Source organism: Pantoea eucrina (assembly GCF_001691555.1).
GTDB lineage: Bacteria > Pseudomonadota > Gammaproteobacteria > Enterobacterales > Enterobacteriaceae > Pantoea > Pantoea borealis.
In genome coordinates, this window is record NZ_MAYN01000008.1 from 1,405,696 (window position 1) to 1,519,113 (window position 113,418).

Annotated in this window: 113 protein-coding genes, 3 tRNA genes, 1 other RNA gene and 1 other annotated feature (2 of these 118 cut by a window edge); of the genes, 47 read left to right on the forward strand and 70 right to left on the reverse strand. The window is 54.9% G+C overall.

Annotated elements, in window-relative coordinates:
* Positions 1-109, forward strand: the final stretch of a protein-coding gene (punC, locus tag BBA90_RS12710; protein ID WP_065649466.1) for a purine nucleoside transporter PunC. It extends 1,085 nt beyond the left edge of the window; only the last 109 of its 1,194 coding nucleotides appear in the window; the start codon falls outside the window, past its left edge; the stop codon is at positions 107-109.
* 274 nt (positions 110-383) lie between these two features.
* A complete protein-coding gene (cfa, locus tag BBA90_RS12715; protein ID WP_065649467.1) occupies positions 384-1,532 on the forward strand; it encodes a cyclopropane fatty acyl phospholipid synthase in 1,149 nt (382 codons plus the stop codon).
* Between the two features lie 34 nt (positions 1,533-1,566).
* Here the strand turns inward: cfa and BBA90_RS12720 are convergent, their stop codons facing one another.
* Complete coding sequence (locus BBA90_RS12720) at positions 1,567-2,223, reverse strand: riboflavin synthase (protein ID WP_065649468.1); 657 nt, start codon at positions 2,221-2,223, stop codon at positions 1,567-1,569.
* 193 nt (positions 2,224-2,416) lie between these two features.
* On the opposite strand from BBA90_RS12720, the gene BBA90_RS12725 reads away from it, so the two are divergent.
* From BBA90_RS12725 to BBA90_RS12750, 6 genes are all read left to right on the forward strand, one after another.
* On the forward strand, positions 2,417-3,790 hold the full coding sequence (locus BBA90_RS12725; RefSeq protein WP_065649469.1) for an MATE family efflux transporter: 1,374 nt from the start codon (positions 2,417-2,419) through the stop codon (positions 3,788-3,790).
* A gap of 154 nt (positions 3,791-3,944) precedes the next feature.
* Positions 3,945-4,021, forward strand: a tRNA-Val gene (locus tag BBA90_RS12730).
* A 3-nt stretch (positions 4,022-4,024) separates the two neighbouring features.
* A tRNA-Val gene (locus tag BBA90_RS12735) sits at positions 4,025-4,101 on the forward strand.
* Positions 4,102-4,115: 14 nt separating this feature from the next.
* Positions 4,116-4,192 (forward strand) — tRNA-Val (locus BBA90_RS12740).
* Between the two features lie 343 nt (positions 4,193-4,535).
* Positions 4,536-5,948 carry a pyruvate kinase PykF gene (gene pykF, locus BBA90_RS12745; RefSeq protein ID WP_065649470.1) on the forward strand — a complete coding sequence of 471 codons (1,413 nt, stop codon included), beginning with the start codon at positions 4,536-4,538 and terminating at the stop codon, positions 5,946-5,948.
* Between the two features lie 302 nt (positions 5,949-6,250).
* Complete coding sequence (locus BBA90_RS12750) at positions 6,251-6,487, forward strand: major outer membrane lipoprotein (protein ID WP_039384115.1); 237 nt, start codon at positions 6,251-6,253, stop codon at positions 6,485-6,487.
* 88 nt (positions 6,488-6,575) lie between these two features.
* Here BBA90_RS12750 and BBA90_RS12755 read toward each other — a convergent pair whose 3' ends face one another.
* The 7 genes from BBA90_RS12755 to sufA are packed head-to-tail and all read right to left on the reverse strand — an operon-like array spanning position 6,576 to position 13,178.
* Complete coding sequence (locus BBA90_RS12755) at positions 6,576-7,550, reverse strand: L,D-transpeptidase family protein (protein ID WP_065649471.1); 975 nt, start codon at positions 7,548-7,550, stop codon at positions 6,576-6,578.
* 60 nt (positions 7,551-7,610) lie between these two features.
* Complete coding sequence (gene sufE, locus BBA90_RS12760) at positions 7,611-8,027, reverse strand: cysteine desulfuration protein SufE (RefSeq protein ID WP_065649472.1); 417 nt, start codon at positions 8,025-8,027, stop codon at positions 7,611-7,613.
* A 20-nt stretch (positions 8,028-8,047) separates the two neighbouring features.
* Positions 8,048-9,268, reverse strand: coding sequence for a cysteine desulfurase SufS (sufS, locus tag BBA90_RS12765; protein ID WP_065649473.1), 1,221 nt, complete (start codon positions 9,266-9,268; stop codon positions 8,048-8,050).
* Positions 9,265-10,542 (reverse strand): Fe-S cluster assembly protein SufD, encoded by a 1,278-nt coding sequence (sufD, locus tag BBA90_RS12770; protein WP_065649474.1) that lies wholly within the window; start codon positions 10,540-10,542, stop codon positions 9,265-9,267. Before sufD ends, sufS begins: the two co-directional genes overlap by 4 nt.
* Positions 10,517-11,263, reverse strand: coding sequence for a Fe-S cluster assembly ATPase SufC (gene sufC / locus BBA90_RS12775; protein WP_039384106.1), 747 nt, complete (start codon positions 11,261-11,263; stop codon positions 10,517-10,519). Before sufC ends, sufD begins: the two co-directional genes overlap by 26 nt.
* Positions 11,264-11,302: 39 nt before the next feature.
* Positions 11,303-12,796 carry a Fe-S cluster assembly protein SufB gene (sufB, locus tag BBA90_RS12780; RefSeq protein WP_065649475.1) on the reverse strand — a complete coding sequence of 498 codons (1,494 nt, stop codon included), beginning with the start codon at positions 12,794-12,796 and terminating at the stop codon, positions 11,303-11,305.
* Positions 12,797-12,803: 7 nt separating this feature from the next.
* Positions 12,804-13,178 carry a Fe-S cluster assembly scaffold SufA gene (sufA, locus tag BBA90_RS12785; protein WP_065649476.1) on the reverse strand — a complete coding sequence of 125 codons (375 nt, stop codon included), beginning with the start codon at positions 13,176-13,178 and terminating at the stop codon, positions 12,804-12,806.
* A 386-nt stretch (positions 13,179-13,564) separates the two neighbouring features.
* On the opposite strand from sufA, the gene BBA90_RS12790 reads away from it, so the two are divergent.
* Positions 13,565-13,969 carry a hypothetical protein gene (locus BBA90_RS12790; RefSeq protein ID WP_065650480.1) on the forward strand — a complete coding sequence of 135 codons (405 nt, stop codon included), beginning with the start codon at positions 13,565-13,567 and terminating at the stop codon, positions 13,967-13,969.
* Positions 13,970-13,999: 30 nt separating this feature from the next.
* Here BBA90_RS12790 and ydiJ read toward each other — a convergent pair whose 3' ends face one another.
* On the reverse strand, positions 14,000-17,053 hold the full coding sequence (gene ydiJ / locus BBA90_RS12795; protein WP_065649477.1) for a D-2-hydroxyglutarate dehydrogenase YdiJ: 3,054 nt from the start codon (positions 17,051-17,053) through the stop codon (positions 14,000-14,002).
* A 203-nt stretch (positions 17,054-17,256) separates the two neighbouring features.
* Here ydiJ and ydiK point away from each other — a divergent pair, with 203 nt between their 5' ends.
* Positions 17,257-18,366, forward strand: coding sequence for an AI-2E family transporter YdiK (ydiK, locus tag BBA90_RS12800; RefSeq protein WP_065649478.1), 1,110 nt, complete (start codon positions 17,257-17,259; stop codon positions 18,364-18,366).
* Between the two features lie 249 nt (positions 18,367-18,615).
* Positions 18,616-18,724: antisense sRNA RprA (gene rprA, locus BBA90_RS12805), an RNA gene on the forward strand.
* 164 nt (positions 18,725-18,888) lie between these two features.
* On the opposite strand, the gene ppsA is transcribed toward rprA, so the two are convergent.
* Together ppsA and BBA90_RS19190 are read right to left on the reverse strand one after the other, a co-directional pair.
* Positions 18,889-21,279: a phosphoenolpyruvate synthase gene (gene ppsA, locus BBA90_RS12810; RefSeq protein ID WP_065649479.1), complete on the reverse strand. Its 2,391-nt coding sequence runs from the start codon at positions 21,277-21,279 to the stop codon at positions 18,889-18,891.
* Between the two features lie 43 nt (positions 21,280-21,322).
* A complete protein-coding gene (locus tag BBA90_RS19190; RefSeq protein WP_139074198.1) occupies positions 21,323-21,526 on the reverse strand; it encodes a hypothetical protein in 204 nt (67 codons plus the stop codon).
* A gap of 193 nt (positions 21,527-21,719) precedes the next feature.
* On the opposite strand from BBA90_RS19190, the gene ppsR reads away from it, so the two are divergent.
* Together ppsR and BBA90_RS12820 are read left to right on the forward strand one after the other, a co-directional pair.
* The gene (ppsR, locus tag BBA90_RS12815) at positions 21,720-22,547 is read left to right on the forward strand and encodes a posphoenolpyruvate synthetase regulatory kinase/phosphorylase PpsR (protein WP_065649480.1); all 828 of its coding nucleotides are present in this window, start codon (positions 21,720-21,722) and stop codon (positions 22,545-22,547) included.
* Positions 22,548-22,680: 133 nt separating this feature from the next.
* Positions 22,681-23,727: a 3-deoxy-7-phosphoheptulonate synthase gene (locus tag BBA90_RS12820; RefSeq protein WP_065649481.1), complete on the forward strand. Its 1,047-nt coding sequence runs from the start codon at positions 22,681-22,683 to the stop codon at positions 23,725-23,727.
* A 2-nt stretch (positions 23,728-23,729) separates the two neighbouring features.
* Here the strand turns inward: BBA90_RS12820 and BBA90_RS12825 are convergent, their stop codons facing one another.
* From BBA90_RS12825 to BBA90_RS12890, 15 genes are all read right to left on the reverse strand, one after another.
* Positions 23,730-25,169, reverse strand: coding sequence for a protein adenylyltransferase SelO (locus BBA90_RS12825; RefSeq protein WP_065649482.1), 1,440 nt, complete (start codon positions 25,167-25,169; stop codon positions 23,730-23,732).
* 97 nt (positions 25,170-25,266) lie between these two features.
* A complete protein-coding gene (locus BBA90_RS12830) occupies positions 25,267-26,010 on the reverse strand; it encodes an EAL domain-containing protein (RefSeq protein ID WP_065649483.1) in 744 nt (247 codons plus the stop codon).
* A 312-nt stretch (positions 26,011-26,322) separates the two neighbouring features.
* A complete protein-coding gene (locus tag BBA90_RS12835) occupies positions 26,323-26,781 on the reverse strand; it encodes an NlpC/P60 family protein (protein ID WP_065649484.1) in 459 nt (152 codons plus the stop codon).
* A 63-nt stretch (positions 26,782-26,844) separates the two neighbouring features.
* Positions 26,845-27,594, reverse strand: coding sequence for a vitamin B12 ABC transporter ATP-binding protein BtuD (gene btuD / locus BBA90_RS12840; RefSeq protein ID WP_065649485.1), 750 nt, complete (start codon positions 27,592-27,594; stop codon positions 26,845-26,847).
* A 1-nt stretch (position 27,595) separates the two neighbouring features.
* On the reverse strand, positions 27,596-28,141 hold the full coding sequence (locus BBA90_RS12845) for a glutathione peroxidase (protein ID WP_065649486.1): 546 nt from the start codon (positions 28,139-28,141) through the stop codon (positions 27,596-27,598).
* A 38-nt stretch (positions 28,142-28,179) separates the two neighbouring features.
* Positions 28,180-29,163, reverse strand: coding sequence for a vitamin B12 ABC transporter permease BtuC (gene btuC, locus BBA90_RS12850; protein ID WP_065649487.1), 984 nt, complete (start codon positions 29,161-29,163; stop codon positions 28,180-28,182).
* A gap of 125 nt (positions 29,164-29,288) precedes the next feature.
* A complete protein-coding gene (gene ihfA, locus BBA90_RS12855) occupies positions 29,289-29,591 on the reverse strand; it encodes an integration host factor subunit alpha (protein ID WP_021506246.1) in 303 nt (100 codons plus the stop codon).
* A gap of 4 nt (positions 29,592-29,595) precedes the next feature.
* Positions 29,596-31,983: a phenylalanine--tRNA ligase subunit beta gene (gene pheT / locus BBA90_RS12860; RefSeq protein WP_065649488.1), complete on the reverse strand. Its 2,388-nt coding sequence runs from the start codon at positions 31,981-31,983 to the stop codon at positions 29,596-29,598.
* Positions 31,984-31,997: 14 nt separating this feature from the next.
* Positions 31,998-32,981, reverse strand: coding sequence for a phenylalanine--tRNA ligase subunit alpha (pheS, locus tag BBA90_RS12865; RefSeq protein ID WP_065649489.1), 984 nt, complete (start codon positions 32,979-32,981; stop codon positions 31,998-32,000).
* A gap of 70 nt (positions 32,982-33,051) precedes the next feature.
* Positions 33,052-33,177: a sequence feature (Phe leader region), on the reverse strand.
* Positions 33,128-33,172 carry a pheST operon leader peptide PheM gene (pheM, locus tag BBA90_RS19195; protein ID WP_139074214.1) on the reverse strand — a complete coding sequence of 15 codons (45 nt, stop codon included), beginning with the start codon at positions 33,170-33,172 and terminating at the stop codon, positions 33,128-33,130. It overlaps the preceding feature by 45 nt.
* A 116-nt stretch (positions 33,178-33,293) precedes the next feature.
* On the reverse strand, positions 33,294-33,650 hold the full coding sequence (rplT, locus tag BBA90_RS12870; protein WP_039384062.1) for a 50S ribosomal protein L20: 357 nt from the start codon (positions 33,648-33,650) through the stop codon (positions 33,294-33,296).
* Positions 33,651-33,736: 86 nt separating this feature from the next.
* Positions 33,737-33,934, reverse strand: a complete 198-nt coding sequence (gene rpmI / locus BBA90_RS12875) for a 50S ribosomal protein L35 (protein ID WP_010275699.1) — start codon at positions 33,932-33,934, stop codon at positions 33,737-33,739.
* A 98-nt stretch (positions 33,935-34,032) separates the two neighbouring features.
* Positions 34,033-34,584 carry a translation initiation factor IF-3 gene (gene infC, locus BBA90_RS12880; RefSeq protein ID WP_039384061.1) on the reverse strand — a complete coding sequence of 184 codons (552 nt, stop codon included), beginning with the start codon at positions 34,582-34,584 and terminating at the stop codon, positions 34,033-34,035.
* Positions 34,585-34,588: 4 nt separating this feature from the next.
* Positions 34,589-36,517, reverse strand: coding sequence for a threonine--tRNA ligase (gene thrS, locus BBA90_RS12885; protein WP_065649490.1), 1,929 nt, complete (start codon positions 36,515-36,517; stop codon positions 34,589-34,591).
* A 241-nt stretch (positions 36,518-36,758) separates the two neighbouring features.
* Positions 36,759-37,520: a DUF481 domain-containing protein gene (locus BBA90_RS12890; protein ID WP_065649491.1), complete on the reverse strand. Its 762-nt coding sequence runs from the start codon at positions 37,518-37,520 to the stop codon at positions 36,759-36,761.
* Positions 37,521-37,838: 318 nt separating this feature from the next.
* On the opposite strand from BBA90_RS12890, the gene ghoS reads away from it, so the two are divergent.
* Both ghoS and BBA90_RS12900 read left to right on the forward strand, forming a co-directional pair.
* A complete protein-coding gene (gene ghoS, locus BBA90_RS12895) occupies positions 37,839-38,129 on the forward strand; it encodes a type V toxin-antitoxin system endoribonuclease antitoxin GhoS (RefSeq protein ID WP_065649492.1) in 291 nt (96 codons plus the stop codon).
* Between the two features lie 77 nt (positions 38,130-38,206).
* The gene (locus BBA90_RS12900) at positions 38,207-39,100 is read left to right on the forward strand and encodes a fructosamine kinase family protein (RefSeq protein ID WP_065649493.1); all 894 of its coding nucleotides are present in this window, start codon (positions 38,207-38,209) and stop codon (positions 39,098-39,100) included.
* Positions 39,101-39,104: 4 nt separating this feature from the next.
* Here the strand turns inward: BBA90_RS12900 and BBA90_RS12905 are convergent, their stop codons facing one another.
* Positions 39,105-39,641: a YniB family protein gene (locus tag BBA90_RS12905; protein ID WP_065649494.1), complete on the reverse strand. Its 537-nt coding sequence runs from the start codon at positions 39,639-39,641 to the stop codon at positions 39,105-39,107.
* A 145-nt stretch (positions 39,642-39,786) separates the two neighbouring features.
* Between BBA90_RS12905 and hxpB the strand changes: the two genes are divergently transcribed.
* The 3 genes from hxpB to BBA90_RS12920 all read left to right on the forward strand — a co-directional run bounded on the left by hxpB (position 39,787) and on the right by BBA90_RS12920 (position 42,733).
* Positions 39,787-40,455, forward strand: a complete 669-nt coding sequence (gene hxpB / locus BBA90_RS12910; RefSeq protein ID WP_065649495.1) for a hexitol phosphatase HxpB — start codon at positions 39,787-39,789, stop codon at positions 40,453-40,455.
* Between the two features lie 141 nt (positions 40,456-40,596).
* Positions 40,597-41,184: a metal-dependent hydrolase gene (locus tag BBA90_RS12915; RefSeq protein WP_065649496.1), complete on the forward strand. Its 588-nt coding sequence runs from the start codon at positions 40,597-40,599 to the stop codon at positions 41,182-41,184.
* 157 nt (positions 41,185-41,341) lie between these two features.
* Positions 41,342-42,733 carry an L-cystine transporter gene (locus BBA90_RS12920; protein WP_065649497.1) on the forward strand — a complete coding sequence of 464 codons (1,392 nt, stop codon included), beginning with the start codon at positions 41,342-41,344 and terminating at the stop codon, positions 42,731-42,733.
* Positions 42,734-42,798: 65 nt separating this feature from the next.
* Here the strand turns inward: BBA90_RS12920 and osmE are convergent, their stop codons facing one another.
* Positions 42,799-43,134, reverse strand: a complete 336-nt coding sequence (osmE, locus tag BBA90_RS12925) for an osmotically-inducible lipoprotein OsmE (protein ID WP_039384034.1) — start codon at positions 43,132-43,134, stop codon at positions 42,799-42,801.
* A 180-nt stretch (positions 43,135-43,314) separates the two neighbouring features.
* Here osmE and BBA90_RS12930 point away from each other — a divergent pair, with 180 nt between their 5' ends.
* From BBA90_RS12930 to cho, 3 genes are all read left to right on the forward strand, one after another.
* Entirely contained in the window at positions 43,315-44,505 is a 1,191-nt protein-coding gene (locus BBA90_RS12930; protein ID WP_065649498.1) for a multidrug effflux MFS transporter, read from the forward strand.
* A 117-nt stretch (positions 44,506-44,622) separates the two neighbouring features.
* Positions 44,623-45,450 (forward strand): ammonia-dependent NAD(+) synthetase, encoded by an 828-nt coding sequence (gene nadE / locus BBA90_RS12935; protein ID WP_065649499.1) that lies wholly within the window; start codon positions 44,623-44,625, stop codon positions 45,448-45,450.
* Positions 45,451-45,561: 111 nt separating this feature from the next.
* Positions 45,562-46,422, forward strand: a complete 861-nt coding sequence (cho, locus tag BBA90_RS12940; RefSeq protein WP_065649500.1) for an excinuclease Cho — start codon at positions 45,562-45,564, stop codon at positions 46,420-46,422.
* An 80-nt stretch (positions 46,423-46,502) separates the two neighbouring features.
* Here cho and spy read toward each other — a convergent pair whose 3' ends face one another.
* The 22 genes from spy to otsB all read right to left on the reverse strand — a co-directional run bounded on the left by spy (position 46,503) and on the right by otsB (position 72,591).
* Positions 46,503-46,994 (reverse strand): ATP-independent periplasmic protein-refolding chaperone Spy, encoded by a 492-nt coding sequence (gene spy, locus BBA90_RS12945; RefSeq protein ID WP_065649501.1) that lies wholly within the window; start codon positions 46,992-46,994, stop codon positions 46,503-46,505.
* A 309-nt stretch (positions 46,995-47,303) separates the two neighbouring features.
* Positions 47,304-48,293: a succinylglutamate desuccinylase gene (gene astE / locus BBA90_RS12950; protein ID WP_065649502.1), complete on the reverse strand. Its 990-nt coding sequence runs from the start codon at positions 48,291-48,293 to the stop codon at positions 47,304-47,306.
* Positions 48,294-48,319: 26 nt separating this feature from the next.
* Positions 48,320-49,648, reverse strand: a complete 1,329-nt coding sequence (gene astB / locus BBA90_RS12955) for an N-succinylarginine dihydrolase (RefSeq protein ID WP_065649503.1) — start codon at positions 49,646-49,648, stop codon at positions 48,320-48,322.
* Positions 49,635-51,113, reverse strand: a complete 1,479-nt coding sequence (gene astD / locus BBA90_RS12960) for a succinylglutamate-semialdehyde dehydrogenase (protein ID WP_065649504.1) — start codon at positions 51,111-51,113, stop codon at positions 49,635-49,637. Before astD ends, astB begins: the two co-directional genes overlap by 14 nt.
* Positions 51,110-52,141 carry an arginine N-succinyltransferase gene (gene astA / locus BBA90_RS12965; RefSeq protein WP_065649505.1) on the reverse strand — a complete coding sequence of 344 codons (1,032 nt, stop codon included), beginning with the start codon at positions 52,139-52,141 and terminating at the stop codon, positions 51,110-51,112. Before astA ends, astD begins: the two co-directional genes overlap by 4 nt.
* Entirely contained in the window at positions 52,138-53,358 is a 1,221-nt protein-coding gene (locus BBA90_RS12970; RefSeq protein WP_065649506.1) for an aspartate aminotransferase family protein, read from the reverse strand. The genes astA and BBA90_RS12970 overlap by 4 nt, the downstream gene beginning before the upstream one ends.
* A 371-nt stretch (positions 53,359-53,729) precedes the next feature.
* Positions 53,730-55,151: a YchO/YchP family invasin gene (locus BBA90_RS12975; protein WP_065650481.1), complete on the reverse strand. Its 1,422-nt coding sequence runs from the start codon at positions 55,149-55,151 to the stop codon at positions 53,730-53,732.
* A 171-nt stretch (positions 55,152-55,322) separates the two neighbouring features.
* The gene (gene cheZ / locus BBA90_RS12980) at positions 55,323-55,964 is read right to left on the reverse strand and encodes a protein phosphatase CheZ (protein WP_065649507.1); all 642 of its coding nucleotides are present in this window, start codon (positions 55,962-55,964) and stop codon (positions 55,323-55,325) included.
* A gap of 9 nt (positions 55,965-55,973) precedes the next feature.
* Positions 55,974-56,363, reverse strand: a complete 390-nt coding sequence (gene cheY, locus BBA90_RS12985; protein ID WP_039384013.1) for a chemotaxis response regulator CheY — start codon at positions 56,361-56,363, stop codon at positions 55,974-55,976.
* 39 nt (positions 56,364-56,402) lie between these two features.
* Positions 56,403-57,452: a protein-glutamate methylesterase/protein-glutamine glutaminase gene (locus BBA90_RS12990; protein ID WP_065649508.1), complete on the reverse strand. Its 1,050-nt coding sequence runs from the start codon at positions 57,450-57,452 to the stop codon at positions 56,403-56,405.
* The gene (gene cheR / locus BBA90_RS12995; protein WP_065649509.1) at positions 57,449-58,324 is read right to left on the reverse strand and encodes a protein-glutamate O-methyltransferase CheR; all 876 of its coding nucleotides are present in this window, start codon (positions 58,322-58,324) and stop codon (positions 57,449-57,451) included. Before cheR ends, BBA90_RS12990 begins: the two co-directional genes overlap by 4 nt.
* Positions 58,325-58,427: 103 nt before the next feature.
* Positions 58,428-60,107: a methyl-accepting chemotaxis protein gene (locus BBA90_RS13000; RefSeq protein WP_065649510.1), complete on the reverse strand. Its 1,680-nt coding sequence runs from the start codon at positions 60,105-60,107 to the stop codon at positions 58,428-58,430.
* Positions 60,108-60,224: 117 nt separating this feature from the next.
* A complete protein-coding gene (locus BBA90_RS13005; protein WP_065649511.1) occupies positions 60,225-61,904 on the reverse strand; it encodes a methyl-accepting chemotaxis protein in 1,680 nt (559 codons plus the stop codon).
* Positions 61,905-62,069: 165 nt separating this feature from the next.
* Positions 62,070-63,740, reverse strand: a complete 1,671-nt coding sequence (locus BBA90_RS13010) for a methyl-accepting chemotaxis protein (protein ID WP_065649512.1) — start codon at positions 63,738-63,740, stop codon at positions 62,070-62,072.
* A 69-nt stretch (positions 63,741-63,809) separates the two neighbouring features.
* The gene (cheW, locus tag BBA90_RS13015; RefSeq protein WP_065649513.1) at positions 63,810-64,307 is read right to left on the reverse strand and encodes a chemotaxis protein CheW; all 498 of its coding nucleotides are present in this window, start codon (positions 64,305-64,307) and stop codon (positions 63,810-63,812) included.
* A 22-nt stretch (positions 64,308-64,329) separates the two neighbouring features.
* The gene (gene cheA, locus BBA90_RS13020) at positions 64,330-66,315 is read right to left on the reverse strand and encodes a chemotaxis protein CheA (protein WP_206099912.1); all 1,986 of its coding nucleotides are present in this window, start codon (positions 66,313-66,315) and stop codon (positions 64,330-64,332) included.
* A gap of 10 nt (positions 66,316-66,325) precedes the next feature.
* Positions 66,326-67,342, reverse strand: a complete 1,017-nt coding sequence (gene motB, locus BBA90_RS13025; RefSeq protein ID WP_065649515.1) for a flagellar motor protein MotB — start codon at positions 67,340-67,342, stop codon at positions 66,326-66,328.
* Positions 67,339-68,226, reverse strand: a complete 888-nt coding sequence (gene motA, locus BBA90_RS13030) for a flagellar motor stator protein MotA (RefSeq protein WP_065649516.1) — start codon at positions 68,224-68,226, stop codon at positions 67,339-67,341. Before motA ends, motB begins: the two co-directional genes overlap by 4 nt.
* Positions 68,227-68,359: 133 nt before the next feature.
* On the reverse strand, positions 68,360-68,938 hold the full coding sequence (gene flhC / locus BBA90_RS13035) for a flagellar transcriptional regulator FlhC (protein ID WP_065649517.1): 579 nt from the start codon (positions 68,936-68,938) through the stop codon (positions 68,360-68,362).
* A complete protein-coding gene (flhD, locus tag BBA90_RS13040) occupies positions 68,938-69,288 on the reverse strand; it encodes a flagellar transcriptional regulator FlhD (RefSeq protein ID WP_065649518.1) in 351 nt (116 codons plus the stop codon). Before flhD ends, flhC begins: the two co-directional genes overlap by 1 nt.
* Before the next feature lie 1,081 nt (positions 69,289-70,369).
* Positions 70,370-71,806: an alpha,alpha-trehalose-phosphate synthase gene (gene otsA / locus BBA90_RS13045; RefSeq protein WP_065649519.1), complete on the reverse strand. Its 1,437-nt coding sequence runs from the start codon at positions 71,804-71,806 to the stop codon at positions 70,370-70,372.
* Positions 71,803-72,591 carry a trehalose-phosphatase gene (otsB, locus tag BBA90_RS13050; protein WP_065649520.1) on the reverse strand — a complete coding sequence of 263 codons (789 nt, stop codon included), beginning with the start codon at positions 72,589-72,591 and terminating at the stop codon, positions 71,803-71,805. The genes otsA and otsB overlap by 4 nt, the downstream gene beginning before the upstream one ends.
* A 529-nt stretch (positions 72,592-73,120) precedes the next feature.
* Here otsB and BBA90_RS13060 point away from each other — a divergent pair.
* The 5 genes from BBA90_RS13060 to BBA90_RS13080 all read left to right on the forward strand — a co-directional run bounded on the left by BBA90_RS13060 (position 73,121) and on the right by BBA90_RS13080 (position 75,982).
* Positions 73,121-73,411 carry a DUF2913 family protein gene (locus tag BBA90_RS13060; protein WP_065649522.1) on the forward strand — a complete coding sequence of 97 codons (291 nt, stop codon included), beginning with the start codon at positions 73,121-73,123 and terminating at the stop codon, positions 73,409-73,411.
* Positions 73,412-73,775: 364 nt separating this feature from the next.
* Positions 73,776-74,288 (forward strand): GNAT family N-acetyltransferase, encoded by a 513-nt coding sequence (locus BBA90_RS13065; protein ID WP_065649523.1) that lies wholly within the window; start codon positions 73,776-73,778, stop codon positions 74,286-74,288.
* Positions 74,289-74,635: 347 nt separating this feature from the next.
* Complete coding sequence (locus BBA90_RS13070) at positions 74,636-74,815, forward strand: KGG domain-containing protein (protein WP_039383978.1); 180 nt, start codon at positions 74,636-74,638, stop codon at positions 74,813-74,815.
* A 177-nt stretch (positions 74,816-74,992) separates the two neighbouring features.
* Complete coding sequence (locus BBA90_RS13075; RefSeq protein WP_065649524.1) at positions 74,993-75,190, forward strand: hypothetical protein; 198 nt, start codon at positions 74,993-74,995, stop codon at positions 75,188-75,190.
* Entirely contained in the window at positions 75,191-75,982 is a 792-nt protein-coding gene (locus tag BBA90_RS13080; protein WP_065649525.1) for a hypothetical protein, read from the forward strand.
* Here BBA90_RS13080 and BBA90_RS13085 read toward each other — a convergent pair.
* On the reverse strand, positions 75,969-78,353 hold the full coding sequence (locus BBA90_RS13085) for a phosphoketolase family protein (RefSeq protein ID WP_065649526.1): 2,385 nt from the start codon (positions 78,351-78,353) through the stop codon (positions 75,969-75,971). The genes BBA90_RS13080 and BBA90_RS13085 overlap by 14 nt on opposite strands.
* 326 nt (positions 78,354-78,679) lie before the next feature.
* On the opposite strand from BBA90_RS13085, the gene BBA90_RS19685 reads away from it, so the two are divergent.
* From BBA90_RS19685 to BBA90_RS13105, 4 genes are all read left to right on the forward strand, one after another.
* Positions 78,680-78,952 (forward strand): general stress protein, encoded by a 273-nt coding sequence (locus BBA90_RS19685; protein ID WP_430914191.1) that lies wholly within the window; start codon positions 78,680-78,682, stop codon positions 78,950-78,952.
* Between the two features lie 63 nt (positions 78,953-79,015).
* On the forward strand, positions 79,016-79,501 hold the full coding sequence (locus BBA90_RS13095; RefSeq protein ID WP_065649527.1) for a ferritin-like domain-containing protein: 486 nt from the start codon (positions 79,016-79,018) through the stop codon (positions 79,499-79,501).
* Between the two features lie 43 nt (positions 79,502-79,544).
* Positions 79,545-80,417 (forward strand): manganese catalase family protein, encoded by an 873-nt coding sequence (locus tag BBA90_RS13100; RefSeq protein WP_065649528.1) that lies wholly within the window; start codon positions 79,545-79,547, stop codon positions 80,415-80,417.
* Between the two features lie 376 nt (positions 80,418-80,793).
* Complete coding sequence (locus BBA90_RS13105; RefSeq protein WP_065649529.1) at positions 80,794-81,087, forward strand: hypothetical protein; 294 nt, start codon at positions 80,794-80,796, stop codon at positions 81,085-81,087.
* 197 nt (positions 81,088-81,284) lie between these two features.
* On the opposite strand, the gene BBA90_RS13110 is transcribed toward BBA90_RS13105, so the two are convergent.
* From BBA90_RS13110 to BBA90_RS13125, 4 genes are all read right to left on the reverse strand, one after another.
* A complete protein-coding gene (locus tag BBA90_RS13110; protein WP_065650482.1) occupies positions 81,285-81,551 on the reverse strand; it encodes a biofilm development regulator YmgB/AriR family protein in 267 nt (88 codons plus the stop codon).
* 53 nt (positions 81,552-81,604) lie between these two features.
* Positions 81,605-81,892: a hypothetical protein gene (locus BBA90_RS13115; RefSeq protein ID WP_065649530.1), complete on the reverse strand. Its 288-nt coding sequence runs from the start codon at positions 81,890-81,892 to the stop codon at positions 81,605-81,607.
* 156 nt (positions 81,893-82,048) lie between these two features.
* A complete protein-coding gene (gene ycgZ / locus BBA90_RS13120) occupies positions 82,049-82,294 on the reverse strand; it encodes a regulatory protein YcgZ (protein ID WP_065649531.1) in 246 nt (81 codons plus the stop codon).
* 212 nt (positions 82,295-82,506) lie between these two features.
* On the reverse strand, positions 82,507-82,788 hold the full coding sequence (locus BBA90_RS13125) for a hypothetical protein (RefSeq protein WP_065649532.1): 282 nt from the start codon (positions 82,786-82,788) through the stop codon (positions 82,507-82,509).
* A gap of 389 nt (positions 82,789-83,177) precedes the next feature.
* On the opposite strand from BBA90_RS13125, the gene BBA90_RS13130 reads away from it, so the two are divergent.
* The 4 genes from BBA90_RS13130 to dcuR all read left to right on the forward strand — a co-directional run bounded on the left by BBA90_RS13130 (position 83,178) and on the right by dcuR (position 86,785).
* On the forward strand, positions 83,178-83,693 hold the full coding sequence (locus tag BBA90_RS13130) for a CinA family protein (protein ID WP_065649533.1): 516 nt from the start codon (positions 83,178-83,180) through the stop codon (positions 83,691-83,693).
* 102 nt (positions 83,694-83,795) lie between these two features.
* Positions 83,796-84,332 carry a peptide-methionine (S)-S-oxide reductase MsrA gene (gene msrA / locus BBA90_RS13135; protein ID WP_065649534.1) on the forward strand — a complete coding sequence of 179 codons (537 nt, stop codon included), beginning with the start codon at positions 83,796-83,798 and terminating at the stop codon, positions 84,330-84,332.
* A 102-nt stretch (positions 84,333-84,434) separates the two neighbouring features.
* Entirely contained in the window at positions 84,435-86,060 is a 1,626-nt protein-coding gene (locus BBA90_RS13140; RefSeq protein ID WP_065649535.1) for a sensor histidine kinase, read from the forward strand.
* 5 nt (positions 86,061-86,065) lie between these two features.
* Positions 86,066-86,785 carry a two-component system response regulator DcuR gene (gene dcuR / locus BBA90_RS13145; RefSeq protein WP_065649536.1) on the forward strand — a complete coding sequence of 240 codons (720 nt, stop codon included), beginning with the start codon at positions 86,066-86,068 and terminating at the stop codon, positions 86,783-86,785.
* Here dcuR and BBA90_RS13150 read toward each other — a convergent pair.
* Positions 86,779-87,744, reverse strand: coding sequence for an FAD:protein FMN transferase (locus BBA90_RS13150; RefSeq protein WP_065649537.1), 966 nt, complete (start codon positions 87,742-87,744; stop codon positions 86,779-86,781). The genes dcuR and BBA90_RS13150 overlap by 7 nt on opposite strands.
* Before the next feature lie 48 nt (positions 87,745-87,792).
* On the reverse strand, positions 87,793-90,573 hold the full coding sequence (locus tag BBA90_RS13155; protein WP_065649538.1) for a flavocytochrome c: 2,781 nt from the start codon (positions 90,571-90,573) through the stop codon (positions 87,793-87,795).
* 589 nt (positions 90,574-91,162) lie between these two features.
* Here BBA90_RS13155 and BBA90_RS13165 point away from each other — a divergent pair.
* Both BBA90_RS13165 and fumA read left to right on the forward strand, forming a co-directional pair.
* Entirely contained in the window at positions 91,163-92,674 is a 1,512-nt protein-coding gene (locus BBA90_RS13165; RefSeq protein ID WP_065649540.1) for an anion permease, read from the forward strand.
* Positions 92,675-92,839: 165 nt separating this feature from the next.
* Positions 92,840-94,483 (forward strand): class I fumarate hydratase FumA, encoded by a 1,644-nt coding sequence (gene fumA / locus BBA90_RS13170; RefSeq protein ID WP_065649541.1) that lies wholly within the window; start codon positions 92,840-92,842, stop codon positions 94,481-94,483.
* 74 nt (positions 94,484-94,557) lie between these two features.
* On the opposite strand, the gene BBA90_RS19370 is transcribed toward fumA, so the two are convergent.
* Both BBA90_RS19370 and exaC read right to left on the reverse strand, forming a co-directional pair.
* Positions 94,558-94,707 carry a hypothetical protein gene (locus tag BBA90_RS19370; RefSeq protein WP_167350678.1) on the reverse strand — a complete coding sequence of 50 codons (150 nt, stop codon included), beginning with the start codon at positions 94,705-94,707 and terminating at the stop codon, positions 94,558-94,560.
* A gap of 97 nt (positions 94,708-94,804) precedes the next feature.
* A complete protein-coding gene (gene exaC / locus BBA90_RS13175) occupies positions 94,805-96,325 on the reverse strand; it encodes an acetaldehyde dehydrogenase ExaC (protein ID WP_065649542.1) in 1,521 nt (506 codons plus the stop codon).
* A 247-nt stretch (positions 96,326-96,572) separates the two neighbouring features.
* Here exaC and BBA90_RS13180 point away from each other — a divergent pair, with 247 nt between their 5' ends.
* Positions 96,573-97,136 carry a class I SAM-dependent methyltransferase gene (locus BBA90_RS13180; protein WP_065649543.1) on the forward strand — a complete coding sequence of 188 codons (564 nt, stop codon included), beginning with the start codon at positions 96,573-96,575 and terminating at the stop codon, positions 97,134-97,136.
* Here BBA90_RS13180 and BBA90_RS13185 read toward each other — a convergent pair.
* Complete coding sequence (locus BBA90_RS13185; RefSeq protein ID WP_065649544.1) at positions 97,115-97,834, reverse strand: glutamine amidotransferase; 720 nt, start codon at positions 97,832-97,834, stop codon at positions 97,115-97,117. The two genes, BBA90_RS13180 and BBA90_RS13185, sit on opposite strands and share 22 nt — an antisense overlap.
* A 252-nt stretch (positions 97,835-98,086) precedes the next feature.
* On the opposite strand from BBA90_RS13185, the gene BBA90_RS13190 reads away from it, so the two are divergent.
* A complete protein-coding gene (locus BBA90_RS13190; protein ID WP_065649545.1) occupies positions 98,087-98,971 on the forward strand; it encodes a DMT family transporter in 885 nt (294 codons plus the stop codon).
* A 129-nt stretch (positions 98,972-99,100) separates the two neighbouring features.
* Here the strand turns inward: BBA90_RS13190 and BBA90_RS13195 are convergent, their stop codons facing one another.
* Genes BBA90_RS13195 through ghrA form a run of 3 tightly spaced genes read right to left on the reverse strand, consistent with a single transcriptional unit; the run spans position 99,101 to position 101,383 of the window.
* Complete coding sequence (locus BBA90_RS13195; protein WP_065649546.1) at positions 99,101-99,661, reverse strand: TorD/DmsD family molecular chaperone; 561 nt, start codon at positions 99,659-99,661, stop codon at positions 99,101-99,103.
* A gap of 24 nt (positions 99,662-99,685) precedes the next feature.
* Positions 99,686-100,423, reverse strand: a complete 738-nt coding sequence (locus tag BBA90_RS13200) for a phosphatase (RefSeq protein ID WP_065649547.1) — start codon at positions 100,421-100,423, stop codon at positions 99,686-99,688.
* Between the two features lie 21 nt (positions 100,424-100,444).
* On the reverse strand, positions 100,445-101,383 hold the full coding sequence (gene ghrA / locus BBA90_RS13205) for a glyoxylate/hydroxypyruvate reductase GhrA (RefSeq protein ID WP_065649548.1): 939 nt from the start codon (positions 101,381-101,383) through the stop codon (positions 100,445-100,447).
* 204 nt (positions 101,384-101,587) lie between these two features.
* On the opposite strand from ghrA, the gene treA reads away from it, so the two are divergent.
* Positions 101,588-103,267: an alpha,alpha-trehalase TreA gene (gene treA / locus BBA90_RS13210; RefSeq protein WP_065649549.1), complete on the forward strand. Its 1,680-nt coding sequence runs from the start codon at positions 101,588-101,590 to the stop codon at positions 103,265-103,267.
* A 67-nt stretch (positions 103,268-103,334) separates the two neighbouring features.
* On the opposite strand, the gene BBA90_RS13215 is transcribed toward treA, so the two are convergent.
* Positions 103,335-103,583: a GlsB/YeaQ/YmgE family stress response membrane protein gene (locus BBA90_RS13215; RefSeq protein ID WP_039383925.1), complete on the reverse strand. Its 249-nt coding sequence runs from the start codon at positions 103,581-103,583 to the stop codon at positions 103,335-103,337.
* A gap of 171 nt (positions 103,584-103,754) precedes the next feature.
* Between BBA90_RS13215 and BBA90_RS13220 the strand changes: the two genes are divergently transcribed.
* A complete protein-coding gene (locus BBA90_RS13220) occupies positions 103,755-104,486 on the forward strand; it encodes a flagellar brake protein (RefSeq protein ID WP_065649550.1) in 732 nt (243 codons plus the stop codon).
* An 89-nt stretch (positions 104,487-104,575) separates the two neighbouring features.
* Positions 104,576-105,703 (forward strand): mechanosensitive ion channel family protein, encoded by a 1,128-nt coding sequence (locus tag BBA90_RS13225; protein WP_065649551.1) that lies wholly within the window; start codon positions 104,576-104,578, stop codon positions 105,701-105,703.
* Positions 105,704-105,745: 42 nt separating this feature from the next.
* On the opposite strand, the gene emtA is transcribed toward BBA90_RS13225, so the two are convergent.
* A complete protein-coding gene (gene emtA / locus BBA90_RS13230) occupies positions 105,746-106,375 on the reverse strand; it encodes a membrane-bound lytic murein transglycosylase EmtA (RefSeq protein WP_075050745.1) in 630 nt (209 codons plus the stop codon).
* Positions 106,376-106,539: 164 nt separating this feature from the next.
* Between emtA and ldcA the strand changes: the two genes are divergently transcribed.
* Entirely contained in the window at positions 106,540-107,463 is a 924-nt protein-coding gene (gene ldcA / locus BBA90_RS13235; protein WP_065649553.1) for a muramoyltetrapeptide carboxypeptidase, read from the forward strand.
* A 23-nt stretch (positions 107,464-107,486) separates the two neighbouring features.
* On the forward strand, positions 107,487-108,149 hold the full coding sequence (locus BBA90_RS13240) for an MBL fold metallo-hydrolase (RefSeq protein WP_065650483.1): 663 nt from the start codon (positions 107,487-107,489) through the stop codon (positions 108,147-108,149).
* On the opposite strand, the gene BBA90_RS13245 is transcribed toward BBA90_RS13240, so the two are convergent.
* From BBA90_RS13245 to BBA90_RS13255, 3 genes are all read right to left on the reverse strand, one after another.
* Positions 108,150-108,563: a GNAT family N-acetyltransferase gene (locus tag BBA90_RS13245; RefSeq protein WP_065649554.1), complete on the reverse strand. Its 414-nt coding sequence runs from the start codon at positions 108,561-108,563 to the stop codon at positions 108,150-108,152. It abuts the gene before it with no gap.
* A 20-nt stretch (positions 108,564-108,583) separates the two neighbouring features.
* Positions 108,584-108,967 (reverse strand): hypothetical protein, encoded by a 384-nt coding sequence (locus BBA90_RS13250; protein ID WP_065649555.1) that lies wholly within the window; start codon positions 108,965-108,967, stop codon positions 108,584-108,586.
* Positions 108,968-109,119: 152 nt separating this feature from the next.
* The gene (locus BBA90_RS13255) at positions 109,120-109,299 is read right to left on the reverse strand and encodes a hypothetical protein (protein WP_065649556.1); all 180 of its coding nucleotides are present in this window, start codon (positions 109,297-109,299) and stop codon (positions 109,120-109,122) included.
* Between the two features lie 205 nt (positions 109,300-109,504).
* On the opposite strand from BBA90_RS13255, the gene BBA90_RS13260 reads away from it, so the two are divergent.
* The 3 genes from BBA90_RS13260 to BBA90_RS13270 all read left to right on the forward strand — a co-directional run bounded on the left by BBA90_RS13260 (position 109,505) and on the right by BBA90_RS13270 (position 110,819).
* Positions 109,505-109,834, forward strand: a complete 330-nt coding sequence (locus BBA90_RS13260) for a hypothetical protein (RefSeq protein WP_065649557.1) — start codon at positions 109,505-109,507, stop codon at positions 109,832-109,834.
* 62 nt (positions 109,835-109,896) lie between these two features.
* Positions 109,897-110,448 (forward strand): hypothetical protein, encoded by a 552-nt coding sequence (locus tag BBA90_RS13265; RefSeq protein ID WP_065649558.1) that lies wholly within the window; start codon positions 109,897-109,899, stop codon positions 110,446-110,448.
* A gap of 122 nt (positions 110,449-110,570) precedes the next feature.
* Positions 110,571-110,819, forward strand: coding sequence for a DUF883 family protein (locus BBA90_RS13270; RefSeq protein ID WP_065649559.1), 249 nt, complete (start codon positions 110,571-110,573; stop codon positions 110,817-110,819).
* 37 nt (positions 110,820-110,856) lie between these two features.
* Here BBA90_RS13270 and BBA90_RS13275 read toward each other — a convergent pair whose 3' ends face one another.
* Entirely contained in the window at positions 110,857-111,054 is a 198-nt protein-coding gene (locus BBA90_RS13275) for a DUF6404 family protein (RefSeq protein WP_065649560.1), read from the reverse strand.
* A 293-nt stretch (positions 111,055-111,347) separates the two neighbouring features.
* Here BBA90_RS13275 and BBA90_RS13280 point away from each other — a divergent pair, with 293 nt between their 5' ends.
* The gene (locus BBA90_RS13280) at positions 111,348-112,604 is read left to right on the forward strand and encodes a mechanosensitive ion channel family protein (RefSeq protein WP_065649561.1); all 1,257 of its coding nucleotides are present in this window, start codon (positions 111,348-111,350) and stop codon (positions 112,602-112,604) included.
* Between the two features lie 47 nt (positions 112,605-112,651).
* Here BBA90_RS13280 and icd read toward each other — a convergent pair whose 3' ends face one another.
* Positions 112,652-113,418 carry the 3' portion of an NADP-dependent isocitrate dehydrogenase gene (gene icd, locus BBA90_RS13285; RefSeq protein ID WP_039383903.1) on the reverse strand. 484 nt of this gene lie beyond the right edge of the window, so only the last 767 of its 1,251 coding nucleotides appear in the window; its start codon lies off the right edge, out of view; the stop codon is at positions 112,652-112,654.

A 113,418-nucleotide genomic window follows, 5' to 3' on the forward strand; every position in this document is an offset into this window, starting at 1 on the left:
TACGCTGGTAATGGTAAGTACGGTGGTTCTTGCCTGGGTGGGCTTCATCTGGCAGCGTGCGACAGTAAAATCCGCTGACATCCCCCATCCCTGCGAAGAGAACGCCTGAGCCGGCCTCGCGCTATTTTACCTGACAGTGACCCGCCCGCGCAGTCGCGCTGCGGGTCACTGGCTCGTCTGTCTGTTAAAACAATAAAAGCGCGTCCGGTATTTCCGGGACGGTGCCTGCGTGTGGCCAGACGACTGCGCCTCGCGCAAATCCGGACTATTCATACCTCTGTTAATGTGGTTTAGCTGCGCACGGCACGACCCTGCGTTCTTTCACAGACCTGATGCAGACCCTCCTGTTTCACAGGTCACGTTTACAAGGTGATGGAGAAGCTATGAGTTCATCATGTGCAGAAGCGGTAAGTCCCGAAGAGAATCCGTGGTTCCGTATCGTCCGGGAGTTACTTGAACAGGCAGATATTCGCGTTAATGGTTCACGACCGTGGGATATTCAGGTACATCACGCTGACTTTTTTAAGCGCGTACTGCAGGAAGGCTCCCTGGGTCTGGGCGAAAGTTACATGGATGGATGGTGGACGTGTGAACGACCGGATATGTTTTTTCATCGCGCGCTCAGGCATCATCTTGATCAGCAGCTGCCGCACCACTTCAAAGATACCCTGCGCATCGCCGCAGCCCGGATCACCAATCTGCAATCAAAAAAGCGCGCCTGGCAGGTTGGCAAAGCGCACTATGATCTGGGTAACGACCTCTTCCGCCTGATGCTCGACCCGTTTATGCAATACTCCTGCGGCTACTGGCATCATGCGGAAACGCTGGATGCGGCGCAGGAAGCAAAACTGGATCTGATCTGCCGCAAACTGCAGCTTGAACCCGGCATGTCTCTGCTGGATATCGGTTGTGGCTGGGGCGGGCTGGCGGAGTTTGCTGCCCGCCGCTACGGTGTCAGCGTATATGGCGTCACTATCTCTCAGGAGCAGCAGAAAATGGCACAGCAGCGCTGCGCCGGCCTGGACGTCACAATATTGCTGCAGGATTATCGCGATCTTGCACTACAGTTTGATCGCATTGTTTCCGTGGGCATGTTTGAACATGTCGGCCCGAAAAATTATGCGACTTACTTCAGAGTGGTGAATCGCAATCTGAAACCCGGTGGCCTTTTTCTGCTGCATACCATCGGGGCGGTCAGGACCGATATGCGCGTAGATCCGTGGATCGATAAATATATTTTCCCGAACGGCTGCCTGCCCTCCGTGCGACAGATAGCGGACGCCAGTGAGCCTTATTTTATTATGGAAGACTGGCACAACTTCGGGACCGATTATGACACCACGCTGATGGCGTGGCATACGCGTTTTCAGGCCGCGTGGCCGCAGCTCTCTGCCCGCTACGATGAGCGCTTCAGGCGGATGTTCAGCTATTACCTTAACGCGTGTGCTGGCGCCTTTCGCGCCCGGGACATTCAGCTGTGGCAGGTTGTGTTCAGTCACGGCTATGAAGGCGGGCTGCGCGTGGCGCGCTAGATGAAAAAGGCGCATGGCGCGCCTTTTACAAAGGTTATTCTGCCGCACCGCCCGGTGAGGTTGCCGCAGCAATCAGGTCTGCTTCGCGCTGCGCCATAACGCGTTCAACGGTATCCACAATTGCCTGCGTCTGGGGATCGATTTCGATATTGACCTTATGCCCCAGCTTTTTGCTTCCCAGCGTGGTGCGCTCCAGCGTTTCCGGGATCAGGTGAACGCAAAATTTGGTTTTTGTCACATCGCCGACCGTCAGGCTGATGCCATCAATACCGATATAACCTTTACGCAGAATATATTTTATCTGCCCGGCATCCTGCGGTCTGAACCAGACTTCACGGTTATTTTCCGACTGAATAATTTTGCAGATTTCCGCAGTGGTCATAATATGACCCGACATCAGGTGCCCGCCAATTTCATCGCTGAACTTAGCCGCACGCTCGATATTGACTTTGTCACCCACCTGCAGCGCGCCCAGATTAGTAATGCGCAGCGTCTCTTTAATCAGATCAAAACTGACCCGATCGCCTTCGATGGCCGTTACGGTCAGGCAGCAGCCATTGTGCGCCACCGATGCGCCCAGCTCCAGCCCTGGCAGCAGAGCTGCATCAAGACGAACAGTATGAGTGCGAAACAGCTCTTTCTCTTCAATGGCGACAATTTCCGCCACACCCTGCACGATACCCGTAAACATAACTATCCTCTCCACGCGTTTGTCTTAGCTTATCACAGCCTGCCAGCACAACTTAATTTGCGCATGCGCAATGGTTGCATAAAAGACAAATAAATTTGTTATCATCGTTTGTTCCGCATGCAGGCTCTGGCTACACTGAGCGCGCATTCGCCGGGAATAGTCTCCCGCTCTCTCTTAATTAAACAGGTGATACGTGCAGAAGTATTTAACAGAAGCGCGTCAGCTGCTGACCCTCGCAATCCCGGTGATCCTCGCTCAGGTAGCCCAGACTGCGATGGGATTTGTAGATACCGTTATGGCCGGTGCGGTAAGCGCCACGGATATGGCCGCCGTTGCTGTTGGCACCTCTATCTGGCTTCCCGCCATTCTTTTTGGTCACGGTCTGCTACTGGCACTGACGCCTGCCGTTGCGCAACTCAACGGGTCCGGACGACGTGAACGCATTGCTGAGCAGGTGCGCCAGGGCTACTGGCTGGCGCTGGCCGTGGCGCTTGTGATTATGATTGTGCTATGGAACGCGGGCTATCTTATCCGCGCCATGCATGATATTGACGCCAGTCTGGCGATAAAAGCGGAAGGTTACCTGCATGCGCTGCTATGGGGCGCGCCGGGCTATCTTTTTTTCCAGGTGGCACGTAACCAGTGCGACGGCCTGTCTAAAACCAAACCCGCCATGCTGCTGGGCTTTCTCGGGCTGCTGACCAATATCCCGCTGAACTACATCTTTATCTATGGCCATTTTGGTATGCCGCGTCTCGGCGGCGTGGGATGCGGTGTGGCCACCGCCTCAGTCTACTGGGTGATGTTCCTGGTTATGCGCTTCTGGCTCCAGCGGATGCCGGCGATGCGCGATATTCGCATGGCCTCCCGCTGGTCAGCACCCTCGCGTGCCATTCTCATGCGGCTGTTTTCGCTGGGGTTACCGGTAGCGCTGGCGCTGTTTTTTGAGGTCACGCTGTTTGCCGTGGTGGCGCTGCTGGTGTCACCGCTGGGCATTGTGAATGTTGCAGGGCACCAGATTGCGCTCAATTTCAGCTCACTGATGTTTGTGCTGCCGCTGTCGCTGGGTGTGGCCACCACGATTCGCGTGGGTTACCGGCTGGGCGAAGGCTCTGCAGAAGGCGCACGCACCGCCGCCTGGACCGGTCAGGGCGTGGGCCTTGCCATGGCGGCGTGCACTGCTCTGTTTACCGTCACGTTTCGTCACGATATCGCCGCGCTTTATACGGCAAATCCTGCGGTCATAACGCTGGCAGCCCAGCTGATGATGCTGGCAGCGATCTATCAGTTCTCCGATTCTATTCAGGTTATCGGCAGCGGGATCCTGCGCGGCTATAAAGATACCCGATCAATCTTTTTCATTACGCTGATTGCTTACTGGGTTTTGGGACTGCCGGCAGGCTATGTTCTGGCGCTGACTGACTGGATTGTACCGGCGCTGGGCCCGGCCGGATTCTGGTGCGGTTTTATTGTGGGTCTGACCTCTGCCGCAGCGATGATGATCTGGCGTATTCGTCGTATGCAGCGCCTCCCTGCAGACGTTATTCTGGCGCGCGCGGCGCGCTAAGTGGCTGAGCGGGCGTTTATCTGGCCCGCAATGCTGAAAAAAGCGACGCTTCGCACAGATGCTGGTCAGTCGTCCGGATTTTCTGTTTTTTTCCCTTGCCAGGTTTCCGGTGTACCGTTAATATTCGTCCCCGCTGTCGCCCTGACAGCGTGTTGCGCTCTTAGCTCAGTTGGTTAGAGCACCACCTTGACATGGTGGGGGTCGATGGTTCGAGTCCATTAGAGCGCACCAAGTGCGTCCGTAGCTCAGTTGGTTAGAGCACCACCTTGACATGGTGGGGGTCGGTGGTTCGAGTCCACTCGGACGCACCAGTTTGCTGTATTGCGCGCTCTTAGCTCAGTTGGTTAGAGCACCACCTTGACATGGTGGGGGTCGATGGTTCGAGTCCATTAGAGCGCACCACTTCGCTGTTTTCTCTTCTTGCGCAACGTCGTTTTCCTTGATCCAGGTCGATATCCCTCGCTGCTTTTATATTGGTTTTCGCATACTTAGCGATTATACTATGGCACGTTGTTTCACCTGAAAGGTTTCAGCGCTGACGTGCCTATGCCATCAATGTCTCTGATTTGCGCAACGCCGCTCTGCCGGCCTGCCTCTGCAACGCATAACTTCCCTGCACGCTCAGTTCCTGTCACCTATTCTTACTTCTGTATTATCCGTAGCCACAATCGTCACATTTTCGCTTCGGTGCTCCGCGCATCGGATACCGACCTTTATCATCCATCACAACATACAGATATCTGACATGAAAAAGACCAAGATTGTTTGTACTATCGGGCCGAAAACCGAATCAGAAGAGATGCTGACCCAGCTGCTGGAAGCCGGCATGAACGTTATGCGTCTCAACTTCTCGCACGGTGATTACGCCGAACATGGTCAGCGCATCGCAAATATGCGTGCCGTCATGGAAAAAACAGGGCATCAGGCCGCGATTCTGCTGGACACCAAAGGACCGGAAATCCGCACCATGAAGCTGGAGGGTGGCAACGACGTTTCACTCAAAGCGGGCCAGACCTTTACCTTTACAACCGATCAGTCTGTGATTGGTAACCATGAGCGTGTCGCTGTTACCTATGGCGGTTTTACTGAAGATCTGAAAATTGGTAACACGGTTCTGGTCGATGATGGCCTGATCGGTATGACCGTTACCGAAGTCACGGAAAACAGCGTGGTGTGTGAAGTGCTGAATAACGGCGACCTCGGTGAAAACAAAGGCGTTAACCTGCCGGGCGTTTCCATTCAGCTGCCTGCGCTGGCTGAGAAAGATAAGCGCGATCTGATTTTTGGCTGTGAGCAGGGTGTGGACTTCGTCGCCGCATCGTTTATTCGTAAACGCTCTGACGTACTGGAGATCCGCGAGCATCTGAAAGCGCACGGCGGCGAGAACATTCAGATCATCTCTAAAATCGAGAACCAGGAAGGCCTGAACAACTTCGATGAAATTCTCGAAGCCTCTGATGGCATTATGGTTGCGCGCGGCGATCTGGGCGTAGAGATCCCGGTTGAAGAGGTTATCTTCGCGCAGAAGATGATGATCAAAAAGTGCAACAAAGCCCGTAAAGTGGTCATCACTGCTACGCAGATGCTCGACTCCATGATCAAAAATCCGCGCCCTACCCGTGCTGAAGCGGGCGACGTGGCTAACGCCATTCTTGACGGTACTGACGCCGTGATGCTGTCAGGTGAAAGCGCCAAAGGACGCTACCCGCTGGAGTCGGTCACTATCATGGCGACCATCTGCGAGCGTACCGACCGCGTGATGAAGTCACGCATCGATGAGCTGAAAGACTCACGCAAGCTGCGCATTACGGAGGCTGTCTGCCGGGGTGCCGTTGAGACCGCAGAGAAACTGGAGGCACCGCTGATTGTTGTAGCCACAGAAGGCGGAAAATCAGCGAAATCAGTACGTAAGTACTTCCCTGATGCAACCATTCTTGCGCTGACAACTAACCAGACTACGGCACGTCAGCTGATCCTGAGCAAAGGTATTGAGACGCGTCTGGTCGCCCGCATTGAATCAACCGATGATTTCTATCGCATTGGCAAAGAGCTGGCGCTGGAAAGCGGCTATGCGCAGAAAGGTGATGTGGTCGTGATGGTTTCCGGTGCGCTGGTACCAAGCGGAACTACTAACACCGCTTCCGTGCATGTGATTTGATTTAACGTCACACTTTATTTAAACAAGCGCCTTAACCGGCGCTTTTTTTATTCCATCGCTAATCTAAAACCAGAAAAATTCAAATCGAAAATAACTATTCAATATGTTGTGTAATTAAGGTTAATCCGATTAAATCTCTCTGTTTTCGCTAAATATTTTCATCATATTCTGCCAGATGCTGCTTCTTTGAGCGAACGATCAAATTTAAGCATGTTCCCATCAAAAATTTATTCTCAACTTAAAAAGCTTTGTGCAATACTTGTAACGCTACATGGAGATTAACTTAATCTAGAGGGTATAAAATGAAACGTACTAAACTGGTACTGGGCGCGGTAATCCTGGGTTCAACTCTGCTGGCTGGTTGCTCAAGCAACGCTAAAATCGACCAGCTGTCTTCAGACGTTCAGACTCTGAACGCTAAAGTTGACCAGCTGAGCAACGACGTGAACGCAGTGCGTTCTGACGTTCAGGCTGCTAAAGATGACGCAGCTCGCGCTAACCAGCGTCTGGACAACCAGGCTCACTCTTACCGTAAGTAAGAGTTCTGGTTTGAAAAATGGTGCCCTGGTGGCACCATTTTTTTTGTCCGGATCCCAGCACCCGGTGGCGCTGTCTGGCCGGTTGACGTCAGCCCTGTGGATCCGCGACAACCTGATCTGCCGTCTCTCCGGAGACCGGTTCCCCACTGCTGACCAGCACCGGCATACCCGAACGCCGCGTCATCGCCTCCTCAATCAGCGCACTGTCACTTTTTGCACTGCGGCTAAAAGCTTTCAGGGCGGTGCTGCGCACCAGCGGCTGCGTCTGCGGATCATCTTTTTCGCTGCGTGATAGCGGCTGATGAACCTCAATATAGCGTTTACCGTCTGGTTCGATAGCGTATTTCACCGGCTGATTAACAATCTGAACGCGCGTGCCTGCCGGTACGCTGTTAAACAGCGCTTCAATGTCCGCGGGACGCAGGCGAATACAGCCGGAGCTGACACGCATGCCAATGCCAAAGTCGGCGTTGGTACCGTGGATCAGGTAGTGCCCCTTGCCGTGCGCCAGACGCAGCGCGAACAGCCCCATCGGATTATCGGGACCGGCCGGGACAGTTACCGGCAGCGTAACGCCCTCTTTCGCATAACGCTTGCGAATATTTGGCGTCGGTGTCCAGGTAGGATTAGGGATTTTCTGGCTGATACGCGTCACCATATCGGGCGTCGCAGCACCCAGCTGGCCGATGCCTATCGGATACACCACCACGCGGTTTTCGCCAGGCGGATAGTAGTAGAGGCGCAGCTCGGCCAGATTAACCACAATCCCTTTGCGCGGCGCATCCGGCAACAGCATCTGCAGCGGCACGGTGATCTGCGTGCCTGCCGCCGGCAGCCAGGGGTCAACACCAGGGTTTGCTTCCAGCAGGGCGAGCAGCCCCGTGCTGTAGCGCGCTGCTACGCTCTCCAGCGGCTGTTTATTATCAGAGATAGTGGTCAGAACGTTTTCGCCGATCAGGCGGCTGTCGTCGGCAGGGAGAGGATATTCAGTAGCCATTGAAGGTGCAGAGAGTCCGAAGCAGGACAGCAGCAGTGCACCAGCTAAACGTAACGCAGGTTTCATGCAGGTTTCTCTTTCTGGATGGAAAAGACCCCGGCTGAACCGGGGTCTGAAGAGTGTACCTTAGCAGAGCTGCTGAGCGTTATGACGGATAGCGCGGATCATCGCTTCCAGCCCCTGAGAGCGCGTCGGCGTCAGGTGCTGAGTCAGCGCCAGTTCCGCGAACCAGTGGCGCACATCAAGGTCGAGGATTTCCTGCGCTTTCAGCCCCTGATACAGACTAAACACGACTGCGATCAATCCCTTAACAATAGCTGCATCGCTGTCTCCCTCAAACGCCATCGACCCGTCCGCCTGTGGCGTCATACGGATCCAGACCTGACTCTGACAGCCTGAAATGACATACTCTGGCTGATGCAGGCTTTCAGAGGATTCTGGTAATTTTGCACCCAGCTCGATGATGTAAAGGTACTTCTCTTCCCAGTTAGCGCAACGATTAAAGTTACGCACCAGCTTCTCTTTTTCCGGCAGGTTCGCCATCTGTTACTCCTGAAATCTGCTTAGCCCAGCAGGCGATGAATACGCGTCAGGCCAGCGGCCAGCCGATCCGCCTCATCTTCGGTATTATACAGCGCGAAGGAGGCACGACACATCGCCGGTACAGCGTAGTGACGCATCAGCGGCATCGCACAGTGGTGACCGGTGCGAATAGCAATACCATACTGATCGAGGAAGCTGCCTACGTCAAAGGCGTGGTGTTTACCCAGGTTGAAGGCGATCACACCGCTGCGCTGCGCAGGACCATAAAGCACAATGTCCGGCACTGAAGCGAGTTTATCCAGCGCATAACGCATCAGCGCGCTTTCGCGTGCATGAATAGCCTCAAGCCCCAGTTCACTCACCCAGTTCAGCGCGGCTCCCAGACCGATAATCCCACCGGTGTTGGGCGTACCCGCTTCAAAACGCCACGGCGCACTGTTCCAGGTGGTTCCCACCGGCAGCATAACCTGGTCGATCATTGAACCTCCGCCTTCCCACGGCGGCATCTGCTCCTGCAGCGCTTTACGCGCATAGAGCACGCCGATACCGGTCGGACCATAGATCTTATGTCCGGAGAAGACGTAGAAATCGCAGTCGATATCCTGCACGTCAACGGCGTGATGCATGACCGCCTGCGCACCATCTATTAACGTAATCAGGCCAGCCGCTTTAGCCTGCGCCACCAGCGCCTTAACCGGGTTAACGGTGCCCAGCACGTTAGAGACGTGCGTAACGGCCAGCAGTCGGGTGCGGCTATCAATGAGCGAGGCAAGCTGTTCTGTGGCCAGCTCACCGCTATCGTTGAGCGGCAGAACGCGGATCTCAGCACCGGTACGCTGTGCCACCATCTGCCACGGCACGATGTTAGCGTGATGCTCCATCTCGGTAATGATGAGATTATCACCGGGCTGCAGCTGACTGCCGCCCCAGCTATTGGCAACCAGGTTAATCCCCTCGGTTGTGCCTTTAACAAAGATGATCTCTTCATGCGAAGCCGCATTCAGAAAGGCCGCAGCCTGCGCGCGTACGGCTTCCATATCGCTGGTTGCCTGCGCGCTCAGCGAATGGATACCGCGATGCACGGCAGCGTAGCCGTGCTGGTAAAAATGACTTTCCGCGTTGATTACCGCGAGCGGACGCTGCGCGCTGGCCGCGCTGTCAAGGTAGGCCAGCGGGTGTCCGTTGACCTCACGACTCAGGATCGGAAACTCCGCTCTGACTCGTTCGGAATCGAAACTCATGAATGTACTCCAGGGAAACGCTGTGAAATGCGTGCCAGCACCGCCTGACGCAGAATGTCATCATCCAGCGTTTCGGTCAGCTCGGCGGCAAAAGCGTGAATGATCATCTGCTGCGCCGCCTCTTCAGCGATACCGCGCGAGCGCAGATAGAACATCTGCTCATCATCAATGCGACCGATGGTGGCGCCGTGGCTGCACTTAACGTCATCGGCGTAAATCTCCAGCTGTGGCTTGGTATCGACTTCAGCCAGCCGGCCCAGCAGCAGGTTGTTGTTGGTCATCTGACCATCGGTTTTCAGCGCATGCTGTGCCACTTTGATATGACCATTGAAGACAGCACGGCCTTTTTCCCGCGAAATGGTTTTATGCAGCTGACGACTCAGGCAATGGCCTTTGTTGTGCTCCAGATAACTGCGGGTATCTGCGATTTCGCTGCCCACCGGCAGAACCAGGCTGTTCATTGCCAGCTCGCTGTTTTCGCCATTCAGCTGCGTGCTGGTGTTATGACGTGACAGACCGGCACCCAGCAGGAAACTGGTGCTGCTGACGCGTGCATCCTGGCCCATCACGATGTCATTGTGCGCAAAGTGATAGCTGCTGCTGGTTTCAAAGGCGAGCTTGGTATGTTTCAGCTGCGCGTTATCCGCCACGGCAAACGTAATACGTGCGCCGGTAAAGTGTGAAGCATCATTGAGTGTGACATAGTGCTCAACGATTTCCGCTACTGCACTCTGCTCCAGCTCAACGTGATGACGATGGTGTACGGTGTTCAGCGCATCCGCCTGACCGCTGGTGATGTGCAGCAGATAGAGCGGACGGGTAGCCGTTTTGCCACGCGCCAGACGAACCGTCGTTACCTCTTCTGCCAGGCTCTCTGTCAGATGCAGGAAAATTTCCGGCTGTACCGGTGCCGGCAGATCGCGACGCTCAGCTGCCTGAACATGCTGGATCTCAAACAGATCGGTTTCCGTGCTGCTCAGCGCCGGCTGAAAGCGGCCGTCAACAAACACCAGTCGTACTGCATCCAGCGGCAGCGCCAGCGCATCTGCCTGCTCACGGCTGACGTTCTGCGCAGCAGGCAGCACAAAGTGCTGTCCCAGCAGGCTCTCCAGCGACGTGTATTTCCAGTTTTCATGCTTGCGGGTGGGCAAGCCTTCACGCATCAGCTGCTGCCAGTGCTGCTGCGCCTGCAGCGAGCGCTGCTCGCCGCGTGACTCAAACAGATGGTGCCACTGCTGCAGGGCATTATCACTCTTCGTCGGTAAGCCAGCCATAGCCTTGCTCCTCCAGCTGTTTCACCAGTGAAAAGTCGCCAGACTTAACGATTTTACCCTGATAAAGAACGTGCACGTGATCCGGCTTGATGTAATCCAGGATACGCTGATAGTGCGTTACGATGATGAAAGAGCGCTTGCCGTCGCGCAGGCTATTGACGCCTTCTGAAACGATTTTCAGAGCATCGATATCCAGGCCCGAATCGGTCTCATCCAGAATGCAGAGTTCTGGCTCCAGCGCCGCCATCTGCAGAATATCATTGCGCTTCTTCTCACCGCCAGAGAAGCCAACGTTGACTGAACGCGTCAGCAGATCTTCCGGCATTTTCAGCAGTTTAATTTTATCTTCGATAAAATCCTGGAAATCAAAGCGATCCAGCTCTTCCTGCTCGCGATATTTACGTACCGCATTAACAGAGGTCTGCAGGAAAAACTGGTTGCTCACACCCGGGATCTCTACCGGATACTGGAACGCCATAAAGATGCCTTCACCTGCGCGCTCTTCGGGTTCCAGTGCCAGCAGATCTTTCTCTTTAAAGGTGACTGAGCCCCCGGTGATCTCGTAATCTTCGCGACCCGCCAGCGTTGCTGAAAGCGTACTTTTGCCTGAGCCATTCGGGCCCATAATCGCATGGACTTCACCTGGTTTAACTTCAAGGTTCAGACCGCGCAAAATCTCTTTATCTTCAACGCTAACCTGTAAATCTTTAATACTTAACATACTTATTCCTTCACATTGCTTCCGGCAACGCGTGTGGCATCAGCCGACACTGTGCTCAAGGCTGATCGCTAACAGTTTTTGTGCTTCCACGGCAAATTCCAGTGGCAGCTCGGAGAAAACATCTTTACAGAAGCCATTAACGATCATGGAGATCGCATCTTCTTCGCTGATGCCGCGCTGCAGGCAGTAAAACATCTGATCTTCGCCAATACGTGACGTGGTGGCTTCATGCTCCAGCTGCGCGGTATTGTTACGCGTTTCCACATACGGGAAAGTATGGGCACCACAGTCAGGGCCAATCAGCATCGAGTCACACTGCGTAAAGTTACGCGCATTGGTTGCCGTCGGCATAATCTTCACCAGCCCGCGATAGGTATTCTGGCTTTTACCTGCCGATATCCCTTTGGAGATAATGGTGGACTTGGTGTTTTTACCGATATGGATCATCTTGGTGCCGGTATCCGCCTGCTGGCGACCGCTGGTCAGGGCAACCGAGTAGAACTCACCCACGGAGTAATCACCGCGCAGGATGCAGCTTGGATATTTCCAGGTAATCGCAGATCCGGTCTCAGACTGCGTCCAGGACATTTTACTGTGATCGCCTTCGCACAGCGCACGCTTGGTAACGAAGTTAAGGATACCGCCCTCACCTTCACCGCCAGGGAACCAGTTCTGTACCGTGGAATATTTCACTTCAGCATTTTTATGGATGATGACTTCAACGACCGCAGCGTGCAGCTGATAAGTGTCACGCACCGGCGCCGAGCAGCCCTCGATATAGCTGACATAGCTGTCTTCATCTGCAATCAGAATAGTGCGCTCAAACTGACCTGTTTTCGCCGCATTAATGCGGAAATAGGTCGACAGCTCCATCGGGCAGCGTACCCCTTTCGGGATATAAACAAAGGTGCCATCAGAGGCTACCGCTGAGTTAAGCGCAGCAAAGAAGTTATCGTTATGCGGCACGACGGTGCCCAGATACTTCTGTACCAGTTCCGGATGGTCATGGATTGCTTCGCCAAACGAACAGAAGATAATGCCCTGTTTAGCCAGCTTGTCACGGTAAGTGGTGGAGACCGACACGGAATCGAAAATCGCATCAACAGCGACCTCTTTCCCTTCACGTACCGGAACACCCAGCTGATTAAACGCGTCTTCCACTTCCTGCGTCAGATAGTCACTGGACGCCACGCTGCCGGATGTCTGGGTTGCACCTGGCTCGGACGCACAACTATCGTCACAGTTGCCGCATGATGGCGCAGAAAAGTAACTGTAATCCTGATAGTCGAGCTTGTCATAGTGCGCTTTTAACCAGTGCGGCTCTTCCATTTCCAGCCAGGCACGGAAAGCCTTGAGCCGGAACTCAAGCATCCACTCGGGTTCGTTACGTTTAGCCGATATCGCACGCACGACATCTTCATTGATGCCGTGTGCCAGTTCGTCGGTTTGTAACCGGGTAAAGAAGCCCTCTTTATAGTTGAGCTTGCCTTCCCAGGTTTGTACATCATCAGATGCTTCGCTATGTCGTGACATATTTCACTTACTCGACGCCAAAGCTTTCACCGCACCCGCAGGCGTGCTGAGCTTTAGGGTTATTGAATTTAAAGATCTGGTTCAGGCCTTCACGGACATAGTCCAGCTCTGTGCCGTCGACAAACGGCATTGCCTGAAGCGGCACAAAGAGTTTTGCGCCAAACTGCTCAAACTGCAGATCGTCATCGGCTGGCTCTTTTACCAGATCCATGACATAACCAAAACCGGCACAGCCAGATTGTTTCACGCTCAGTTTCAGGCCCTTTACTGCCGGGTCCTGTTCAACCAGAGTCAGGATCTGTTTCGCTGCCGACTCGGTCAGCGTAAGTCCTTTCCAGACAAAATCGTCAGGAGAAAAGGACGCGGCGTTTACTGATGACATCGTTGTACCTCGCAAGTCTGGACCTTCTCAGGCTATCCCCCTATGGTAGTGATATCGCCTATCACTTCAACCTCTTGTTTTGCAGGGATAATCATCTCGTGCTGTTTTTTCTGCTTAATAATTAAGCATAGCCCCTTTACTGAAGCCTGTAACAGACAGTTTTTATTCGGGACAAATATCACAACTTATTGATATCGTAACATTTTATAAAAAGAGACCCCAAAGCTGTCAACCTGTGTACAGGTTACGCCTTTACTGAATGTAAAGAGATTGTTATTGCCGATTTTAGTAACAGGTTACAGACATCAATATATTTTTTAGCGGGAATTGCATTCCTGACGCAGTTTAATATGATAATGATTATCATTAACTGTTTAGGCGGCGCTATGACACGTACCGTTTCAGCCTGGTTACAACACAAAATCAGCGACTATAAATTCGCTGTACGCGATATCACCGTAGATTTCTATCTGGCAGAAGCCAGACTTAACCGGCCGGAGTGCTCACTCGGGCAGCTGCGCCGGTTCAATGATACCTGCCTTGATATGGCAGAAATCTGCGACATCAACGGCGACGATCGCAGCTATCTGCACGCCTTAGGCAAGCTGCACCATCGCCTGATTCAGGAGATGGGCAACGATGACCGCGACCGGCTGTTTCGTCTGCAGGCGTATCAGTTCGCCCGCCAGTCACTGACGCACCTGTGTCATAAACTGGCACAGAGTGGCGACTGGGACCAGGCAACGCGCCTGCAGCGTGATTTTGTCCGTCACGCTGGCTGGATATTCTAATCCAGCTTTGTGACGGCTCCTACATTTTGTTTACATCAATTCCAGCAGCGCCTGTAAAGGATGCCGCATGCCGTTGCCTTCTGCGCGTTTAACCTGACTGCGACAGGAAAAGCCGGTGGCCAGACAGCGCTGGCGTGGCAGCCGCTGTAGCTGCGGATGCCAGGAGAGCGCATAAATACCGAGTGAGTTTTCCAGATGCTGCGCCTCGTGGCCATACGTTCCCGCCATGCCACAGCAGCCGGTATTAATGTTTTCCAGCCGGGCACCGAAGCGGGCAAATATCTTCTGCCACTGATCCGGCGTAGCGGGCAGCGCGGTCACTTCAGTACAGTGCGCAAACAGATACCAGGGCTCACCGCTGACGGGCTGGTTTACCCCACCAGCCAGCGCCTGCTGCAGCCACTCGTGCACCAGCAGCACGCTAAAATCACCGCGCTTACTTTTCAGTACCTGCTGATACTCATCGCGATAGCAGAGTACGGTCGCCGGGTCGACACCAACCATCGGCATCCCGAGTTTTGCCATCCGGTTAAGCAGTTCAGCGGTTTTCGCCGCTGTACGGGCGAAACGCTGCAGAAACCCTTTTACATGCTGCGCTTTTCCGTTGGGTGAGAAAGGCAGCAGCACCGGACGGTAACCCAGTTTTTCAATCAGTGAAATAAAGTCGGTCACCAGCTGAGCTTCGTAGTAGCTGGTAAACGGATCCTGCACCACCAGCACGCACTGCTGTCGCGCTGCGCTGTCCATCGCCTCCAGCTGCTCCAGCGTCAGGCTCATGGCCGGATGCCCGCTCAAACGCTGTTTAAGGTTAGGTGCGGAGAGCTGAGGCAGATCCACCATACCGATATGGGTTTTGCTGAATTCGCGCATCCACGGCTGCTGCAGAAAGAAATTAAACACTTTTGGCGCTTTTGCCATCAGCGGCGCATAGCGCTCTACGCTGGCCACCAGGTGATCGCTGACCGGTCGCAGATAACGCGTATGGTAAAGCTGCAAAAAGCGCGCACGGAAATCGGGCACATCAATCTTAACCGGACACTGTGTCGAACAGGCTTTGCAGGCCAGGCAGCCTGACATCGCCTCTTTGACCTCATGGGAGAAGTCGTACTCTCCGCGGTTAGCGTGCCAGCTGTTACGCGTACGCTGGATCAGCATACGCAGGCTGGCTCCCTGCCGCGGCAGCGCCTGCTCAAGCTGGTCAGGATCAACACCCTGCTCCGACAGCAGGCGCAGCCATTCACGCGTCAGGGCCGCACGCCCTTTCGGCGAGTGAATACGATTGCGGGTAATTTTCATTGACGGACACATCGGGCTGCGCGCATCGAAATTAAAGCAGAGACCGTTGCCGTTACACTCCATCGCGCCGCGCCAGCTGGTGCGTACCGTCAGCGGGATCTGACGATCCAGGTCGCCGCGCATCGCCCCGTTCACCTGCATCATCGGCGCGTCGCTCTCCAGCGGCGTGCAGATTTTACCCGGATTAAGCCGGTTATCAGGATCGAAGGCGCGTTTAATCCGACGCAGCTCAGTAAACAGCGTTTCACCGAAAAAGGCCGGACTGTACTGCGCGCGGAAACCTTTGCCATGCTCCCCCCACAGTAACCCGCCGTAACGGGCCGTCAGCGCAACCACCTCATCCGAAATCTGCTTCATCAGCAGCGCCTGCTGCGGATCGCACATATCCAGCGCCGGACGCACATGCAGTACGCCCGCGTCAACATGGCCAAACATACCGTAGCTCAGGCCGTGGCTATCCAGCAGCGCGCGAAACTCGGCAATGTAGTCAGCCAGCTGCTCCGGCGGCACCGCCGTATCCTCAACAAAGGGAATGGGCTTGGCGCGACCCTGCGCATTGCCCAGCAGGCCAACCGCTTTCTTGCGCATAGCGTAAATACGTTCGATATCCGCCAGTTCATCACAGAGCTGATAGCCTATTACGCCACCCTGCTGCTGCGCCATCAGCGTATCCAGCCGGCCACAGAGACGGGCGATTTGCTGTTCGATAAGTGCGCCGTTATCGCCGGCAAATTCGACGATATTCAGCCCCAGCATCGCTTTATCAGGGATATCGGTGATCAGTTCCTTAACGGAGTGCCAGACAATATCTTCACGCGCCAGATTCAGCACGTTTGAATCCACGGTTTCGACTGACAGCGCCTGCGCTTCCACCATAAACGGGGCGTTGCGCAGCGCTGAGTCGAATGACTCATATTTAACGTTGACCAGACGACGGACTTTGGGGATCGGCGTGATATCAAGACGCGCTTCCGTGATGAACGCCAGCGTGCCCTCGGCACCGCACAAGAGCCGGGTCAGATCGACCTGCTGCATATCATCACTGAAGACGTGGCGTAAATCGTAGCCGGTCAGAAAACGGTTAAGCTTCGGAAACTTTTCAAGGATCAGCGCGCGCTGCTCGCGACAGCTTTGCAGCACCGTCTGATAGATACGGCCTTCGGGCGTCGGCGTTGCGGCCAGCTGCTCCGCCAGCGCCACCGGTATGGCGCGCGTATCAAGGATATCGCCGCCCAGCAGCACCGCACGTAATCCTTCGACATGATCGGAGGTTTTACCGTATACCAGCGATCCCTGGCCTGAGGCATCGGTATTGATCATACCGCCCAGGGTGGCGCGGTTACTGGTAGAGAGCTCCGGTGAAAAGAAGAAACCGTAAGGTTTGAGCCAGGCGTTAAGCTGATCTTTCACCACCCCCGCTTCAACCCGCACCCACCCCTGCTCAGTATTAATCTCCAGGATACGGTTCATGTAGCGCGACATGTCGACCACAATGCCCTGATTCAGCGACTGTCCATTGGTGCCGGTGCCGCCGCCACGCGGAGTAAACGTCAGGCTGGCAAAAGCGGACTCGCTGGCCAGTCGCGCAATCAGGGCGATATCAGCGGTCGAGCGCGGAAACAGTGCCGCATCCGGCAGAAGCTGATAGATGCTGTTATCCGTGGAGAGGGAGAGACGGTCGGCATAGCTGGTAGCGGTATCGCCGGTAAAACCCTGCTCTTTGAGCGCCTGTAAAAAGGCGAGAACTTGCTGAACCAGGCCGGGAGCCTGCGGAATTTGTGGGATCATGGTGTCGTGACCGGGATGTTGTAAACGTTTGCGTAGTAAGTTTTTTAACCTCTGGTTGTATCACATTTTTTTCCTGCCTGCTGGCATTTCCCTGCCCTCACTCAGCGACCCTGCTTTTCCTGTTTAATTTTCAGGAAATAGCGCATGATGATTTCGGGCCCGGGGGCCCTTCCTGAAGGATTAACTGAGGTTGAATCGCTGTTATGAAAAGCCTGCAACGCGGCGTGGATCTGCCGCAACTGCTGTTCTCGCTGATGTTTATTTTACTGATGATTATCGCCTGTCTCTGGGTGGTACAACCCTTTATTCTGGGCTTTGCCTGGGCAAGCATGGTGGTGATTGCCACCTGGCCACTCATGATCCGCCTACAGCATCTGCTGTGGGGACGCCGCTCCCTGGCCGTTATCGCCATGACTATTTTGCTGCTGCTGCTGTTTATTATTCCGATTGCGCTGCTGGTCAGCAGCCTGATTGACAACAGCGCGCCGGTTATCGCCTGGGCTACCCAGCGTCATCTGCTGATGCCGGAGCTCGCCTGGCTGCGTGAAATACCGTTCGCCGGCAACAAACTCTATGTCAGTTACCATAAGCTGGTGGATGGCGGGGGGTCAGCAATCATGCGCCAGGTGCAGCCCTACATTGGCCGCACGACCGGCTTTTTTGTCGCGCAGGCGGGGCATTTTGGCCGCTTTATGCTGCATCTGGCGTTGATGCTGTTGTTCAGCGTGCTGCTCTACTGGCGCGGTGAGCAGGTGGGACAGGGTATTCGCCACTTCGCCTATCGTATGGGGGGAGGCCGTGGCGATGCGGCGGTACTGCTGGCCGGACAGGCAATCCGGGCCGTTGCGCTGGGTGTCGTGGTCACGGCACTGGTTCAGGGGGTATTAGGCGGTATCGGACTGGCGATATCGGGCATACCTTATGCCACGCTGCTGACGGTGCTGATGATCCTCACCTGTCTGGTACAGCTGGGGCCACTGATTGTCCTGATACCGGCAATTATCTGGCTCTACTGGAGTGGTGATACCACGTGGGGCACCGTGCTGCTGGTCTGGAGCTGTATTGTTGGCACACTCGACAACGTATTGCGTCCGGTCCTGATCCGCATGGGGGCCGATCTCCCCATGATTCTGATCCTGTCGGGTGTCATTGGCGGTCTGATCGCCTTTGGCATGATAGGTCTGTTTATTGGCCCGGTTGTTTTGGCGGTTTCTTATCGCCTGGTTTCAGTGTGGATGCATGAAGCCCCGGCACCGGATAATGATATGGAAACGGCGATCGAGGCGCTGGCAGAGCATGAAGAGCTGCCCTGACAGGTTAATGGTCGCACCGGCTTAAACATTCATGCCTGAGCATTTATAAGATGGGCTTTTTTTCATAAACGGTTTTTAAGAAAAAACGCGATTTTCAGCGCTTAAGTCCGCCCTGCTGGCTGGAATGATTATTTTTCGTACTGAATCGCCCCTTGTAGTGGGTAAAAAAGGCGACAAAAGATTATCAGCTTTAAACTAATAAGAGGATTCTTAAAGACTATGGCAGGCGCAATAAATAATATGTTTCTCATGTTGAAAATCAACCTACTGATTTTTAAACAACCTTTTTCCCCTGAGTAACGTAAAAGAATTGCTGTGTGTAGTCTTTGCCCATCCCCTGTGATGGGCTTTTTTTTTGGCCCGCATTCAGATACCGCTGTTGCCGCACATGTTATATAAGCTGGCCGGATGTTTAGCACCTGAAACCCCGTGTTATTGTGCTAAAACGGCCGCTCATCCTGCAGCTTAAGCACGCATTAATCATGACGCGTACAGCATGGCCATACGCGTCATGTTCAGAGGTTAAACGCGCTGTGCGGATGCAATCTCAGCGAGGCTCAGCCAGGTTTCCACCACCGTATCCGGATTCAGCGACAGGCTGTCGATGCCCTGCTCCATCAGCCAGGCCGCAAAATCCTGATGATCGGAGGGTCCCTGTCCGCAGATACCGACATATTTGCCCTGTTTTTTTGCTGCCTGAATCGCCATTGAGAGCAGCGCTTTCACCGCTTCATTGCGCTCATCGAACAGGGCAGAGACTACGCCAGAGTCGCGATCCAGCCCCAGAGCCAGCTGGGTCATATCGTTGGAACCAATTGAGAAGCCATCGAAGTGCTGCAGGAACTGCTCTGCCAGCAGCGCATTTGACGGGATTTCACACATCATAATCACTTTCAGGCCCGCTTCACCGCGCTTGAGCCCGTGCTTTGCCAGCTCAGCCACGACCGCCTCAGCCTGATCAACGGTACGCACAAAAGGCACCATGATTTCGACGTTGCTCAGTCCCATCTCATTGCGCACCCGCTTCACGGCTTCGCACTCCAGCGCAAAGCAGTCGCGGAAGCTGTCGGCAACATAGCGCCCTGCGCCACGGAAGCCAAGCATCGGATTCTCCTCTTCCGGCTCGTAGCGCTCTCCGCCGACCAGGTTGGCATACTCATTCGACTTAAAGTCAGAGAGACGCACAATAACGCGCTTCGGCGCAAAGGCGGCGCCCAGAGTGGCAATTCCCTCGGTCAGACGTGCGATATAGAACTCAACCGGGTCGTCAAAGCCCTTCATCATCTGGCGGATCTGCTGCTGTAATTCTGGCGTCTGCTGATCAAACTCCAGCAGCGCTTTAGGATGCACGCCAATCATACGGTTGATAATAAACTCCAGCCGTGCCAGACCGACGCCCTCGTTGGGCAGACAGGCGAAGTCAAAGGCGCGATCGGGATTACCGACATTCATCATGATCTTAAGCGGCAGGTCAGGCATGGTGTCGACCTGAGAACTGGCGACCTCAAAATCAAGCAGATCATTGTAGACGTAACCGGTATCGCCTTCGGCGCAGGAAACCGTGACTTTATGGCCGTCACGCAGGTGATCGGTGGCATCACCACATCCCACAACCGCCGGGATCCCCAGCTCACGCGCAATGATCGCCGCATGACAGGTGCGTCCGCCGCGGTTGGTCACGATGGCAGAGGCCTTTTTCATGATGGGTTCCCAGTCCGGGTCCGTCATATCGGTAACCAGCACGTCGCCCTTCTCAATGCGGTGCATTTCGCTGATATCGTGGATCACCTTGACTTCACCCGCGCCGATACGGTGGCCGATTGCGCGTCCTTCAACCAGCACCTGACCTGTGCCCTGCAAACTGTAGCGCTCCATCACCTGACCGTTTGAGCGGACGGTTTCGGGGCGCGCCTGTACGATATAGAGTTTTCCGGTATGCCCGTCCTTCGCCCACTCAATGTCCATCGGACGCTTATAGTGCTGCTCAATCAGCACCGCCTGGCGTGCCAGCGCCTGCACTTCGTCGTCGGTCAGGCTGAAGCGATCGCGTGTTGCCTGCTCCACATCCTCAATACGCACCTGCTCGCCATGCGTTTGGGAGTCGGCATAGACCATGCGGATTTTTTTAGACCCCATCGTGCGTCTGACAATCGCCGGGCGGTTTGCCGCCAGCGTGGGTTTATGCACATAAAACTCATCAGGATTGACTGCGCCCTGTACCACCATCTCGCCCAGCCCCCAGGCTGAGGTAATAAAGACAACCTGATCAAAACCTGACTCAGTATCAATGGTAAACATTACGCCGGAGGCTGCGAGATCGGAGCGAACCATGCGCTGCACCCCGGCCGAGAGCGCTACGCCGCGATGATCGTAGCCCTGATGCACCCGGTATGAGATAGCCCGATCGTTAAACAGCGATGCATACACGTGCTTAACTGCCACCAGTACGGCATCAAACCCCTGTACATTAAGAAAGGTTTCCTGCTGGCCGGCGAATGAGGCGTCTGGCATATCCTCGGCGGTAGCGGATGAGCGAACGGCAAAAGAGGCGTCGGCATCATCAGCAGAAAGCTGCTCATAAGCAGCACGAATAGCCGTTTCCAGCGCCGGCTGGAATGGCGTGTCCACCACCCACTGACGGATCTGCTTGCCCGCCTGGGCCAGCGCCGCCACGTCATCAATATCCGTTATATCCAGTAGTGCATAAATGCGCTGGTTCAGTCCGCTTTGGTCGAGAAACTGATTGAACGCGTCAGATGTCGTGGCAAAGCCATTGGGCACAGATACGCCCAGCGACGACAAATTGGTAATCATTTCTCCCAGAGAGGCATTCTTGCCCCCCACCCGATCAACATCATGCATGCCAAGCTGGTTATACCAGAGCACTAGCGATTGTTGGTCTTGATTGGACATTGAGATGATCCTTTTAAATGATTAGGGCACATGGAACATTTTGCTATTCGCCACAGCAGCCTGGCACAATCGGTTTATAAAGACTAAGTGTTGAATCGTTAAAGCAAAAAAAGAGAGATAAAATCAGACTATTACCTGCCAGGGTTGACGTTGCGCAAACGGCGATATTATTGCTAACAGCCTGCTGCAATAATGAATTTTCCATTTTTATAGCATTATCAGCAGATTGCTGTTGCGCAAACGACATTATGCGGAGCCTGCGCGTCATTTATGAAACTGTGGCAGATGCTGACGTTTATTTATCGCTTTTTCTTTATGATGCTATTAACGTCAGGTATGACACTATTTCAGTCTGAGCACAGCGACATATGGATATTTCATTTCGGTTTAATTTGAAATGAAATCGATTAATTCACTATTCATTCAGAGAGCACTTTTCAATGAGCACTGAACGCAGCGTGTTTTATATTTCAGACGGCACCGCCATCACAGCAGAAGTACTGGGCCATGCGGTGCTCTCTCAGTTCCCGGTTGATACGCACAGCGTTACCCTGCCGTTTGTAGAAAATGTGCAGCGGGCCCAGGCGGTCAAAGCGCAGATCAACGCGCTCTGGCAGCGCAGCGGCGTGCGGCCGCTGGTGTTTTTTTCCATCGTGACGCCCGAAGTTCGCGATATTATTCTGGAGAGTGAGGGGTTTTGTCAGGATATTGTGCAGGCGCTGGTGGCTCCCCTGCAGAGTGAGCTGGGCGTCTCTTCCATGCCGGTGGCACACCGTACACACGGGCTGACCGCGAGCAACCTGGGTAAATATGATGCGCGTATCGCCGCAATTGACTACACCCTGGCGCATGACGATGGGATTTCACTGCGCGGACTTGAAGATGCCCAGGTGATCCTGCTCGGCGTTTCACGCTGTGGTAAAACCCCGACCAGCCTCTACCTTGCCATGCAGTTTGGTATTCGCGCAGCCAATTACCCTTTTATTGCTGACGATATGGATAACCTCAAACTTCCTCCTGCGCTGCGGGCACATCAGCATAAGCTGTTCGGGCTGACCATTGAGCCGGAACGCCTGGCGGCAATTCGTCAGGAGCGCGCGGAAAATACCCGCTACGCCTCGCTGCGCCAGTGCCGGCTGGAAGTCGGTGAAGTCGAGGCGCTGTTCCGCACGCATCAGATCCGCTATCTCAACAGTACCAACTATTCGGTGGAGGAGATTGCCACTAAAATCCTCGACATTATGGGTCTGCAGCGGAGTATGTACTGAAGCGCACCCTGAGCGGGCCGCGTTTTTACTATCTCTGTGATTTTGCTGGTTGAATTCAGGACATATTGGTTTATTGTGAACCTCATCACTTCCCGGTATATCACCGCTGCGAAGAACCTGTTTGAGAGCCACTATGAACAAAACTGATGAACTGCGCACGGCGCGAATTGGCAACCTGATCACGCCTGCCGCGCTGGCCAGCCAGCACCCGCTGTCTTCTGATATTGCGGCCAGCGTTACGGCAGCCCGCCAGCGTATTGCGCGTATACTGACCGGCGAAGATCCACGCCTGCTGGTGATTATCGGCCCCTGCTCGCTGCATGACCCGCGCGCTGCGCTGGATTATGCCGCACGCCTGCAGCAGCTGCGCGAGCGGTATCAGGATCGGCTGGAAATTGTGATGCGCGCCTACTTTGAGAAACCGCGTACCGTAGTGGGCTGGAAAGGACTGATTTCCGATCCCGACCTTGACGGCAGCTTTGACGTAAACCGCGGTATCGCTATCGCGCGTAAGCTGTTGCTGGATATTAATGCGCTGGGTCTGCCAACGGCGACTGAATTTCTGGATATGGTTATCGGCCAGTTTATTGCCGATCTTATCAGCTGGGGTGCCATTGGTGCCCGCACCACGGAAAGCCAGATCCACCGCGAAATGGCCTCTGCGCTCTCCTGCCCGGTGGGGTTCAAAAATGGCACCGACGGTAACGTGCAGATTGCCGTTGACGCCATTCGTGCTGCCCGCGCCAGCCATATGTTCCTGTCGCCTGATAAAGCGGGTCAGATGACCATTTATCAGACCAGCGGCAATCCGCACGGCCATGTGATCCTGCGCGGCGGGCGTCAGCCAAACTATCACGCGGAAGACGTTGCGGCCGCCGCGGCCAGCCTGCATGAATACAGCCTGCCTGAACAGATGGTGATCGATTTCAGTCACGGCAACTGCCTTAAGCAGCATCGTCGGCAGCGTGATGTGGCGCGTGATATCGCCGCGCAAATCCGCGCCGGTTCCCGCGCGGTAGCGGGCGTCATGATTGAAAGTTTTCTGCAGGAGGGTAACCAGAAAGTGGTGGCCGGGCAGCCGCTGGTTTACGGCCAGTCAATCACCGATCCCTGCCTTGGCTGGGAAGATAGCGCGGCGGTACTAGCGGAACTGGCTGCCGCAGTCGACAGCCGTTTCTGATATCAGCTGGAGCAGCTGACCTCCAGCGTTTTACTCCACTCCGGCGGCCGCTGGCGCAACGCTGCGCTGCTGGCCGCTTCATCAAAGGGGTGCTGCAGCGCCAGATGCAGCTCTTGGAGCGCGGCCGTTTCGCCCCGCTCCACCTCTTCGATAACCTGCTGGGCCAGATAGTTGCGCAACACGATTGCCGGGTTGGCCGCCTGCATAACCGCCTGCCGCTCGCTGTCGCTGGCTTCATCCTGCAGCAGCCGCTTCTGATAGCCGCTATACCAGCTGTCAAACGCGTCGCGATCGATAAACTCATCGCGCAGCGGCGAGCGCGTTTCCTGCTGTCCGGTATAGCTGAGCTGGCGAAACGTAAAGGTGTAATCGCTGTGCTCATTGCTCATCAGCGCCAGCAGCTCGCTCAGAATCGCATTATCCTCTGCCTGCGGCGTCAGCAGGCCAAGTTTCGCCCGCATGCGCTCTCCCCAGACCCGCATCAGTTCAGGTTCATAGTGGCTCAGCGCCTGCTTCAGCTGCTCCGCAGAGAGTAATCCTGACAGCGCGTGTGCCAGCCGGTTGAGGTTCCACAACCCAATCGTCGGCTGATTATTAAACGCATAGCGGCCCTGATAGTCGCTGTGATTACAGATAAAAGCAGGATCGTAATCATCAAGAAAGCCATAGGGACCGTAATCCAGCGTCAGACCCAGAATTGACATGTTATCTGTGTTCATCACCCCGTGCGCAAAGCCTGCGCTCTGCCACTGCGCGATCAGGCGGGCGGTGCGTTCTGTCACATCCGTGAACCACAGCAGATAGCGATCCGGTTCCGCCTGCAGATGCGGCCAGTGATGACGGATCGCATAGTCTGCCAGCTGGCGTACCTTATCCGTCTCTCCCGCGTAGTAGAAATGTTCAAAGTGACCAAAACGCAGATGACTTTCCGCGATACGCATCAGCATCGCGCCGCGCTCCTGCGTTTCACGCAGCACCGGCTCGTCACCTATGGCCAGCGCCAGGGCGCGCGTCCCGGGGATACCCAGATGGTGTAACGCTTCTGAAGCGAGAAACTCCCGCACGCTTGAGCGGATCACTGCCCGTCCATCCCCCATCCGGGAATAGGGCGTTAAGCCTGCGCCTTTCAGATGCCAGTCCAGCTTACGTCCATCCGCAAGCAGCTGCTCACCCAGCAGCAGGCCGCGTCCGTCACCCAGCTGCCCGGCCCAGACGCCAAACTGGTGGCCGCTGTAGACCTGAGCGAGCGGATCCATGCCAGGCAGCAGCGCCTGACCGCTCCAGACGCCGTGGCCGTCACCGGCAAACAGCTCAGCATCCAGCGCCATTTCCGCCGCCAGTGGCGCGTTATGATAAAGGAGACGTCCTCCCGCCAGCGGCGTGGGCTGCAGCGATGTGTAACACCCGGTCAGCTCCTGCTGCCAGCTATTGATAAATTGCATATATACTCCAGAGGTGCTTAATAATGCAGCACCAGGATAGCGTGTCGAGAATAAAGGATAGTCTGGCACGGCGCGTCTATGAAAAACAGCGCCTGAATTACTGCTGCGAGGGAGTGGTTTGCGTCAGAAAAGGAATGATGAGATCGTCTAACCGTTCCGCTTTAACCACCGGGAACACATTACCCTGAATGTGCACACCGGTCAGATGGCTGACTTTGCTCAACAGGCGCGCATCATCGATACCCGAAATAATTATCTGCTGTGTATAGCTGCTGAAATTATCGATAACCGCCTGCATAAAAGGGATAAAAGAGGCACGCTTCGCCAGATTCTGGATAAATAGTTTATCCAGTTTCAGGACACTAAAAAGTGCATCATAGACCGCCGTTGCCGGCGCTTTACCGGCACCGAATTGTGAAAGCGATAAACGGAATTGATGATTAAGCCGGGATAAAATCGGATGTGCCTTACCGGCAGATAATTGCGGAAACGTTTCGCTGATGTCCATTACGATAAATGGCAGCTGTTTAAATTTCCTTAACAGAATTTCACTTTCTAACAGCATTTCGGCCAGCGATTCGTCAATTCTCATTAGCGCATTAACCTGATTACGCTCAAAGAAAGTACGGTGTTTTTCCAGTATTAAAAGCTGTGCCTGCAGCAGCCTTAGCTGCTGATTTGCATCGAGCTGCGGCAGCAGTAAATCCTGAGGCAACGTAATTGGCGCACTGTCATGAACAAACTGTGTGACCAGCTCAACCGCGGTGAGCTGGCCTTCCAGCGTATAAGCCGGATAAAACCAGGTTTCCGACTGATAGTCGGCCGAAATATGGACTTTCATTTTTTACAGCCAGAGGCAGTGGCAATGGACGCATCGTATATCAATGAAAAGAGTCAGGCAATAGGGCCAAACGGCAGAAGAGAAGGTGTTTTAGCGCCTAATGCAAGCTATTAATCATTAAATTATACTTAAGCCAAATATGCCGGGTTAATATCCACAATGATAAAATCTTTAGCTCTATTTTTAGTATTAATTTGCCCGGGGGTAAAGTACCAATTTTAATGAGAGTTTTATTTCATCAAAAAAAGAAATAATGGCGCGAATTATGCTCTCTTTTCACCACGCTATTTCATCCATTAAGAATACAACTTGTCATATTCTGCGCGCCTGCCAGAACACCCGCTGCCAGTAAACATTATTGAGTGAAGATCGAATCACGCCTTTACTGGTTGAGGCGTGTATAAAGGTATTGTTGCTGGCATAGATCCCGACATGCAGCCCGTTTTCGCCACTGCCGGTTTTGAAAAAAAGCAGATCGCCGGGTACTAAATCACGCGGATCGATACGCTTGCCGATTTTGGTCTGGGCGCGTGTGGAGCGTGGCAGCGCGATGTCAAAGCGATCGCGGAACGTCAGAAAGACAAATCCTGAGCAGTCAACACCTCGCGGACTCAGTCCCCCATAGCGGTAAGGCGTGCCCTGCCAGCGGCTAAGCTGATAGTTGAGACGGGTCTGCACGGCAGCAGGATCAGAGAGACGGGAATCGGGCGGAGGCGCATGATGACTGCACCCTGTGACCATCAGCACAAATAGCAGAATAAGTAACCGCATAGCCTGTTCCCTGTCAGCCCAATCCGGCAAACACTGTAGCCGTAAACGCGCGCAGTGCGCAAGTCAGGAGAGCAGCAGCAGGTGCCCCTGCGGCGTATCGACTTCCGTCACCTCTGTCTGATACAGGGGCGCAAGCCGGGCGGCCGTCAGCACCTCATGCGCCCTGCCCTGATATTTCAGCGCTCCCTGATGCAGTAACCAGACGCGATCTGCGTAGCGCAGCGAATGGTTCAGGTCATGGCTGCTGGTCACCACGCCAATGCCGGCGGCGCAGAGCTGCTGCAAAAGCCGGGTGACTCCCTGCTGCTGTGCCACATCCAGCGCACTCATTGGCTCATCGAGCAGCAGCAGACAGCCCTCAGGATTAATGTCGGGATGAATTTGCAGTATCACCGCCAGCAGTCGCACCCGCTGCCACTCTCCCCCGGAGAGCTGAGTCAGGTTACTCCCCAGCTTGTGATGCAGACTCAGCTGAGACAGCAAATGCGCCAGCACGTTATTCAGCGCAGTACCCGCTTTACGCGGCAGGTGCATCTGCAGGTAGTGCCAGACCGGCATCGCGCCAGGCGCAGGTTGCTGCTGAGGCAGCCAGCCACGCTGCTGAGCCAGCGCGCGTCCTGACAGCGCAGCTACAGCACTGCCGTTAAGCAGCAGCTCTCCGCGGGAAGTGGCAAGACCGCTTAGCGCTTCCAGCAGCGTACTCTTTCCTGCGCCGTTAGCCCCTGCCAGATGTACCCACTCACCGCGCGCGAGAGTGAGATCCAGCGGTGCCAGACGGCCGGGGCAGCTCAGCCCCTGACACGCCAGCAGCATGTCAGGCGGTCAGCGCCTGCTCTATACGCTTAAGCACCTGCGGCGCATCCGGAGCCATATCGGGTGAAAAACGGGCGATAACGTTGCCCTGCTTATCGATCAGGAACTTCTCGAAGTTCCACAAGATATCGCCGGGCTCTGCCGGTGCCCGGCCTTTCGCTATCATACGCTCAAGAAAACCGCTGCCCTCCGGACGCTCAGCTTCCGGCTGCGCGTTCACCAGCGCCTGGTAAAGCGGATGGCGCTGCACGCCGTTGACGTCCGTCTTGTCAAACAGGGGGAACGTGACGCCATAAGTGGTGCTGCAAAAGGTCTGAATCTCTTCATTCGTGCCCGGCTCCTGTTCCAGAAACTGGTTGCAGGGAAAGCCCAGCACGCTAAAACCCCGCTCCTGAAACGCTTTATGAAGGGATTCAAGCTGCTCATACTGCGGTGTCAGTCCGCAGCGGGAGGCGACGTTCACCACCAGCAGTACGCGGTCACGCCAGGCGTCCAGCGTGGTCGCCATACCGTCAAGGGTTTTCAGGGGGATCTGATACAACGTCATGGTGTTCTCCTGTGTCCGTCAGATAACGCCAGCCGCAGCTAGCGTGAAGATTTTGCTAAAAGCAGAATAAACAGCGGTGCGCCCAGCGTCGCGGTAACCACACCTATCGGCAGTTCAGCAGACGTCAGCAGCAGCCGCGCGAGAATATCCGCGGCCAGCAGCACCACCGCACCTGCCAGCGTGGCTGCTGGCAGTAAATAACGATGGTCGCTGATGCCGCTCAGCCGCAGAAGATGCGGGACAACCAGGCCGACAAAGCCGATAGCTCCCGCCAGCGCCACGCTGACCCCTGTCAGCCAGCCCATAGCCAGCACCAGCAGGTTACGCCACAGCGGCAGCGATAAGCCGAGCTGACGCGCAGAGGTCTCGCCCAGTGCCAGCAGATTCAGCGTGCGTGCACTGCACAATAGCGCGGCAGTGACCGGCATCAGACTCAGTATCAGCCAGCCATAGCGCCAGTCAACGCCGCCAAAGCCTCCCATCATCCAGTACATCAGCTGACGCAGATCGAGCGTGGTACTGAAGTAAACGGCCCACGTCATCACCGCGCTGCAGACAATACCCAGCGCCACACCGGTAAGCAGCAAGCGACTGCTGGCCAGCTGACGACGGGCAAAATGCAGCAGGATCAGCGTGACCACCAGTGCTCCAGCCATCGCCGCCAGCGCCAGGCTCCACAGGGAGCCGCTGCCAAGCAATACACCCAGTACCAGCCCTACGCCAGCGCCGTTAGAGACGCCAAGCAGCCCTGGCTCAGCCAGCGGGTTAGTAAACAGCGCCTGCATAACGGTACCGCAGAGCGCCAGCGCAGCGCCTGTCGCAATGACTGCCAGCGTACGCGGCAGACGCAGCTGCCAGATAAACAGTTCGCCCTGTGGGGTAAACCACTGCGCAGGCAGAAGCCAGCGCTCGCCGGCGCACAGACTGATCAGGCTGAGCAGCAGCAGCAGCGTGGCAAGCAGCACTAATGTATGCCGGCTACGGCGACCGGTCTGACGGGCAAGCTGATCCAGCAGAGTCATAAGCGAGGCAGTTAAGCAGGAGAATGAGACGATTGTAGAGAGATTATGGCAAAAAGAAAGCCACAGCCTTCAGGCTGGCGCAGCAATAAAAAAGGCCGCTAAGCGGCCTTTTTATCATACTGAAATCAGTCAGCATCCTTTGGTGACGCGTTTTCAACGCGACTTTTCAGCTTTTGCCCCGGACGGAAGGTCACCACACGGCGCGCGGTGATAGGAATATCCTCTCCCGTTTTCGGGTTGCGGCCCGGACGCTGGTTTTTGTCGCGCAGATCAAAGTTACCAAATCCGGACAGCTTAACCTGTTCTCCATTTTCCAGCGCGCGGCGAACTTCTTCAAAAAAAAGCTCTACCAACTCTTTGGCGTCGCGTTTGCTCAACCCGAGTTTTTCAAACAGATATTCTGACATTTCAGCTTTTGTAAGCGCCATAGGTTCAATCCCTCAAGGTTGCCTGGAATCGCTCTTTTAATGCTGCTACACATCTGGCAACGGTCGCAGCAATCTCCTCTTCTTCGAGTGTCCGGCTGGTATCCTGCAAAATCAGGCTAATCGCAAGGCTCTTTTCGCCTTCGTTCACGCCTTTACCACGGTACACGTCAAACAAGTTTACGCCAACTACCTGATTTACGCCAACTTTCTTACACTCTGCGATGATATCTGCTGCAGGGACGTTTTCTGCCACCACAACAGCAATATCACGGCGGTTAGCCGGGAAGCGTGAAATCTCACGCGCGTCAGGCAGGACGCGGTCTGCAACCTTATTCCAAAGCAGTTCAAACACTAAGGTACGACCGTTAAGATCCAGCTTGCGTTCCAGCTCCGGGTGAACCACCCCGATAAATCCGATTTGTTCATTGTCCAGCCAGATAGCCGCTGTTTGTCCGGGATGCAGCGCCGGATGGGCAGCCGCACGGAACGAAATCGCTTCAGATTTCCCGGTTAATTCCAGCAGCGACTCTAAATCGCCTTTCAAATCATAGAAGTCAACCGGCTGACGCGCCAGATCCCAGTGTTCTTCGTCGCGATGTCCGCTGATAACGCCCGCCAGCATAAGATCCTGGCGAATGCCGAGATCGGCCTGCGTATCAGGCACAAAGCGCAGACCGCTCTCAAACAGGCGCACGCGACCCTGCTGGCGATTCTGGTTGTAAACCACTGCGCTGAGCAGACCTGTCCAGAGAGACAGACGCATCGCTGACATATCGCTGGAGATAGGGCTGGGCAGGATGAGCGCCTCTTCGCCCGGATGCAGCAGCTGCTGCACTTTAGGATCAACAAAGCTGTAGGTGATCGCTTCCTGATAACCTTTGTCGACCAGCAGCGTTTTCACCCGCTTCAGCGACAGGCTGGCTTCGCGATGCTGCGTCATAATCAGACTGGCTTTTACCGGCACATCAGGGATGTTGTTGTAGCCGTAGACGCGGGCAACCTCTTCAACCAGGTCTTCCTCGATTGCCATATCAAAACGCCAGCTCGGTGCCACCGCTTTCCACTCGCCCTCGCCCTGGGTTACCTCGCAGCCGAGACGGGTCAGGATATCTGTCACCTGCTCATCAGCGATAACGTGGCCAATCAGACGATCCAGCTTCTTACGGCGCAGCGTAATGGTGGCACGCGGCGGCAGTTTGCTGGCATCGGTCTGATCGATAACCGGACCGGCTTCACCGCCGCAGATATCCAGCAGCAGGCGGGTCGCCCGTTCCATCGCTTTATGCTGCAGCGCCGGATCGACACCACGCTCATAGCGATGCGAAGCGTCAGTATGCAGTCCGTGACGGCGTGCGCGGCCGGTAATGGCCAGCGGATCAAAGTAAGCGCACTCAAACAGCACGTTACGCGTCGCTTCATTTACGCCTGAGTGCTCACCGCCAAAAATACCGCCCATCGCCAGCGCCTGCTGATGATCGGCAATAACCAGCGTATCGCTCTGCAGTTTTGCCTCGGTGCCATCGAGCAGCGTCAGCGTCTCATTATCCTGCGCCATGCGCACCACAATGCCGCCGCTGATACGGTCGAGATCGAAAGCGTGCATCGGCTGACCCAGCTCAAGCAACACATAGTTAGTAACATCCACTACCGGGTCAATTGAGCGAATGCCGCAGCGGCGCAGTTTCTCACGCATCCAGAGCGGCGTCTCCGCTTTCACGTTGATGCCTTTAACAACGCGTCCCAGGTAGCGCGGACAGGCGTCGGTAGCGTCAACCCGAATCGGGAACGTATCGGTAATCGTCGCCGCTACCGGTTCTGCAGCAGGCGCCGACAGCGGCAGCCCGTTAACCACGGCCACATCACGCGCTACGCCGGCGATGCTCAGGCAGTCTGCGCGGTTTGGCGTCACGCTGATCTCAATAGTATTGTCATCCAGCTTCAGATAGTCGCGGATGTCGCACCCTACTGGCGCGTCAGCTGGCAGTTCGATAATCCCGTTGTGATCGTCGGAAATACCCAGTTCTGAGAAGGAGCAGAGCATGCCTTCAGAGGGTTCGCCGCGCAGTTTGGCCGCTTTGATTTTGAAATCACCGGGCAGTACAGCGCCCACGGTAGCGACGGCGACTTTTAATCCTTTGCGGCAGTTAGGCGCGCCACAGACGATATCCAGCAGGCGATCGCCACCGGTATTGATTTTGGTCACGCGCAGTTTATCTGCATTCGGGTGCTGGCCGCACTCCACCACTTCACCCACAACGACGCCATGAAACGCGCCGGCAACGGGATCAACACCATCAACCTCAAGGCCCGCCATGGTGATTTGTTCAGACAGCGCGGCGCTGTCCAGGGCTGGATTTACCCATTCGCGTAACCAGAGTTCACTGAATTTCATTGGATAACCTGCCCTTATTTAAATTGTTTGAGGAAACGTAAATCATTTTCGAAGAAAGCACGCAGATCGGTGACGCCATAGCGCAGCATGGTCAGACGTTCCATGCCCATACCAAAGGCGAAGCCGGAGTAAATTTCCGGATCGATGCCGACGTTACGCAGTACGTTAGGATGCACCATGCCGCAGCCCAGGACTTCCAGCCACTTGCCATTTTTGCCCATCACGTCAACTTCCGCTGAAGGCTCAGTAAAGGGAAAGTAGCTCGGCCGGAAGCGGATCTGCAGATCCTCTTCAAAGAAGTTGTTCAGGAAATCGTGCAGCGTTCCTTTGAGATTGGTAAAGCTGATGTCTTTGTCGACAATCAGTCCTTCCATCTGGTGAAACATCGGCGTATGGGTCTGATCGTAATCATTACGATATACGCGGCCTGGCGCGATAATGCGGATAGGCGGCTGCTGGGTTTTCATGGTGCGGATCTGCACGCCCGAGGTCTGGGTACGCAGCAGGCGCGTGGCATCGAACCAGAAGGTGTCATGATCGGCACGGGCCGGGTGATGGCCCGGAATATTCAGCGCATCAAAGTTATGATAGTCATCTTCAATTTCTGGTCCGGTCACGACTGCAAAACCCAGTTCGCCGAAAAAGTTTTCGATGCGGTCGATCGTGCGCGTTACCGGATGCAGACCGCCATTTTCACTACGGCGTCCGGGCAGTGAGACATCGATGGTTTCTGCTGCCAGACGCGCATTCAGCGCCGCGCTCTCCAGCGTGTTTTTACGGGCGTTAAGATGATCCTGTACCTGCTGTTTTGCTTCGTTAATCACCGCACCTGCCGCCGGGCGCTCTTCAGCCGGCAGTTCACGCAGGGTAGTCATCTGCAGGGTAAGGTGCCCTTTTTTACCCAGAAATTCGACGCGTACAGCGTCCAGAGCGGCGATATCCGACGCCTCGTCGATGGCGGCCGTGGCACGGGCCACCAGGTCTGCGAGTTGGGACATGATTTCCTCTTCTTCCAGCCGGGCTGGTCAGTTCTTGTTGGGATCCGGGATCCGATTAAGTCTCGCCAGAAACAAAAAAGCCTCCACGAGGGAGGCTTTCAGCGCGATTTTTCGTTTCTTTTCTTATGCGCACAAGCCCCTGATGGTCAGGCGCTAAAGTAAAAAAAGAAACGGAAAAGAGCAGCGTGCATGCTTGCGTTACCTTACGAAAATTAAAAACCGCCCTATTGAAATGCGCGGCGGCTAAAATGTCAATCTTTTGCGTGAGTTGCAGGCAATAAAAAAGGGAGCAAGCTCCCTTTTTTACCTGACTTACGCCAGAGCTGATTTCGCTTTTTCTACCAGAGCAGCGAAGGCTGCTTTGTCGAATACAGCGATGTCAGCCAGGATTTTACGGTCAATTTCAATGGACGCTTTTTTCAGACCATTGATGAAACGGCTGTAAGACATACCGTTCTGACGCGCCGCAGCGTTGATACGTGCGATCCACAGCTGACGGAACTGACGCTTACGCTGACGACGGTCGCGGTAAGCATACTGACCAGCTTTGATAACAGCCTGGAAAGCAACGCGGTAAACACGTGAACGTGCACCGTAGTAGCCTTTAGCTTGTTTTAAGATTTTTTTGTGACGTGCGCGAGCAATTACACCACGTTTTACGCGAGCCATGAGCTCTCCTTAATCATATTCTGTTTTGCCGTTGCTCTGCTGGCGATAAGCCTTACAGCGCGACAGGCGAATTAAAAAAAATTTACTTATGCGTACGGCAGGCAGGCAATAACCAGACCCAGATCGCCTTTAGACACCAGGCCTTTTGGACGCAGGTGACGTTTACGCTTGGTAGACTTTTTGGTCAGAATATGACGCAGGTTTGCGTGCTTACGCTTGAAGCCGCCAGAGGCGGTCTTCTTGAAGCGCTTAGCCGCGCCACGTACAGTTTTAATCTTTGGCATTTTTACAAATATCCACTTCGCATTGTTAAAAAAATGAACCAGACAGGCGAATAAATCCCGCACAGCGCGAACGCTGCGCGGCATCATTACTTGAAAGCCTACTGTTTCTTCTTGGGTGCGAGCACCATAATCATCTGGCGGCCTTCGATCTTCGAAGGGAAGGACTCGACCACTGCCAGATCGATATCTTCACACAGATCTTTACGGACGCGGTTAAGCACTTCCATACCGATCTGCTGGTGCGCCATCTCACGACCGCGGAAACGCAGCGTGATTTTGGCTTTATCGCCCTCTTCCAGAAAGCGCATCAGGCTGCGGAGTTTTACCTGATAGTCGCCATCATCGGTACCAGGACGGAATTTGATTTCCTTAACCTGGATAACTTTCTGCTTCTTCTTCTGTTCCTTAGAAGATTTACTCTTTTCATAAAGGAACTTGCCGTAATCCATAATACGGCATACCGGCGGTTCGGCGTTCGGGCTGATTTCAACTAAATCTACGCCAGCTTCTTCAGCTTTCTCAATCGCTTCGCGTAGAGAGACAATGCCAAGTTGCTCGCCGTCAACACCAGTGAGGCGCACTTCGGTGGCTCGGATTTCGCCGTTAATACGGTTTGGACGCGTCGGTTGTACTCGTTTTCCGCCTTTAATAACCTTATTCCTCTAATTGGTGAAGATGTCGGCTGCGAATCTCTTGTTGCAGCTTCTCAACAAACACATCTACGTCCATGCTCCCGAGGTCTTTACCACGGCGGGTGCGCACGGCAACTTTGCCTGCTTCCACCTCTTTCTCACCGCAAACCAGCATATAAGGGACGCGACGCAATGTGTGCTCGCGGATTTTAAAGCCTATCTTCTCGTTTCTCAAGTCTGCTTTGACACGAATGCCAGCATTTTGCAGTTTCTTTGTCAGTTCACTGACATATTCTGCCTGACTGTCAGTGATATTCATCACTACAGCCTGTACCGGTGCCAGCCAGCTCGGGAAGAAACCGGCAAACTCTTCAGTCAGTATACCGATAAAGCGCTCCATGGAGCCCAGAATCGCACGGTGAATCATCACCGGGGTCTGACGGTCGTTGGTTTCACCCACATAGGTGGCATCAAGACGTTTTGGCAGAGAAAAGTCTAGCTGAACCGTGCCACACTGCCAGGCACGATCGAGACAATCATACAGGGTGAACTCAATTTTCGGGCCATAAAACGCCCCTTCACCCGGCTGATACTCAAAGGGGATCTCATTCTCTTTCAATGCTTCGGCCAGGTCAACCTCTGCGCGATCCCACATCTCATCAGTACCGATACGCTTTTCCGGACGGGTAGACAGCTTCACCACGATTTTTTCAAAACCGAAGGTGCTGTACATGTCATACACCATACGAATACAGCTGTTTACTTCGTCGCGAACCTGATCTTCAGTACAGAATACGTGGGCGTCATCCTGCGTAAAGCCACGTACGCGCATCAGACCGTGGAGGGCACCTGATGGTTCGTTGCGATGGCAGCTACCGAACTCTGCCATACGCAGCGGCAGATCGCGATAGGATTTCAGACCCTGATTGAAGATCTGCACGTGACCCGGGCAGTTCATCGGTTTAATGCAATATTCGCGGTTTTCTGAAGAGGTCGTAAACATCGCCTCTTTGTAGTTTTCCCAGTGGCCGGTTTTTTCCCACAGCACGCGGTCCATCATAAACGGACCTTTCACTTCCTGGTAATCATACTCTTTCAGTTTGGTACGAACAAAAACTTCCAGCTCGCGGAAAATCGTCCAGCCGTCATTGTGCCAGAATACCATGCCCGGCGCCTCTTCCTGCATATGATAGAGGTCAAGCTGTTTACCGATTTTACGATGATCGCGTTTTGCTGCTTCTTCCAGACGCTGCAGATAGGCTGACAGCTGTTTCTTGTCTGCCCATGCCGTGCCATAAATGCGCTGCAGCATTTTGTTATCACTGTTGCCACGCCAGTAGGCACCCGCAATTTTCTGCAGTTTAAAATGGTGGCAGAAGCGCATGTTTGGTACGTGCGGGCCGCGGCACATATCCACATACTCTTCATGATGATAGAGACCCGGACGATCATCGTGACTGATGTTCTCATCAAGGATAGTGGTTTTATAGCTTTCGCCACGCGCAGCAAACACGTCGCGAGCTTCCTGCCAGCTGACCTTTTTCTTTACCACGGCGTAATTGGTTTCAGCCAGCTGGTGCATACGCTTTTCCAGCTGTTCCAGATCTTCCTGCGTCAGCGTGTGGTCGAGATCGACGTCATAATAGAAGCCGTTATCAATGACCGGGCCAATCGCCATTTTGGTATTGGGCCACAGCTGTTTGATGGCATGACCCAGCAGGTGCGCGCAGGAGTGACGGATGATCTCCAGACCAGCGTCATCTTTTGCTGTGATGATTGCGACCTGGGCATCGTCGGTGATGGGATCAACCGCATCCACCAGCTCACCGTTTACGCGACCGGCAATACAGGCTTTCGCCAGGCCGGGACCAATATCCAGCGCAATATCCATTACGCTGACCGGGTGGTCAAAAACGCGCTGGCTGCCGTCAGGAAGAGTAATTACTGGCATTTAATATCCTTAAATTGCAGTGGTAAGCCACACGAAAGCCTACATGCAACACTGTATTTGGTGTGTGTACCCGGCGTGATGTCAGACCCACATTGTCGGAATGACGCCAGGCGCATAAAGCGGTCAATATGATAACAGCTTTCGCTCTTCAGCAAAACCCGCCGTGCTGGCTAAGTCTAAGCAAGCACGAAAAAAAACCGCCGTGCGGCATAAGCCGGACGACGGTTTATTCGCATGGCAGTTACATTGCGTAGGAGAGCTGAATCGTGGTTTTGGTATCGGTACGATCGGGCGCAGACTCAGGTGGATTGTTATTCCAGGTCACGTTATAGCCCATTTTCAGCGCGAAGTGATCATTGATCGCGACCTGCAGTGCCGTTTCCGAGTTCACCGTGGTGTCTTCGCCAAAGCTGCTCAGCACGGAGACACCCTGAATGAATTTTGTCGTATCCGTAAGCTGCCATTGATAGCTGACTGCGCCATAGCCCAGCGCCTTGGTCTCATGACCACCGTCGTGGAAATCATCATAGCGTACGCCCGGACCAAATTCCGCACGCAGTGAGTGCACCGGGCCGTTAAGGAGCTGACGACCATAACCGGCAGTCAGCACGTCGCGTGAATCATAACCATTCAGACGATCGCTCAGCCAGCTTGCCTGACCAAACAGATAATCAGCGCTGTTCATGTTGTAGCGGCTGCGACCACCAATGTTATACGTTTCAGATGAACGCTCATCGTTGGATGAGGTGTTGGCCGCGTTGCCCCACAGGCTGTAAGCCATAGAGGTCTGATACCAGGTCATGCTGGTTGAAGCCGTCAGTGAAGAGCTGGTGGTGTTACCGGTCTGCGCAAGGTAACCGGCTGACGCGCTGCCTTCAAACGGTTGTTTGGCCGTTGAAGGATCATCCATAGACGTAAAGACAGCGTTATCAGCAAAAGCCTGGTGACAAAATGCTCCGGCAGAGAGCAAGAAAATAGCGGACAGCTTATTAAGAACTTTCATTAAAGGTTGATCCGTGCGGCAATTTAAAAACAGGTGAGTCTGCAGCGTTTTTACCGGCAATCAATGCAATTTACTGTAAGTTTTGTAAAAAATTATGAGACAGCCTCAGGCTGTTCCCTGCACCGGCCAGCTTTTTTACGTTGCAGACGCGTTCATTAACGGCGCGCATTATAGGTGCCGTTGAGAGAAATAACAGCCCGCCGCGGCCAGGAATTTTTAAGGCTGCTGACACAGCTTTACGTCACTGCTGAACAAAATTCGCTCTACGGTGCGGGGTGAACTACGCTGAAATCTGTTTTGTTACAGTGAGGTGAGTAAATGAGCACGCTGGACGTTACGAGTTACGTTGTCACTTTTCACTATCAGGAGTCCGGGCTGGGCGATCTGCAGTCGCTGACCAGTGCCATGGTTAACAGCGGTTACAGCACCACCCTGCACGACGCCGAAGGCCATCCGCATGAACTGGGAACCAACAGTTTTGGCATTGTCAGCACCCTGAGTCCTGAAGCGGTATCAGAGCAGGCAGCGCGTATTGCAGAGGTTGCCCTGCATCAGTCCCCACAGACAGAGGTCACGACGCTGCAGCACTTTTTGCAGAAACCTGTCTGATGCGCCGGTAAAACTGGCTTTGCGTATTTTTTGCGCGCTACAATTGCAGCGGTATCGCGATTAACGAGGAGCCTGCCATGTGGTCAGCCATTAGCCGCCTGTTAAGCGAACAGACTCAGCCAGCAGAGATCACGCAGCGTGAGCCCCTGCCCGGCGGCGATATTCATCCCGCCTGGCGTATCCGCTATGGCGGGCTGGATGTCTTCGTCAAATGCAACACCCGTGACCGGCTGGAACTGTTCCGCTGGGAAGCCGATCAGCTCGATCTGCTGGCGCGTACGCAGACAGTCAGGGTGCCGGCCGTTTATGGTGTCGGTAGTACACGTGACGCCAGTTTTCTGCTGCTGGAGTATATCCCGCCACAGCCGCTCAGCGCGGAAGCGGGTTATCAGCTGGGGCAGCAGCTGGCACGCCTGCATCAGTGGAGTGAACAGCGCCAGTTCGGGCTCGATTTTGATAATAATATTACCACCACCCTGCAGCCCAATAGCTGGCTGCGGCGCTGGTCACTGTTTTTTGCTGAACAGCGTATCGGCTGGCAGCTGCAGCTGGCGGCCGAACGCGGTGTCACCTATGGCGATATGAACCAGATTATTGACCGCGTTCAGCAGGCGCTGGCTCATCATCATCCACAGCCCTCGCTGCTGCATGGCGATCTCTGGCCCGCCAACTGCGCAGATAGCAGCAGCGGCCCATGGATTTTCGATCCTGCCTGCTACTGGGGCGACCGCGAATGCGACCTGGCGATGATAAGTTATCACCATGAACTGCCGCGCGAAATTATGCAGGGCTATCACGCAGAATGGCCGCTGGCAGAGGGATTTTCGCAGCGCCAGCCGGTTTATCAGCTCTATTATCTGCTGAACCGCGCGAATGTGTTTTCCGGCCAGTGGCAGGAGGAGGCGCAGTTTGCCGTCAGTGAGCTGCTTAGCGACGACAAACTGGCGCAGGATGCGGTCAGACCGGCCTGATTATTTAAAGCATGCCCAGCAGCGTTAACAGGAAGTAGCCGGCAACAGCAATAATCACGGGCAGGATGTAGAGCGGGAAAATCTGCAGCAGAATCGTGTGGTGCGGGACGCGGATTTTTTCCTCAAGCTGCGTGCGCGTGCGCCCTTCGCTGCCCTTTGCCTGCTCCAGAATCAGCTGATCTTCAATGCCTTCTTTAACATGTCGCGACTGGCGCCACATACGCGCGCCAGAAGCCTGTAACGCCATTCCGATAAAAATCAGCGCATAAATGATCCAGAAACCGATATTTGCGCCGCCGTGAAAATCGGGCACCGGTGAGTGATGCCAGAATGAATTCAGAAATGACGTATTGAATTTAAGCATGTCCACCATGACGTGAATAAAATCCAGCAATACGGCATCCAGTCCGGGCTGCTTTACGCTGTGCTGGTATAAATAACCGAGCATGGAAACAATGGTCGACAGCAGTGCAGGAATGAAAATGATCCAGCCAGCCACGCGCTTAAGGATGGCGACCTGGCCAGCCTGTTGGTATGTCATGCAGACTTCCCTATACAGATAATTATTTTGCCCTAAGTCTACCTGCAGTCTGCGATTTTTTCCTGAAAAATGCGCGACCTGTCGCGGGCTGGTTTTCGCACGCCGACATGGTATGGTGGCGCAAACCGCTTAAAAGGAGACAGTCATGCGCTATCGTCGTCCGGTATACGCCGCTATTTTTGATATGGATGGTTTGCTGATTGATTCCGAGCCGCTGTGGGATCAGGCTGAAATGGAAGTACTGGCAAGCCTTGGCGTGGACGTCAGTCGTCGCGCAGAGCTGCCTGATACGCTTGGCCTGCGTATCGATCAGACGGTGCGCATGTGGTATGAGGCGCAGCCGTGGCAGGGCGTAACGCAGGCCGGGGTTACGGCCCGTATTATCGACCGTACGCTCTCCCTGATAGAAACGCATCAGCCGCTGCTGCCAGGCGTTACTCAGGCGCTGCAGCTCTGTCAGCAGCAGGGACTGGTGATTGCGCTCGCTTCCGCTTCGCCGCTTGCCATGCTGGAGCGGGTGCTGGAGATGTTCCGGCTGCGGCCCTTCTTTTCTGCCCTCGCCTCAGCTGAAGCGCTGCCGCTGAGCAAACCTCATCCGCAGGTCTATCTGAATGCGGCGGCAGCACTTAATATCGATCCGCTTAACTGCGTGGCGCTGGAAGACTCCTTCAACGGGATGATCGCCTGTAAAGCGGCGCGCATGCGTTCTATAGTGGTGCCGGCCGCCGCACATTGTGCTGATGCCCGCTGGGCGCTGGCAGAGGTACAGCTGCAAAGCCTGACAGATCTGCGCGCAGAACATTTGTTTAACTGACCGCGCGTCGCCTTACGCTGTCGGCCAGGAGTGTCACTCATCGCACAAAATAATTCACTATTCGTTACAGCGTCACCGTTCTCATTTACTGGATAAATCCCTATACTGGATGCATTGACAGTTTTGCATCCAGGTTTAATCATGACGGCCGAAGGCCATATAATTTTTGCGATTGCCAGCGCTATTTTTGCTAAGCGTGCGGAGCTTACGCCAGTACTGGCTGCTGCAGACTGGTGGCATCTGGTGCCCGCTACGCTGCTGACCTGCCTGCTGCCGGATATTGACCATCCCCGATCCACACTGGGCCAGCGCTTCCGCTGGCTCTCGCAGCCCATAGCACGGGCATTTGGACATCGCGGTTTCACCCATAGCCTGCTGGCAGTAGCTATCAGTCTGTGGCTGTTTAAGGTAAACGTTCCGGCAGACTGGTTTCTGCCGGCGGATGTCCTGCAGGGACTGACGCTGGGCTATCTGAGCCATATTGTTGCTGACATGCTGACGCCGGCAGGGGTTCCGCTGCTGTGGCCCTGCCGCTGGCGCTTTCGCCTGCCGATTCTCAGGAGCCAGAGCGGAAATCAGCTGGAGCGTATGCTCTGTCTGGCACTGGTGGTGGCGGCACTCTGGTTTCCGGCTGGCATGCCTGCTTTTGGTGCAAACGGCTGGCCGCAGCAGCTGTTTGATACGCTGCAAACCAGCGTTAACCGGTTAATAAATCCGCAAAACGGCTAAACATTACGCCACATTAAACAAAAAGTTATAACCCATACTTTTTGGGTATAAGCCTGCACTTAATTGTGCTGCTAACATCCCTGACATTCTCTGATAGAAATTTACGTTACGCTATGCCGCCTGCACATTGCACGGCGGCATCTTTCTGGAGTTAAGTATGGATTTCCCTCTTATTATCAACATCGTGGTCTTTGCGGCACTGCTGGTGTTGCTTAACCGCATTGGCAACCAGAGCTGGAGCCTGTCGAAGCGTGTCCTGACTGGCCTGGTACTGGGCGTGCTGTTTGGCCTGGGACTTCAGGCGGTTTATGGTGAAAACAGCGACGTGGTCAAGGATTCAATCAGCTGGTTTAACCTGGTCGGTAATGGCTACGTACAGCTGCTGCAGATGATCGTCATGCCGCTGGTGTTCGCCTCAATACTGAGCGCGGTGGCGCGCCTGCATAATGCCTCTTCACTGGGCAAAATCAGCGTGCTGACTATCGGTGTATTGCTGTTTACCACGGCTATCTCTGCGCTGGTCGGCGTTATGGTTACCGGTCTCTTCCACCTTAGCGCAGAAGGTCTGGTGCAGGGTGCGCAGGAAACCGCGCGGCTGAATGCTATTCAGAGCAACTATGCAGGTAAAGTAGCCGATCTCAGCACGCCACAGCTGCTGCTCTCATTCATTCCTAAAAACCCGTTTGCCGATCTGGCAGGGGCTAATCCTACGTCGATTATCAGTGTCGTCATCTTTGCTGCTTTCCTCGGCGTCGCTGCGCTGCATCTGCTGCGCGATGACAAAGTAAAAGGCGAGCGTGTACTGGCAGCGATTGATACGCTGCAGTCCTGGGTGATGAAGCTGGTGCGCCTGATCATGAAGCTGACGCCGTATGGCGTGCTGGCTCTGATGACCAAAGTCGTAGCCGGTTCCAATCTGCACGATATCGTCAAGCTGGGCAGCTTTGTTCTCGCTTCTTATCTTGGCCTTGCCATTATGTTTGGCGTGCATGCCCTGCTGCTGTCGATCAACGGCATCAATCCGCTGCGCTTCTTCCGCAAAGTGTGGCCAGTGATCACCTTCGCTTTTACCAGCCGCTCCAGCGCGGCAAGCATTCCGCTGAATGTGGAAACGCAGACGCGCCGCCTCGGCGTGCCGGAAGCGATTGCCAGCTTCTCTGCCTCGTTTGGTGCCACTATTGGCCAGAACGGCTGCGCCGGGCTTTATCCGACAATGCTGGCAGTGATGATTGCCCCCACCGTCGGCATCAACCCATTTGATCCGGTATGGATCGCCACGCTGGTCGGGATTGTTACCCTGAGTTCCGCTGGCGTAGCCGGTGTGGGTGGCGGTGCCACTTTTGCGGCGCTGATTGTGCTGCCGGCAATGGGTCTGCCGGTGACGCTGGTGGCCCTGCTGATTTCGATTGAGCCACTGATTGATATGGGCCGTACTGCGCTCAATGTGAATGGTTCCATGACGGCCGGTTCACTGACCAGCCGCTGGCTGGGCCAGACGGACAAAAAGATTCTGGAGAGCGATGAGCATGCCGAACTGGCGCACCGCTAAGTGCTGACTTCAGCATGAAAAAGGGCCCGTCTCAGACGGGCCCTTTTTTATTCTGCGAAACCGGATTACTGCGCAACCTGCGGATCGGTATCGTATTCTTTGCAGCTCTGGAAACCGTAGTTCATCACGCGACCGGTATCGTTGTAGCTGACAAAATAGGTCTGCATTTTGCCATCACGCTCGCCAATAACGTAAGTCTGGCAGGTGCCGCGCGCGTGCGCCATGGTAACTTCGGTCGAAGCCGGACCAGCAATCTGACGTACCTGTTCACGCGTCATGCCTTTTTTCACATCTTTTACTACCGGTTTGGTGACATAACTTTCCGCGCGATCATAAGTGGTACAACCAGACAGAGCAGCCAGCGTCATAGCGGCAGCGATACATCCCAGCACTTTATTCATTTTTTGTTCCTCATACTTTGTCCATGTCCGAATAAGCCTGGAACACAAATTCAGATTTATCAACCTGGTGGCTACGTTTTAGATGCGCTTATCGGGATCTCTCTGGCGTAAAAAAGCTGTGCGGCTGCGCCCTGCTCCGTATAATCGCGCGGTTAACTTTTTACCCGGCTCAGAGGCCCCATGACATCTGCACACCCTAACCGGCTGGTTTACGCCATCACGCTCGGACTCCTCGCGGCGCTCGGACCGCTCTGTATCGATCTTTACCTGCCTGCGCTGCCTGAACTGGCGCGCGATCTGCAAACGCAGACCTCGACGGCTCAGCTTAGCCTGACCGCCGGCCTGCTGGGGCTGGGGGCGGGACAGCTGTTATTCGGGCCCATGAGCGATAAATTTGGCCGCATCCGGCCCCTGCTGCTGTCACTGCTGCTGCTGTTTATTGCCTCTGTGGGCTGTGCGCTGGCAAAAGATATTCATTCGCTACTGATTGCCCGTCTGTTTGAGGGGCTGGCCGGCGCTGGCGGTGCCGTGCTGTCACGGGCCATTGCCCGTGATATGTACAGCGGACACGAGCTGACGCGCTTTTTTGCACTGCTGATGCTGGTGAACGGCCTTGCACCGGTGGGTGCGCCAGTGCTGGGCGGCGCGCTGATGACGATCATGAGCTGGCGCGGTATTTTCATCGTGCTGGCGGCGATTGCTATTTTGCTGATTCTGCTGGCGCGCTGGCAGCTGCATGAGACGCTGCCGGCCGCGCGCCGTAGCCAGGGTTCTCTTTTTTCTGCCTGGGCGGCACTGGGCCAGGTCGTCACGCACCGCCCCTTTATGGGCTTTTGTCTGACGCAGGGCTTTATGATGTCGGGCATGTTTGCCTATATCGGCGCCTCGCCATTTGTGCTGCAGCAGATCTACGGCCTGTCGCCGCAGGCGTTCAGCCTCTGCTTTGCCGCCAACGGTTTTGGCCTGATTATTGCTTCACAAACCAGCGCGCGTCTCTGCCCGCTCTGGGGCGAATATCGGGTGCTTAAGGGCGGGCTGATGCTGGCGTTTGTGGCCTCTGCTACGCTGCTGACAGCCGCACTGAGCGGAGCCGCGCTGCCGGTTATCCTGGTCGCGCTGTTTTTCTCTATCGCCAGTAATGGTGTGATAGCAACCACCGCCGCATCGCTGGCAATGCAGAGTCAGGGACATCGCGCCGGCAGTGCTTCTGCGGTCATCGGCGTGACGATGTTTACGCTGGGCGCCATTAGCGTGCCGGTCAGCGGGGTGGGCGGGACCTCGGTTATCAGCATGAGCGCCACGATATTTGGCTGCTTTATGCTGGCGATCCTGATGTTTACCCTGCTGGCACAGCGTCCGAAAAGCGCCTGATTCAGCAGCAAACCGTCTGCACTCGCCGCCGTTTGGCTTGTTGTTTTGCGGCCAAGGCGTTAGCTTTAGCTGATGTTACGCATCATGCCGTCAGGCTTCCGACTTAAGGAGAGGTTCATGTCACTGCAGCAGGAAATCATTCAGGCCCTTGGTGTTAAACCCGCTATCGATCCGCAGCAGGAGATCCGCGTCAGCGTCGATTTTCTGAAAGCCTATCTGAAAGCGCATCCTTTTCTGAAAACGCTGATTCTGGGCATCAGCGGCGGGCAGGATTCAACGCTGGTCGGGAAGCTGGCGCAGACCGCGGTCAGCGAGCTGCGTCATGAGACCGGCGATAAAGAGTACGCCTTTATTGCCGTGCGCCTGCCGTACGGTAAACAGGCCGATGAGCAGGATTGTCAGGATGCTCTGGCATTTATTCAGCCTGACCGTACTCTGGTGGTTAATATCAAAGAGGCGGTACTGGCCAGCGAGCGCGCACTGCAGGAAGCGGGTATTGCGCTGTCAGATTTTGTACGCGGTAACGAAAAAGCGCGCGAGCGCATGAAGGCGCAGTACAGCATTGCCGGGATGACCAAAGGCATCGTGCTGGGCACCGATCACGCGGCGGAAGCGGTCACCGGTTTTTATACCAAATATGGCGACGGCGGCAGCGATGTAAACCCGATCTTCCGCCTTAACAAAGGCCAGGGTAAACAGCTGCTGAAAGCGCTGGGTTGCCCGGAACATCTCTGGATGAAACACCCGACGGCCGATTTGGAAGACGATCGTCCCGGCCTGCAGGATGAAGTGGCGCTTGGCGTCACCTACCAGCAGATCGATGATTATCTGGAAGGAAAAACCATTGATGCCGGGGCTGCGAAAACCATTGAGGGCTGGTACACCAAAACCGAGCATAAACGCCGTTTGCCGGTTACTGTTTTTGACGACTACTGGAAAAAGTAACCTCTCCCTGCGGCTCTCCCTCTGCGGAGAGAGAGTCGCGCCCCGCTTGCCACTGGCGATAAAAACAGCACGCTGATACACTGTATACAAAACCAGTAAGCGGAGCATTCTTTGGTCAGACGAGCAACCAGCCATCGCCTCGACTTTGACGCGGCGGCAATCTATCAATATCCCGAACACCTGCGCCAGTGGCTTGAAGGGCTGCCTAAAGTGCCCGGCGTCTACACCTTTCACGGCGAGAGCGAAAACCTGCCGCTTTATATCGGCAAAAGCATTAATTTGCGCAGCCGGGTTATGGCGCATTTTCGCACCACGGATGAAGCGAGCATGCTGCGTCAGGCGCGGCGCGTAAGCTGGATCCCTACCGCCGGCGATATTGGCGCACAGCTGCTGGAAGCGCAGATGATCAAAACGCAGCAACCGCTGTTCAATAAGCGCCTGCGTAAAAATCGTCAGCTCTGCTCACTCCAGCTGGGCGAAGGCGCGCCGGAAGTGGTTTATGCAAAAGATGTCGATTTCTCACGTTCGCCCGATCTTTACGGGCTGTTTCGCAGCCGTTTCGCCGCGCTGGAGAAGCTCAAAAGCATGGCAGACGATCTGCAGCTCTGTCACGGCCTGCTCGGGCTGGAGAGCCTGCGGCCGGGGCGCGGCTGCTTTCGCGCAGCGCTGAAGCGCTGTGCCGGTGCCTGCTGCGGAAAAGAGAGCGTGGAAGCGCATCAGCAGCGGCTCCGTGAGGGCCTGGAACGCTTTCGCGTGGTGTGCTGGCCGTGGGAAGGCCCGGTTGGCATGGTGGAGCGCGGTGCTGAGATGACGCAAATCCATGTAATCGATCACTGGTTCTGGCTGGGGTCTGTGGCCACTGAAGCGGAAGCGCGCCAGCTGCAGCGCGCGCGCCAGGGATTTGATCACGACGGCTATAAAATACTCTGCCGTCCGCTGCTTTCCGGCGAGTTCCCGCTGATAGAGCTGTAAAAAAACCGCCGACGCTGTTCAGGGCGGCACTCTGTCCTGAACAGCGCCGGCGGTCTTAATCCGGGTCGGTTACGGTGTGTTTACTCACCGTCAGCAGGCGGTGGTGGCATTTTACCATCGTGTGGCGCTTTTTCCGTCAGGCGCGTTTCGAAATTGGCGTTGTACTGCTTTTTCTGTTCCGGCGTCAGTACGTTGTAGATTTTGTTCTGCGTTTCCATCATGCGTACCGCATTCTCTTTAGCATTCGCGGTCATTTTCTCAGCCTGTGCTTCAGCTTTACTGCGATCAAAACTGTCGGCGGCAATAATGGCATGGTTCGCGCGGCGCGCTTCCGGCGACGGACGCTGCATCTCTTTATGACCATCCTGCATGATGGTGCGGATCTGCGTTTTCTGCGCATCGGTCAGCGTGATGCCTTTAAACATCTCCATACCGTGATGGCGCATTGGCTTATGCATCGGCTTTTCACTTCCGGCCGGCGGTGGCGTCAGGTTATCGGCCGCAGCGTGGACGATATTGGCGGCACCCAGTGCCATTGCGGTAGCCAGAAAAACAGAAGTCAGTTTACGCATAATATTGTCCTTTCTTGTCAGTTATATGACGACAGCCTGTGTCGCGTCTTCGGAAACAAGCATACGACGCTGAACGTCAACTACTCAGAACCTGAGTAAAGCCCTGAAAGCATAGAAGACAGATATCGTGCGATCATGGAGAGATTGCGAAGAATTACGTGAGAAAATGCAAAAGAGTATGACAACAGCGGGAAAATGGCAGGAATTAAGGAGGAGTGTAATGAGTTTGCCCGCAGCGGGAAAGCAAAATATTAAACGCTGCATATCAGCGGGCTGACGCCACCCACGCGTCAGCCGCGCCTCAGCCGTTTACTGCGCCGGCAGCTGTGCGTTCTCTTCCGTCAGCATCAGCCCGGCCCGCAGGCCCGGCGCCACCTGCGGATTGGGAAAGAGCACATATTCCCGCGCCTGCTGTACGTAATAGCGCGTATCGCCCTCTTCTGCCAGCAGCGTTCCCTGCGGGAAAGCGGTGAAATTCAGCGTGTCTGCGCTCATATGCAGCGTGAATCCCTCTCCCTGACGGGTGATCTGTTGTGAGACGTGATAGCGCCGCGGTTGTCTGAGCGGCTGCGGCCACGTTTCGCCTTCAAGCAGCGCAGCGAGTGCCTGCTGCACCGCGCTGAACTGCGACAGGTCATTGTCACCAAACGGCCGCGCCTTGCCCAGTTCGAGCGTCGAGCTCGCCGCATGATGATGCTCGCAGCTGTAGTGGGTAAAGGTGCCGCCTGGCGCACGATGAAAAACCAGTGCCTCCAGATCAGCGGCGGCCAGCCATTGCATAAACGTATCCGGCCACGGCCGTTCGCTCGCGGGCATAACGGCAAAGCGCGGATAATACGAACCGCGAATGGCGGTATGCAGATCAAGATGCCAGCGCGACGTCTGCCTGTGACAGCTTCGCCAGAAGCGCTCCATGACCTGTTCCAGCTGCAGGGCGCGCTGCGCTTCACTGGTTTCACTGACCCTCTGCCAGCGGCCACCAAACAGCCGGTTGAGATCGTACTGCTGATAGCGACGGCCGCTGCGCAGCGCTGCCGGATTACCCAGTATCACCAGCAGCCGCACTGCCAGCGGTTTCTCTCCGCTCAGCAGCGGCGCCAGCAGCTGTTCCACTATTTCCACCGGCGCCGTTTCATTACCGTGGATCCCTGCTGACAGCACCAGTGCCCGATCGCAGTGCGTCAGCGGCGTCAGCGAGAGGATCCCTTCCGCCTGCCACTGCCAGCGCAGATACGCGGTCTCTCCCTGCGTAACGGCAGGCGACGTGCCCGCCAGCGTCTGTTGTAAAAAACTGCGCATGCTTTCTCCTTTATCCTGCCTGAACGTCAGCGCTGAAAGGCGTAGACGCTGCCCAGCTTCAGCAGCTGCGTCAGCGCATCCAGAGCGTCACGTCCCTCCTGCAGCAGCGCCGGATCGGCCAAATCCGCCTGCGTGAGATGGTCGCGATAGTGGCGCCCGGCCCACTGGCTGAGCTGCGTAAACAGCTGCTCGTTCATCATGACTGCCGGATTGACCGCCCGCTGCTCTTCCGCCGTCAGTACTACCCGCAGACGCAGGCAGGCTGGCCCGCCGCCGTTGCACATGCTTTCGCGCAGATCGAATACCGTGAGCTCCCGAATCGGTCCGCCGCTCTCAGCCAGCTCCGTCAGATAAGCCCAGACACCCGGATGCTGTCGTGACTCTTCGGGCAAAACCAGCCGCATACCGCCATCGGGGTGCTGCAGCAGCTGGCTGTTGAACAGATAGGTCGCCACCGCATCGCTGACGGATACGCGCGCGCGCGGCACCACGATGGCAGTAAAACCCGGCACCCGCTCTGCCAGCTGTTTCAGCAACGCAGGCTGATTGACAAAAGCGTCCTCATGGCAGAACAGCACCTGCTGATTACTGACGGCAATCACATCATTGTGGAAGACACCCTGATCGATCACCGCCGGGTTCTGCTGCGCGAAGATCGTCCGCGCCTCATCAAGCTGATGCAGACGCGCAACGGCCCTGCTCGCTTCCAGCGTCTGGCGTGCCGGATAGCGTTCAGGCGTAATGCCGGCGTGCTGTCCCTCGCGTCCATAGACAAACAGCTGCAGGCCGGCGTCGCCGTAGCGCGCCGCGAAGCGATTGTGATTCGCGGCCCCTTCGTCACCAAACAGCGCCACCTGCGGCAGCGCGTCATGCACGCAGAAACGCTGCGGGTCGCGGAAAATTGCCCGCAGCAGGTCAGCCGTTTCCGGCGCTTCAATGGCGCGGTGAAACGTATTATTCAGATTGGCAACGGTAAAGTGAACGCGTCCGTCACCGCTGTCTGCCGACGGCGAGACGGTCGCCGCGTTGGCAACCCACATTGCCGAAGCGGAGCTGGCGGCAGAGAGCAGCTGCGGTGCCTGCTGTGCAGCGCGCGCCAGCACCCGGGCATCACTGCCGTGAAAACCGAGCTGGCGCAGCAGCGGCAGATTAGGCCGCTCGTGCGGCGGGATCACCCCCTGCAGATAACCAAGATCGGCCAGCGCTTTCATTTTGCGCAGCCCCTGCAGCACCGCCAGCCTGGGATTAGAAGGCCGCAGCTGATTGCGGGTTGACGCCTCATTACCAAACGACAGGCCCGCGTAGTGGTGCGTCAGACCAACCAGGCCATCAAAATTCACTTCAGCTGCGTTCATCGCGTGCTCCCTGAGCAGAGAAGTCAAGACCCGGTGAGAGCGTGTCGGGCAGAGCCAGACTGCTGCTTTCAAGGGTTGCCATCGGCCACGCGCAATAGTCCGCGGCATACCATGCGCTGGCGCGGTGGTTGCCGGATGCGCCGATGCCGCCAAACGGCGCAGTGCTGGCCGCGCCGGTAAGCGGCTTGTTCCAGTTGACGATACCGGCACGCGCTTCCAGCAGCAGCTGATCAAACTGCGCGCGCTGCGGTGAGATCAGACCGCATGAGAGGCCATAGCGTGTGGCGTTAGCCAGCGTAATCGCCTCACTGTAGTCGTCATAACGGATGATTTGCAGCAGCGGTCCGAACACCTCTTCATCCGGCAGCGCGCTCACATACGTCATATCAATGATGCCTGGGGTGATAAGCGCGCGCTGGCGATCCGGCCACTGCATATTCAGCAGCACTTCACCGCCCAGCGCCACGCGCTGCTGCCACGCCTGATAAATATGTCCGGCAGCGGCAGGCGAAATCACGCTACCCATAAACGGCTGCGGCTCCGCATTCCACGCCGCGGGCTGCAGCCGGCTGCAGACGGCCACCAGCCGCTGCAGAAACGCGTCACCCGCCGCGCCCCGTTTTACCAGCAGGCGACGCGCGCAGGTGCAGCGCTGCCCGGCAGAAATAAAAGCTGACTGAATAGCAATATGTACGGCGCCATCAATATCTGCCGGATCTTCGACAATCAGCGCATTATTGCCGCCCATCTCCAGCGCCAGCATCTTCTCCGGCTGGCCGGCAAACTGCCGGTGCAGGTGGTACCCCGTGGCGGCGCTGCCGGTAAACAGCACCCCGTCAATCTGCTCTGCCTGTGCCAGCGCCTGGCCGCTTTCACGTCCGCCCTGCACCATATTGAGCACGCCCGCCGGCAGCGCTGCCTGCTGCCACAGCTGCACGGTTCGTTCCGCGGTCAGCGGCGTCAGCTCGCTGGGCTTAAACACCACGCAGTTTCCCGCCAGCAGCGCGGGCACAATGTGGCCATTTGGCAGATGCCCCGGAAAATTATAGGGCCCGAACACCGCCAGTACCCCGTGCGGACGATGGCGCAGTGCGCTTTCACCCGACTGCTGTTCGCCGGTACGGGCATGGTACGCTTTCACTGAAATGGCAATTTTATTGATCATCGCCTGCACTTCAGTCAGCGTCTCCCAGCGCGGTTTGCCGGTTTCCTGTGAGATGATTTCCGCCAGCTCTGTCTTATGCTGCTCCAGCAGAGCGGCAAAGGTTTCCACTCCCGCCTGGCGCGCCGTAAACGGCAGTCGCGCCCAGTGCGGAAACGCCGCGCGGGCTGCCGCACAGGCGGCGCTGACCTGAGCCACAGAGGCGGCGTTGCCCTGCCAAAGCGGTTCACCTGAAACCGGATCGGCTTTCGTGAAGGCGTCACCGTCGCCGCGCAGCCACTGATTATTAATAAAGTGCGTCATGCCTGTTTCTCCTCGCGGCAGAGTGTTACAACCCGTAGCGCATCACCATATTCACAGCACAGCGCCTGACGCTGGCTCTCACTGAGACAGACGTGACCGGTGGCGATATCCACCGGCAGCAGCGTGGCGCGAAAGCGCTGATAATTGCTGTTAGCAACCAGGCAGAGCGGCCAGTGCGCCTGCGCCTCACCGGCACCTGCCGGCAGCAGCGTGCTTTTTCGAATCGCCCGGATACGATCAATTTCACACTCCAGCGTCGGTCCGCCATCAAAGATGTCGATATAGTTCTGATAGCGAAAACCCTCCGCCTCCAGCACCGCGCGCGCCGGAGCCGTTTTCGGGTGCACTTCACCAATGACGTGCTGCGCCGCCTCGCTGAGATAGTGAATATAGAGCGGATGTTTCGGCATCAGCTCCGCGATAAACGCTTTCTGACCGGTGCCGCTGAGAAAATCTGCCTGGCGAAACGGCATCGAGAAGAAATGGCTGCCTACGCTGTCCCAGAAAGGAGAGTGCCCGCTGTCATCGCTGACGCCGCGCATCTCTGCCACCACGTTACGCATAAAGCGATCGCGGAAGTTCGCCATAAAAAGAAAGCGTGATTTAGAGAGTAAATAGCCGTTCCTGCCGTCGCGGTAGTCGGGATCGAGAAACAGCGTACAGAGTTCGCTGCTGCCGGTATGGTCGTTACTGAGCGACAGCACCGGCAGACTGGCGTACACATTCAGCTCTCTGGAGGCGTGTACCTGCGTGCCGACCCGGAAGTTGTACCACGGCTCCTGTAACCCGACCGCCACTTCAATCGCGCAGATCCCCACGGCCCGGTTATCGTCACTGTCGGCCAGCACAAAGACATAACCCTGTTCAGCACGCGGCAGCGCACCCTGCCAGGTCAGCAGTGAACGCTCAATACGTGCCTGCAGCGTGGCGCTGTCTTCCGGCAGCGAGGTAAGCCCGCCGCCGGTTTTGCCCGCCAGCAGGAGCAGCTGCGCCAGGTCATCATGTTCAACCGGGCGGATCACCATCATGATGTGGCTCCTCTGAGAATACGTTCACAGGCACGTTCAAAGCGGGCCAGGCCCTGCTGCACGTCTTCCTGACTGATATTAAGCGCGGGCGCAAAGCGCACTACGCTGGCACCGGCAATCAGGACCATCACGCCTTCTTCGGCGGCCGTGAGATTGAACTGTTTGGCTTTTCCGGCGAAATCGTCGTTGAGTACGGCGCCAATCAGCAGCCCGAGGCCGCGGATGGTTTTAAACACCGGCAGCCGCTGGTTAATCGCCTGAAGCTGATCAACAAACCACTGATGCCGCTCGGTCACGCCAGCGAGAAAAGCGGGCTGGTTGACCAGCTCCAGCACTTTACCCGCCACCGCACCCGCCAGCGGGTTACCGCCATAGGTCGTACCGTGTGTGCCCACCCCCATCACCTGCGCCAGATCCTCACGCGTCAGCATGGCACCAATCGGGAAGCCGCCGCCCAGCGCTTTTGCGGTAGTGAGCACGTCCGGCGTAACGCCGTAGTGCATATAGGCGTAAAGCGATCCGGTACGCCCCACGCCGCTCTGCACTTCATCAAAAATCAGCAGCGCCTGATGGCGATCGCACAGCTCACGCAGACCGCGCAGGAAGGCTGCATCGGCAGGCAATACGCCGCCCTCGCCCTGAATCGGTTCAACAATCACGGCACAGGTGCTGTCATTAATCAGCGCAGCGGCCGATTCCAGGTGATTAAACTGCGCATGCTGAATGGCCGGCGGCAGCGGCGCAAAGTCGCGCGAATAGGCGGGCTGTCCGCCAGCCGACACCGTAAACAGGGTGCGGCCATGAAAAGCGTTGGTGAACGCCACAATGCCGCTTTTTTGATCGCCAAAGCGGTCGTGCGCCACTTTGCGCGCCAGCTTAAGCGCGGCTTCATTCGCCTCGGCGCCGGAGTTGCAGAAGAAAACGCGATCGGCAAACGTTGCGTCAATCAGCTGTTTTGCCAGCCGCAATACCGGCTCGTTGGTATAGCCATTGCCGGTATGCCACAGCTTTGCCGCCTGTTCTGTCAGCGCCTGCTGCAGCGCGGGGTGTGCATGGCCCAGCGCGTTCACGGCGATCCCGCCAGCAAAATCGATATACTCTTTGCCCTGTTGATCCCACAACCGCGATCCTTCAGCCCGTACCGGTACAAAGGCTGCTGGCGCATAGACCGGCATCATCCATTGATCAAAATCGTGACGTGTAACCTGCAGTGACATAGCCGGATCTCCTGCCTCACCCCGGGTGAAGCTATTGTTTTAAAATTGTTAAGAGTGCGTAATCAGCAGCCCGACTATAAGGTGCAGCAAGCGTGCCAGCCAGAGGGCATAATGCATAAAAGGGAGTCAACGACGAAATTTCAATAAGTTACGGCAGGCTGTTATTCACTTATTTTGCATAAAAAGTGAATATTATGGTTGCGCCGCCGCTAAGGCAGCAAATTATTTAGCGGATTTATGCATTTATGGAAGGAAATGTTGCTTTTGTGATCGCACAGCAAATATTTCGCCATAACAGGGCACGTGGCGCGTGCTGGCAGCGCAGCACGCGCTATCGTGGTGCGAAAAAGTGCCTTCGCGTACGGGTGCGATCAGGGCGCCATGATATCGAAACTGTCACGGTTATGCGGTTCCAGGGCCACCGGCGGCTGCAGCTGGAGATCGATCCAGTTTGAAGTGACCCGCTGCTGTTTACTGTCTTCAACCGTCACCGACAGACGATAGTGATTCGTTGCGCCTGGCGAACTGTCCCAGGCGGGCATAATAATGCTCCAGCCCTGCGGATCGTCAGGCCGGGTACCCGGCGTCAGACTCAGCGCCTGCGTGTCGCCCTGCCAGCTTACTTTACGTACCGGATTCGCGCTGCGGATCTGCACTTTCAGCGGCAGACTCTCACCAGGATTCAGCTGCCACGGCGGCGTGGCGAGAAAAACAGAGAAGGTTTTTCGCTGGCGAAAAGCCAGCACCGGCGTCGAGCTGCGCGTCACCGTATCATAGCGGCTGCCGCGCAGCGAACGGGTGGCGGCAACGTTATCCGGGCTGAGCTGCTGACTGAGCGCCACGCCGAACCGGTAGTTAAGATGCAGCCCGAGCTGATCCTGACTCTCCCCTTCGCTGCTGGTTTTGTGGCTGGCGGAAACGGTAACCAGTGGCACCGGCGTATAGGAGAGACCCAGCGTCAGCGCAGAGGGATTGTGATACGTGTTGCCGGAGTTAAACAGATCAACATTGTTGCCCAGATACTGTTGCCAGCTGACCGAAACGCCCAGCTGACGATAAAACGGCAGATAGCCGCGCGTGGTGACATCATAGCCGCGCGCCAGCCGCTGCTGCTGAAACGGATTGCGGTTGCGCCAGCCTGAAAGCGGCGTGTAGTAGTTAGCGGAAAAGCGCAAAAAGTCAGACCAGGCTTCAGTACCTACCGACGCACGCTGCAGTCCGCTGTCGAACATACGATCCACAAATCCGTTATAACCGAGCAGCCAGTTACCCGCCACCCAGCGCTGTCCCAGGCCGGCATTACCTATTATCCCGTCATCCGTCTGATGAACACCCAGCTCGCTGAAGGTCAGGTAGTTATAGCGATCGGCCCACGGCGTCAGCAGTGACGCACCGCTGCCGCTGAAGTTGCCTTCCATGTCGACATTAAGATCGATCTGCGCCTGCCCGTAAGGCGACAGCAGCAGCTGGCCTTCATCCGCCACCCGGGTCGCGACCTCATCGCGAAAGTGATTAAAGGCCCAGATCCCGGCCTGCTGCCCCAGTGAAGTATCACTGTCGCCGTTCTGGCTTGCTTCGCCAATACTCTTCGCGATGGTCGCCAGCTTTTTACTGAACACGTCGGTATCAGCGTTATAGCCCAGCGCCGGCAGGTTATCGGCGATTTGCCGGAAATGAGCAGGATCGGTAAAGGGGGCATCAGTGACGCGGGTAGCGGTCGTCAGCGCCAGCGCAGGCAGCGCTACGCCAGTCAGGCAGAATGGCAGAAGTGTGCGGATAAGCAGTGGCAACATAAAATCAGTTATCGTTTCGGTAATAAAGTAGATGGCGATCACAAAACGGCAGATCTAACCTTATCACACTCTGCTGATTCTGCTGGCTATTTAGGAGGATTTACGGAAAGCGGTGCAGGCGTATGGCAGAGCAGTGCAGAGACAGACCGGGTGCCTGTCTCTGCGCTGCGGTTAAAAACCTAAGCTGTCCAGCAGGTCATCAACCTGATCCTGACTGGAGACCACGCCAGGGGCGTTTGCGTGGATCTGTGGGCCGTTCAGCAGGCTGGTGGCATCTTTACGCGCCGTTGCGTTTGCTTCCGGCATGTTCTCCAGCAGCACCATCAGCAGCTGCCGTTCAATTTCCTGGATAACATCCATCATGCGCTTGATCACCTGACCCGTCAGGTCCTGAAAATCCTGCGCCATCATGATATCCAGCAGCTGCTTGTTGGTGAATGACGTGTGCTGCGGCACCTCAGCGAGAAACTCACGCGTATCCGAAACCAACTCGCGCGCATCAGCAAGCTCGATCGGGTTTTCAAACCACGCATCCCAGCGCCCTTTTAACTGGGTGGCGCCCGCTTCCATCTTATCCTGATGCGGCTGTGACGCTTCCACACTGTTCAGCGCGCGTTCTGCTGCCTGCGCCGTCATCTGTACTACGTAATCCAGACGATCGCGGGCATCCGGGATCGCTTCTGCGGCTTCGGCAATCGCCTGATCCAGCCCGAGTTCACGCAGGCTGTCGCGCAGCATACGCGTCAGCGAGCCAATTCGGGCAATAATGTCGTGTGCCGAGGCTTCTTCGGTTGATTTCGGAAGGTCGCTCATCACATCTCCTTACATGCCCAGTTTTTCAAAAATTTTACCCAGCTTCTCTTCCAGCGTGGCAGCGGTGAACGGTTTCACCACATAGCCGCTGGCGCCAGCCTGAGCGGCGGCAATAATGTTCTCTTTCTTCGCTTCTGCCGTGACCATCAGCACCGGCAGCTTGCTCAGCGTGGCGTCGGCGCGAATGGTCTGCAGCAGTTGCAGACCATCCATGTTTGGCATATTCCAGTCAGAAACCACGAAGTCGAAGCCGCCTGCGCGCAGTTTATTCAGCGCATCAACGCCATCCTCGGCCTCTTCAACATTATTAAAACCCAGCTCTTTCAGCAGGTTGCGGACGATGCGACGCATGGTGTTAAAGTCGTCCACTACCAAAAAGCGCATATTTTTATCAGCCATATCTACTCCTGTGTTGTCTCGTCCGGCAGGACGGGCTCGTTAAATTCGCAATGCCTGTCCGGCGCTAATTTTTGCCAGCATATGCTGGCTGATGTGGCCCAGATCGACCACTTCGCTGGCGCCGCCCATCGCTATCGCTTCGCGCGGCATGCCAAATACCACGCAGCTGGCTTCATCCTGCGCGATGGTCCAGGCGCCTGCGCGATGCATTTCCAGCATCCCGGCCGCGCCGTCATTTCCCATCCCGGTCAGAATGACGCCCACTGCATTTCGTCCTGCATTGACGGCCACCGAGCGAAACAGCACATCTACGGAAGGTTTGTGCCGGTTAACCGGCGGGCCATCATTAAGTTTTACAACGTAGTTCGCCCCGCTACGCCCCAGCTCCATATGCATTGCGCCGGGCGCGATATAGGCGTGGCCTGGCAGAATACGTTCACCATCCTCTGCCTCTTTCACGGTGATCTGGCAGAGCTTGTTCAGCCGTTCGGCAAACGAGCGGGTAAAGCCCGGCGGCATATGCTGCGTGATCAGCAGCGCCGGACTGGTCGCCGGCAGCGGCTGCAGTACATGACGGATCGCTTCCGTACCGCCGGTGGAAGAGCCGATTGCAATCAGCTTTTCACTGCTGAGCAGCGGACCGGCTTTCAGCGTGACCGGCGCCGGCGACACGGTGCGCGTATGCAGCTTCGCCCGCGCCGCGCCGCGGATTTTGTCAGCGATCATCTGGCTGTAAGCCAGCATACCCTCGCGGATCCCCAGCTGCGGTTTCGTGACAAAATCCACCGCCCCCAGCTCCAGCGCGCGCAGCGTCACTTCCGAGCCCTTACCGGTGAGCGAGGAGACCATCACTACCGGCATCGGCCGCAGACGCATCAGCTTTTCCAGAAAATCGAGGCCATCCATACGCGGCATCTCGACATCCAGCGTCAGCACCTGCGGGTTGTACTGTTTGATCAAATCCCGCGCCACCAGCGGGTCCGGTGCCGTCGCGACCATCTCCATATCGGGATGGCTATTGATGATTTCCGTCATCAGCTGACGCATCAGCGCCGAGTCATCCACGCACATCACGGTGATTTTGCTCATCGTCTTTCCTTAGTCAGCCCATACACGGTCTGCCCGCGCAGCCAGAACTCTTTGCTGATCTGGCTGAAGTTTTCCGAATGCCCGGCAAACAGCACTCCACCCGGCTTCAGCAGCGGAACAAAGCGGCGCAGGATTTTTTCCTGAGTCTCTTTATCGAAATAGATCATTACGTTGCGGCAAAAAATAGCGTCAAACGGTCCGGGCAGTGCCCACTCATTGGCCAGCAGATTCAGCTGCGAGTAGTGCACCATGCCTGCCAGCTCGGAACGTACGCGCACCATGCCTTCATGCGGGCCAGTGCCGCGCAGAAAGAAGCGCTGCAGCTGTGACTGCGACAGCGTACGCAGCTCCTCCTGGCGATAGACGCCCGCCACCGCTTTTTCCAGCACCTGTGTATCGATGTCGCTGGCATGAACCTGAAATTTTCCCGGTCCGGTGCCCAGCGTTTCCGCCAGCGTCATCGCGATTGAATAAGGCTCTTCTCCGGTTGACGCGGCAGTACTCCAGACGCTGTAGCTTCCGCTGCGCTTCCGGGCATGTTCTGCCAGAATCGGGAAGTGATGCGCTTCGCGAAAAAACGAGGTCAGGTTAGTGGTCAGCGCATTGATAAACGCCTGCCATTCAGCGCTGTTTGGATCCTGCTCAAGCAGCGCCAGATAGCGGCCAAAATCGTCGATATTCAGCGTCCGCAGCCGCCGGACCAGGCGGTTGTAGACCATCTCACGTTTATGATCGGCCAGTACAATACCCGCACGCTGATAGATCAGCTGGCTGATACGACGAAAGTGCGTATCGGAGAGCGGCAGACGCTGTACCATCTGTGCAAGCAGCGTGGTCGGCTCATTTTGATCCAGGAACGTCGATTTCTTCATCTCGGGCCATCCGGCAACAAACTGTTAAGTGATTATTCTCTGATTGCTACGCTGCTGCCGGTACTTACCGGGTTAGCGGGCCGCCAGAAGCGGCCCGGCTGCGTTAAAAGGTTTCCCAGTTATCATCAGCGCCGCGTGCGCCAGGAGCGGGTGCCAGCGCTTTTTGTACAACCGGCGGTACCTTTTTCAACGCTGTAGATACGTTAACGGCCTGCGCGACAAATTCTTTACCAATATTGAACACAGCAACGGATTGTTTCAGGCGGCTGGCCTGCTCTTCCAGCGCCGCGGCGGCCGTCGCAGCCTCTTCAACCAGCGCGGCGTTCTGCTGCGTGACCCGGTCCATTTCCGTCACGGCCACGCCAACCTGATCGATACCTTTGCTCTGCTCATCCGAAGCAGACGCGATTTCACCCATGATGTCGGTCACACGCGTAACGGCGCTGACGATCTCACTCATGGTTTCACCTGCGCTCTCCACCAGCACGGAGCCGGTATTAACGCGGCTGACAGAATCTTCGATCAGCGCTTTGATCTCTTTAGCCGCCTGAGCACTGCGCTGTGCCAGACTGCGCACCTCACCCGCAACCACCGCAAATCCGCGGCCCTGCTCACCGGCGCGGGCCGCTTCTACCGCAGCGTTCAGCGCCAGAATATTGGTCTGGAAGGCGATCCCATCAATAACGCTGGTGATATCCGCAATTTTCTTTGAACTGCCGGCGATATCTTTCATGGTGCTCACCACGCCATCGACCACTTTGCCCCCCTGCTGCGCGGTCTCTGAGGCGTTAAGCGCCAGCTGCGATGCCTGACGGGCATTGTCTGCGTTCAGCTTCACCGTGGCAGTAAGCTGCTCCATGCTGGCAGCCGTCTGCTCCAGCGAAGCCGCCTGCTGTTCGGTACGTGAAGAGAGATCGTTATTACCCATCGCGATTTCACTCGCGCCGGTATAGATAGCGTCAGACCCATCGCGTACGGTACGCACCGTGCGCGCCAGCTCCTGCTGCATCTCGGCCAGCGAACGGAGCAGATCGCCCACTTCGTTACGCACGCTGACTTCAACACTCTGCGTTAAATCGCCCCGCGCGATGTGACGGATATGTTCAATGCTCTGTTTCAGCGGCCGGATCAGCGCTGAGCGCATACCGCTCCAGACCAGCGTGATAACCAGCAGCGTCATCAGCAGGGTGCCCGCTACCAGCATGATGGCGTGACGATACGCGCGCTCATTGGCATCAATACCCTGTTGCGCCAGTCCCAGATTGGTACTGAGCCAGGCGTTGTAATCCTTTTCAAATTTGTCCTGCAGACTCTGAGTCGGCTGATCGACAAAGCCTTTAAAGTTGCCTGACCCCAGGAATACCACCAGCTCAGCCAGCGCATCGCGATAGGCTTTATAGTTGGCCTGCAGCGCCAGTACATTCTGCGCACTCTTTCCCTGTTCCGAGAGGCTGGCATTAAAATCGGCAAAGCCCGCATCGGCGGTTTGCAGCTCATCATTGGCGAGCGCAACCAGCTCTTTCACCGTGGCACCCGATCCCGCCATCTGGCTATCCTGCAGATAGCGAATACCGGCGCGGTTCAGCGTATTACGCGCCTGCACCAGCGATACCCAGGAGGTGCCCATGGCGCGCTGCAGGGTACTGAGGCGCTGGTTATAGGCAAAATTATCTTTATCGGCTTTTACCGTTGAGAAGAACATCCCACCGGAAAAAATCTGCAGCAGCGCAAACAGCGCCAGCACGCAAAGCAGGCCGGAAACAACACGAATACGACTAAACATAAACACCTCATTGGTTGGCGAATCGCTGTAGTTATCGGCGCACCAGAGGCAATCTTTACAGGAGGGTAATAGCGGAAGTGGCCCTCTTCCTTTCAGCAGGAAGAGAGCCGGTTACTGTCAGAACGTTTCCCAGTTCGCATCGCCCGCGGTAGCGCTGGCGGTGGCAGTTTTACGCACCGGGCTGCGCAGCGGCTGCGACTGCCTGGTTTCTGTCAGACGCTGGGCGGCCGGGGCTGCAGTACGCGGGATATGAAACACGGCGACCGACTGACTCAGGCGACTCGCCTGCGCTTCCAGCGACGCGGCGGCGGCGGCTGACTCCTCGACCAGGGCGGCGTTCTGCTGTGTCACCCGATCCATTTCAGTCACCGCGTGGCCCACCTGATCGATACCGCGACTCTGTTCATCTGACGCAGAGGCGATCTCGCCCATGATATCGGTGACGCGCGTGACGGCGCCGACGATATCGCTCATGGTGTCACCGGCGGTCCCGACCAGCTGCGAACCGGCATTAACCCGCGTGACCGACTCTTCAATCAGCCCTTTGATCTCTTTCGCCGCCTGGGCGCTGCGCTGTGCCAGACTGCGCACCTCACCCGCCACCACAGCAAAGCCGCGTCCCTGCTCACCGGCGCGTGCCGCTTCGACGGCGGCGTTGAGTGCCAGAATATTGGTCTGGAACGCAATACCATCAATAACGCTGATAATGTCGGCAATCTTTTTCGAACTGCCGGCAATATCGCTCATGGTACGTACCACGCCTTCCACCACGTCACCCCCTTTACGGGCCGTGTCAGAGGCGCTCAGCGCCAGCTGCGACGCCTGACGGGCATTTTCAGCGTTCTGTTTTACCGTGGCGGTAAGCTGTTCCATGCTGGCAGCCGTCTGTTCCAGTGAGGCTGCCTGCTCCTCAGTACGGGCAGACAGGTCATTATTACCGGCGGAGATTTCGCTGGCACCGGTGAAGATCGCATCAGAGCCATCGCGTACATCGCTGACGGTACGCACCAGTGACTGCTGCATCTCATGCAGACTGGCCGCCAGCTGGCTCATCTCATTGCGTCCTTCCACCTGAATCGGCTGGGTCAGGTCGCCGGAGGCGATATGACGGATATGCCCCAGCAGCGCGTGCAGCGGACGGATCAGCACCACCCGCAGGCCAAACCAGCAGCCGGCTATCACTGCAATGACCACCACCATCACGGCGGCCAGCAGCCACATCATGGTGGTAAAGGCGCGCTGATTCTGGACGACGCCTTTCGCCGCAAGTTCTGCCTGTGCAGTACGCCACTCTTCATAGGTCGCTTTCATTTTGACCTGCCGCGCCTCAATATTCTGCGCAAACATGCCCTGCAGATCGTTGGCTTTCAGGCGATCGAGCATCGCTTTCAGGCCGTCGTTAAAGGCGTTGTAGTCAGACTCCAGCCGTTCGGTTAACGCCTCCGGCAGACCCGGTGTGGATGGCAGGTTGTAGTAACGCTGGTAGTGATCGGCAGCCACGCTCAGCTGCTTCTCCGTCTGAGCAATCAGCGCGTTGAGCTGTCCGCCGTTGGTTTGCGTTGCCATACTGCCCTGCATACGCAGCATGGCGCGGTTAAGCACGGTACGGGTCTGATTAAGCTCAATCCACGCATCCGACATGGCGGCAACATTATTGGTAGAAGTCTGTGCGACGGCAAAAGCTTCTTTATCTTTGTTCAGCGCTGACCAGAACAGGCCGCCCGAGAGCAGCTGCAGCGCGCCAAAAATCAGCAGCACGGCGATCAGACTGGTAACGACGTTGATACGTTTTAACATGGTGTCTCCAGGAAGAATTTTGACACCCTGTTATCGACGCCAGCCGCAATTAATTGAGGTGGTTTACGCTTCTTTGCGCCTGTGCGGCCTTAATGAAGCTTTTGAGCCTGATTAATAACTAAAAAAACTGCCCTCTGTCACGTGTGACGGAGGGCATAACGGCAGTCAGAAGGTTTCCCAGTGGCTGTCCGCGCCTGCTGTAGTGGCGGCACGACGCGGCGCGGCTGCGACCGCAGGCGGGGCAATTTGCGGGTGGCGCACGCCGGCAGCCTGCGGCGTGCCACGCGTAATGCGGAACAGCGCCACCGACTGACTGAGGTGGCTGGCCTGCGCTTCGAGGGAAGCAGCAGCCGATGCGGACTCTTCAACCAGCGCAGCGTTCTGTTGAGTGACCCGGTCCATTTCGGTGACCGCCTCTCCCACCTGATCGATACCGCGACTCTGCTCATCAGATGCGGAAGCAATTTCGCCCATGATATCGGTCACGCGCGTCACTGCATTCACTATTTCACCCATGGTTTCACCGGCGCTTTCTACCAGCACATAGCCACTGTTAACACGCTGGACCGAATCCTCAATCAGCCCTTTGATCTCTTTGGCCGCCTGAGCACTGCGCTGCGCCAGACTGCGTACTTCACCGGCTACTACGGCAAAACCGCGCCCCTGTTCGCCGGCACGTGCAGCTTCTACCGCTGCGTTAAGTGCCAGAATGTTGGTCTGGAAGGCAATGCCGTCAATCACACTGGTAATATCCGCGATTTTCTTCGAACTGCCGGCGATATCTTTCATGGTCGAAACCACGCCATTCACAACCGTACCGCCTTTCTGAGCCGTTTCTGAAGCGTTTCGCGCCAGCTGCGACGCCTGCCGCGCATTTTCAGCATTCTGTTTCACTGTTGCTGTCAGCTGCTCCATGCTGGCAGCCGTCTCTTCCAGTGAGGCAGCCTGCTGCTCGGTACGCGCCGAAAGGTCGTTATTACCGGCTGAAATCTCACTGGCACCGGTAAAGATCGCATCCGCTCCGTCGCGCACGTCGCTGACCGTGCGCGTCAGCGCCTGCTGCATCTCATGCAGGCTGGTCGCCAGCTGGCTCATCTCATTACGCCCTGTTACAACGATTGACTGGGTGAGATCGCCCTGCGCGATATGCCGGATATGCTGAATGCTCTGATTAAGCGGCTGAATAAGTACCCGGCGCAGCCCGGACCAGCATAGCAGGCTAACCGCAACCACTACGACCATGACGGCGCCAATCAGCCAGAGCATACGGGTATACGCCGTGCTATTTTCTTCTGCGCCCGCCTGCGTAAGACGGCTCTGATCGGCCCGCCAGCGCGTGTAATCAGCGTAGAAAGCGCTCTGACTCGGTGCTACCGGCGCTTTATACGCCTCGACCATATCCTTATTTTGCAGCGCGGCCTGCATAGCACTTAGCGCCTGACTGTAAGCGCCATAGCTCTGCTCCAGCTGCTGGTTAAGCTGTTTATCCAGTCCTGGCGTATCGGGCAGATTGTGGAATAGCGTAAAGTTGTCCGCTGCACGCTGCTGAAAATCGCGACTCTGTAAATAGAGCTCACTCACATCTGCCTCTTTCCCCTCCAGTTTGGCGGTGGTAATGCGCAGCAGCATACGCGTCAGCACCACCCGGCTCTGGTTAAGGCTCATATAGGCATCGGTAATCGCCGCAAGATTTTGCGCGGAAAGCTGCGAGGCAGAAAAGCTGGTTTTGTCATGATACAGCGCCCGGATAAACAGCGATCCGGAGGTCAGTTGCAGAGCAGCAAAAAGTACCAGTACCACCAGCAGGCTGGTGACAACACGAATTCGGGTAAACATAATGGGGTCCATCGAAACAGGAAAGTGGGGATGAAAACGGGCCGCGCTGAGGCGGCCCGGCGGTAACGGTTAGACGCTGCGCAGCGTGTCCATCAGCGCCATTTCTTCGCTACTGAGCAGTTTTTCAATATCGACCAGGATCAGCATACGCTCGCCCAGCGCCCCCAGTCCGGTCAGATACTCTGTAGACATCGTCACGGCGAACTCCGGTGCCGGCCGAATCTGTTCGTGCATCAGCGACAGCACATCTGAAACGCCATCAACCACGATGCCGACCACGCGGTGTTCCAGGTTGAGCACAATCACTACGGTATTATCGTTGTACTCTACGTCCGGCTGCGAAAACTTTACGCGCAGGTCGATAATTGGCACGATTACGCCGCGCAGGTTAGTGACCCCTTTGATAAATTCCGGCGTGTTGGCGATGCGCGTGACCTGATCGTAGCCGCGGATCTCCTGTACTTTAAGAATATCGATGCCGTACTCTTCATCACCCAAAGTGAAAACCAGAAACTCCTGGCCGACGGTTTCGCCAGCGATTTTGGTCACGGTTGCCATGTCAGTCATATTTTTGCCCTTTATTTATCAGTTACGCTGCGGCACCGGCCACACGCTTTTCACGGTTCAGCGATTGCAGTGCGGACACATCCACAATCAGCGCTACGCTGCCATCCCCCAGAATGGTGGCAGCAGAGATACCCGGCACTTTGCGGTAGTTACTCTCCAGGTTTTTCACCACCACCTGATGCTGACCGATTAACTGATCGACCAGCAGCGCATAGCGGCGGCCCGCACTCTGCAGAATCACCACAATGCCCTGCGTTGCATCGGTTTTGGCATTCTGCACATCAAAGACGTTCCACAGCTCAACCAGCGGCAGATATTCGCCGCGGACTTCCAGTACACGCTCTCCGCCAGCCAGTGGCTTAAGCTCTTCTGCCGTTGGCTGCAGCGATTCCATGACGGCGTTCAGCGGCAGGATAAAGACCTCATCCGCTACGCGTACCGACATGCCGTCCAGGATTGCCAGCGTCAGCGGCAGCAGAATACGGATGGTTGTGCCTTTACCCTGTTTCGACGCAATCTCAACATGACCGCCCATCTCCTGGATATTACGCTTCACCACGTCCATACCCACGCCGCGCCCGGAGACATCGGTAACCTGCTCAGCGGTAGAGAAGCCGGGAGCAAAGATCAGCATGCCCACTTCTTCATCACTCATGCTGTCGCTGACCGGCAGACCTGAAGAGAGCGCTTTAGCCAGGATGCGCTCACGATTCAGGCCGGCTCCGTCGTCGATCACCTCAATACAGATGTTGCCACCCTGGTGCTCAGCAGAAAGTGTCAGATTGCCGGTGGCCGTTTTATTGGTTGCCAGGCGTTTTTCCGGCGTTTCAATACCGTGATCCAGACTGTTGCGCACCAGGTGCGTTAACGGATCGATAATGCGTTCGATCAGGCTCTTATCCAGCTCCGTTGAGCTGCCCAGCAGCGTCAGCTCCACGTCTTTACCCAGCTTGCTCGCAAGGTCGCGCACCAGACGCGGGAAGCGGCTGAACACATACTCCATCGGCATCATACGGATCGACATCACCGACTCCTGCAGGTCGCGCGCGTTGCGCTCCAGCTGGCCCATGCTGTTGAGCAGATCGCCATGCGCGACCGGATCCAGTGCGCCGGAACGCTGCGCCAGCATCGACTGGGTAATCACCAGTTCGCCAACCAGGTTAATCAGCTGATCCACTTTCTCAACCGCAACGCGGATACTGCTGGATTCGCTCGATTTTGCTGGCGCCGCTGCCCGCTTGCTTTCGCGTTTTACGGCCGGCGTGATATCTGTCACCACTGCACTCTGCGGCTGAGCAGGTGTCGTTTCAGCAACAACGTCTGCGGCTACCGCGACCGGAGCTGCGGCCTCTGCCTGCGGGAAGCGGATCTGCGCTTCATCGATCACAAAGCAGAGCACTGCTACGATGTCATCTTTGTCGACACCTTCAATCGTGGCTTCCAGCGAGTGGGTACTTTTGACAACGTCGGTGACGCTGCCAAGGTTACTCAGCTCTTCCAGCATCAGATCTGGCTCTTTCTCTTTGAGATCGACCAGCTGCAGGCGCAGGCCGCGGCTGACAACCGTCGCCGCCGCAGGGGTATCGACTACCGCAGCAGCAGGGGCTTCAGGCACAATACCTTTCGCTTCCAGTGCCAGTTGACGCAGCGCCTCGCAGATGTAGTTAAAGCTTTCCGCATTAGGCTCCTGCGCAGTTTTATACGCATCGAGCTGTTCCTGCATAATATCTTTGGTTTCCAAAAACAGGTTGATGATGTCGGTGCTGAGCTGCATTTCGCCGCGGCGCGCACCATCCAGAATGTTCTCCAGGATATGGGTTGTCTCCTGTAAAACCGTAAAGCCAAACGTACCTGCTCCGCCCTTAATAGAGTGAGCGGCACGAAAAATGGCATTCAACTGTTCGGCATCGGGCTCCTGGGGATCCAGTCCCAACAGGTGTTGCTCCATGTCCGCTAACAGCTCATCGGCCTCGTCAAAAAACGTCTGGTAAAAATCGCTGATGTCCATGCTCACGGGATCACCTCGGCTGTGAGGGTTGGTCTGGTGTTACCGCACCCGCAGCGGGCGTTGCGGACGTGGCGGGCGCTGCCTGAGCCGCCGGAGCGGTCGGTGCGGTCGCCGCAGCCGCAGCCGGTCCGGCTGGTGCAGTGATAGTGGGAATCATGTGTGCCGGATCGCTGACCTGAACGGCATCGCTTTCGGCATTCTCTTTTTCAATGGCGGCTTCAGTATCATGGTTTAATACCAGCAGGCTGATACGGCGGTTGACCGCATCATCAGCGCCACGGTTCTTGAGCTTCATCGTGGCGGCCATCCCCACGACGCGCAGCATTTTGTTGCTATCCAGGCCCCCAATGACCAGCTCGCGCCGGGAGGCATTAGCACGATCGGCTGAGAGCTCCCAGTTACTGTAACCGCGTTCACCGCTGGCATACTGGAAGTCATCGGTATGGCCAGAAAGACTGATTTTATTCGGAATATCATTCAGCAGCGGCGCCACCGCGCGCAGAATATCGCGCATATAGGGTTCAACCTCCGCGCTGCCGGTTTTAAACATCGGGCGATTCTGGCTGTCGATAATCTGAATACGCAGCCCCTCCTGCACCATGTTGATAATCAGATGCGGACGCAGCGCTTTCAGGCGTGGATCGGCTTCAATCAGCTGATCGAGCTTTTCACGCAGCCGGTTAAGGCGGATCTCATCCAGCTGGCGTTTTTGTGCATCCATATCCACCTGTTTTCTGACTTCGCCCTTCTGCTGGGTCGGATCGTCTCCGCCCCCCGGAATCGGGCTCTCGCTATCGCTGCTGCGGGGTCCGCCTGTTACCGCCACTTTGAGCGGGGTTTTAAAATATTCTGCGATCTGAACCAGCTCCTGCGGATTCGCAATCGAGATGAGCCACATCACCATGAAAAATGCCATCATCGCCGTCATAAAGTCGGCATAGGCAATTTTCCATGAGCCGTGGCTGCCTTCATGCTTTTTATGTTTGCGCCGTTTAACCAGCACAATTGGGCGATTTTCATGCTTCATGAACTCTGGTCCGAAGTCTGTTTAGCCGGATTTTTAGCGTTGCGTACGTGCTCTTCCAGTTCGGTAAACGAGGGACGCTCTGTGGAATAGAGCGTTTTGCGTCCGAACTCGACCGCGATCTGCGGGGCATACCCGTTCAGGCTGGAAAGCAGCGTGACTTTCACGCACTGCATCATTTTGGTGGTCTCAGCGCACTTCTGGCGCAATACCGAAGCCAGCGGTGAAATAAATCCGTAGGCCAGCAAGATGCCGAGGAACGTACCCACCATGGCGTGCGCAATCAGCGCCCCCAGCTCTGCAGCCGGACGATCGGCTGATGCCAGCGCATGCACGACACCCATTACCGCTGCAACGATGCCAAATGCCGGCAAACCATCGCCGATGGCGGATAAACTTTGCGCTGGTACTTCGCATTCATGCTCATAGGTCTCAATTTCTTCATCCATCAATGCTTCAATTTCAAAAGCATTCATATTTCCGCTGACCATCAGGCGCAGGTAGTCGGTAATAAAGTCCACTAACTGTTTATCGGTTAAAATACGCGGATAATTAGCGAAAATTTCGCTCTGCGAGGGATCTTCAATATCGCGTTCCAGCGACAGCATGCCCTGCTGACGGGATTTCGCCATCAGCCGATAGAGCAGTGCCATTAAATCCATATAGACCGCTTTATTATATTTGGAACCACGCATCAGCAGCGGCAGTGCCTTTAGCGTTTTCTTAATGGACTTACCATTATTACCGACCAGAAATGCGCCGACACCTGCCCCGCCAATGATCAGCAGTTCAGATGGCTGATAAAGTGCACCTAAATGGCCACCGACCATCAGATAACCGCCCAGCACGGAACCAAGGACCACGATATAACCCAGAATAATCAGCACAAAAACATCCTTACGTCCGTAACGTGTTGGTGGAAGTTAAGCCAGAGGGCCGCAGGCGATATTCACAAATCGGAGGCAAAAAAAAGCAGCGGGGGTAACCCGCTGCTGGATGGCTTCCACAATGCGAACATACTTAAACGGCGCGTTTAACCTGTTCATCCAGCAGTTGTGGAAAGGTATCGGCAGTATCTGCAGAAAGTTTACGTCTTTTTACGGCACGCGAAGGCGGCTGGCACAGGCTGCAGACAAAGCTGCCTGCGGGCTGATGTGCATGATTAATAAAGCTGCCGTGACAGCTTTTGCAGTCAGAGAGTTCCAGCATACCACTTTCAACGAATCGCACCAGGGTCCAGGCGCGCGTCAGCGCCAACAGCGGGCCCTCGTCCGATTGCGGACACTGCTCAAGGTAGAGACGGTAGGCCTGAATAACCGCCTCCACGCCGCAGCTTAAACCGGTTTTGAGTAAAAACTGCCAGGCGTTACAGAACATAGATGCGTGAATATTCTGTTCCCACGTCATGAACCAGTCGGTGGAGAACGGCAACATGCCTTTTGGCGGCGGCGCACCACGCAACTCTTTATACAATTTAATTAAGCGGCCGCGACTTAATTGCGTTTCACTCTCCAGCATCTGCAGACGAGCACCCAGCGTGATCAGTTCCATCGCCAGCTGAATATCGCGCGCTTCCTGAACGATACTTTTATCGCTCATTATACTGCCCTCTTTTTGGTGCTGGTTTCGGTTTTTGAAACGCTGCGCAGCAGACGGCTGGATAACAGGATACCGGTGTGAATTTGCTGCAAATCATCTACCCGTGATTCCTGGGTAAGACGATTAATTAAATTATGGTCAGTAAAGCGGAACTGACATACAAGCTGATTCGTTTCAGCCAGCTTTACCATTTCAGGCAATGTTAACTGAGCCAGTGCATCTGCCATTGCTTCATCAATACCCAGACGAAACATAGCTGAAGGTTTTTCCTGGTTAATTAAGCGCTGCGCGAGCAGTAAATATGACAGATTGATGTCATATATATGTTTTAATAATTCTGATGTACCCATTTTTTCCATCCTGATAGACGCGGCATATATACGGCCACAGAATTTAATCTCTATGGTTCGGGTTGCTGGTTGGTAAATCTAAAGATGGCAAAAAATAAAATCAGTCATTAGCCAACATATATTTAAGTGTTTCATTTCCTACCGGGACATTCAGCAGTTTCAGTCAAAATTCCAGGCCATTCTTTTCCTGAGTCTTAACCTTCTTCCCTGATGTCTTTTTATCGTTTTTTAAGACTAATCCGAAAACAACGCAAATCTATATGGTCTCTATCCGACATACAACGTGAGTGGACCGGAATTTTAGATAAAGTGTGATATGGATCACACTTTTAAGGCAAATTTTTTAACCGAAGCATCAGGGATGCTTGCGTTTTGTATGTTTTTTATTCAATTCCAATTTTTTTCGCTAATCTTTTCCTGGGAAATTTCCAGATTGTGATCGCGTCGTCATCTGTCAGGCTATACGGATTTTTTCGTTGTCATGTTGGGGTTAACTCATCACAACCCGCTACCCTGTGACTTTGCGGCAGCACAAAACACCGGAAAAGCACGGTTTTTATAAGTTTTAAATTAATCACTTACAGGGAATATTGCCGGAAGGCATCACTCTTACACCTTAAACGGTACGCGAAACGTGATGGCGCCTGAAAAATGGAGTGTCAAGACAATGTCAGCAAGATTGAGAAAACGAATATGGATGTAACCAGCTGTTACATTAACAAAATGAATGGGTGGTACAAAAAGCACACTGATGTATAACAAACATCGGCCTGGCCAGAAAAAACTTTAGCACTGATAACAAAACTTACAAAAATGCGGCTATTTTTGCTGCGAATCTCCCATAATGCTCGTTCATCAACTGGTTAGCGTTAAGCCTGATGAAATCGATTTCTTCTGTATTGCCGTTTCGGTTTCATTACCCTTTGCTGTGGCACATCCGGACGAGTGAATAAAAGTCAGTAAACGGGCTATGAAATATGCTTAGCCGGGTTTCTCTTTTCAATAAGGCTTTTTTGCTGGTGCCGGCAATAAAAAAGGGAGTGCATCAACGCACTCCCCCGTCATCGCTTTCAGTTATCCGTCATGCCAGCTTCTGAAACGTTGCAACTTTATTTTCCGTACCGTGATCGTCACTACGCGCGGACAGCGCATTGAGATCGTGCAGGAAGGTTTCGCGCCAGTGTGAGATATCCTGTTTACGCAGTACCGCCATCATATCGTTATAGCGGGTAATACGTTCCGTACGCGACATGGTCAGTGCTTTATCCAGCGCAGCAGCCACTTCGTCACGATCGTAAGGATTAACAATGAGTGCTGACGTCAGCTCATTCGCAGCCCCGGCAAAGCGTGAGAGAACCAGTACGCCCGGATCATCCGGATCCTGTGCCGCGACATACTCTTTGGCAACCAGATTCATGCCGTCGCGCAGAGGTGTGACCAGACCCACATCGGTAAGGCGGAAAATTTTCATCAGCAGTCGGCGATCAAAATGCTGGTTGAGATAATAGAGGGGGGTCCAGCCCAGCGTGCCATATTTACCATTGATGCGGCCCGCTTCTGTCTCCAGCTGATGCCGAATGTCCTGATAGGCCTGCACGTCGCCACGTGAAGTCGGTGCAATCTGCGAGTAACGAATTTTGCCGCGATGCTGCGGAAAGTTTTCCAGCAGCGCTTCGTAGGCCAGAAAACGCTCGGGCAGACCTTTGGAATAGTCGAGGCGCTCACAGGCGATAATGTTTTTAGCGTCACCCAGCTCACGCTTCATCGCGGCCATCTTGGGCGGCAGCGGCCCTTCTGCCATCTCTTTGATCGCATCAGGTTCAATACCGATTGGATAGACTTCGGTCATAAAGGTGTTGCCGAAAGCCCGATGCTTTTTCTCACCTTTGTTTTGCAGCTGCGTTTGCTGACTGAGGCTATCGAGAAACGCAACCCGATCGGATTCGGTCTGGAAGCCCAGCAGATCATAGTCGCTCAGCATCTCCAGCAACTCCTGATGCGGCGGCAGCGCATTGAAAATTTCCGGCGTCGGGAAAGGGATATGTAAAAAGAAACCGATACGGTTGGTCACGCCCAGTTTACGCAGCTCGGCAGCAAACGGCAGCAGATGGTAATCGTGGATCCACAACACGTCATCAGATTTAATCAGCGGCTTAAGACGATGAGCCAGCGCAGTATTGACCCGGCAATAGCCTTCCCAGGCTTCACGCTGATACTGCACCAGATCAAGCCGGTAGTGGAAAGCAGGCCAGATTACGGTGTTAGAAAACTGGCAGTAATATTGATCGTAATCATTCTGGTTAAGCGGGAACGAGGCGTAGGTGATCCCATCGTGCTCCAGCTTTGCGAGTGGCTCTTCTTCTTCACCCGCATATTCACTGATCTCGCCGTTCCAGCCAAACCATAAACCACCGGTGTTTTTTAGCGCATCAAGAATACCAACGGCCAGACCGCCTGCGCTGCTTTTACTTCCGTCGGGAATAGCAATACGGTTAGATACCACGACTAAACGACTCATAACCTGAACTCCTTACCAATATTGTCATGCTCTAATTGTAATAATAGTTGCTCCAGCCACTGCCAGACAGCTTCTGTGTCCGGCAGCCGGTAGCGCGCTTCAGTAGGGCCTTCGCCAACTTTGACAGAGAGACCCTGTAGCGCATTCACTGCAAGAAAGCCCTTTTCATCGGTCAGATCATCACCGACAAATACCGGAATACGTCCTGCAAAGGGAGCTTCCTGCATAAAGGTATTAATGGCTTCGCCCTTGTCGATTCCCCGGGGTTTGATTTCAACCACGCATTTGCCCGGCTGCAGCGTTAACTCAGAAAAACGGTTAACAATCTTTTCCGCCAGCTGCATGATGGCCGGCTCATGCTCAGGGGCATTGCGAAAATGCAGCGCAAATGCCATGCCTTTTGCCTCCAGCACGGCGCCTGGCCACTGACTGAATGCCTGCTCCAGTTCGTTCTGCAGCGCTGAGGCAACCGTATCTGGCAGAGCATGACGGTGTGTCTGACCGGTTGCATCGCGACGCTCTGCACCATGCACACCCGCCGCAGGCGCTTCAAGTGGCGCGGCCAGTTTATCCAGCTGGGCTATCGGCCGTCCGGACACCAGCGCCAGCGCACCGTGGCTGAGATTGGAGATTTGTTGCAGATGCTGACGAACACGGGCGGGAATAGTGACCTGATCGGGCTGTGCCTCAATCGCTGCCAGCGTGCCGTCAACGTCAAAAAAGAAGGCGTAAAGGCCGCCGCTTAACGACGGAAGGGTATTGATCTCGCTTACCACAGATGTCACGTCTCCTCCTTTTGTGAGTAATACATCAGGATGTTCAGAGGCGTGCAGCAGATAAAAATATTTAGGGTGAAACCACTAATAAATGCGCAACCTTTCCTGGTCAGCATCATGTATAACTGCATACCTGACGCACAATGAACATCGGCAGCAATAAGTGTAGACCTTATTCCGCTTTTCGCCATGAAAGTCGCTATCCGGAAAAATGGTTAGCGGTTTATCGCTTCGCCTTGCATCTGAATAACTGCAGGAGGAATAATAAAAAAGAATAAATGTGTACAATGCCAGGAAATATGTATGACTTTTCCACCCTGCCAATTCAGAATATTCCTGTAGCCAGCGATAAAGTTTAACAGAAATTAAAAACAGGTTTTCTTTCAAAATGACAAAGGCTTGAAACCTCATAAAGAAATTCTTAAAAACGGGCCCGTAGCCCCCTTTTTTTACCGCTTCAGTTGCCGTGGAATTGACCTGCCTGATGCATTTATGCACACTGACCCGGGTCAGGGATATCAATGATAAGAGCGATAAGATGGTGCAAAATTACAGTCAGCGCGTCCATTTTTACTATTGCATTTTGGTTGCGCTTAAAATCCATGCTCAATCCAAAAAAAATGGCCATCTCCGGGGGAAAAATAATTTCCTGCTGAAGTGGTTACGTAACGCGCAGAACAATACGATTTTCCATCCGGATATCACCAGTGAAATTGAGTGGCTGCGCGGCAAGATCATCAGCGCCGGGCCCGATGCCGATCTGGAACCTATGCTGCAATACGTTTATGACACAGCAAAACGCGCAGAACGTTTACGTTATAATTTCTGAGCCCCCTGCTGATGTTAAGCGCAACGCAGTATCTCTTATTAACCCGCCCTTATAGACCGTTTCATTAATTCTGAAATGCGAATCTCCATTAAACAGGCTGTTCGATCTTTGCGTGGCTCTCTGCCTGAGCGTCCGCTGCACACTATGTATTACCTCCCGTTACGCTGGCCAGCGCTGTACGCAAACAACCATACCAGTTGCCCTTCCCCTGCTCCTGCATAACGTGGTATAGCGCTCAAACCCTTATTACACTGTTTCAGCAGATCGCTATCACATCCCGATCGTCAATCGCGTATTATCGGCCATCAGGAGCGTTTACCACGCTGCGCCCTATGTGGCGCAGACTTCATGGAGAATCTGCATAATGGCATTGACTATTCGTCACGCCCGGCCGGAAGACGCCGGTTTACTGCATCAGCTGGGGCGTATGACCTACAGCGCGCATTTCAAAAACCTGTGGGTTTCTGCGGAAGAGATGGATGCTTTTATCAGCAAAGAGTACGGCATGGACGCACTTATCCATAGCCTGACAGACGCCAGTGAATGCTGGCTGATTGCCGAGTCAGCGCATCCTATTGGTTTTGCCAAAGTAAAATGGAGCGTGCCGGTTCCTGATTCCGGTATGCGGGGGGCTCAGCTTTGCAAACTTTATCTCGACCCTCATGAGACGGGCAAACACGTCGGAAGAGAGATGTTTGAAAGCATTATTGCCAGTGCGCGCCACCGTGAGGAAGGTTATCTGTGGCTGGAAGTGATGGACGCCAACGTCAGAGCCAGAAAATTTTATGAAGCGTTTGGCATGCAGCACATTAAAGATATTCCTTTTGTCACTGCCTCACAGCAGAGTATGTTGCAGATTCTGGGAATGTTAATTTAACCAGCCCTGCCTGCCCTGCGCATCCTGCCCGGGGCGAAAAGTCTGTCCTGCTCACATATCTGATTAATTTTGCCAATTATTCGGGATAACCGGGGCAAATATTCTCTTCGCCGGTATCCTGTTTAACTCGCTATGGTGCTAATTTAGCGAAGATTTTTACTCTTGTTGTTATCCGTTATATTTTACGCATAGTAAAAAAAAACCAAAAAATATATATAAAACAATAAGTTAATTATATTAGCCGCTTCGCTTGCACAGACAGCATTCACCATTACGCTTTAAAACGTACCACGCACATGACTGCAATGATTCATCATGTTATTAAACACTCTTCAAGAGGCTATATCATGACTCAGCACAGAGGCGGTTCAGGTAACTTCGCAGACGATAAGCAGAAAGCATCTGACGCAGGTAAAAAAGGTGGACAGAAAAGCGGCAGCGGAAGCGGCGGCAGCTTTAAAGATGACCCTAAAAAAGCATCTGAAGCAGGCAAAAAAGGTGGCCAGAGCAGCCGTAAAGGTTCCTGATTAGCCGGACAGCACAGGGATGTGCTGCACTATTTTCCCCTCTCTGCTTTATTTCCTCCTGTTTAATCTGCCGTTACGCTTGCTGTTTCTCCCGCCGCAGACAACTCTTAAAGTCGTTTTACTTCCCTTATTTTGCTCCAGACTTACTGTTTAATACTGAAAGGATTTACACCCGTCATGAAACGTTTTATATGCTCGCTGTTCAGCAGTCCTGAATCCTTATTGCAGGTCATGACACAACAGGATGTTACTGAATCCATGGAGGAAGGAGACAGAATTATCATAGATGAAGATGGCAATGCCTCGGTCAATCCGCTTAGCCCCGAAGTGCATAAAGATTTTGCTGAGCACGTTTCAACTCTGAAGGAAATTTAAATGGGCACGGCTATTTTCATGGTGTTAATGGTATGCGGGTACTGGTATACCAGCCGCGATATGTCCAGCCGGCTAAAGATAAAACGTTCATTTGGCTGGGATGTCTATTTTCTTATCGCGCTTTACGGCTGCATTTTCGTTGTCCAGGGCGTACTGGCTACGGCGATTGTCTGGCTATTGCTGCTTGCCGCTTCATTTGCAAATAACACCTTTGGCCTGAGTGCCGATCACCACGCTAACTGGCATGTCGATTTTATGACCTGGAGCTTTCTGGGCATCCAGGCCCCGGTAGTCATCATGCTCACCTTTGCGGTGCTGTTTTGCGTTTACCGCTCCAACTGGGCTGGCAGCGCCCGCCTGACGCCTGGCAGCCGTAAAGAGTTGTATCAGCGCCTGTCCCGTTCTAACGGCATTGAACAGATGCTGCTGCACTGTATGGAAGAAGGTGAACTGGCCTGGGTAACGCTGAAATCCCGCCGGATTTACATTGGTATGATCCACGCCGCTACCTTTGAATTTCCTGGTACGGCGAATATCGTGATGATCCCGATGCTGAGCGGCTATCGCGATGCGCGCACCCTGAATCTGGCTATCGAGCACAACTACAGCCGCTGGTATCACGAGCATGAAATAAGCTTTCTCTCTTCACCCAAAAGCGCCCTCGATTTTCGTAAGGTGCTGATGGTTGATCAGATTGAGAGCCTGTCGCTGTTCGACCCGGCCAGCGCCTCTGCGCTGGCTCTGGGCAAAAAACGCTATCAGCGCCGCCGGATGCCGCTTAATCATTCCTGAGAGATGACGCTGAGGACGCAGCGGCCCGCCAGTGCCAGTTGCGTACCTCAGGCACATCTTCACCATACTCACGCACCCAGGCGTGATGCGCAGCAATACGCGCCTGCAAATCCTCCAGCAAATCTGAATACCGATCGGCTTCTTCAGAAACGTGCAGCAGCGCAGCCTGCGCCAGATGATAGCGATCGAGCTTGTTCAGTACGGTCATATCAAAAGGCGTGGTGGTCGTGCCCTCTTCGTTAAAACCGTGTACGTGGAAATTACGATGATTATTGCGCTGATAAGTCAGACGATGGATCAGCCCCGGATAGCCGTGAAACGCAAAGATCACCGGTTTGCTGGTCGTAAACAGACGATCAAACTCTGCCTCACTCTTGCCATGCGGATGCTGTTCACAGGTCTGCAGCGCCATCAGGTCAACGACATTCACTACGCGTACGCGCAGCGACGGCAGTAATTCCCGCAGCAGATCAACTGCCGCCAGCGTTTCCATCGTAGGCACATCGCCCGCGCACGCCATGACCACATCAGGTTCTCCCGTGCAGCTGGCCCATTGCCAGATGCCCATTCCCGCCTCACAGTGCGCAATCGCACTATCGATATCGAGCCACTGCGGAGAGGGCTGCTTGCCCGCTACAATGACATTAATGCGATCCCAGGTACGCAGGCAGTGATCGCCCGTCCAGAGCAGACAGTTCGCATCCGGCGGCAGATAGACGCGCACGATGTCCGCTTTTTTATTCACTACATGATCCAGAAAACCCGGGTCCTGATGACTGTAGCCATTGTGATCCTGACGCCAGACGTGAGAGGAAAGCAGATAGTTCAGGGATGAGACGGGCTGCCGCCACGGCAGTTTACGCGACACTTTCAGCCATTTAGCATGCTGGTTGAACATGGAGTCGACAATATGAATAAACGCTTCATAGCAGTTAAACAGGCCATGACGTCCGGTAAGCAGATAGCCTTCCAGCCAGCCCTGACACTGATGCTCGCTCAGAATTTCCATCACGCGCCCGTCGCGTCCCAGCTGTTCATCCCACGGCTCCAGCGGTGCCATCCAGCTGCGGCTGGTCGCGTCAAACACCGGCGATAACCGGTTTGAAGCGGTCTCATCCGGGCCAAACAGACGAAAATTATCCCTGTTGAGACGAAAAATTTCGCGCAGATAGAGGCCAAACTGGTGGGTCGCTTCTCCCTGCTGCGCACCTGGTGCGCTGAGACCAGTCGCAAATTGCCGGAGATCAGGTGTGACAAGCGGTCGCCGCAGCCGGCCGCCATTAGCGTAAGGCGTGGCACTCATACGTTTGTCACCTGCCGGAGCCAGCGCCCGCAGCTCAGCGTTTAAGCGCCCTCCGGCGTCAAAAAGCGTTTCAGGCTGATAACTGCGCAGCCATGTTTCGAGGATCTCCCGGTGCGCTTCATTTTCGCGGCACCCGGCGACCGGCACCTGATGCGCGCGCCAGAAACCCTCTACTTTTTTGCCATCTACTTCTTTCGGTCCTGTCCAGCCCTTCGGCGTGCGCAGCACGATCATGGGCCAGCGCGGTATCGTCTCACTGCCGGCTGTCGTGCGTGCCTGCTGCTGGATAGAGGCAATAGTGTCAAACGCGCGATCCAGCGTAGCGGCCATCTGCTGATGCATTAGCTGTGGATCGTCACCACAGACAAAAAGCGGTTCATAACCATACCCGCTGAAAAGCTGCTGTAAGTCCTCGTCGCTGGTGCGTCCCAGCAGCGTTGGGTTAGCGATCTTATAGCCATTGAGGTGAAGAACAGGCAGCACAGCCCCATCACGCTGCGGATTAAGGAAATGGATACCGTGCCAGCTGGCAGCCAGGGGGCCAGTCTCTGCTTCACCGTCACCAATAACGCAGGGCACAATCAGGTTCGGGTGATCAAATACGGCACCAAAAGCGTGAGAAAGCGAATAGCCCAGCTCTCCCCCTTCGTTAATTGAGCCAGGCGTTTCAGGCGCCGCATGGCTCGGTATCCCGCCGGGAAAAGAGAACTGTTTGAACAGACGCTGCATACCCTGCTCATCTTCACTGACCTGCGGGTAAATTTCACTATAGGTCCCTTCCAGCCAGCTGTTAGCCACCATGCCGGGGCCGCCATGACCGGGTCCGCAGACATACAGCAGGTCAGCATTGCGCTGGCGAATAATGCGGTTAAGGTGGGCATAGATAAAATTGAGTCCGGGGGTGGTGCCCCAGTGTCCCAGCAGTCGTGGCTTGATATGCTCAGGCAGCAACGTTTCACGCAGCAGCGGGTTCGCCATCAGGTAGATTTGGCCCACTGACAGATAGTTAGCGGCGCGCCAGTAGCGATCAAGCAGTTCCAGTTCAGCCGTTGCGGCAGCGTCGGTCATCAGCTCGTCTCCTCATTTTTAGGGTAATAACTAACCTTAACTGAGAAAGCAGCATGCCGCGAATCAGCGCGCCAAAGATATTACGCTGACGCTTCAATAAATTAATTAATAACCGAAGCGCATACGTATATTTAAGCGATGCGGTAATTGTCGCTGCGCTTAAATATAAAAATATTGCAAAATCAAACTCTACAGATAAATCTTATAAGCAGGTATTTAAACCGCCCCGCTTGCAGAACATAGAAACACGATTACTATTAAATACGCAGCTCGCTTATAACTGGTTAGTTAGATCAGGTCATTATCATCTTATGATGAGACAATATATGTTGACTCAGCATCAAGGCGGTGCAGGTAATTTCGCGGAGGAAACACAGCGAATATCTGAAGCGGGTAAAAAAGGCGGAAAGAATAGCGGCACAGGCCTGAAAAATGATCGCGAAAAGTCTCTGACGCTGGCAAAAAAGGACTCAGAATGGCAATTATGGCGCCTGACAACAGGTTTTACGGATGAATCCTGCTGCACAGGGATTGCGCATCTGATTCCTGTTCCGCACCAGAGCACAATAAGCTCTGCTGCCTTAAAAACCTCATCTTAATGAATAAACTGCATACGTCGTATGACGCCTGCTTTGCTGTTTATTATTGCACGGAGAACGCTTATGAAAGTTGAATCTCTGCTCGACCTTTTTATTCACGACCTCTCAGATGTTTATAGTGCAGAAAAACAGATAACCCGTGCCCTGCCCAAAATGGCGCGTGCCGCATCTGATGAAAGTTTAAAAGCAGCTTTTAAACAACATCTGGAGGAGACCCAGGGGCAAATTGAGCGTCTGGATCAGGTAGTGGAAGCCCACGACGAATTACGTATCAAACGCATGAAGTGCCATGCAATGGAAGGTCTGGTGGAAGAAGCGCAGGAACTTATCGATGCGACTGAAGCCGGCCCGGTGCGCGATGCAGGCCTGATAGGTGCGGCGCAAAAAGTTGAACACTACGAAATTGCTACCTACGGCACGCTGGTTGCTATGGCCAAAAAACTTGGTCTTGACCAGGCCGCCAGTTTACTGGCAGACACGCTGGCTGAAGAAAAATCTACCGATGAAAAACTCACAAGCATTGCAGAACAAGCAATAACACATGATTAAAAGGGCCAGCCCATCGGTCTGACTGTTAACACTGAGGTGAGCTATGTTTCGACACGTTAAAAAATTGCAGTACACCGTCAGGGTAAGCGAACCTAATCCCGGACTGGCTAATCTGCTGCTTGAACAGTTTGGAGGCCCGCAGGGCGAACTGGCAGCGGCCATGCGCTATTTTACGCAGGGATTAGGTGATGACGATCTCGGACGTCGTGACATGCTGATGGACATTGCGACCGAAGAACTGAGTCACCTTGAAATCATCGGTTCGCTGGTAGGAATGCTCAACAAAGGGGCGAAAGGTAAACTGGCTGAAGGCACGGAAGCAGAGGGCGATCTGTATCGCTCTATTACCGGTGCTGGTAATGACAGTCATCTTACCTCTATTCTCTACGGCGGTGGCCCGGCGCTGACTAATTCAGGTGGCGTACCCTGGACGGCTGCCTATATTGATACTATCGGAGAGGTGACGGCTGATTTGCGTTCTAATATTGCCGCGGAGTCCCGCGCCAAAATTATTTATGAACGCCTGATCAACGTTACTGACGACGTGGGTGTAAAAGATGCGCTGGGCTTTCTGATGACGCGTGAAGCCGCTCATCAGCTCTCCTTTGAAAAAGCGCTCTACTCTATCCGCAATAACTTCCCGCCGGGTAAACTGCCGCCGATCGAAGAGTATGCGCATACTTATTTCAGTATGTCCGACGGGGATGATGTGCGTGGTAGCTGGAATTCCGATGAGAACTTCAACTACGTCGCCGATCCTCAGCCAGCCGTTGATGGAGGTGATGGCCATGCATCAGTGGTTCTTGCCGAAGATGAAGCGGCAGCGCTGAAAGCCATGGCTGTCAGAACCGCCTCGAATCCTGATATTAATCCGGAAACAGGTGCTGAACTGGGCAGTGAAAAGCCACAGACGTAAATCCCAAGGAGAGATCAATGCATCTTAAACCTGTACAGCATGCTCACGCAGGTCATCAGCCTGACAAAGATGAGCCTGATTTACCTGACGATGATACTGGCAGTGCGCCAGAATCGGGTGATAAGCAACCTGAATAAGCTCCCCTTCTTCTGACCGCCTTCGGGCGGTTTTTTCATCATAAGGGAAATTTTTTTAATGACGGGCACCAGCTTCAGCTTCTGTATAAATAAGCCAGACGGCAAAAGCCCGAGAATTAATGCAGCAAACTCAGAAAGTTATAATTTTTGTTTTTTATTCTGGCGTTTTTCTGATTCTGGTCTATGTTCCTTTAGTCAGGTTAGTACCAATAATCACTATAAGAAGTTAAGGAACTTTTATGGATTTCGCTCGTTTTAAAACACGTTTACAGCAATGGGAGCATTTGCACTTTACCAGCGTAGAATTACAGCAGCGCGATGGCAGATATGAAATCTATGCTACTGCAGCAGAGCACCAGACGCTGAGCCAGCTCTTTATCTGTAATGTCAGCAATGAATCTGCTGCGCAGGAAGAGATAAAACAGCTGCAAAGCTGGCTACAAAAGATTAAGTCCGGCCGAAGCAAACGTCTTAATGCGCGCCCGGCTCGTCAGGTAACGGTAAATGTCCCTGGCATGAGCTTAAGCCGTTAAACCACGATTCAGACTCTTCAGCGCAAATAGCAGCATGTACAACTTTATCCTGAAATCTTTTAATAACGTAGAATTTCCCTGGTTAGCTGTACATGCCTGCAACTCATGTACAGAAATAAGGGCTGTTTCTTACCGGCAGAAGCGGAGCGGAAGCACAAGAATAAAAGCTCTTCACAGTGGAAGAGCAGAAGGTGTGGTCATGCGTCGTCTGGCGTGTAGCCAACCACTATTTCCAGTGTACGACGTAAAATGTCAGCCTCAGCGCTGTCACTGGTCGACTCCAGCGCCATGATAAGGTAAAGGATAATCGACTTATTGGTTACCCGTCCCTCGGTAGCAAGGATGCTACGTATCACCCCATCCAGCACCCGGGACTCATCGTTTAATGTGTGGCCAGCATCGCGAAAATGCGCAGCCAGTTCATTGTCAGGCAGCACATTGTATAGGTTTTGAAAATCTGCCATTTTGCGTCTCAAGCTGTTGTTGATAAGGCCGTCGTATGCAATACCTGGCTGCATCAATGTTTACGGCTGTTGCCCGATGATCGTTCGTTACCGAACAGGGGGTGGACATTATCCTTTTCCGGTTCATTTCGTTGTTGCTGACCAAGAGAAATGCTGGAGCGGACCTCTTTCAGGGCCATGCTGATTGCTGTGCGATATTCTTCATCGGTAGCCTGCATCTGCATATTCTGTAGCTCTGCCATCAGTGCATGCGTATTGACAGGCCCGGCGCGCTGAAGCAGCGTCAGGGCAGCTTCACCGATGATTTCGTCTATACTCTTCTGGTGTTTGCTCATCTTCATAGTGAATCTCTGTTTGCCGCTGCTTCCAGAGGAAGCGCGACAGTAAAACAGCGCCACGCAATGCGTGGCGCGATACAGCTCGTCACAGGTTATACATGAGATCGTGCACTCTTCCTGTTTGCTTAGACTGAATATAACCTGAACGTAAATCTGGTATTAACTTTCCCGCTCAAAAAGCAATCCGATAAGCTGATGATAATGCTGCTCTTCTTCTGCTTCTGTTGCCAGCTCAAGGCGACGCAGTAGCTTAGTACAGATTGATTTGCGATTCAGGTTGCGGCCTTCACGCAGGATCTCCACAACAACCTGTCCCAGCGTTTCCTGCTGAGAAGGCAGCGATGCTTTACTGAAGTAGTTGGCAATCGCCTCAACTGAGTTCGGAGCATATCCGTTCTGGCGCATAAGTGACTCCCGTAAATGTCAAAATTAATAATAAAAAGTGGAAATCTAACCTGTTGTACAGTATTTCCAAAAAAGTTGTACAGAGCTTAATGAATGGGAGGGGCAGCTTTTTTTGCAAAAAGTGCTATCGTGGAGGGATTGAGATAACTTTACGCGCAATTTCAGAGGGGTAATTGCTCATCGCCGCTACAGAGTGACGATGAGCAGGAAGCTTAATGACGGCGGGTGTCGTTACCAGAGCCGGTAACAGTGACGCTATCTGAACGCTGTAACATCTCTTTTAACGGCGAATCAGAGCGACGATCGGCCTGTTCTGTCGAGCGATGATCCAACAGCCACTGCTGCGCCTCATGGATCTGACTATCACGTTCCGCATCTGTTTCGCGGCAAGCCATATGTTGCAGTTCAGCCGTGAGTGATGCCAGAGTGACATCTGCGCGTCGCATCATTAGCGCCCAGGCCGCTTCCCCAATAACCGGATACTCATTCTTCATGCTTTACCTCCTGAGAATGTGAGCTTACGCCAGGTTCTCACATTTCAGTATAGACCAGTACTGGCAAATTTCGTTCGCTTTGGCTACCCTCCTTAGCCGCTTTTTACAGTATGATATTTACTATTCTGCCGGCGCTATATTCATCGCCCCGCTCTCACTCCGCTGCGCTTATATTTCTGGTGATTTTCCTAGTAATGCTGACAGAAAAACTTATACCTGCTGTTTAATTCTGCATATCATTCAAACCAGGATTTATTAATACCCGGCGTTGCTGCGCTTATATTAATCAGATAAAAAATATTCACCATCTATAATAAGCATAATCAGGTAGCGCTTATTTAAGCGAAGCATGACTAACTGACCCTCAAATAATATATCGGGATACTTTTATGGATCGGGAATTAATCGAAACGGCAAATACTCTGGGCGCTATTCTGCTTGACCGAAAACTGACTGTCACCACCGCAGAATCCTGTACGTCAGGCTGGGTCGGATCAACCCTGGCTGCCGTCAGCGACAGCAGCCAGTTTTACAGCAGCGGCTTTATTACGTATACCAATCAGGCGAAACAACGGGTACTGAACGTAAGTGAAGAGACGCTGGCTCGTGATAGCGCGGTCAGTGAAGCCGCCGTACGTGAAATGGCTGCAGGCGCTAAAGCGCTTTCAGGCGACGATAGCAGCATTGCCGTTAGCGGTTATGCCGGGCCGGATGGCGGCGAGGATGGTACACCCGCCGGCACCGTCTGGTTTGCCTGGGGCCTGCCTGATGGCAGTATCCAGGCCTGTCGTCAGCATTTCTCCGGTGAAAGCGAAGAGGTTGTCCGGCAGGCAACAAAATACAGTATTGAGCAGCTGACGGCCCGACTCAACGCCCTGTTCAGCCAGTCCGCTCCGGACAGATAAATCCGCTCTGGCTGAACAGGCTGTGCGGTCTGCGATTATCGGGTTGAATTCCGCCCCGTTCGCCCGCACTCTTAAGGTTTCGACCTGACAGGAGTAAATGTAATGGCAACCGAATATGCGATCGTTGCGGGCGGCTGTTTCTGGTGTACTGAAGCCGTTTTTAAAGATGTAATAGGTGTTGAATCGGTTGAAAGTGGTTATACCGGTGGCCAGCGGCCTGATCCGACCTATGAGCAGGTATGCAGCGGGGCAACCGGTCATGCTGAAGCTATTCGTATCGGGTTTGATCCGCAGCAGGTAAGCTACGGCGATCTGCTGGATATCAGCTTTGCCACGCATGATCCTACCCAGCTTAACCGTCAGGGAAATGATATCGGCACACAGTACCGCTCAGCGATTTTCCCTGCTAATGCTGAACAGGAAGCAGAAGCGATCGCAGCCATTGCGCGCGCGCAGGAAGATCATGATGTGCCGGTGGTCACGACCGTTGAACCGCTGAAAGCCTGGTATCCGGCTGAAGCCTATCATCAGGACTACTGGGAAGGTGCGGGTCAGCGCAACGGCTACTGCATGGCAGTGATCCCACCTAAACTGCAGAAGCTGCGTAAAAGCTTCGCCAGTCGTGTAAAAACCGCGTAAGTTCTCTATCAGGCCATTATTCAGAATGGCCTGTTAATTTTCCGTAACCCTGTCGCCATTATCCGTCATAATAGGTCCCCTTTCCGCTAAGTGAGCGCCACCATGACGCCTTCAGTCCCTGCCACGCCGATGCGCCGGCGGACAATGAAACTTAATACGCTGGTCACGCTGATGCTGAGCGCCGTCATTGTGCTGGTACTGTTCACCGTACATATGTTCTATTTCTTTCAGATTGGCGCCTCCACCCGATCCCAGCTGGAAGATAAAGCGATGGCGGTGGCTCGTACGCTGGCCACCTCGCCAGATGTTCAGCGAGCGCTGCTGTTATCCCCTGCGGATGCCCATTTACAACCCGTCGCGAAAGCGGTGGAGACCAGCAACAATCTGCTGTTTATTACTATCACCAACATGGCAGGCATACGCTATTCCCATCGTAATCCGGAACTGGTTGGCCAGCATTTCATCGGCAGTGATATCCAGCCCGCCCTGCGCGGTCAGGAAAATGTTTCCGTGAATCAGGGCTCACTGGTTCGGGCGCTGCGCGTTTTCACCCCGGTTTTCAACGCACAGCATCAGCAGATCGGGGTAGTCGCTATTGGGATTTCGCTGGATGCTGTCACCGATCAGATTAACCAGAGTCGCTGGATCATTCTGTGGACTATCCTGATCGGCGCGCTGGCGGGCGCGCTGGGTACGCTGATCCTGGTGCGTGTGCTGAAACGCATCCTGTTTGGGCTGGAGCCCTATGAGATTTCCACGCTGTTTGAGCAGCGACAGGCCATCCTTAATTCGGTAAAAGAGGGCGTGGTGGCGATGGACGATCGGCATGACGTGACGCTGATCAATCAGGCCGCCTGCCATCTGCTGAGCGATGCGGCACAGGCGCATTATGCGGCTGATGAAACCTGGCGCGTTGACACCGCCGCGGTCGAACCGCAGCTGCGCAGCGTGTTGCAGAGCGGTCGGGCGCGGCGTGATGAAGAGATTAACGTTAATGGCCGGCTGCTGCTGACCAATACCGTTCCGGTACGTACAGCGGAACGCATTATTGGCGCGGTCTGTACTTTCAGGGATAAAACGGAAATCAGCCAGCTGATGCAGCGCTTAAGCGGCATGGTAAACTACGTCGACGCCCTGCGAGAACGCTCGCACGAGTTTATGAACAAGCTGCATGTGATCCTTGGCCTGCTGCATATGAAAAATTATGCTCAGGTCGAAGCGTACATCCTGAAAACCGCCAATAACTATCAGACAGAGATCGGCTTTTTGCTGGACAAGATTAAATCGCCTGTGATTGCGGGGATCCTGTTAAGTAAAATCAATCGCGCCTCAGACTGCGGGCATCGGCTTACTATCAGCGACGCCAGCTATCTGCCAGACAGCGGCAGCGAAGCGCAGATGGCCGCGCTGATTACCGTCACCGGCAATCTGGTAGAGAATGCGCTTGATGCGCTGCGCGATCAGACCGAAGGAGAGATCCACCTGATGCTCCATTATCAAAACGGCTGGGTGACCTGCGAAGTGAGCGATGATGGGCCGGGCATTGATGCTGCGCATCTTGCGACCATTTTTGATAAAGGGTTCTCCACCAAAGGCGAGAACCGCGGGGTCGGACTGTTTCTGCTTAAGCAGCAGGTGGAAAGCCTTGGCGGCAGCGTCAGCGCAGAGTCTGAACCCGGCGTATTTACGCAATTTTTAGTCCAGCTTCCCTGGGATAAAGGAAATTAAACCGCATGATTAATGTATTAGTGGTTGACGATGATGCCATGGTTGCCGAACTCAACCGCAGTTTTATCGGTCAGGTACCTGGTTTTCACTGCTGCGGCACTGCGGCGACGCTGCAGCAGGCGCGCGATTTTTTATTCAACAGCGACACGCCGATCGATCTGCTGCTGCTGGATATCTATATGCAGCAGGAGAATGGCCTGGATCTGCTGCCAGAGCTGCGTAAAGCGCAAAGCCCGACAGAAGTGATCATCATCTCCTCTGCGGCTGATGCCGAAAATATTAAAACCTCGCTGCACTACGGCGTGGTTGATTACCTTATCAAGCCGTTCCAGTTCCCGCGTTTTGAAGAGGCGCTGACCAGCTGGCAGCAGAAAAAATCGCTGATGGATAACCACCAGCACTATCAGCAGTCTGACGTCGACCTGCTGATCCACGGCAATCCGGCAACGCATCACGATAACAAGCGTCTGCCTAAAGGGCTGACGCCACAAACGCTGCGCACGCTCTGTCAGTGGATAGATGCGCATCCGGGACAGGAGTTTTCAACCGATGAACTGGCCGCAGAGGTTAATATTTCGCGCGTCTCCTGCCGCAAATATTTAATCTGGCTGGCGCAGATTAATATCCTGTTTACCAGCATTCATTACGGCGCCACCGGCCGCCCGGTCTATCGCTATCGTCTGCAGCCGGAATATCGCTCGCTGCTGCAGCAGTATTGTCAGTAGCGCAGGTTCCACGTCGTATCGGTGAGCTGAAACCTGTAGTGGCGCGGGGAAGAGCAGATGATCTGCCGATCGCGGGTAACAAAGATGGCGTCAATGTCGGACTGGCTGGCGAGCCAGTTCAGTCCCTGCTCTGTTCCCATGCCATACAGCAGCGTGGTATAGATGTCGCCATCCAGCGAGCGATCGCTAATGACCGTCACGCTTAACAGCTCGTTATCCAGCGGATAGCCGGTACGCGGATCAAAAATATGGTGCCAGCAGCGCCCCTGTTGTTCAAAGTAACGCTCATAGATCCCGGACGTGACGACTGACTTCTCCTGCACCGCTATTACGCCGAGCAAAGTGTTATCATCAGCGAAAGGCTTTTTCAGCCCAATATGCCACCCCTGCGGTTCATGCGGGGGCGAACCCAGCGTCTGCACGTTGCCGCCCAGATTGATTAACGCCTGTGTGATCCCCTGCTGACGCAGCCACTGCTGTACCCGATCGGCAATATAGCCTTTAGCAATGGCACCCAGATCAATCTCCATACCGCGCTGCGGCAGATAGACCGTCTGCGCTGCTGCGTCCAGCACGACCTGATGCGGGTTGGTGAGGGGTAAGAGTACGGTAATGTCAGCGGCAGGCGGCACGCTATTACCCTGAAAACCAATTTTCCAGCGCTTAACGATGGGACCAATGGCGAAGTTGAACGCGCTATCCGGCAGCGTGCTGACCGTATGGGCTATCTGGATCAGGTTAAAAACCGCCGGGCTGACCGCCACCGGCTGCTCGCCGGCGGCATGGTTAATCGCCATCACTTCTGACTGCGTCCGGTTAACAGTAAAGATCGTCTCCAGCTGCGCAATCAGACGAAACACCTGCCGGGCAAGTCCGGGATTATTTTCAAAGAGTTTAAGCAGAACAGGCGATCCCATCTGAACTGCAGAATAGCTGTAGACACCTGCCTCATTAGCCATAATTGCCTCATCACTGCCGGTGCCCGTACACACGGACACCGGTACAGGTTAGTTACCTAAGGCGAGTTTAGCGGCGTTACGCCCCGCTTTAATCCCGAAGATGATGATATCCGCTACGGCATTCCCGCCGATGCGGTTGGCACCGTGAATACCGCCGACCACTTCTCCGGCAGCCCAGGCCCCGGTGATCACCTGATTCTGTGCATCCAGGACTGCCGTATCCGTGTTGATGGTCACGCCACCCATGGTGTGATGAACGCCAGGTGCCACGCGAATAGCGTAGTAAGGCCCCTGATTAAGCGGATGGCGCAGCGCGGTTTTCCGGCCAAAATCTTCGTCATGCTGGTTAATTACGCACTCATTGTAGCGACCCAGCGTACTCTGCAGCGACTCCTGATCCATATTGAGCTTAACAGCCAGCTCGTGCGGCGAAGGTGCGCTGATGACAAACCCTTTGGCAATGTATTCGTCAGCCGCTTTGTTATTGCGCCGTACCTGCTCATCAAAGATGATCCAGGCGCTCTTCTCCGGCAGTGCAATAATCTCCGCAGAGACTTTATCGCGCGTTTCCATTTCGTTATAGAAACGCTTGCCCGCCTGACTCACCAGAATCGCCCCGCCGCCGCGCATCGCTTCTGAAATCAGGTAGGAGGTCGTCTGTTCAACCGTGGGATGGATCTGAATTTCACCCATATCAACCGTACCGGCACCAATATGCTGCAGCATGGCGATACCGCTTCCGGTGGCGCCGGCGTGGTTGGTCGTAACAAAACCATCCAGCTCCGGCCGGTATTTCACCACCATTTCCCGATTGGCGCTGAAGCCGCCGGTCGCAACAATCACACTTTTTGCGTTGAGAATGCGGCTGTCGTTATATTCATCCACGACTTTAACCCCGGTAACCACGCCGTTTTCACACAGGATTTCAGCAACCGAGGTTTCGAGCAGTACCTCAATGTTGCGCTGATTCACGTTTTTCACCAGCCCGCTGATCAGGAAGCCCCCTACCGCCGAGCGATCTTCCGGCCGATGGGTGCGGTCAATGCTCATCCCGCCCGTGATGGTGATATCGCTGAGCTCTATCTGCTTCGCGGCCAGCCACTCAATCGCTTCGGGCGCGTGTTCGACAAACTCATGCAGCAGTTGCGGATTGTTTTTACCTTTACCGCCTTTCAGCGTCTCTTCATAAAACAGCGCCTTGCTGTCCTCAATACCTTTTAACTTCTGATAACGCGTCTCAGCAGCGTTCATCCCCACTGACGCTTTAATGGTATTTCCGCCAATCGTGGGCATTTTCTCGATCAGCACCACGCGTGCGCCATCGTCATGCGCCTGAATAGCAGCAGCGAGACCGGCACCGCCGGTACCAATTACCACCACATCGTAATTGACCGGCGCATTCGGGTTGCCCCCTTCCTCAATCACATACTCTTTGCTGGAGGTCGCCAGCGCACGCGACACCGCTTTTTTCAGCGCCTCGCTTTGCGTAGTGGCCCCGGTAACCGCATCCACGTGCGGACTGTTTGCGACCAGAATGCGCTCGCGCAGGCTGTCAAACGTGCTGGTGAAGTCAACATCCAGCGCCGGATCCGGCACCAGTTCAATGTCAGTGATACGATCGGTATCCAGCGTGACGTTGATTTTCAGCTTCAGCGCTTCCGCCTCTACCTTCGCCTGATACACCCCGGCTTTATATTTACGATGGCCGTCGCTGACGTCGCGGATCATGGCGTCCACCAGCGAGAAGCGCCAGAGCGGTTCCGGAATTGTCAGCGCCTCACGTTTGGTGCTGTCGATGTAGAGTTCAAGGTGTTCATTATTAATAATGCGATCGGCCCAGTTGGGCCAGGCGATACAGGCTTTCCCGACGGCAACCAGATCGAAGCCCGATTCCAGCGCCAGCTCGGCATCCTCTTTATTCACCACGCCGCCGACGCCAATAACCGGAATGCGCGCCAGCTGAGCCGAGCGCTGCGCAATATATTTGGTAATCAGCGGCGTAGGGTCGCTGGTGTCGACAATGGAAGGACGCAGCAGCTGACCAACGGAGAAGTGCACGTAATCAAGGCCACGCGCGGCCAGTTTCTCCAGCAGATAAAGTGTGTCATCCCAGCGGATACCGGGCACCTCAATCTCTTCCGGCGAAAAGCGATAGCCGATAATAAAGTCTGCAGCAGCAAAGCGATCGGCCATCTGATGCGCAATCTCAAGGACTTCCAGCGGAAAGCGCGCCCGGTTATCGCGACTGCCGCCCCATTTGTCATCGCGCTGGTTAGAGTTGGGCGAATAGAACTGCTGGATAAGATAGGTATTGGCGCCGTGAATCTCCACGCCATCAAAACCCGCTTTAATGGCGCGGTTCACCGCATCACCAAATTTTTTGATCATGACATCGACTTCATCCGCGGTCAGCGCCCGGGGCGTGGTGGCCCCTTCGCGCGGCGCGGCGATGGCGCTGGGTGCGACAGGCGTTTTCCCGCCAATCAGCGCCGGCTCAACCATACGACCACCGTGGTAAATCTGCAGGATAGCTTTTGAACCCTGAGATTTGATCGCGTGCGCTATTCTGGCCAGGCCTGGGATTTTGTTATCACTATCAATAGCGATGGCACCAGGAAATGCCGGACCACGATTATCGATAAACGCACACTCTACAATAACGGTGCCGATTGTGCCGGCACGTACCCGGTAGTACTCAACCAGATCGCTGGTGACGCCACCGTCGTAATAGCCGGTACAGGTTGTCATGGGTGCCATTACCAGACGATTTTTCAGCACGGCACCTTTCGGCAAGGTAAGGGGTTTTAACAGCGGGGTAAGCGTGTTCATGATAAGTGACTCCGAAAATCAAAAATGAAATTCAATTCCTGGCAGTGCGACCCGTTTAATAATTAAAGTGGTCCGACTTCATGCTGTAAATATAACATTTAATTTAGTTACATAACTTAAATTATTAGTTTTAAAAATTAACAGTGAAAGAAGCGAAATTTCAAAAAGAAGGCGCTAAATGCGTCATGCTAAGTTTCGTTCAAAAGTTGATTAAAATCAAAGATAATCTAAATAGCTTTAATAAATCATATTTTTCAGTTATTTAAAAACCACACCCTGCCCGAAACCCTGAGAAAATCTTGCCAAATCCTGTTCAGCGCCTTTTCTCTTGTCTTGAAAAATCTGTCATAACACTCTGAAAGAAGCGCAGATAAAAATAAGAAAAATATTTTATTGATCTGGATCAAAATAGATATTTTAATTAATCGCATCATAGCGGCATAAATTAGATAATTCGCGAAACAAAATTGCTTTCTTTTTTTAGCAAAAGCGTCATGAAATTCCTGTACTGATGCCGCCATCAGGATCGCCCGGATAAAACGGCCGTCAGTACTGATATCGCATTCTTCTCAACGTGCAGACAAAAACTATGAAACTTTCAACGCAATCGCATGACCCTGCTAAAGCGCCGCCTGCGGCGCCGGGTAAAAAAAATCGCCTGCTGATGCTCTGCCTGCCGGTGCTGGTTTCACTCCTGCTGCTGCTGGTGCCTGCACCTGCCGGACTGGAGCCTTACGCCTGGCACTTTTTTGCTATCTTTGTCGGCGTGATTGTCGGTCTGATTTTTGAGCCATTGCCGGGCGCGGTGATAGGGCTGACCGGCGTGGTGGTCATCGCGCTGTTTAGCCAGTGGGTGCTGTTTAGCCCGGCAGAGCTGGCCGATCCCGCATTTAAAACGGCAGCGCAGTCGTTCAAATGGGCGGTCAGCGGCTTCGGCAACTCCACGGTCTGGCTGATTTTTGGCGCCTTTATGTTTGCAGCCGGCTACGATAAAACGCAGTTTGGCCGCCGGCTGGCGCTGATTCTGGTGAAATATCTGGGTCGCCGCAGCCTGACGCTGGGCTACGCCATTACGTTCGCTGACCTGCTGCTGGCTCCGTTTACGCCGTCTAACACCGCACGCAGCGGCGGGACCATCTATCCGATTATTGCCAACCTGCCGCCGCTCTATGGCTCTAAGCCTAATGATCCCAGCGCCCGCAAAATTGGCTCTTATCTGATGTGGGTTGCCATTACAGCAGCCTGTATCACCAGCTCGATGTTTCTCTCCGCGCTGGCCCCTAACCTGCTCGCTCTGGCCCTGGTTAAAAGCGTTACTGGCTTCGATATCAGCTGGGGTATGTGGTTCCTCGCTTTCCTGCCGCTGGGGATCCTGCTGATTCTCACCATGCCACTGCTGGCTTACTGGCTCTATCCGCCGGAAGTCAAAGTAAACGACGAGGTACCGCGCTGGGCTACCGCCGAGCTGGAAAAACTGGGCCGCCTGTCACGCAATGAGATCCTGCTGCTGCTGTTTGTCGTCGCGGCCCTGATGATGTGGATTTTCGCAACAGCCTGGATAGAACCGGCCATGGCCGCGCTGCTGGTGATTGTGCTGATGCTCTGGACAGGCGTACTCAACTGGAACGATATCACCAGCAATAAAGCCGCATGGAATACCTTTGCGTGGTTTGCCACACTGGTCGCGCTGGCGGATGGCCTGGCACGCGTCGGCTTTATTGCCTGGCTGGGCAAAGAGGGTGCGGTGCTGCTGCAGGGTTACGATCCTCAGGTCTCCGCAGTGGTGCTGCTGGTTGCCTTTTATCTGCTGCACTATCTGTTTGCCAGCACCACAGCGCATACCACCGCCCTGCTGCCTGCCATGCTGACCATCGCCGCCTCAATCCCGGGCATCAATATGCCGGTGTTCTGCCTGATGATGTGTACCTCGCTGGGCGTGATGGGCATCATTACTCCTTATGGCACCGGTCCAAGCCCTATCTATTACGGCAGCGGCTATCTGCCGACGAAAGATTACTGGCGCCTTGGCACCATCTTCGGCGCCCTGTTCCTGGTGGCGCTGATGGTTATCGCTTACCCCTGGATGGTAATGATGTTCTGATGATGTTGCCTTGATGTTAAAAAACGCAGCCGCGTCAGCCTGTTTCAGTGTTACTATGCTCGCCAGTCAGCTCCTGTTACGGGCTGGCGAGAGAAAATTGCACCACAGATCGCCTAATTTGCCGCCCGCCGCGCAGGCGGGCAACACGAAGCTAAGTGAGCCAACATGTCGAACAAACCCTTCTATTACCAGAATCCCTTTCCTCTCGCCAAAGATGATACTGAATATTACCTGCTGAGCCGCGAGCACGTTTCGGTTGCCAGTTTTGAGGGTGAAGAGGTGCTGAAGGTTGCGCCGGAAGCACTGACGCTGCTGGCACAGCAGGCGTTTCATGACGCCTCTTTTATGCTGCGCGCCTCACACCAGCAGCAGGTTGCCGCCATCCTTGCGGATGATGAAGCGAGTCAGAATGATAAATATGTCGCGCTGCAGTTTCTGCGTAACTCAGAAATTGCCGCCAAGGGCGTATTACCGACCTGCCAGGATACCGGCACCGCCATTATCATGGGTAAAAAAGGTCAGCGTGTCTGGACCGGCGGCGGCGATGAAGCGGCGCTGTCGCAGGGTGTCTATAACACTTATATCGAAGATAACCTGCGCTATTCGCAGAACGCCCCGCTGGATATGTATAAAGAGGTTAATACCGGCACTAACCTGCCGGCTCAGATCGATCTCTATAGCGTGGATGGCGATGAGTATAAGTTTCTCTGCATCGCTAAAGGCGGTGGCTCAGCGAACAAGACTTACCTCTATCAGGAAACCAAGGCGTTAATCACGCCGGCAAAATTAAAAAACTATCTGATTGATAAGATGATGTCGCTCGGCACCGCTGCCTGCCCGCCCTACCATATTGCGTTTGTCATCGGCGGCACCTCTGCAGAAAGCACGCTGAAAACGGTTAAGCTCGCCTCAACGCACTACTATGACTCGCTGCCAACCGAAGGCAATGAGCACGGGCAGGCGTTTCGCGATACGGAACTGGAGCAGGAACTGCTGGAAGCGTCGCAGAAGCTCGGCCTTGGCGCGCAGTTTGGCGGTAAGTACTTTGCCCACGATATTCGCGTGGTCAGGCTGCCGCGTCACGGTGCCTCCTGTCCGGTAGGGATGGGCGTCTCCTGTTCTGCTGACCGTAACATCAAAGCTAAAATCAACCGTGATGGCATCTGGATTGAGAAGCTGGAAGATAATCCGGGCCGCTATATTCCGGAAGCGCTGCGCCAGCAGGGCGAAGGCGAGGTCGTCCAGGTCGATCTTAATCGTCCGATGCAGGATATTCTGGCGCAGCTCTCCGCTTATCCGGTGGCAACCCGCCTGTCGCTGAACGGCACCATTATTGTGGCGCGCGACATTGCTCATGCCAAACTGAAAGAGCGTATTGATAATGGCGAAGGGCTGCCACAGTACATTAAAGATCATCCGGTCTACTATGCCGGTCCGGCAAAAACGCCGGAAGGGCATGCGTCGGGTTCACTGGGTCCGACCACTGCGGGTCGTATGGACTCTTATGTCGATCTGCTGCAGTCACACGGCGGCAGCATGGTAATGCTGGCTAAAGGTAACCGCAGCAAACAGGTCACTGACGCCTGCCATAAGCATGGCGGCTTTTATCTGGGCAGTATTGGCGGTCCGGCTGCGGTACTGGCGCAGCAGAGCATCAGAAGCCTTGAGTGCGTGGAGTATGCTGAACTGGGGATGGAAGCGATCTGGAAGATTGAAGTGGAAGATTTCCCGGCGTTTATTCTGGTGGATGACAAGGGTAACGACTTCTTCCAGCAGATCCACAATCAGTGCTCTGCCTGCGTAAAATAGCGCGCTGAAGCAGACCCTGTAAAAAATCCGCGGCGATATGCTGCGGATTTTTTTATTTTACAGAGAGCTGTTTGTTACGCGCGCAGCGGCATTTCCCGCGCGGCTTCGCGCTCGGTGCCATACTGTGACGCATCATAAGCGGGCAGATTGACGCTGATAATGTCCTGTTCGACCGCATCCAGCACCTCATCGTGCTGCTCCATAAAGTCATATCCTGCGTTCATGATCTCTCCTTTGCGCAGAGGCGTTTCTCATATCCTGCCCTGCAAAGATGACAGGTTTATGAAAATATAGCCTCTGCAGCAACTGCCGGCACGAAAATCAGAAGAACCCGAGCGGCTGCGTGCTGTAGCTCACCAGCAGATTTTTGGTTTGCTGATAGTGATCCAGCATCATTTTATGCGTCTCCCGTCCGATGCCTGATTTCTTATAGCCGCCAAATGCCGCATGAGCCGGATAGAGGTGGTAACAGTTAGTCCAGACGCGTCCGGCTTTAATTGCCCTTCCCATGCGGTAAGCGCGGTTGATATCACGCGTCCAGACGCCGGCGCCAAGTCCGTAAATCGAGTCATTAGCAATGGCCAGTGCCTCTGCTTCATCTTTGAAGGTCAGTATGCCTACCACCGGCCCGAAAATTTCTTCCTGAAATACGCGCATGCTGTTATTGCCTTTCAGCAGCGTTGGCTGAATGTAGTAGCCGCCGCTGAAGGCTTCACCAATCTGCTCAACGTTACCGCCGTGCAGCACTTCTGCCCCCTCCTGCTGTGCAATCTCAAGGTAAGAGAGGATCTTATCAAACTGCTGCTGCGATGCCTGGGCACCAATCATGGTTTCCGTATCCAGCGGATCGCCGCGTTTAATGGTTTTGATGCGCTTCATAACGGCCGCCATGAAGGGTTCAAAGATCGATTCCTGCACCAGCGCGCGCGACGGACAGGTACAGACTTCGCCCTGGTTCAGGAAGCCAAGCACAACGCCCTCCGCCGCTTTCTCAATAAAGCTCTCCTCCGCCTGCATGATATCTTCGAAAAAGATATTCGGCGATTTCCCGCCCAGCTCCACCGTCGACGGGATCAGGCTTTTTGCTGCCAGCTCCAGAATATGGCCGCCGGTCGCTGTTGAGCCGGTAAAGGCAATTTTGGCAATGCCCGGATGTGATGCCAGCGCTTCGCCCGCCTCTTTGCCATAGCCGTGCACCACGTTAATGACGCCTGGCGGGACCAGGTCTTTAATCAACTCAACAAACAGCGTGATGGAAAGCGGGGTCTGCTCGGCGGGTTTCAGCACCACGCAGTTACCTGCGCCCAGCGCCGGCGCCAGCTTCCAGGCCGCCATTAACAACGGGAAGTTCCAGGGAATGATCTGTCCCACTACGCCCAGCGGTTCATGAAAGTGATAGGCGGCCGTAAATTCGTCAATCTCGGCGGCGCTGCCCTCCTGCGCCCGGACACAACCGGCAAAATAGCGAAAATGATCTACCGCCAGTGGCAGGTCAGCGGCCAGCGTTTCGCGTACCGGCTTGCCGTTATCCCAGGTTTCGTTGACGGCAATATATTCCAGGTTCTGCTCAAGGCGATCGGCAATTTTCAGCAGCACCAGGGAGCGCGCCTGTGGCGAGGTCTTGCCCCACTGCTCTGCCGCCGCCTGAGCCGCCGCGACCGCGTTATCAATATCTGCCCGGTCGGAACGCGGAAATTCGCCAATTGCACTGCCGTTAACCGGTGAGGTGTTGGTAAAATAGTGACCGTTGACCGGCGCGGCAAACTCGCCGTTGATAAAGTTGCCATACTGCGATTGCAGAGTGATCAGAGAACCCTGTTCTCCCGGAGCAGCGTAACGCATGATATTTCCCCTTACAGAGCGAATGAAATTTAACAACTTTTAAACCGTTAATTAACATTGCGCGATCGTGTCCAGCCTGTCAGGTATACAGGCAGGAAACTGTGAGCGGACGCGGGAAATGGTGTGATGGCAATGCACGATCGCACAGGCCGGAAAAGTCTGAGTTTGGCTTTTCTGCAGCGCAAAAGCGAAACCTGAACGTGATATGTGGTCAATACCCTGCAGACCCCAGATTCAGGAGAGAAAGATGCTGGCTTCAGCCCTAACGGCAATGCGGTCCAAAGCAAACTTTGTGCAGCAGTTTATTCGCGATCCGCGCAGAATCGGCAGCGTTACCCCGTCATCAGCGGCACTATGTCGCTGTATGTGTAATGCAGTAGCGTGGGAAAAGAGCCTGCGCGTAGCTGAACTGGGCGCCGGTGATGGCGTGCTGACGCGCCATGTGCTGTCGCATATGGTACCGGCCGCGCAGCTTGACGTGTTTGAAATCAATCCGCAGCTGGCAGCAGAACTCCGTCAGTGGCACGATCCGCGCATGCGGGTTCAGGCACACTCAGCGGAGCTGCTGCAGGGGGAATACGACGCCATTTTTTCCGGCCTGCCGCTGCTGTCGCTGCCTGCAGCTACCCGTCATGCCATCCTGAGCGCGGTGCATAATGCACTGGCTCCCGGCGGGGTATTTGTCCAGTTTCAGTACACCTCGCTCACCCGGCACGATCTGTCGCGCTATTTTGTCTGGCAGCGGCAGCGCGTGCTGAAAAATATGCCGCCCGCCTGGGTCTATCGCTGTCAGCGCTGCGACGTTTCCTGAGCCTGATCCTGAAGCCGTACCTGCTGCCAGAAGCGATGCAGCAGCGTACGTGCCCAGTCAGTATCACCCATTACCGCGCTATCTGGCTCTACGCCAGCCGGTGTACACGCCGTCATGATCTCGCGACTGAACTCCGGGTGAAACTGAACAGAAAATGCCTGCGGTGAATAGCGTAATACCTGACAATCATCCTGCGCTGAGCAGGCCAGAATAGTGGCCTGTGGCGGCGGTGCCAGTACCGACTGACGGTGCGACAGCCACGCGGAAAAGTGCGCCGGTAACCCGTCCAGCCAGGGATCAGAAGCCGTGCGCGTGACGGTCTGCAGTCCGCGTTCCCAGCCGCGAGGATTATCGCCGACCTCACCCCCCAGCGCATAGGCCATCAGCTGATGACCATAGCAGACGCCAAGCAGCGGCAGCTGCGCCTCCATTGCGCCGCGTATCCAGGCCGCAGTGCGCTCACTCCACCCGGCGTGGTCGGTTACCATCGCCCAGGACCCGCTGAGGATCGCCCCGCTAATCTCCTGCCAGCCGGGAAGCGCGTCACCCCGGTGCGGACGCACGATAATATAGTCATCCGCCTGCAGCTGCAGCGCGTCAATAAACCACGCAGGCTGTTCGCCAGTTTTTGCCACCACCTGCGGGGGCGGAACTTCAAGCTGTATTAATGCCAGGGGTAAAGTATAACGCTCCGTCATTGCCGGCAGGCTCCTCTGCTGCGTCCGCTGTTAAGCATTACTGTGACAGTAAATGCCCGCCCTGTCTTATGTTTTTCCGCACCATGCTTATGCAAAAGCGGAGGGCCGGAACAACGTGCAGCTATCAGTATGTTGTAATTATAAAGCAGCGCTTTTGCAGATGAGTGCTAAACCGTCGGGTTCATGTGTCCTGTGCCGCAGGCTTCATGCCATTATTAAGCGTAAGTTCATTTTTCTGGTAAGGATAACCGCGTGGCCGTACGGCATTTTTTTCTGATTCTGTTTGTAGTATCCATCTGGGCGTTTAACAACGTGGCGGTTAAATGGGGGCTGCTGGAGCTGCCGCCGCTGTTTCTGACGTGGATGCGCTTTGTTGTGGTCGCCCTGCTGCTGGTGCCCTTTTGCCGCATCACGCGCGCGCAGCTGCCCTGGCTTATTACGCTCGCGTTTACCTTTGGCTTTATGCACTTCTCTCTGCTGTTTGTCGGCATGCGCTATACCGATGCCGGCACGGCGGCTATCGTCGTGCAGCTGGGCACCCCTATTGCGATGCTGCTGGCGATGGCCATTCTGAAAGAGAAGCTGCGGCTGGTGCAGCTGTGCGGCATCGCTATCTCTCTGAGCGGCGTGGCCGTGCTCTCCGGCAGCCCGACTATTCCAGCCTGGTGGGTACTCTGTATCCTGCTGTGCAGCGCGTTTGGCTGGGCGGTCAGCAACATGATTGTCAAAAAGTCGCCGCCTATCAGTCCGTTGACGCTGACCGGCTGGATCTCATTTCTCGCCGTGCCGCTGGTCGGCGCCGCCTCATGGCTGACGGAATCACACCAGTTCAGCGCCCTTAAAGCGGCGGGCTGGCACGGCTGGTTCGGCATCCTTTATAGCGCTATCGCCTCTTCGATTGTTGCCTATACGCTGTGGTACGCCCTGCTGAAAAAATATAATGTCAATCTGATCATGCCCTACTCGCTGCTGACGCCGGTGCTGGCTGTGATCATGGGCGTGACGGTGCTGGGTGACAGTATGAACAGCTTTAAAGTGTTTGGCGCATCGCTGGTGGTGCTGGGCACCGCTATTGCCGTGCTTAACCTGCGCAATCTGCGTATGCACGCGCGTTTCCCGCGGCTGCGCCGGCGTTAGTGCTCTCTGCTGAGCCTGAAGCCGTCAGTATCTGCAGGCGTCGCCCAGGTTTCAGCAATGCATCAGCGCGTCTGCCGGAGACGCGGCTTATCTGCACAAGTCCCCGGCAGCAGCGATCCCTGCCAGCGATTACGCCTGCGGCGTATCGTCTTCGCTCAGCTCGTCATACATCGCCTGAATCGCCTCGCGACTCAGCTCAGCCAGCGTGCGATAAAACGCCGTGGTGGCGTGCGCTTCAACTTTGCCAAGGAATGCGCCGCACCATGGCAGCAGATAAGATTCAAACAGCGCGCGCTGCGCGTCAGATTCATCTTCTGCAGACTGATCTTCAAGCCACGACGCCGCCAGCAGCAGTACGCCAAAGTGATCGGCGGGTGCGTCACTGAGCGGCATGCCGCGCGCGCTGAGAAATGCCCGGATCTCCGCTTCCGGTGCGCCTTCCGGCCACTGAGACGCATAAGGCGGCACGCTGCACTCCTGACCGACAAACAGCGCGTTGTAATCCGCTGCCAGCGCCTGCGGATCGCTGCTCTGCTGCAGACGCGTCAGCAGCGCATCCTGCTCCAGCGGCCACTGTGCCTGCATTTTGCCTTCGCGCAGCAGCGTAAACAGCGGCATCAGCAGCGGATCCTGAGGCTGACGGTTAAACAGGGAGCCGATCACCCGGCAAAGCATAGAAAATTCATTCATCTGGCAGCATTCCTCACTACAACATTAAAAATCCAGTAATTCCGCGATCCGTTTACCGCTGCGCTGCTCCAGAAAGTCGAGCAGGCGGCGCGGCGTGACATTTAACACCCGATCTTCAGGGAAATCCACCTCGCGCGTAATGCGCAGGCAGTGCTCAAAATGCCCCAGCGTAAAGGCGGTATGGGAATCGGAGCCGAAGGCCAACTGCCCGCCCGCGTCACGCACCGCCTCCGCAATCGCGCGGCAGTTGGGTTCGCTGCCCGGACGCGAATGGGTAAACGAGGAGTTATTGATCTCCAGCGCCACGTTGTAGTGGGCTGCGGCTTCGGCAATCGCGCGAATATCTACCGGGAATTTGGGATTGCCCGGATGGCTGATGATATGCACCAGCCCGCCTGCCATCGCGGCGATCATCGCCTCAGTATGGTGCGCTTTGTCGCGCGGCGTGTAGACCGGCTCGTGAAACCCCGCCACAATCAGATCCAGGGCATCCAGCATCGGTCCGCTGCAGTCGATCTCGCCCTGCTGATTTTTAATGTTCGCTTCAATTCCGCGCAGGATCCCCACGCCGTCAATAACCCGCGGCCAGATGCGCATATTAATGAAATGCCAGTGGTGCGGCGCATCTGCCATATCAGGGCCGTGATCGGTAATGGCAAAGAGCTTCAGGCCAGTCTGTTTCGCCTGGGCGACATAGTCATGCAGCGTACTGTAGGCGTGCGTACTGGCTACGGTGTGCATATGCAGGTCAACGGGATACATATTTTGCTCCTCTGAGATAAATTAATAGCCGCGCTGGCGATCCACGCGCCCCGGGGGCTGCTGCCCTTTTTCCAGCTGCTGAATGGCGCTGGCAATAGCGTCCATTGCCTGCTCCGGCAGCGTAATAGCGGCACTGTGGGGCGTGATGGTGACGTGCGGATGCTGCCAGAGCGCATCGTCCGCCGGCAGCGGCTCCTGCTGAAAGACATCCAGCGCGGCGGCGGCAAGTTGCCCGCTGTTAAGCGCTGCCAGCAGGTCCGCTTCCACCACGTGCGCGCCGCGCGCCAGGTTGAGAAAGTGTGCGCCGTGCGGCAACGCGCGCAGGAAATCCGCGTTAATAAGATCGGTGGTTTCCGGCGTGGCGGGCAGCAGATCAATCACGACCTGGCAGCCGGCAAGAAAGTCGTGCAGCGCAGCGGCACCGTGGAAGGCGTGCACGCCAGGCAGGGTTTTCGGCGTGCGACTCCAGCAGCGCAGCGGAAACCCCCATTGCTGCAGGCTTTCCAGCACGCTGCGGCCCAGCACGCCCGCCCCGAGAACACCAATGGTGAAGGTGTCGCGCGCCGGCAGCGGCAGCGGCTGCCAGCAGCGCGCCTGCTGCTGGCGCTGATAGTCAGCAAAGCGACGATACCAGCCCAGCACGCACCAGTTCGCGTACTCCTGCATCTGCTGTGCCATGCCGGTATCCTCCAGGCGGTACAGCGGCACCTGGTCACTCAGCCTGTCAGGATGCTGACGCTGCTGCTGCAGAAGTTCGTCGACGCCCGCTCCCATCGCGAACAGTCCCTTCAGGCTTCGCCCCGCCAGCATTTCCACCGGCGGCGAACGCACAATGGCATAATCTGCGCAGGCATCATCGCCTGGCTGCCACAGCCGGATTTCCGCGTCCGGCAGTCGACGGGCAACTCCCGTAAGCCAGCACTGCGCGTCCATTGACGGGTGATACCAGATAATCTTCATACGCTTCCTCATTTTCTTTCAGCCTCCGGGAAACCACGCGGCGGAGCAAGTAAAAAACGCCAGCAGCAACAATTTCCTGCGCAATTACCCGGCAGCGCTTCACATTTCCATCGCCCTGCAGCGCCGGGCGGCGCGATAGCGACTAAAGTTGGTTGAGTGGTCAATACGTTAGCGAACCACGTTTTCGGACAAGGAGAAAAACCGATGAGAAAAAATGTCATATTTATGCCCGCGCGTCTCTCTCTGCTGCTTACCACTGCCCTGCTGGCAACCAGCACGCTGGCGCATGCCGAAACCGGGAGCCGGATGCTGAGCCAGCCGCCGCAGCCGCCCGATGTACGCCTGGGTCCGCTCTTCAGCGCCGTGCAGAAAGCGCAGTTCTATCCCGATCAGAAAACCTTTGCTGACGCGATCCCGAAATATGATCCTGCCTCGATTCTTGCTGACTGGCAGATGCAAAAAAAGCAGCGCAATTTCGATCTCAAACGCTTTGTTGATATGAATTTCACCCTGCCCAAAGCGCAGGATAAGTATGTACCGCCTGCCGGGCAGAGCCTGCGTGAGCACATCAACGGCTTGTGGCCGGTGCTGACGCGCAGCACGCCGGATGCCGGCCAGTATGATTCGCTGCTGCCGCTGCCAAAACCTTACGTCGTGCCAGGCGGACGTTTCCGCGAGGTCTATTACTGGGACAGCTATTTTACCATGCTGGGCCTGGCAGAGAGCGGCAACTGGGATCGCGTACAGGACATGGTCGATAACTTTGCCACTGAGCTCGATCGCTACGGGCATATCCCTAACGGCAACCGCAGCTATTATCTCAGCCGGTCGCAGCCGCCGTTCTTCAGCCTGATGGTGGACCTGCTGGCAACGCATAAAGGCGATGAGGTTTACCGGCATTACCAGCCGCAGCTGCAGAAGGAGTATGACTACTGGATGGCGGACAGCGACAGCGTGGCGGCCGGTCATGCCAGCAAGCGGGTGGTGAAATTGTCCGATGGTACCCTGCTTAATCGCTACTGGGACGCACGCGACGTGCCGCGTACCGAATCCTGGCTGGATGATGTAAAGACAGCTGAAAAAACACCGGAACGTGACAAGCCGCAGCTCTGGCGCAACCTGCGCGCCGGCGCGGCGTCAGGCTGGGATTTCAGCTCGCGCTGGTTTACCGATGCGCATCATCTCGCCTCTATCCGTACCACAGAGCTGGTGCCGGTTGATCTCAACAGCCTGCTGTTTCATCTGGAACAGACGCTGTCAAAATCAGCCAGACTGGCAAAACAGGATGACAAAGCGAAAGCGTTTGCCGCGGCGGCTGAAAAACGCCAGGCAGCGATTAATCGTTACCTGTGGGATGAGAAACAGGGCTGGTATGCCGATTACGATTTCAGTAAAAAACAGGTTCATAACCAGCTGACGGCTGCTTCTCTTTTCCCGCTCTATATGCAGCTGGCCGGGGATAAACAGGCTGAGCGTACCGCTTCTGCTGTGGAAAAACAGTTGCTTAAACCCGGTGGTCTGGTGACAACCACGGTCAATAATGGCCAGCAGTGGGATGCACCTAATGGCTGGGCACCGCTGCAGTGGGTAGCAGTAGAAGGGCTGGAGCATTACAATCAGCCACAGCTGGCACGCCAGATTGGCCAGCGCTTCCTGCAAAACGTTCAGCAGACCTATGACAAAGAGCATAAGCTGGTGGAAAAATATGTGGTTGAGGGCGCGCAGCTGGGTGGCGGTGGCGGCGGTGAATACCCGCTGCAGGATGGCTTCGGCTGGACCAACGGCGTGACGCTGATGCTGCTGGATAAATATTGCCCGAAAGAAAAAACCTGTAACAGCGCCAGCGACATACCTGATATGCCGGCGCTGCAGCGCGCGAATTGATTTCGCGCTGGCTATAGCCGAAAAAAAACCGCGGCCCGGAGGCCGCGGTTTTTTTATACGGGCAGAGTTAACTGCGCACTTTGCGGTAGATAAACAGCACCACGATGGCACCGATCACCGCCACAACAAAGCTGCCGAAGTTAAACCCGTCAACTCTGCCGAAACCAAACAGGGTACTGATCCAGCCGCCGACAACCGCACCGATGATACCCAGTACCACGGTCAGGATGAAGCCGCCGCCATCTTTACCTGGCATAATCCACTTAGCGAGAATACCGGCGATCAGACCAAAAATAATCCATGAAAGAATACCCATTTGTTGCTCCTTACGTTATGAATCAAGGTGTTCACTGCGATAAGTATAGACGGGATTTTTTTACCTGCAGCGCGACTGCCGCTTTAATCAGCAGCCAGCCGCTAAAGCTTCAGCGCGTAACGCCGATAATCGTCACATAATGACGATAAGCGCAGCAGCGGGGAGCAGGATGTGAAAGACGCCGATAACGAACAGTATCTCAAGCGAGGTACGTTAGCGGTTTTGAATGTGATGAGGGATCTGTCGCGCTATCAAACTCCCCTGATGGTAACGTTTAATCGCGGACAGTTTATCAGCCGTCTGCTGGTTGCCGATGAAGAGTGCATTATTTTCGATCTGGGCAGCAATGCATTGAGCAATGAGTGGGTGCTGGAGAGTCCCGACTTCAACGTTTGTGCAGAGACCTACGGTGCCAAAATTGAGTTCACCCTGGCCGCCCTGTCGCTGGTTGAATATGAAGGATTGCCCGCGTTCAGTGCCCCGCTGCCGGCGTGCGCCTGGCAAATCCAGCGCCGCGAATTTTTCCGCATTAACGCCCCGCTGGAACCGGCTTTCTGGTGTTATACCCACTGGCCGGATGGCAGCCCGGCGCGCTTTCGCCTGCAGGATCTTTCGCTGGGCGGGGTCGGGGTATTACCGGAAGGGACACTGCCGGAAGACCTTGCCCGTGGTGATACGTTCCGCCAGCTGCGGGTCGAGCTGGGCGAGTTTGGTCAGTTTGAGGTCACCGCAGAGCTGCTGCATATTGGCGAGCGCAGCGTAGTACGCAAAGGCGAAGCCTGCGTCATACCGCGGCTGAGCTTTCGTTTCACGGCAATTGAACCGGTGCAGGAACGCCAGCTGCAGCAGGTGATCTTTGCCCTTGAACGCCTGGCACGCGATAAAGTGAGTCGCTTTCAGTAACTGCCGCTGCGCCTGCAGGATATCTCTGCCAGGCTATGCTTCTCCTTGCCCTTTATTTTAACCAGCGCCCGGCAAGGAGAACCTCCCCCATGGAAAACTGGCTTTCAGCCTCTGGCTGGCAACGCATTTTTCTTAATCAAACCATCTGGATCAACAGCGCCATCATCCTCTTTGGCACCCTTATCGTCTGGTGGCTGTTGCGCACCGCTATCCGCTTTGTTTCTAACCGTATTGCGCACTACAGCGAACAGCGCCACGTGCGCTTCACCGCCATCCTGGTTGAGATCCTGCGCAGCACCAGCCAGTCGCTGCTGCTGATCTTTTCTCTGCTGATTTCGCTGAAATTTGCTGACCTGCCGGCAAACTGGAGCGTGGCAATTGCCCACAGCTGGTTCCTCGCCCTGATTCTGCAGTTCACGCTGTGGATTGACTGCGGCATCCGTCTATGGCTGAAAAGCATGCTGCGCGATCCGCTGCACGTGCGCAATCCGGTCACCACCGTGATCCTCGGCATTCTGCTGCGGGTGGTGGTATGGGTGATGATGCTGCTGGCGATCCTCTCCAACATGGGGATCGACATTACTGCGCTGGTGGCCAGTTTAGGCGTCGGCGGTATTGCCATTGCGCTGGCGATTCAGACCGTGCTGAGCGATGTGTTTGCGTCGCTGGCGATCGGCTTTGACAAACCGTTTGAGCACGGTGATTTTATTGTGTTTGGCGATATCGCGGGCTCCATTGAGCATATCGGTCTGAAAACCACGCGTCTGCGCAGCCTCGGCGGCGAGCAGATTGTCTGCTCAAACACCATTCTGTTACAGCAGACGATCCACAACTATAAACGTATGCAGCAGCGACGCATCGTGTTTAAGTTTGGTATTAACTACGGTACGCCGGCGGAGAAAGTGCGGCAGATTGGCGGCATGGTGAAAACCATCATTGAAGGCGTGCCGGATACCCGTTTTGACCGCGCGCATTTCCTCTCGTTTGATGAGTCGCAGCTTACGTTTGAAGTGGTCTACTTTGTGCTGAGTGCGGATTACAATGTCTATATGGATATTCAGCAGGAAATTAACCTGCAGCTGATGGCGCAGCTGGAGCAGAAGCAGATCCGCTTCGCCTTCCCGATGCGGCGCGTAGAGTTTACCGGTGGCGTGCTGCCGCGTATCAATCTCAGCGATGCGTCAAACGAAGCACCAGCACAGGGTGCGCAGCGTTAAGCACCAGCACAGGGTGCGCAGCGTTAAGCTGCGCACCGCGCGCTAGCCAATCGTGCGGTAGGCCGTGGTCACTTTCCACAGATAGCGCGGTGCCTGCGCTGCCGGATGGTTGTTTTGTACATGCTGATAAAACTCATCCGGCGACATCGCGTTTATCATCGCAATGGCGCGCTCGCGATCGCGTGAGAACGTGCGCAGCAGCGCGCCGGCACCGTTGGCATAGGAGACAATGGTGGCGTAGCGCAGCGTCAGCGGATCGCGGATACCGGCCAGCGCAGACTCCTGCAAAATGCGCAGATAGGCGACACCAATATCGATGTTTCTGGCCGGATCGCGCAGCTCAGCTGTTGAGGGCTGCCCGTGACGTCCCTGCACGCGATAGACTTCGCGCCCCGCCGTCGAGGCTTTGATCTGCATCAGTCCTACCGCGTTAGAGCGGCTGACTGCCGCAGGATTGCCGCCCGATTCGACACTGATAATGGCGCTGATTAACTTCTCATCAACGCCATAATGAGTGGCAGCATCTTCTGTAAACAGCGCCCAGGCATCATTAATTTTCGAGGGCGGAGCCTGAGTGAGAGGCGTATTGCGCTCAGGCACTCTGGGTTTTTCCGGTTCACTGGCGCAGCCTGCCAGCAGTAAAGCAGAGAGCATAAGTAGTCGAAATTTCACTGTTTTTCAGGTTCCGCTATAAGAGAGGCGCAGGCTATCATAGCCATGACGGCCAGCAGTAAAATTACCGTTAATCTGAAAATAGCAAAATTCATTATGCTGTCGTGACGCTGTTCACGCAGTTTGTCACTATGAACCCTTCAGTACAGAGCAGGAAAAGCGCGATGCACCCAGCCCGTTCCTTTCGTTTGATCGCCCCTTCTGGCTATTGCCACAACCAGGACGCCGCCCGGCGCGGCATTGAGCGGCTTCAGCACGCAGGCCACCGGGTAGAGAATAGCGCAGTCGTTACCCGCCGCTTTCAGCGCTTTGCCGGTACGGACGCGGAACGGCTGGCGGATATCAATGCACTGGCCGCGCCAGACACGCTGCCGGATATTATTCTGGCGGTGCGCGGCGGCTACGGTGCCACCCGCCTGCTGGATAAGCTGGATTATAGTGGTATTGCGCAGCGCCTGAGCGGTGAGCCGGTTGCGCTGTGCGGCCACAGTGACTTTACCGCTATTCAGCTGGCCCTGCTGGCTCAGACCGGTCTGATGAGCTTCAGCGGCCCGATGCTGGCCGGTAATTTTGGTGCGGATGACGTCTCAGCGTTTACCGACCATCATTTCTGGCAGGCAATCTCCGCCCCGGAACTGATGCTGAACTGGCGGAGTGAAAGCCCGGACCGCGGCCGCTGGCAGGGCCGCCTGTGGGGCGGCAATCTGGCGATGATCTGCACGCTGATTGGCACGCCCTGGCTGCCACAGATCGAAGGGGGCATTCTGGTAATTGAAGATGTTAATGAACACCCGTTTCGCATTGAACGCATGCTGCTGCAGCTGCAGCAGTGCGGTATTCTCGCGCGGCAGCAGGCAATTGTTACCGGTAGTTTTACCAGTACGTCACTCAGCGCCTATGATAACGGCTTCGGTTTCGACACTGTCTGGCAGCGTCTGCGCGATGAGTATCAGCTGCCGGTAATAAGCGATCTGGCGTTTGGTCATGCGCCCGATACCGTCACGCTGCCGCTGGGTGCACATGCTACGCTTGATATTGATGCCGGCGACGCGCGGCTCAGCATCACCGGACATCCGGTGCTGCGATAATATTGTCTGCAGGAGATCGCCCTCTGAAGCCGCTTTATGAAGACTTATGGATCTCCACGCCGGAATTCCCTGCCGAAGAGACCGCTAATGACCTGATGATGCATGGCTTTATGCTACGGCATCCGCGCGGCAACCTGCTGATTGGCCGGGTGGAAAATCCGCTCGATCATGAGTTTCTGGCGGAGGCAGGCGGCGTTATACGCCATTACCTTACGCACTGGCATGAAGCAGCACCCGGTGCACGGCTGATTCAGCAGCGCTTCAGCAGCGCGCTTTACTGCCACAGCCGCTCGCTGGGACCCGTTAGCCTGGTGGTTGAGCCGGATGAAACCTTTACCCGGCGGGAGGTGCATTTTGGTGATTTTCATCTGCTGCCCACGCCAGGTCACACGCCGGGCAGCAGCAGCTATCTCTATCACTCCCCGCTCGGACAGACCTATCTGTTTGTCGGCGATACCCTTACCTGCGACTACAACCGCTGGATCAGCGTATTAAAGCCTGACAGTAACCCGGCCGAGCTGCGGCAGTCGCTGGAACTTTACCGTACGCTGCGACCCGATGTGGTGCTGATGAGCACTACGCGCGGCCACCTCTCGTGGGTAAAAACGGATCTGTCCGGCTGGCTGGCGGCGATTGACGAAGCGGAGCAGTCGCCGCTGGATCTGCGACAGCAGCCGCTGCTGTAATCAGAGAACTTTGGTCAGGTAGTGGCGCTGGTGATGACGCGGATAGTTATCCAGGCTGAACCGGAGCTGATAGCCCTGTTTTTCGTAGAACGGGCGCGCCTGAAAGCTTGCCGTATCCACCTGCGCATAGAGACAACCCCGCGCCCGCGCTTCGTTCTCTGCCGCCGTTATCAGCCGGGTGCCGGCGCCCTGCCCACGCAGCGCGTCACTGACCCACAGCATGTCGATACGCAGCCAGTTACCACAGGTTGATCCTGTCAAACCTGCTATTTTCCCGCCATCTGCATCATGAATAAACACGCCCAGCGCTTTGATCTCGCTGACATCAATAAAGCGGCTGTTGAAAGCGTTGAGGCCCAGTCTGATGTCGTCGAGATCCTGCGCAGTAACGCTGTCGGTAACGCTGAGTGACATGGTGTTGTTCCTGTGCGGTGTTAAGAAGAGGCGTGCTGACGATCGTCATAACGATCGAGAGAGACGATGGCGGCATCACGCTTCACTGAACGCTGACAGGGAACCAGTTTGTCGCTCTGCGCATAAACGAAAAAGGTTTCACCGCTCTCTTTATTGATGACCAGTCGATCCCCGTTGCGGAACCGCGTGATGGCTACGCTGTCGCCACCCTCAAGGTGGAGACGCTGTTGTCCGGCGGCCACCTGAAAATGTCGCTGCGGCCACATCAGCGTGCTGAGTCCGTAACTGGCGCGGGATACCGTCATGGTGGCCCGCCCCGCACAGGTGATCTGAAATTCACTTTCGCTCCAGGCCGGAGCAATCTGACAGGCCATCAGGCCCGCGGCTATGACCAGAATTTTCATGCTGTTTTTCGCCTGAGTGTGATGTAGTGGTTCGCAGGGTAACACAGCGGGAAGCAGATTAATGCGTGGCGTGCTGCGACTCAGGGCTGGCGCGCTGAGTCGCAGCATAGCCATAAAGCAGGAGTAAAGCCGATATCGCATCGGCCTGACGTTTACTCAGCGGCCACCTGAGCCGCCACCAGCATCAATGCCAGTCCGGCATCTTCTGGATCGAATTTATGCATAACATCGTGGATCGCCGTGACACAGTTCATGACCTGTTTTTTCTTATCGGCATCCAGCTGATCTATCGCCTGCTGAAGAATCATTAAGCTGGCTTCTTCTTCTCTCATTAATTTACCCTATCTTATACTTGCCTGGTGCACTGCGCTGGCAAGAATACCGTTTATCTGCTACCAAAGTCACCCCCTTAACTTGCCTACCGCTTAACACTTAAACAAATCCCAAATGGGAAGTGCAGCCAGACCTGCTATGCTCATAGCAGCGTTAGGCATTGTCGTGCCACTGTCAGACAGGGAAAGAACCAGGATCAGGACCATGTTAAGACTGACTTATTGCATCATTATTATTGCGCTGACGGGCTGCAGTTCGACCCCGAAAGGAATCGATTGTCCCGGTGAAGTGACCACGATTTATGGTCATTCACTGGGCAATACGCACGCCTGGATCTTCGACCTGGCTAACGCCTTTTCTGTTCAACGTGACAACGTCACGGTCAGCAGTGGCCCTCTTCGCTCCACTGACCGCTTTCGCTATGTCCCCTCTGCGATTACTGCTGAAGGTTTTTACGCACAGCGCCTGAGCGACAAACAGTTCCGCCTTATTAATCCCTATGAAAACACGATGATCACCTGGCAGTGTCCATAGCCCGTGCACCCCGCAGCGGGATAGTTTATTGTCAGGGTTTATGCTTCCGGCAGATACCGAAAATGGAAAAGAGTCTCGATAACAACGGCTACATCGATTTCCCCTTCCCGGCCACAACCAATGAAGATGGCTCAGTTAACCCCAGCGGCTTTGATCTGACGCAGCAGCCTGAGCGGATTGATGAAATCAAAGCGGGTAAAGATTCTGAAAATATGCGCCGGCTGCTGGAAGAGGTGAACCTGCAGGAAGGGCTTTTTATGACGCTCGCCTGCGATCGTCAGCAGCGTCCGGACCGCGTATGCGGATTTATCGACATCGCCTTTCGTCCGGATGTGGTGCATACGCATGACGAAGCAGAAGAGCTGGAAGCGCGGTTTGAGCACTACCTCGGCTGTCAGGAGAACCAGCATGAGATGCCTGCCGGCACGCTGGTTAACTATGCGCGCGCCGTGCTGGACTGGGGCTGGTCACCGCTGCATCTGCGCCAGCAACACTATGAGAAAATCACCGTCCGGTTTTACTGTCAGCAACCCGAGGATGCTGAATGGTGTTTCGACCATTTGCGCCATTTTCTGGTGAGCTGGTATCCCGCCTGGCGCTGCCGTCAGAGATAAACTGTACCTAAACAAACGCCTCGCTACAGAGATTGTTACATAACCTTTACCGCCGTCAGGTTGCCGGTCCGTCATTCTCTGACTACGCTGAAAGTGACATTCACCACTATCAGGGAGTCAACATGACTGACAAAGCGGAAGCAAAATTGAATGAAGCAGCAGGTGCAGTTCAGGAAAAATTTGGCGAACTGACGGGTTCCTCCCGTCATCAGGCAAAAGGTGCAGCACGGCGCTATCCGGCGCAGGCCAGCTATGCCGTACAGGATGCAGCTGACTGCGTGGTGAGGTCGGTCCGTGATAACCCGACTACGGGTCTGGCGGTGGCTGCCAGCATCGGCGTGATCGTCGGTTTCCTGCTGGGCCGTAAATAATCTGGTCAGCGGGGTCCCGGCCCCGCTGCTTCTGCCGTCACGCGGCCGCGCGCCGCGCTTTAAAACGGGCAACCATTGTACGCAGCGCCTGATAAATCAATCCCGCATACAGACTCATTACTACCGCCATACCGGGCTCTTTCCCCTGCGCCTGCCATGAGACAAACCACATAAATACGCCCCACAGCAGTGAAAAAATCAGCCAGCCTTTAACAAACTTCACAATACCCTGCATAGTGTCTTCCCCGAAACTGAGCGCTGACGATAGCGGCTTCTTCGGCAAAAGGCACGGCCATCAGGCTCAGGATGTTAACTGCTTCAAACTATGCGACTGGCTGACACCAATGTTGCCCGGGTAATTACCTGATGCCGCTCGTCAGTCAGGCGGGCTTAGTGGTATAACTGCAGCCGGCAGTCAGCGGTACTGAACTATTTTCTGACTGACACCGCAATTGCGCACGCGTCGCTTATCGCCCCGTACGGCTTTATGCTTGAATTCCCGCCACCCCGGACCGGCTACTGATTAACATGAGCTACTTCTATACATTCCAGAATTTTCTTGCCGGTGACACGGCGCTTGCGGCCACGGTCAGTCTGCTACTGTTGATAGCGGCGGCGATGATTGCGCACTTTATCTGCAAATTTTTTATCGTAAAGATAGTGCGTAACGTCTTTTTCAGCGCGCATAAAAACCAGGTGCCGCTGGATAAAGATGTCCGCCTGTCGGAAAAACTCTCAAATTTTATCCCGGTTATCATTGTTTACTATCTGCTGCAGTTTATGCCGGGCCTGCCGCAGCATCTGCAGATTGCAGTCAAAACCATCTGCGGCATTCTGTTTTTTATCTATCTCTCGCTGTTCTTTACAGAAATACTGGAGATCATCAACATCTCCTATACCAAAAAGTCGCGGCGTAAAAATCACTCGATCAAGGGCTATATTCAGGTCGGTAAAATCCTGGTGCATATCCTCTCGGCGATCATGATCCTGGCGATTATGTCGAATAAGTCGCCTGTGATTATTATCTCCAGTCTGGGTGCAGTGGCAGCCGTATTGATGCTGGTATTTCAGCACACGCTGCTGTCGCTGGTGGCCAACATTCAGGTGTCATCAAATGATGTGTTGCAGCTGGGCGACTGGATTGAAATGCCGGATAACGGTATCAGCGGGGAAGTCATCGACATTGCGCTGCACACCATTACTATCCGCAACTGGGATAACACGCTGTCGCGCATTCCCACGAAGAATTTCCTGACCGAGACGTATACCAACTGGCAGGCGATGTTCTCCTCCGGCGCGCGGCGCATCATGCGCAGCTTCTATCTCGATCAGACCTCAATTCGCTTTCTGGACCATGAGCTGATACAGCAGATGATGCAGATACGCGGTGTCAGTGAGCAGCTTTCTGTGCTGATGGATGGACGTGAACCCAGCGCACCCGGCGACCGCTGGTTTGCCGAAAATGGCCTGACAAACCTCACCGTTTTTCGTAAGTATCTGACCGCCTGGCTGACGCAGCGCGATGATATTAAGAAAGATATGTATATTGTGGTTCGGGCACTTAAACCCTCGCCGGAAGGGTTACCGGTTGAGGTCTACTGCTTTACCTCTTCCGTCATGTGGGCTGATTATGAGGATTCACAGTCAGCGATATTTGAATATATTTATGCCATTGTCGGACAGTTCGCACTGCGGATTTACCAGCATCCGGGCGGCCACGATTTCTGGCGACTGTCGCAGGCGCGTGATGAGACGCTGCGTCCGGGCGATGCTGCAGGCGAATAAAAAAACGGGAGCCAGTGGCTCCCGTTTTATGCTCTGCCTGAAGCAGATTACATGTTGCTGATGATCGCGTCACCAAACTCTGAACATTTCAGCAGTTTAGCGCCATCCATCAGACGCTCGAAGTCGTAGGTCACGGTTTTAGCCGCGATTGCGCCTTCCATACCTTTGACAATCAGGTCTGCGGCTTCAAACCATTCCATATGACGCAGCATCATTTCTGCCGACAGGATCACTGAACCCGGGTTCACTTTATCCTGACCCGCATATTTTGGTGCGGTCCCGTGCGTGGCTTCAAACAGCGCGCACTCGTCACCGATGTTTGCGCCAGGGGCGATACCGATACCGCCAACCTGTGCCGCCAGGGCGTCAGAGATGTAGTCACCGTTCAGGTTCATACAGGCAATAACATCATATTCGGCCGGACGCAGCAGGATCTGCTGCAGGAAGGCATCTGCAATCACATCTTTAACAATGATCTCTTTGCCGGTGTTTGGATTGTTGAATTTCATCCACGGGCCACCGTCGATCAGCTCACCACCAAACTCCTCTTTCACCAGCTGGTAGCCCCAGTCTTTGAAAGAACCTTCGGTGAACTTCATGATGTTGCCTTTGTGGACCAGCGTCAGCGAATCACGATCGTTAGTGATGGTGTATTCAAGCGCGGCACGCACCAGGCGTTTAGTACCCTCTTCTGAGCACGGCTTCACGCCGATACCACACTGCTGCGGGAAGCGAATTTTCTTCACGCCCATCTCTTCGCGCAGGAATTTGATCACTTTGTCCGCTTCCGGCGTACCCGCTTTCCATTCGATAC

Bases quoted from the DNA above. Each gene is read 5' to 3' on its own strand.
- ihfA (WP_021506246.1), bottom strand. From the start codon at position 29,591: ATGGCGCTTACAAAAGCTGAAATGTCAGAATATCTGTTTGAAAAACTC.
- BBA90_RS19370 (WP_167350678.1), bottom strand. From the start codon at position 94,707: ATGAACGCAGGATATGACTTTATGGAGCAGCACGATGAGGTGCTGGAT.
- BBA90_RS13085 (WP_065649526.1), bottom strand. From the start codon at position 78,353: ATGACCGACGCTGCCGCAACGGCTGAACTGGAACTGCTTGATCGCTAC.
- BBA90_RS13070 (WP_039383978.1), top strand. From the start codon at position 74,636: ATGACTCAGCACAGAGGCGGTTCAGGTAACTTCGCAGACGATAAGCAG.
- astE (WP_065649502.1), bottom strand. From the start codon at position 48,293: ATGCGCAGTTTTTTACAACAGACGCTGGCGGGCACGTCGCCTGCCGTT.
- sufD (WP_065649474.1), bottom strand. From the start codon at position 10,542: ATGGCTGGCTTACCGACGAAGAGTGATAATGCCCTGCAGCAGTGGCAC.
- BBA90_RS12920 (WP_065649497.1), top strand. From the start codon at position 41,342: ATGGATTTCCCTCTTATTATCAACATCGTGGTCTTTGCGGCACTGCTG.
- BBA90_RS12755 (WP_065649471.1), bottom strand. From the start codon at position 7,550: ATGAAACCTGCGTTACGTTTAGCTGGTGCACTGCTGCTGTCCTGCTTC.
- BBA90_RS12820 (WP_065649481.1), top strand. From the start codon at position 22,681: ATGAACAAAACTGATGAACTGCGCACGGCGCGAATTGGCAACCTGATC.
- BBA90_RS13195 (WP_065649546.1), bottom strand. From the start codon at position 99,661: ATGAATGAATTTTCTATGCTTTGCCGGGTGATCGGCTCCCTGTTTAAC.
- BBA90_RS12835 (WP_065649484.1), bottom strand. From the start codon at position 26,781: ATGCGGTTACTTATTCTGCTATTTGTGCTGATGGTCACAGGGTGCAGT.
- BBA90_RS19190 (WP_139074198.1), bottom strand. From the start codon at position 21,526: ATGTCGTTTGCGCAACAGCAATCTGCTGATAATGCTATAAAAATGGAA.
- astD (WP_065649504.1), bottom strand. From the start codon at position 51,113: ATGACGCACTTTATTAATAATCAGTGGCTGCGCGGCGACGGTGACGCC.
- osmE (WP_039384034.1), bottom strand. From the start codon at position 43,134: ATGAATAAAGTGCTGGGATGTATCGCTGCCGCTATGACGCTGGCTGCT.
- sufB (WP_065649475.1), bottom strand. From the start codon at position 12,796: ATGTCACGACATAGCGAAGCATCTGATGATGTACAAACCTGGGAAGGC.
- cfa (WP_065649467.1), top strand. From the start codon at position 384: ATGAGTTCATCATGTGCAGAAGCGGTAAGTCCCGAAGAGAATCCGTGG.
- BBA90_RS13225 (WP_065649551.1), top strand. From the start codon at position 104,576: ATGGAAAACTGGCTTTCAGCCTCTGGCTGGCAACGCATTTTTCTTAAT.
- BBA90_RS19685 (WP_430914191.1), top strand. From the start codon at position 78,680: ATGTTGACTCAGCATCAAGGCGGTGCAGGTAATTTCGCGGAGGAAACA.
- BBA90_RS13105 (WP_065649529.1), top strand. From the start codon at position 80,794: ATGGATTTCGCTCGTTTTAAAACACGTTTACAGCAATGGGAGCATTTG.
- BBA90_RS13010 (WP_065649512.1), bottom strand. From the start codon at position 63,740: ATGTTTACCCGAATTCGTGTTGTCACCAGCCTGCTGGTGGTACTGGTA.
- BBA90_RS13080 (WP_065649525.1), top strand. From the start codon at position 75,191: ATGGGCACGGCTATTTTCATGGTGTTAATGGTATGCGGGTACTGGTAT.
- sufE (WP_065649472.1), bottom strand. From the start codon at position 8,027: ATGGCGAACCTGCCGGAAAAAGAGAAGCTGGTGCGTAACTTTAATCGT.
- astB (WP_065649503.1), bottom strand. From the start codon at position 49,648: ATGAACGCAGCTGAAGTGAATTTTGATGGCCTGGTTGGTCTGACGCAC.
- pykF (WP_065649470.1), top strand. From the start codon at position 4,536: ATGAAAAAGACCAAGATTGTTTGTACTATCGGGCCGAAAACCGAATCA.
- cheY (WP_039384013.1), bottom strand. From the start codon at position 56,363: ATGGCTGATAAAAATATGCGCTTTTTGGTAGTGGACGACTTTAACACC.
- BBA90_RS13065 (WP_065649523.1), top strand. From the start codon at position 73,776: ATGGCATTGACTATTCGTCACGCCCGGCCGGAAGACGCCGGTTTACTG.
- cheW (WP_065649513.1), bottom strand. From the start codon at position 64,307: ATGACTGACATGGCAACCGTGACCAAAATCGCTGGCGAAACCGTCGGC.
- BBA90_RS13265 (WP_065649558.1), top strand. From the start codon at position 109,897: ATGGAAAAGAGTCTCGATAACAACGGCTACATCGATTTCCCCTTCCCG.
- ydiJ (WP_065649477.1), bottom strand. From the start codon at position 17,053: ATGATCCCACAAATTCCGCAGGCTCCCGGCCTGGTTCAGCAAGTTCTC.
- BBA90_RS13100 (WP_065649528.1), top strand. From the start codon at position 79,545: ATGTTTCGACACGTTAAAAAATTGCAGTACACCGTCAGGGTAAGCGAA.
- BBA90_RS13075 (WP_065649524.1), top strand. From the start codon at position 74,993: ATGAAACGTTTTATATGCTCGCTGTTCAGCAGTCCTGAATCCTTATTG.
- BBA90_RS13165 (WP_065649540.1), top strand. From the start codon at position 91,163: ATGAAACTTTCAACGCAATCGCATGACCCTGCTAAAGCGCCGCCTGCG.
- BBA90_RS12900 (WP_065649493.1), top strand. From the start codon at position 38,207: ATGTGGTCAGCCATTAGCCGCCTGTTAAGCGAACAGACTCAGCCAGCA.
- BBA90_RS13115 (WP_065649530.1), bottom strand. From the start codon at position 81,892: ATGAAGATGAGCAAACACCAGAAGAGTATAGACGAAATCATCGGTGAA.
- BBA90_RS12970 (WP_065649506.1), bottom strand. From the start codon at position 53,358: ATGTCACTGCAGGTTACACGTCACGATTTTGATCAATGGATGATGCCG.
- dcuR (WP_065649536.1), top strand. From the start codon at position 86,066: ATGATTAATGTATTAGTGGTTGACGATGATGCCATGGTTGCCGAACTC.
- ycgZ (WP_065649531.1), bottom strand. From the start codon at position 82,294: ATGCGCCAGAACGGATATGCTCCGAACTCAGTTGAGGCGATTGCCAAC.
- BBA90_RS13155 (WP_065649538.1), bottom strand. From the start codon at position 90,573: ATGAACACGCTTACCCCGCTGTTAAAACCCCTTACCTTGCCGAAAGGT.
- BBA90_RS12890 (WP_065649491.1), bottom strand. From the start codon at position 37,520: ATGAAAGTTCTTAATAAGCTGTCCGCTATTTTCTTGCTCTCTGCCGGA.
- BBA90_RS12915 (WP_065649496.1), top strand. From the start codon at position 40,597: ATGACGGCCGAAGGCCATATAATTTTTGCGATTGCCAGCGCTATTTTT.
- motB (WP_065649515.1), bottom strand. From the start codon at position 67,342: ATGAAGCATGAAAATCGCCCAATTGTGCTGGTTAAACGGCGCAAACAT.
- thrS (WP_065649490.1), bottom strand. From the start codon at position 36,517: ATGCCAGTAATTACTCTTCCTGACGGCAGCCAGCGCGTTTTTGACCAC.
- BBA90_RS13140 (WP_065649535.1), top strand. From the start codon at position 84,435: ATGACGCCTTCAGTCCCTGCCACGCCGATGCGCCGGCGGACAATGAAA.
- BBA90_RS13005 (WP_065649511.1), bottom strand. From the start codon at position 61,904: ATGTTAAAACGTATCAACGTCGTTACCAGTCTGATCGCCGTGCTGCTG.
- otsA (WP_065649519.1), bottom strand. From the start codon at position 71,806: ATGAGTCGTTTAGTCGTGGTATCTAACCGTATTGCTATTCCCGACGGA.
- BBA90_RS12975 (WP_065650481.1), bottom strand. From the start codon at position 55,151: ATGTTGCCACTGCTTATCCGCACACTTCTGCCATTCTGCCTGACTGGC.
- BBA90_RS13060 (WP_065649522.1), top strand. From the start codon at position 73,121: ATGGTGCAAAATTACAGTCAGCGCGTCCATTTTTACTATTGCATTTTG.
- pheS (WP_065649489.1), bottom strand. From the start codon at position 32,981: ATGTCCCAACTCGCAGACCTGGTGGCCCGTGCCACGGCCGCCATCGAC.
- hxpB (WP_065649495.1), top strand. From the start codon at position 39,787: ATGCGCTATCGTCGTCCGGTATACGCCGCTATTTTTGATATGGATGGT.
- BBA90_RS13250 (WP_065649555.1), bottom strand. From the start codon at position 108,967: ATGAAAATTCTGGTCATAGCCGCGGGCCTGATGGCCTGTCAGATTGCT.
- BBA90_RS12790 (WP_065650480.1), top strand. From the start codon at position 13,565: ATGACACGTACCGTTTCAGCCTGGTTACAACACAAAATCAGCGACTAT.
- BBA90_RS13000 (WP_065649510.1), bottom strand. From the start codon at position 60,107: ATGTTTAGTCGTATTCGTGTTGTTTCCGGCCTGCTTTGCGTGCTGGCG.
- BBA90_RS12930 (WP_065649498.1), top strand. From the start codon at position 43,315: ATGACATCTGCACACCCTAACCGGCTGGTTTACGCCATCACGCTCGGA.
- BBA90_RS12720 (WP_065649468.1), bottom strand. From the start codon at position 2,223: ATGTTTACGGGTATCGTGCAGGGTGTGGCGGAAATTGTCGCCATTGAA.
- BBA90_RS13200 (WP_065649547.1), bottom strand. From the start codon at position 100,423: ATGTATCCCGTTGACCTGCATATGCACACCGTAGCCAGTACGCACGCC.
- treA (WP_065649549.1), top strand. From the start codon at position 101,588: ATGAGAAAAAATGTCATATTTATGCCCGCGCGTCTCTCTCTGCTGCTT.
- BBA90_RS13185 (WP_065649544.1), bottom strand. From the start codon at position 97,834: ATGACGGAGCGTTATACTTTACCCCTGGCATTAATACAGCTTGAAGTT.
- BBA90_RS12750 (WP_039384115.1), top strand. From the start codon at position 6,251: ATGAAACGTACTAAACTGGTACTGGGCGCGGTAATCCTGGGTTCAACT.
- sufC (WP_039384106.1), bottom strand. From the start codon at position 11,263: ATGTTAAGTATTAAAGATTTACAGGTTAGCGTTGAAGATAAAGAGATT.
- BBA90_RS13260 (WP_065649557.1), top strand. From the start codon at position 109,505: ATGTTAAGACTGACTTATTGCATCATTATTATTGCGCTGACGGGCTGC.
- btuD (WP_065649485.1), bottom strand. From the start codon at position 27,594: ATGCTGCTGGCGTGTCAGGGGCTGAGCTGCCCCGGCCGTCTGGCACCG.
- ghoS (WP_065649492.1), top strand. From the start codon at position 37,839: ATGAGCACGCTGGACGTTACGAGTTACGTTGTCACTTTTCACTATCAG.
- btuC (WP_065649487.1), bottom strand. From the start codon at position 29,163: ATGACTCTGCTGGATCAGCTTGCCCGTCAGACCGGTCGCCGTAGCCGG.
- cheA (WP_206099912.1), bottom strand. From the start codon at position 66,315: ATGGACATCAGCGATTTTTACCAGACGTTTTTTGACGAGGCCGATGAG.
- sufS (WP_065649473.1), bottom strand. From the start codon at position 9,268: ATGAGTTTCGATTCCGAACGAGTCAGAGCGGAGTTTCCGATCCTGAGT.
- ghrA (WP_065649548.1), bottom strand. From the start codon at position 101,383: ATGAAGATTATCTGGTATCACCCGTCAATGGACGCGCAGTGCTGGCTT.
- BBA90_RS13275 (WP_065649560.1), bottom strand. From the start codon at position 111,054: ATGCAGGGTATTGTGAAGTTTGTTAAAGGCTGGCTGATTTTTTCACTG.
- spy (WP_065649501.1), bottom strand. From the start codon at position 46,994: ATGCGTAAACTGACTTCTGTTTTTCTGGCTACCGCAATGGCACTGGGT.
- BBA90_RS12990 (WP_065649508.1), bottom strand. From the start codon at position 57,452: ATGAGCAAAATCACCGTGATGTGCGTGGATGACTCGGCGCTGATGCGT.
- BBA90_RS13245 (WP_065649554.1), bottom strand. From the start codon at position 108,563: ATGTCACTCAGCGTTACCGACAGCGTTACTGCGCAGGATCTCGACGAC.
- sufA (WP_065649476.1), bottom strand. From the start codon at position 13,178: ATGTCATCAGTAAACGCCGCGTCCTTTTCTCCTGACGATTTTGTCTGG.
- astA (WP_065649505.1), bottom strand. From the start codon at position 52,141: ATGATGGTGATCCGCCCGGTTGAACATGATGACCTGGCGCAGCTGCTC.
- BBA90_RS13280 (WP_065649561.1), top strand. From the start codon at position 111,348: ATGAGCTACTTCTATACATTCCAGAATTTTCTTGCCGGTGACACGGCG.
- fumA (WP_065649541.1), top strand. From the start codon at position 92,840: ATGTCGAACAAACCCTTCTATTACCAGAATCCCTTTCCTCTCGCCAAA.
- BBA90_RS12825 (WP_065649482.1), bottom strand. From the start codon at position 25,169: ATGCAATTTATCAATAGCTGGCAGCAGGAGCTGACCGGGTGTTACACA.
- BBA90_RS13125 (WP_065649532.1), bottom strand. From the start codon at position 82,788: ATGAAGAATGAGTATCCGGTTATTGGGGAAGCGGCCTGGGCGCTAATG.
- rpmI (WP_010275699.1), bottom strand. From the start codon at position 33,934: ATGCCAAAGATTAAAACTGTACGTGGCGCGGCTAAGCGCTTCAAGAAG.
- nadE (WP_065649499.1), top strand. From the start codon at position 44,623: ATGTCACTGCAGCAGGAAATCATTCAGGCCCTTGGTGTTAAACCCGCT.
- BBA90_RS12905 (WP_065649494.1), bottom strand. From the start codon at position 39,641: ATGACATACCAACAGGCTGGCCAGGTCGCCATCCTTAAGCGCGTGGCT.
- BBA90_RS12830 (WP_065649483.1), bottom strand. From the start codon at position 26,010: ATGAAAGTCCATATTTCGGCCGACTATCAGTCGGAAACCTGGTTTTAT.
- BBA90_RS12845 (WP_065649486.1), bottom strand. From the start codon at position 28,141: ATGACGTTGTATCAGATCCCCCTGAAAACCCTTGACGGTATGGCGACC.
- cheZ (WP_065649507.1), bottom strand. From the start codon at position 55,964: ATGAGCGACCTTCCGAAATCAACCGAAGAAGCCTCGGCACACGACATT.
- BBA90_RS13180 (WP_065649543.1), top strand. From the start codon at position 96,573: ATGCTGGCTTCAGCCCTAACGGCAATGCGGTCCAAAGCAAACTTTGTG.
- ydiK (WP_065649478.1), top strand. From the start codon at position 17,257: ATGAAAAGCCTGCAACGCGGCGTGGATCTGCCGCAACTGCTGTTCTCG.
- msrA (WP_065649534.1), top strand. From the start codon at position 83,796: ATGGCAACCGAATATGCGATCGTTGCGGGCGGCTGTTTCTGGTGTACT.
- ppsA (WP_065649479.1), bottom strand. From the start codon at position 21,279: ATGTCCAATCAAGACCAACAATCGCTAGTGCTCTGGTATAACCAGCTT.
- BBA90_RS13255 (WP_065649556.1), bottom strand. From the start codon at position 109,299: ATGAGAGAAGAAGAAGCCAGCTTAATGATTCTTCAGCAGGCGATAGAT.
- flhD (WP_065649518.1), bottom strand. From the start codon at position 69,288: ATGGGTACATCAGAATTATTAAAACATATATATGACATCAATCTGTCA.
- BBA90_RS13270 (WP_065649559.1), top strand. From the start codon at position 110,571: ATGACTGACAAAGCGGAAGCAAAATTGAATGAAGCAGCAGGTGCAGTT.
- BBA90_RS13110 (WP_065650482.1), bottom strand. From the start codon at position 81,551: ATGGCAGATTTTCAAAACCTATACAATGTGCTGCCTGACAATGAACTG.
- exaC (WP_065649542.1), bottom strand. From the start codon at position 96,325: ATGCGTTACGCTGCTCCGGGAGAACAGGGTTCTCTGATCACTCTGCAA.
- BBA90_RS13095 (WP_065649527.1), top strand. From the start codon at position 79,016: ATGAAAGTTGAATCTCTGCTCGACCTTTTTATTCACGACCTCTCAGAT.
- flhC (WP_065649517.1), bottom strand. From the start codon at position 68,938: ATGAGCGATAAAAGTATCGTTCAGGAAGCGCGCGATATTCAGCTGGCG.
- BBA90_RS13215 (WP_039383925.1), bottom strand. From the start codon at position 103,583: ATGGGTATTCTTTCATGGATTATTTTTGGTCTGATCGCCGGTATTCTC.
- BBA90_RS13150 (WP_065649537.1), bottom strand. From the start codon at position 87,744: ATGGCTAATGAGGCAGGTGTCTACAGCTATTCTGCAGTTCAGATGGGA.
- ldcA (WP_065649553.1), top strand. From the start codon at position 106,540: ATGCACCCAGCCCGTTCCTTTCGTTTGATCGCCCCTTCTGGCTATTGC.
- pheT (WP_065649488.1), bottom strand. From the start codon at position 31,983: ATGAAATTCAGTGAACTCTGGTTACGCGAATGGGTAAATCCAGCCCTG.
- BBA90_RS13130 (WP_065649533.1), top strand. From the start codon at position 83,178: ATGGATCGGGAATTAATCGAAACGGCAAATACTCTGGGCGCTATTCTG.
- ppsR (WP_065649480.1), top strand. From the start codon at position 21,720: ATGAGCACTGAACGCAGCGTGTTTTATATTTCAGACGGCACCGCCATC.
- rplT (WP_039384062.1), bottom strand. From the start codon at position 33,650: ATGGCTCGCGTAAAACGTGGTGTAATTGCTCGCGCACGTCACAAAAAA.
- cheR (WP_065649509.1), bottom strand. From the start codon at position 58,324: ATGAAGAAATCGACGTTCCTGGATCAAAATGAGCCGACCACGCTGCTT.